This is a genomic window from Methanoculleus nereidis (genome assembly GCF_032944295.1).
Classification (GTDB): domain Archaea; phylum Halobacteriota; class Methanomicrobia; order Methanomicrobiales; family Methanoculleaceae; genus Methanoculleus; species Methanoculleus nereidis.
The window spans coordinates 1-88,187 of record NZ_JABFFQ010000010.1 but is presented as its reverse complement, the minus strand read 5'-3'; the positions used below and the strand labels follow the sequence as shown (position 1 = coordinate 88,187).

The window sequence follows — 88,187 nt, the reverse complement described above, 5'->3', positions numbered from 1 at the left end:
GGCCTTCGAGGAACGAACGCTGGTCGTCGGTAAGGGTAACGGTGTACTTGCTCTTCCCCATGAGAGTTGTATTCAACATGGAACAATATAATTGTTGTTATAAAAATGTGGGACAAAAGACACTAGAGCATATGCCCTCATATGATTGAATGTCGAACCCAGCTGCTGAATTGTATTCACTTACTAATTGAACGCGACGACTGAGGTCAGGGAACCCTTCTGCTAGTAACCGACGTTTTTCCTCATCATAAATTAGTTCCTCTGCGTGTTTCGATCGCGCTAAAATTGCTTCTGACGGTTCTTGTCCGTCCCATTCGCTCTGGCGGAAAATGCGGATCCGGCGGGCAATTTTGGTGTTATAACTCGGGTTGAGATAACAAACGCCATCCTCTGTAGTATCTATAAAATCGAGCGCGCTACACAGTAGTCTGATACCTAGAGACGTCAGTCGACCTGATGGAACTCTGCTCATGCCCTCATAACAATCAGATTTTAGGTTGTACGAGAATTCTCCTAATATGTTCTCGAATTCTTTGCTGAGTTGAGTTCGACCAAATAGAATTGATGTAATTAGAAGGTACTTTTGAGATTCGGTGAGAAGGTACTGGTGATTCGGATTCTCTACAAGAAAGGTATCGCCTGTTCTGGTGATGGATATGGAATCTTCGCGAACGTGGATCAGGTAAAAATGGAGGGCTAGGTCAAGAAGGTCGTCAAAGGGGACGGGCCCTATCTGACAATTTCGACTTTGCATTGCCAGCTGAAGTCTGTCTTTGGTGACAGGACCGTTCTCTCCACCTAATTCCCGAACTAGAAAAAGAAGTCGGTTTAATTCATTGGGACTTCTAATTGTTTCAAGGCATTGAAATCCAGGCATGACCGGGCCCTACTGTGAGATGTGCTGACGAAGGTGTTCTAATACAGCTGCAATATCATCACTATCCCAGTCTCCTTCGGAAAGATCGTCCGGCACATCAAGATCTAAAATGTCAATATCGTCATTTAGCACACGGTACATGACATCCATCTTGTGTTGGAGGCGCGTGTTGACTGTTTCATCGAGAGTATTAACACCTAAGAGCAAGTGGTATCTAACGTTTGCATCTGGGGGTAGCCCTACTCTATGGATCCGATCCAATGTCTGCATGTAGAGGCCACAATTGAATGTTCTGTCGACATAGATAGCGTCATGACACTCCTTGTGGAGCGAAACCGATTCGGCGATCGCTGGGATAGTCGCCACAAGAACCTTGGTCGATTTATCGGTTTTGAATTGGTGAAGGAGGGCATCTCTGTTCTGTTCTGAGCCTTCGTCTTTGGTAGTACTGCCAGTTACCAAAACAGCTTCGATTCCCGAGTCTTTTACTGTTTTATACAGTAGTTCGGCGTTATGCACAAAAGATGTCCAAATAATTGATTTTTGCCGCTCTTCGGCAAGTTGTGTCGCAATATTTACGGCAACTAGTAGTTTCTGTGGCGTTTCATAGTCTGAGTAGTTCTGGATCAACTGATCTAGGTCCACGCCTGCCGCTGAGAATGGAGGAACACGGAACTCATTGGAGTATTCTCCAAGCAATGTAGGATTTGAGGCAGCTTGAAGGAGCCGGATCACAAGCGCCTTTCGCAGGTCCCTAACAAGATTGCGCTCTTCAATTTTACGTAGAGTGTGAGGAAGAATTCTGTTGCATAAAATATTATAGATGCGTTGTTGCACATCACCCAAACGCACTGGGATCCTGATTACGTTTCTTTTGGGGAGTTCGAGTTCATCTTTCCGTACGCGAGCATAGTAGGGACGCAGAGATTCTCTGAAGTCCTCAATTCTATCATCTTTACCGTAAAGATCCATGGCTTTTCGTGCAGGATTTAGACCTGGCCAAAGAACTTCAAATTGAGGCAGGAGGTCCTCAAGCCGATTGGGTGCAGGGGTACCAGTTAGAATGATCCTGCGTCGTGCAAGCGGTGCGATCTCATTTACTGCGTCGAACCAAGCGCCTCCTTCTCCGCGCTTGATGTGGTGAGATTCATCGAGTACTAGAAGACATGGATATTTTCTCAGTATCTGGGCCACAGCGTCGCGTTCGTTTGCTAACATCTGGTATGTGCACAAGAAGAGTTCAAACCTCTCTGCGTTTGCCATTTGTTGCGCGCGGTCAAGTGGTTGCCCTGCTATTTGTAATGCATTGGGTGTAGCGCCGAAACATTCTTGGTATTCTTCTGTCCAAGGCACGAAGGCAGATCGCGGGCACACCACGAATATTTTTGAGATTTCACCTATGTCTTTGAGGATTGAATAGGCGGCGAGAACCATTGTAGTCTTGCCACTTCCAGGAACAGAAAAGTTTGCAGCATTTGCAACCTCTATTAGATGACGTACGGGAAGTATCTGGAATTTTCTGAGTTCACGGTGGAAAGAAGGTGGGAGAGAGACACTTACTGGAGGATTTTGGAATAACTCTCTACCCGCAACCGATGAAGAACGGAAGGATCGTAAGTAAGTAATATGTTCCTTGAGTACTCGCTTTGCTGTATCCGATAGCTCGGTATCTATTCCAGCTTCGGAAAGAGTTTTCACTGTGTCTGCAATCTTGCTTCCCGGCCGGTTTTCTGCTGGCCCTATAAGTAGGTCGTTCCCTTGCGGCCTGAAGCCCAGAATCACCGAAAGAGCAGTTCCAGATCTGCTTTTTAGAAGCTGGGTTGCAGATATCCCACGAATCGCGATCCGATCCGAGTTAGGGTCGTAATCTATTGTAAACACGGCATTACCCAAATCGTGTGGCCAATTTTCTTACGAGTGCTTCAATTCGATTAAATTCATTGGAGTAAGGCCTTAAGTGTTCGTTTGAAACATCATCAAGGGCTTGTAAGTTGCTTTCAACCCGTTTGAGAATTTGAGCGGGTTTTTTCTTCTGTCGATCTAAATCTGCCTTTTCAGCTGTCTCTTGAAATACTTCTTTAAGCAGCTCTTTCTTTGATGAGTCTTTTGGGTTTGACGATGCTGCCTTCGATATTTCTGGCGGCTTTGGTTGTTTTGGTAATGGCTTCGATGTAGCGACTTGATCGTGTTCGATTACTTTTCGTTGCTCGGGAAGTTTTTGCTGCTTATCAGCTGGCGTGGAAGCAATGGCTGCAGAATCAGATGTCTTTTCTAAAATCTTGGCCTCTAATTCTTGAATTTCTTCTTCTAATGGTTCAAGAGAAGGGTCCTTCTCTTTCAATGGAACTTGTACTTCTTCCTCAACTCCACCGATCTTAAGCGTCTTATTTGCCCACTCTAGGGCGGTACGGGGATCCTGTATAAATTTGCCGATCTTTCGGACGTCAAGGTGCGGTATTCTTGCGACGCTGATCATAAGATAAGCCGCATGCAAGACTTGAGTCTGTTGCGCTGTGTCGAGTTTCTTCCAGTCCGACTTTTGCATTATACTATCAAGATCGATGAAGTGCTCAACACGGCCCTCGACTGTTGAATATCGCTTATCTTGTCCAAAGTAGGCTAAGTAGTCCTCGATCAGATCCAGTCGTTTCAGTTTCTTACGCACAGAGTCTGCTGTGTTATCGCCGCCAAGGATAATAGCGATTTCTTGATCTTGAAGTCCATATTCACGCCCCTCCTTGATTTTCAGCAATTCGTTTATTGGGCCGTAATCTGCCTTCAGTTCCACTGCCAACTGGAAACCCGCCTCAAATCTCCAAAGATCTGAAGATGATACGTTCGTCGGGAGCCTCACGACCTCTAGGTACGCGAAGTGTTGGTCTCCAGTCTCTCTAAACAGTTGGTTAAGAATCGCTGCTCGTCGGTTACCGTTGATAATAAAACCGTCGTGAGTGATTGTTGCAGGCTGGAGTTGGCCTACTCGTTCTATGTCTCTTCTTAACCAATCGGTTTTTGTACGGTCACGGAGCAGGAGTTCTTCAATTTTAGCTGCATCCCTTTCTTTTGAAGGATCGAGACGACGCCCCTCACTTGCTTCTAACTCTAGCAACTCGGCAGCAAATCTTCCATTCCGAATATTATACGTGAGAAGGCGCAATGGCAAGCGAATTACGTTAAGCTCTTGACGTTTGCCAGCAATTTCAAATGGTTCCTTCCTATCAAGGATTTCGGCCTGTTGTTCTTCGAGGTAGTCATCGATCATATCTGCAAACTTATTAATCATACAATTCTCCTCAGAGGTTAGGTTTGTTCATATCCTCCTGAAATAGATGTTTTTTCAAGGGTCTCAAGGATTTCTCTAATTTTTTCATCGGAAACATTGCAGTTGGTGAGGTAAGAAACCGTCAAACCAAAAGCAAGGCTTTTCCTGTCTGCTCCCCCAAAGTTGCCATCTCCAGAGCCAGCCTCAAGACCCAATTTCGTTAGGCGTGATGCAAGCCACCTCTTGGCAGGGCCGGGTCGATAGTCCAGTGCGTTCTCTTTAGCACCAGGTCTACAAACAAAGACAATATCCCATTTCAGATTACCTTGGTCACTATGGAATCCGCTTTTACCCTCCGCTAATATTGGGAAACAACTCGTGACACGGAAGTCTGCATGGCGTAATGCCATTGTCAGTGATTCCCAAGCTTTTCTTTTGACATGGTGATACGTAAAGACCATGATACCCTCATTTTTTAGAGCCTTTCGACATCCGGAGAACACGTTGGTCAGTCCTTCTGTATAATGGCGGTGCTCTTCTTCTGCCGTTGTACGTACAAAGAGGGAATCACTGATAGGTGAGTGCTGACTGGTTTGCTTGATCGACCACTTCACATGGTCTTTCAACCAAACAAAGTAAAAATCAGCCATTTCTGAATACGCTAGGTTATCATAATAGGGCGGATCAGTCAATACAAGATCGACCGATCGCTCTGGTAACCATGAAAGGTCTCGTGAGTCAGCAATAGCTAGATGGGCGGTTTGGCCACTCGCTCTGACAAGATTATTAACGTCGCTAACAATTGTGGCCTGAGCGGGATTACGTGCTTCTATTCTTCTTGGACGTTCTTTTTCGTATATATATTCGAACGGTTTTGCGCTAAATCTCTTCCCTCTCAATACTTTTTCGACGGAAGAGGTAAAACTGCCTCGCCCAATTGTTGTCCCCCAAACATTTCCTTCCACGGGTCTAGCAATTCTCCGAAAAGCGTGAAGACCAAACAGCGGGGTAAGCTTCCGATATCCAAATGCATAACTGCAGAACCAATTGTTGCAGGCTAGTGAGTCAGAAAATGCGAGAAGCAATAACTCGCGATGTGTGGAATTAGTAACCCCGTTAATCCGACGAAGTATCAGAGCGAGACATAGTAACTGGCGTCTATTGAATAACTCATGATACTTTTTATATCCTAAACTCACGGGCCGAAGATCTGACCTGCCTTCGATAGGAATGCTTTGTTTTGGAATAGGCAATTTATCCCATAGGTGAGTTAAGTCTTTGTTCGCCTTTTCATAGAGCTGTTGATCTGCGGCATCTGCTTTCTTGTAAGCTCTTTCTCCTGTGTCAGGGTCAATATATTCGATTGCAAAAAGACGGTGTCTGAGAGGCAGTAGCTCAGGGGATAAATCACTGATACGTGCTTCGTGATGGCAGTTTGGGCAAATATACTTGCCACCACGGAGTAAGTTGCCTTTTTCTACCTCGGTTCGCTCACCACATATGCAGTCGATATACTTCTCATCAGAGCGAAGTTCATGCAGTTTATGACATGAATGACAAAAACCCAAGCGGCTTGGACCTGTTCCATTGTTGGTCTTTTTGGAATAGAGCAGAAAGTGTATGTGCCCTTCAAATTCATGCCCGCATGATTCACAAGGAATTACTTCGACCCAGAAGTAGTACACTACAGTGGCTAACTTTCCGTTGACTTGAGTATAGTAGTAACTACGGATGCGCTCACTTATATCCCGCTGGACAGCTTCCCAATCCTCCCTAAATGCTGCTTCGTCAACTTCACCGATTTGCTTATTTACGATGAACCAAGCCATAGGGTCTATGTCAACACCGATTGTGCGGGCACCAAGCTTGGTGGCTTCGACAATTGAGGTTCCACCGCCCATGAAAGGGTCTAAGACAGTTATGTCCAGCTTGGTGTCAGGCTGGTAGAACTGGCGCCAGATTGTCTTCTCGTGCACACCACTACGAGACATAGCGCCTAATAGTAAAAACCGGAAATTTACGCCGAGACGTCGAGCCCACCATTTATGCATCTGATAGACTGGCTTTTTGCTGTTCCCTTCCCGCCTTGCGAGTGGAATCAGAGGTGCAATGCTCATGCCAGTCTCGAGTCTAGTACATCGTGGAATCGGACAGGAAGATCCACATTGTTTCTTTGGAATTCTTGTTGCCACTCTATCAAAGCCCCTCATTACCAAGCCAGGTAACTACCAAGTTTGTTTTGCTTAAAGATATCTTACGCAGGATGAAAGTGAAAAAGTAGGGAATTACATTGTCTTTCATAATACATCGCTGGGAATTCTCTTTTCGGTTTGCCATCCTACTTTGCGATTGTGAAATCCTTGATACATCAGAAATCGAAATCTGGTTATTTTATAGCCAACATCTTAACAAAGTTTAATACTGACTACTTCCCCTTAGCTTTATGGCTCTTTGCACCCTAATGAATTTTAAACATTCCGTTTTACTTTTTTAATTCCTCGCCCCTTATACATTTTCTAAACTTTGATAATGGCAATAAAGGGGATTATCTCCCTCCCTCCTTCGCGTTTCAATCCCTCACCAGCCGGACGCAACATCCCTCGCATCCGGAATTTACGATTGCGAGTCTCAAGAGTGCTCAAAATCCGCATGCGAATCCGGTCGGCGGCAAAACGATCCCGCACGCGGTATTGGCGGGCCTCCGAGCAGTAATGCGGCAGAGAGGTAATTTATTATACTACTTTTATACATGGAGTGCCATGGCTCCAACATACCGTGATGCAACCATCAACTCCGTCGAAGCGACTGCCACGGTCAGCGGCAGCACGGGCGGCGGCCGCGACGAGAAGGGCAACGTGTACTTCTTCCCGAACGTCTCGGTGAGCATCGGCTACTGGTTCGACAACGAGGGTGTCCCGAACTCGGACTGGAATACGCACTTCAAGGCGCAGTTGTGGATCAACGGCGAACAGGTCGGCAAGAAGCAGGATCTCTCCGCCGGCGGCCCGCAGACCTACACGTTCTTCGCGCACAAGTTCCCGGCGCCGGGTACGTATAAGGTGGAGGTTCGCGGGAAGAACTCGAAGTCGGTCGACGTTACGATCAAGAACGCCCCGGTGCAGGAGAAGAAGGCGGCGCAGTGATGGGGGATAAACTCACATTTCTCACCTGACCGATATCTCGCACAGGTTGTGCGAGTTTTTCAGGGCCGGCGGATGCCCCAAAGATAACACTCCATACGCCGGAGACCGTCGATGCCAGAAACTCCTCCTGCAGATCTCCAACCACCGGTTGGAGAATTGGCGCATTCCCGGGTATCGCCGGCCCCAACACCAGTACGCCATCAGGTTAGTGCAATGGATCGTTGCACAATCTCTCGTTTGCCCCGGTGGATCTAACAGACCCGGCCGGAAACGCACCGGCTCCGGGACATGCCGTGCCGGCACCACCTTTGGCAGGGGATACCGTGATGACCGGGGCCGATGCTCCCACGGCGAACAATAGATTAAAGCAACCCGCGAGCGTAAGAGGACATACGGCAGGAGCGTGACGCACGTGAAAACCCGTACCGAAGTCCTCGAGATCCTTCGCTCCCTGAAGGCCGAACTCAGAGAGCGCTATCACGTCGAGAGCATCGCCCTCTTCGGGTCATACGCCCGTGATGAACAGGGGGAGGGCAGCGATATCGACGTACTCGTCGAGTTCGATTCCGGTGCGGATCTCTTCGACTTCGTCGGGCTGTCACAGTATCTCGAAGAAAAACTCGGGTCCGGCGTGGACGTCGTCCCGGCGGCGGCACTCCGCCCGGAGATCCGGAGATCGGTTACCCGGGACCTCCTTGTTGCATGAGATCGCATACGCTCTATCTCTCGGACCTTGCTGCTGCGCTTGAGAAGATTGAGGAGTTTACCGCAGGCATGACCTATGATCAGTTCCTGCACGACGACAGGACTCAGAGCCCGTCATCAGGAAGTTCGAGATCATCGGCGAAGCGGCCAAAAAGATCCCGCTGCCCATCCGGGAGAAGTATCCCGCCGTTCCCTGGCGCGAGATCGTCGGCCGGTTATGCGACTACCTCTCAGCAATGCGCAACCTTACGCCCGAAGAAGTGAACGAGAGGTCTGGAGGCCTTCTCGAAGAGACATTCCAGTCTATGGCCGATGCCGAGGGGGAAGAGAACCCCGAGGACCGGCTCGCCCTGGTGAGGAGCAACGTTGCATCGTACCTGAGAGCCGGGCAGATAAGGGGCATCATCGTCCTCGACGCTGCCCCGGACGACCTTATCCGGGAGTTCAGTTACCTCAATGAACACAGCGATCTCGATCTCCGGCTGCTGGTGGTCGAGCGCTACCGGCTCGGCAGGCATGAGTACTTCTACCATTCCCGCTTCCTGGTATCGGGAGAGGCGGAGCCGGAGATAAAGCGGCAGAGGTTACGGCTTCGATTGATCGTCGAGAAATTCTCGAAGATGAAGCCGCCCATATTCTCAACGCACGCGACCAAAGAGAGCGTCCGCGTGTACCGCGAGGGGTGGCCGGCAGCGGTGCACTACGAGTTCGGCGACTGGAAGGATTCCATCAGCATCGAGATACGGGTTAGACACAGAGAGTACCCGAAGGTCGCGGACTTTCTCCCCAGACTCCGCGAGCACCTCGCCACGGCCATCCCGGAGACGCAGAGGGTCGAGCTCGCTACCGACCCGTCCGGATGGACGAGGCTTCAGTTCTTCTTCGGGGAAGAGATCGACCCGTATCGGATTGCGCAGTCGATGGTGCGCCTCTGCAGGACCGAGAAAGACATCTCCACCCTGCTGCGGGAAGGGAATGGATAGAGGCTGATCGCCACCCCCCGCCTCCTCGACCAACACCATCGAACATTCCGTGGGCGTTCACGTTCTTACACCGCGGGGTTCAGGCGCCGTGCTCGCCGGGTCGTTCCGTCCCCCCCCCATCCAACCCCTACCTTAATCCCTCCCCAATCCGACTTTATCTCATGAATCTCCGCAGAATCCCGCTCCTCACCGCCCTGCTCCTCATCGCCGCGGTCCTGGCATCCGGCTGCATGAGCCAGGAGACGGTGGTCTCCGACGACGTGAAGGCAGAGGTGCTCGAATACGCGGACCCGATCGCCGACAACGTCATGCAGGGCTTCAACGAGGGCAACTATGCGTTGTACTCTCGCGACTTCAGCCCGGAGATGAGGCAGGCTCTCGACGAGGCCGCGTTTGAGCAGAACCGTGAAGATGTCACGTCCCGGATCGGGCTTTATGAATCCAGGAGCGATCCCGTTGTCACGGAGACCGGCGAGCACATCGCCGTGACCTACAAAGCAAAGTTCGAGCAGGAGGACGGCGTTGCTCTCCGGTTCGTCTTTAAAAAGGACGACGAGTCGCACCAACTCCACGGGCTCTGGTTCAACTCACCGAAACTGCGCAGTTGAGGCGGTCCATCAGAATTAAAAAGAACCTCCGGGGAGGTTCTCCCCGACTCTTCTTGCAGCGATCCCCCTCAGGCCGGTACCTGCTCCTTCTTCTCCCGGTCCCAGTGGCGGTGCCGGGCGATGGCCGTCTTGAACTGCTCGACAAATGAGTTCACGTCTCCCTGGCTCCCGCAGGTCACGACCCCCATCTCGGAGACGGCCTCTCCTCCGGAGCCGGCATCGGCAAAGGTCACGCCCTTGATATCCGATGCCTTCAGGAGTTCGACGCCTTCTCCCGTCGCCCCGATCGGTTTGCAGTGCTTGAAGGCCTCGTTGATGAAGTGGATCGCGAAGCCCTGGTTCTTCAGTCTCTCTGCATGCATCCCCCCCGGGACATACACGGCGTCGTAGACGACGGAGGTGGTGGTGACGTAACTCTTGTCCACCTCCATCTCTTTGCCGTCGGCGGACTTGATCGTGCCAAGGAACTGCGAGACGATCTGTGGGTGAGCGCCCGCATCCTTCAGCGCTTTCTTGACCTGTATCACCTCGTCGTGGTTGTAACCCTCCATCGCGAGGATCGCGACCTTCCTGCTCTTAATGGTGTCCATGACGGTCCTCTCCTGGCTGAGGTTCGGGGACTTCTTCGTGCCGGAGGACGCGCCCTTCTCTGCCGGGGGCGGCACCCCGATCCCTTCCGCGATCCGTATCGCGAGATCGCCGTCGACGTTGTTCATGAGGTCCACCACCCTTTTGCGGACCCCGAAGTCCGAGACCTTCCCGAGCTCGAAGTGGAAGGCCTTGACGATATGCTCCTTCTCCGCGTCCGACATGCTGTTCCAGAAGAGTTTCGCCTGGCTGAAGTGGTCATTGAACTTCTCGCTCCGTGCACGGATCTTCTTGCCCTCGATCTTTTCCTGGTAGTGGACGAACCCGCCCTCCTCCACCCGGGCCGGCCGGGGCTTGTTCCCGCCGAGCGCGTTCGGGAAGTAACTGCTCTCGCCCATGTTGATCGTCATCCGGTTGTAGCCCTCCCGCTGATTGTTCGCGGCGGGCGCGAGCGTCCGGTTGATCGGGATCTCCTGGAAGTTCGGGCCGCCGAGGCGTATCAGCTGGGTATCCAGGTACGAGAAGAGCCGGCCCTGGAGGAGCGGGTCGTTCGAGAAGTCGATCCCCGGCACGACGTTCGCTGGGCAGAAGGCGACCTGCTCGGTCTCCGCGAAGAAGTTGTCCGGGTTCCGGTTCAGGGTCATCTTCCCGATCCACCGGATCGGCACCTCCTCCTCGGGCCAGATCTTCGTCGCATCCAGGATATCGAAGTCGAAGTTGTGCTCGTCCGCCTCCTCGATCATCTGCACCCCGAACTCGAACTCCGGGTAGTCCCCCATCTCGATCGCCTCCCAGAGGTCGCGGCGGTTGAAGTCCGGGTCTTTTCCGGCGATCTTCTGCGTCTCGTCCCAGACGAGCGAATGGACGCCGAGCAGCGGCCGCCAGTGGAACTTGACGAACCGCGCCTTCCCCTCGGCGTTGATGAACCGGAAGGTGTTGACCCCGAACCCCTCCATCATCCGGTAACTCCTCGGGAGCGCCCGATCCGAGAGGACCCACATGATCATGTGCGTGATCTCAGGAAGGTTCCCGACAAAGTCCCAGAAGGTGTCGTGAGCGGCGGAGGCCTGCGGCATCTGGTGATGCTGCTCCGGTTTGATGGAGTGGACGAGGTCGGGGAACTTGATCGCATCCACGATGAAGAAGACCGGCATGTTGTTGCCGACGAGGTCGTAGTTCCCCTCCTCCGTGTAGAACTTCGTCGCGAACCCCCGGACGTCCCTGACCGTATCGGCGGACCCCCGAAATCCCACGACGGTCGAGAACCGGACGAAGACCGGCGTCTTCTTCCCGGGATCCTGGAGAAACGCCGCCCTCGTGTACTCGGTCATCGGCTCGTAGACCTGAAAGTAGCCATGAGCGCCCGAGCCCCGGGCGTGGACGACCCGCTCGGGGATCCGTTCGTGGTCGAAATGCGTCAGTTTCTCGCGGAAGTGGAAGTCCTCTAGAAGCGTCGGCCCCCGTTCCCCTGCTTTTAACGCGTCATCGGTATGGCTTACCCGGACCCCCTGATTCGTCGTCAGGAACTCCTGCTCAGGGTCCTGGTGGAACTCGTCAAGCTGCTCCTGCTTGCTCTTCTCGTCTATCTTTCTCTTATCCATACTCTCTCACCTGCAACCCTCTTACCCCGGCCGGCCATATACCGCTGCTCTCCCCGGCGGGCGTGCCCCCACATCCCGGTCGGGTCTCATAAATGTAACTGCGCGGCGCGGGCGGGCGCGTAGAACGGCCATATCCGTCAAATACGCCTTTAAAACAGATTTCTGGAGGATCGCCCCTCCCCGGTTACGCCCCTTCCCGTGGCTCCTCGCGGCGGAGGGGGCAGAGGGGATCTTCAGCCCAGAGATCACCGCTTTCGGCAAACGCACGGATCCTGCACCCCCCGCCGCAGCAGTCGCGGTAGGAGCATCGCCCGCAGGACCCCCCGACCAGGTCCTTCTTCCTCCGGAAGTCGGCGAGGATCCGGTTCTCCGGATCGTTCCAGATGGCGCTGAAGGGCTTCTCCCTGACGTTTCCTAGCTTAAGTTCGTCCATCTGGGCGAACTGGCAGGGATAGACGTCGCCGGACGGATCGATGTTTGCGATCCGGTCCCCCGCGCTGCACCCGACACCGGAGCGTGTGAGGAGGGTGCACATGCTCTCGTATCGGGGGAGATCCTCCTCCTGCAGTCTCTCGAGCAGGTATACGGTGTCCTGGGGCGCGTCGACCGTGAGGAACTCCATGGCCGCCGGGTCCCCATCGCGCGCCCTCTTGATGAGCAGGTCGAGCAGACCGACAACCTCGCGGGATCGGAGCTGCAGGCTTTCGTAACCCTCGCCTCCCCGCCCGCTCGGGACCAGCCAGTAGACGCAGAACCGTTCCGCCCCGACTTCCAGGGCGAGGTCGATGAGGGCGGGAATCTCGGTGCGGTTCTCTCGCGTTGCGGTCACCCGGACCCCGCACTTCAGCCCGGCGGCCTTGCAGTTTTCGAGCGCCGAGACGGCCAGGTCAAAGCTCCCCGGGACGTTTCGTATGCGATCATGCGTCCGTACGGTCGCCCCGTCGAGCGATACCCCCGCGTACTCCACCCCGACATCGTGGAGCCGCCGTGCAACGGCGGGCGTGATCAGCGTGCCGTTGGTGCTCAGGGCGGTGACGAGGCCCCGCTCTTTCGCATGCCCGGCGAGTTCCCAGAAATCCTCCCGGATCAGTGGCTCGCCCCCTGAAAAGAGCAGGAGGGGGACGTGCATCTCCGCAAGATCGTCGATCAGGCAAAGCCCCTCCTCTGTCGTCAGCTCGTCCTCGCGCTCTCGCCCCGGCCCTGCTCGGATGTAGCAGTGGGAGCAGAGCAGGTTGCACCGGTTCGTGATGTTCCAGAAGACGACAGGCCGGCGGATGTCGGAGAATGCAAGCACCCCGCTCGGCGTCCTCTCACCGGCACGGTGCCGGAGCACCTCGCTGACCGTGCCGCCTGCGTGCAGGTACCGGGTGATCCGGTTCATCGCTCACGCCCCGGCCCTGCCGCAGGGCCGATCCGGCCGCTCGGCCGCTGCTTGAACTCCTCGGTGCTGAAGAGAACCCGGTATTCGGCGGCACCGGTCGCCCGGGAGAGGGCCGCGACCCTGCGGTGCGCGTCCTCCCTATCGCGGCAGTGGAGCACGGTGTAGAGGTTGTACTTCCACTGGCCGGGGATGGTGCGGCGTTCGTAGCAGTGGGTTACGTCGGGGCTCTCTGCCATGGCGGCTCCGATCTCGGCGATGCGGTTCTCGGGGACGTTCCAGACCACCATGGCGTTCGCCACCATTTCGGCCTTCCGGGGGTTGATCCTCGTCCCGAACCGGCGGACGACGCCGATCTCCCCGAGCCTTCGCAGCCGGCCGACGACTTCCTCCTCGCTGATCCGAAGCCTCCTTGCCGCATGGAGAAACGGCCTCTCCTCGATCCCGATACCGTCCTGCGTCAATCTGAGCAGTTCCCTATCGACCTCGTCCATCATCGTCTTCCTCCTCGAGAAACCGGAACCGCACGTCGAGTTTGAACCTTCGCACCACCGGGAGGTTCAGGACGTCCCGGGAAGGGATCATCGACCGCCGCCCGATCTCACCGAGTGTCTTTGAGAGTTCCTCTTCGTCCGCAGCGGCGATGGTGAACCAGAGGTTGTAGTCGCCGTCGCGCCGGTAGTTGTGGGACACGCCGTCGTACTCGTTCACGATCGCCGCGACCTCGTGCATCCGCTCTTCCGGCACCCGCATCGCGACGAGCGTGGAGGCGCGGATGCCGAGACTTCCGGGTTCGAGGATCGGCGCGATATGCCTGATCACCCCCCGACGGGAGAGATCGGTCAGCCGCCCCATCACCTCCCGCTCCGGCATCCCGAGGATCTCTCCGAGAACCCGGTACGGCCGGGGATCGAGGGGGAAGTCGTCCTGCACCTGCTGGAGGAGCACCCGGTCACGCGGATCGAGGTGCATTCACCGCACCCCCGGCTCGTAGAGACACCAGGGGTCCTCTGCCAGGTAATCGCCGGCCTGCGACCCCTCTTCCGTGAGCCCGTATGCCCGGGCGCGGCACCCCCCGCAGGCAGAACGATACTCGCACACACCGCATTTGCCCGTCAGGGCATCGCCGGAGCGGAGGTTTCTAAAGACCTCCGAACCGTTCCAGATCTCTGCAAACGAGGTTTTCCGGATGTTCCCGAGACCCAGCGGAAGGTAGGGGCAGGGGGTGACCTCTCCGCCTGGGTCTATCCTGCAGTAGCGGATGCCCGCGATGCATCCCCGTTCCCCCTCTACTACGGGAAGACCCATCGTTGACGCAATCCGCACGTACTGCGGGGCGCACGTCGGGCGGATGGATAGATCCCTATCAGCCCTCAGCCGGAGAATCTCCCGGATCAGGGCCTCGTACATCTCCGGGGAGATGTCGACGACCTCCTTCCCCCTCCCCGTGGGGACGAGGAAGAAGAACTGGAAGTCGTGCACCCCGAGTTCTTCCCCGAATTCCGCGATAGCCTCCAGCTCGCGGTGGTTCTGGAGGGTTACAGTCGTGTGCACCTGGACGGGGATACCGGCATCCCTGCACGCCTCGATGCCCGCGACCGCACGCTCCCAGGCACCCGTCACCCCCCTGAACCGGTCGTGAACCCCCGGATCGGCAGAGTCGAGACTTATCGCCGCTTTCCGGATGCCCGCCCCGGCGAGCCGCACCGCGGTGCGGCCGTCGATCAGGGTCCCGTTCGTCCCGATGACCATCCGGAGCCCCCGGTGCGTCCCGTATCCGGCGATCTCAAAGATATCGTCCCTCATCAGAGGTTCTCCGCCGCTGAGGATCATCACCGGGGAGCCGGTCTGCGCAACCTGGTCGATGAGCATCTTTCCTTCACCGGTGGAGAGTTCCGGGGTCCCTCCACCATCCCCGGCATCCATGTAGCAGTGGGCGCACCGCAGGTTGCACCGGTGGGTGACGTTCCATGATACGAGGGTGGGTTTGTATTCGCTCTTCCCGTCGTCTCCGATACTATTCAACATCAAGCGATCACCAGAATCCCGGTATGCACTCCCCCGGGTCGAGAGAAGAGGGCTATACCCGGATAATTCTATATCAATGTGTCGGGAATCCGGCGGAATAGTGGGCTTTTGAGTTATCTCCCCTGCAGGGGTTCTTTTGTATGGTCAGAGAATTCCCTCCCACTTCCTCGCGTTTGCTCGTGTTGCCGGGGCTCCGGGGGACGCCTCTTTCGCGTCGCGGGAATGGTTAACTGTCGCGCCGGTCGTATAGTTCCCGGCGGTCGCGGGTTCCCGTCCCTGGTCGTCGTGAGCGTGGAGGGCGCATGGCAAAGATCCCGCACGGCGGAATCGAGGCAAGCAGGCTCTTGCGAAGACTGAATACGCAGGATGCCGTCTTCATCGGGCTCGGCTCCATGATCGGGGCCGGGATCTTCACGGCTCTTGCACCGGCGGCGGCCGCGGCCGGGGCAGGGCTGCTTTTCGGCCTCGCGATTGCGGCCTCTGTTGCGTACTGCAACGCCACATCGTCGGCCCAGCTCGCCCGTCTCTACCCTGCGTCGGGCGGCACCTATGTGTACGCCGGAGAGCGGTTGAACGAGTTCTGGGCCTGGGTTGCGGGCTGGGGGTTCGTGGTCGGCAAACTCGCCAGCTGCTCTGCGGTCGCGCTCACCTTCGGCTACTACCTGGCTCCGGAGTATGCACGGTTCCTTGCCGCGGGGGCGGTGATCGCATTCACGGCGTTGAACTTCTTCGGGATCGAGAAGACCGCCCGTGCGACGAAGATCATTGTCGTGGTGGTCCTGCTCTCTCTCTCCGCGATTGTTGCCCTCGTCTTCGCCGGCGAGCCGGATATCGGCAACTTAAGCCCGATCCTCGGACCGAACGGCCTGTACGGGATCCTGCAGTCGGCGGGGATCTGGTTCTTCGCGTTTGCGGGGTATTCGAGGATCGCGACCCTGGCAGAAGAGGTCGAAGACCCGGAGACGTCCATCCCACGGGCAATCGTGCTCGGTCTTTGCATCACGCTCTTTGTCTACGCCGTCGTCGTCGTCTCGGCGCTGCTCCTTGTCGGGCCTGCTGCTCTCGCCCGGTCCGACGCGCCCCTGGTGACGGCGCTTGCCGGGGCAGGTTTTCAATCGTGGCAGTGGATCATCCGGGTTGGTTCGACGTTTGCGACCCTCGGGGTGCTGCTCTCCCTGATGACGGGCATCAGCCGGATGCTCTTTGCCATGGCGGCGGACCAGAGAATGCCTTCGATCCTCGCCCGGGTTCACCCGGTGCACAGGGTTCCGCACCTTGCCGAACTGACGGTCGGCGTAATCCTGGTCGTGGTGGTGCTGCTCGCGGACCTCCGCGCGGCGATAGGGTTCAGTTCGTTTACCGTGCTGCTGTACTACGCGGTCACGAACCTCTCTGCATACACGTTATCGGGGCAGGAGAGGTTGTACAGCAGAAATTTTGCGCTACTGGGTCTTCTGGGATGCCTGCTGCTTGCTTTCATGCTGCCGGCAACAGCCGTCGGTATCGGGAGCGCGGTCATGCTGGCGGGCATACCGGTTTACCTCGTCCAGAGGCGGCGCAGTTCGTGACAGGACCGTCAGCCCCAGATCGGGTCGTCGCCGAACCGGTCCATCCAGTAGTCGGCGGGGTTCTGCGCCAGGTCCTTTTCGAGATCTTCGAGCCTGAACGAGACGGGACGGTTCATGCAGTAGTCAACCAGGAGATCGTAGGCCTCTTTCAGGCGTATCGTCATCTCATGGGACTCCGCCGGGTCTTTCTGCGACACGTCGGGATGCCACTCCTTGAGTTTCTCTGAGTAGCGCACGCGAATCTCACTCTGGCTGGCACGGTCCCGGATGCCAAGCAGTTCGGCCGCCTCCCTCACCCGCCCGGCGGTTATTGTGGCCATCAAAGATGCGTGTACAGTGCCTGCAGGATAAGTGTTGTGAAGTGCCCAAAGCGATCTCTTTTTGGTCGCACACGATAGATTCACTGAAAACGAGGTCTTATGGCAGATAACCCGCCGATCATCTACTTGAACAACGCCGCCACGACCTGGCCCAAACCCCCGGAAGTGCTCAAGGCCGTCGGGCAATCCCTCTCCCTCCCCGTCTTCGGGTCCGGGAGGACCACCGGGAGCCAGGGTGAGGACTACATCACGCTGGCGCGGGAGGCGCTCGCGGGCCTCCTTGCCGCAGATACGCCGGAGCACGTGGTCTTCACCCAGAACGCGACCGATTCACTAAACATCCTCATCCAGGGATTTCTCGCCAGAGAGGCCGGGTGTCACGTCATCACGACCGAGCTTGACCACAACTCGGTTCTGCGGCCGCTTCACGAACTCGAGCGGCAGGGCAGTATCCGGCTGACGGTCCTCCCCTTCGAGAACGGCTCCGTCAGCCCCGACGCCGTCGAAGCGGCCGTCACGCCCGATACCCGGCTCATGGTCACGGCCCACGGGAGCAACGTGCTCGGCTCCGTGCAGGACGTCGCCCGGATGGGGGAACTCCTGCACGAACACGGCGTCTACTTCATCGTCGACGGAGCGCAGACCGCCGGCCACATACCCGTCGATCTTGGGAAACTCCCGGTCGACGCCTACGTCTTCACCGGCCATAAGGGCCTCCTCGGCATCCCGGGCACCGGCGGGTTCTACCTGCAAGACCCGGAATCGATCGCTCCCCTCCGTTACGGCGGGACCGGGACGGACTCGTTCTCGCTCTTCCAGCCCCGGGAGATGCCGGAGCGGTTCGAGACCGGAACGCACAACTATCCCGGCCTTGCGGCGCTCGCCGCCGGGGTGAACTACATCGCATCCATCGGGGTAGAGGCCATCGCAGAGAAAGCGGAGCGCCAGACGGCGTTTCTCATCAGGGAGTTGAAGGAAGAGCCCAACATCACGGTCTATAACGAGTCGCCTGCCCTTCCCATCGTCTCCTTCAACATCCAGGGAATGGAGAACGACGACGTGGGGTTCATCCTCGCCCGTGCCTACGGGATCGTCGCCCGCACGGGGCTGCACTGTGCACCCCTCATGCACCGGGCGATCGACGGGGGGAGAGGTTCCGTGCGGCTCAGCCTCTCCTGGTTCACGACGGACGGTGAGTGCCGGACCGCCGCAAAAGCAGTAAAGGAGATTGCACAAAATGCGAATTCTTCGTTCGGTTCGCCATAAATCCTGCGCCGACGGCTCGTTCATGAAGGAGTTTCTCCTCAGTGAACCGGTGCCGGCGGGGTTCTTTGCCTACCTGGAGAACTTCGGGGAGGTTGAGGCGCTCCCCAACCTCGGCGAGGGGTTCTACAGGTTCGAGAAGCCCGACTGGTTCTCCATCAAAGGCCTTGCCGGGGATACCACCGTCGAGGTCAGGTTCAAAAAGGAGGTCATGCACCTGACGGTGGATTTCCTCTATCTCCTCTTCACCTCCTACCGGGAAGGATCGGTGGATCTCTCGGTGCTGAAGCAGAGGGAGCAGGCGGTCGGGAAACGGGTGAGAGAACACCTGTATGGGCGTGATTGATGGGAGCAGAATGCCCGGGGACGTATTCGAACAGTTTGCGGAAGATTACGATCGCTGGTTCGAGGAGCACCGCGCCGAGTACTGCGCGGAACTCGCCCGGATCCGGCGCCTCTTCCCTCGCCCGGACTCCCGTGCCCTCGAAGTAGGGGTCGGTTCCGGGAGGTTTGCCGCACCCCTCGGTGTCCCGCTCGGGATAGAGCCTTCGTGCGCCCTCGGCCGGATGGCGCGGCGTCGGGGGATCGAGGTGATCCGCGGGCGGGCGGAATCGATCCCGATCAGGGACGGGTCCTGCTCGTCCGCGCTCATGGTGACGGTCATCTGTTTCCTGGACGATCCTGTTCTGGCATTTCGTGAAATCCACCGGATCCTCGTCCCGGGGGGTTCGCTTGTCCTCGCGTTCCTTGAACGCGATGGAGAGGTTGCCCGGAGATACCTGCACGAGAGAGAAAAACACCGGTTCCTCTCCCGCGCCCGGTTTTATGCGTCGGGCGAAATCCGGGAGTTCCTCGAACGCACCGGGTTTCACGTGACGGAGGTCGACTCGAGGGCCGGGTTCTGCGTCATCGCCGCGCGGAAGGATTGATAGACGCCTGCCGGGCTCCACCCTTCTCACGCCTTTTTCAGTGTGAATCGGAACGCTGCGCCTTCCCCGGGGCGGCCCGGCACCCTGTCCTCGGCCCAGACCCGTCCTCCGTAGCGCTCCACCAGGATCTGCACGAGGTAGAGGCCGAGACCTTCGCCGACGCCCCGTTTGTGCTGCTCGTAGCGGTGGAAGATTGCCTCCTTCTCCTCATCCGGCACGCCCGGACCGGTATCCTCAACCGAAATTTGCACCTCACCGTTCAGCTCCTCAACCCGAACCGCGACCTCGACATCAGGACCGCCGTGCTTGATGGCATTGCTGATGAGGTTGTTGAAGACCACCGAAAGAAGGTCGTTTGCCCGGACCTGATGGCAGGTCCCGTTATAGTGGACAGCGCTGGTGGGGAAATTTTCGATCGCTCCCTGGATTGCTCTATCGAGATCCGTCCGTTTAAGCTCCAACGAGGCCTGATGAATCCGGCGGATAGTGGAGACGGTGCCCAGGATCTCAATGCTCTTGTTGATGCTCCGCTTCAGGTTCCCCAGGTATCCGGCAGCTTCGCCATCGAGTGTGTCGAGCAGCAGGTCGGTGTAAAGCCTGGAAACGTTCTCGGTGTTGCCGATATCGTGGGTGAGGATGTCAAGGTAGAGATTCGCCTCCCGATTCGCGACCTCCAGTTCGCAGTGAAGCCGGGTGAGCTCCTCAGTGTGGCGTATGAGCGCTTCTTCCGCACGTTTGCGCCCGGTGATATCCGTGAGGATGGCAATGGCTCCGACGATAGCACCGCTGCCGTCGCGGATAGGAGCTGCCGACGTGTCCACCCAGAGCGGTTCCCGGTCCAGGCGGGTAACCATCACCTCTTCTCCCTGCACGGTCTCTCCGTGCAGCGCCCGGTAGTAGGGGGTCGCCTCGAGAGAGAGCGGCGTCCCATCCTCCCGCAGGACTCCAAAACCCGCCTGACGCTCCTCAAAGCGGATTGGATCAAAAGATGTCGGTGTTCTATCGATCATCTCACGCACCACTTCGTTCACCCGGACAATAGCCCCGGTGGTATCGTAGATGATGACGCCCGATGCGATCGAGGCAAGAGTCGCATCCAGTTCGGTGGCTCTCAAATGCTCTCTTTCCATGACAGCATGGAGTTTCGCCTCAGCCTGTTTCTGCTCGGTGATGTCGGTGAAGCTCTCGAGCGCATGTGTTACCCGGCCGGATGCATCTTTCACCGGCTGGGCTACAATACCGAACCAGCGCCCACGATACGGAACGTACTTCTCTATTCTCGTGACCTCCCCCGTCGAGAAGACAGTCCGAACCGCACAGACCTCGCACTGTTCGCTCATACCTTCGAACAAACGGTAGCACTTCTCGCCGATGGGCTCGTATTCGGGGAAATATTCCCGGGCCTTCTGGTTTACCCAGACAATTGTCATATCCGGTTCGACAAGCGATTGCCCCGTATCGAGCGCGGAGAGGATGGCACCTACTCTCTCCGTCTCCTTGCGCAACGCCTCCTCGCCTCTCCTGCGTTTGGTCTCGGCCAGCCTGAGTTCTTCATTCTCCTGGCGGAGGGCATCAATCTCTGCCTGGAGCCCCCGCAGCCGCTTTTCGACGAGCCGTTCGGTCCTGGAAGGGTTCTCCTGTGGATCCTCATCCCGTTCGGCGGGATCAGGCCCTGTCCGTGAGGCTTCTGGGGGCGCTGGCATCTGACCTGAGGGCTCCTTTAAAGCACTAACAATGAGTTTCACATAGGCAGTAATAATTGTAGCGCTCCCGGGCTACGCAGGTTCTCCTGGGGTATGATGGGAAAATACCTTATATCAACATTGGATTGGTAGTTATGAAATAACTTTAACCGGGAAGTGTCATGCGAGATGATGGATCGGAGCGGTGAATGGCCGGCGGGTTCTCTTGCTCCCGGTTGATTCGGGAAAGGTGTCCCCCCCACTGCCAGAACAGGTCCTCACCCCGTCTCTTCTCCGAACAGCTCGTATCGCCATCTTGGAGCCGTAGGGAATCCGCTCTCTCTTTTCGGCCCGTCGACCCGGTTGTTCCGGCGCCTTCTTGTATACTACCCCCCCGAAACCTTTGCAATCACGCGATCCAGGTGCTGCCGGTAGAGTTCCTGCGGGTCGAGTTCCTGCAGTCCATCCGGAGTCCGGACCACCACCCTGCCGATGCCGGCGTTCACCAGCATCTTCGAGCACATCAGGCAGGGCGGGTCGTACGAGGGTACTCCCGTCAAACGCTCGAACCCGGCCAGGTACATCGTGCAGCCGGCCGCGGCCCGCCCCGCCTGCAGGAGCGCGTTCATCTCCGCGTGTACCGAGCGGCAGAACTCATAGCGCTCGCCGGAGGGGATGTTGTACTGCTTCCTTATGCAGGTGTTCAACTCATCGCAGTGCGCCTCCCCCCGCGGCGCACCGTTGTGCCCGGTAGAGACGATCTCTCCTGCCGAGTTCACCACGACCGCACCGTAGCACCGCCGAATGCAGGTCGACCGGCGGGCGGTCTCGACCGCGATACCCATGTACCACTCGGTTCGCGAGGCCCGCGGCGGTACGGGTGGTGCGTCGGTATGCCGATCCGTCATGGCCGTCCCTCCGGCAGTGGGTTACGGCCGCTCAGGCTTTTGCTCATGATAGATCTTCCACAGTACGGGATTAAAAAGGGGCGTTTTTGTGCTCCGTCAGTACACGCCCTCGCCCGTCACGAGAGTGCCCCTTACCGGGTAGGTTCCGTTGCAGGGGCCCGTAAACTCGTGGCGCATCCACTCATGGTACGAGTTAAACTGCCAGCCCATGACCCACCACTCGTTTCTCCCCTGAACGTCGGCCGAGATGGTGAGGACGTTATCATCGGCGGCGCCATAGGAGAGGATGAACGGCACCTCGACGACGTAGCCGGACGATCCCGGGCTCACGTAGTGTTCTTCCGGTCCGCCGGGATCGCTGAGGTTGCCGGCGATCCGGTAGGGCGCAAAAAGGGGTTCGGCTCCGATCGGCGTTCTGGTCTCGATCTTGCGATCGGGACTGGCATCGTGCACGTAGAGTTCCATATCGACGAGCACCGGCGTCTCTTCCGAGTACCTGTCGGAGTAGATATGGGTCGGTTTAGGAAGTTCCGACTCGTTCTGCCCCGGCGTGATTGGAATCAGCATGATTCGGTTTTTGTAGATGGGATCGATCCGGTCGGCCGAGATTCTTAACATGGGGACTCCGTCGACGTGCTCGATCGTTATCGATATCGCGCTCCCATCAAAGTTGCGGAAACTCGCCCGGGAAAGGTCGATAGGGGTGACGTTCGTTCCGGTCTTGGGGTCGTAACGGGAAGGAAGAGGGATCAGGAGAACCGCATCCTCAATCGGCTGCGACGTTGAGATCTTCAACTCGTAGTAATACGTCGACCTGAAACTCTCGGAAGCGGACTGGCCCAGGTTTGCCGCGATCAACACGACTACTACGAAGAGAACCGCCATGAGGATGCCTGCCGCGATGAGCAGGCTCCTGAGCGTCTTTGCGTGGTTCCCCATTGATCAAATCGTCAGGGAGCTGGCAGTATTATAGTTATCTATTTCCAGGCGCCCGTCTCTCCATCCCGGCCGCCTGATCCTTCCCGGTCCGGGGCCACAATCTTTTATAGTAGAGTGGCTCCGGGAGCCCGCATGAAAGGAGGATTTCATGTCGTATCTCACCGTCGGTAAAGAAAACTCGGGCACCGTCGACCTCTACTACGAGGACCACGGTGCAGGGCGACCTGTCGTCCTGATTCACGGCTGGCCGCTATCGAGCAAGTCCTGGGAGAAGCAGGTGCCGGCGCTGCTCGACGCGGGTTACCGCGTCGTCACCTACGATCGCAGGGGGTTTGGCAACTCCAGCAAACCGACCTTCGGCTACGACTACGACACCCTGGCCGAAGACCTGCACAGGCTCATGACCGAGCTCGACCTCGCCGACGCCACACTGGTGGGGTTCTCGATGGGCGGCGGCGAGGTGGCCCGCTACCTCGGCACCCACGGCAGCGATCGCGTGGAGCAGGCCGTCTTCATATCCGCGATCCCGCCGTTCCTGCTCAAAACGTCTGACAACCCCGAAGGCGTGGACGGCAGTGTCTTTGACGGGATCATGGAGAGCATCAGTGCCGACCGACCGGCGTTCCTCACCGGGTTTTTCTCGGACTTCTATAACGTCGACATCTTCGGGGGCGACCTCGTCAGCGACGAGGTGATCCGCTTCAGCTGGAACATTGCTGCCGCCGCCTCTCCGAGAGGCACGCTTGACTGTGTCCCTGCGTGGCTGACCGACTTCCGGGACGATCTTATAAGCATCGACGTGCCGGTTCTCGTGATCCACGGCGACGCCGACCGGATCGTCCCCTTCGCCGCCTCAGGGAAGCGCACCCACGAGCTGGTCAGGGGGAGCCGTCTCGTGGTAGTCGAGGGCGGGCCGCACGGGATAACCTGGACCCACGCCGGGAGAGTCAACCGGGAACTGCTGGACTTTCTTAAAGAGCAGGCTGAGCCCCTGGAGCCGGTTGTCGGACTCTCATGAACCGCCCATGGCGCTCCCATGCAAGGGGGGAACGGGCGAGGACCTGCTCCCCGCCCCTCAGTACACGGGGACGAGGCCGGCGTTCGTCCCGGTGATGCACCTGCCGCCCCCGCGGCTGACCACGAAGGTGTTCTCGATCCCGACCATCCCGACGCCCCGGACTCCCTTCTTGGGCTCGAGAGCGATCACCATCCCCTCTTCGAGCGGCTCGTCGAAACCGCGGGCGATCACCGGCATCTCGTCCACCTGCAGGCCGACGCCGTGGCCCAGGAACTGCACCCGCCGCTTCCCGTAGCCCATGAAGTTCTCAAGGAACCGGGGCTCCAGGCCGTCGAATATCGTTGCATAGACCTCGGACGGCGCAGTCCCCGGCCGCAGCATGGACGCCGTCTCGTCCTGGACCTCCACGCACCGATGGTGCGCCTCGATCGCTTCTTTTGGGAGCGGTCGCCCGAACATATACGTCACCGTCTTGTCGGTGTGGTAACCCCGCACCCCGCAGGCGCAGTCGACGAAGACCAGATCCCCGGCTTTGAGCTTCCGATCATGGCTGCCGAGCACCGGTGCGCCGGGAGCCGCTCCGAGGCACCCGCCCGGCCCGTCGAAACCGGTCGGGTAGATGGAACTCTCTCCAAAGCCGAGCTGTCCGAGTATCATCTCCGTCCCGAACATCCCGAACCGGGCAATCCCGTGATGCCCTTCCCTGACCAGGCGTGAGAAGACCTCGCCCCCGAGTTCTGCCTCGCTCATCCCCTCCCGGAGCATCGCAGGAACGCAGTCTTCGAGCACGTGGCGGTGAATCCCCCCGGCTCTCTCCAGGATCGCGAGCTCGTAAGCGCTCTTGACCGACCTGACCTTCGCGGCCTGTGCGTCGAGCGACGCCGTCGCCGTGAAGGGAAAGTACTTCCGGAACCTCTCAAGCAGCGCGAGGGGCACCGTCTCCGCTTCGACGTGAACCGTCTTTGGGCATGCGGCCATCCCGGCCGCCGCATCCCGGTAGCTCTTCATTGGCCGGATATCGGGGAAAAGTGACTCATCTTCTGCTCGTTCGAGGCTCCGGCGCACCCAGAGCACGGCCTCGTCGTTGCGGGGGATGAGGAGGACCCCGTCCTGCATCGTCCCGGTGAAGTAGAACTGGTTTGTCCGCCCGAAGATCGTGGCAAACTCCCACGAGGGGTTCTCCCGCTCCATACGGAGCCGGAACCGCTCCATGCGGTCCCGGAGCTCTGAGGCGGGGGTCTTATGCTCCATACGGATCATTGGGCGACGGTGGTATTTAGCTCTGGCGGGGCAACCTCGCGTATAACTCCGGGTTCGGCACGGGCGGTTTCCCGCGATGAACGGGGGCAATTCCGACCGCATGGGTTATAGAGCCGTATGGCGCACTACTCTCATGGAAACCCCTTTCGTTTTTACCCTGCACGAGAACCTGCCCCGCCAGGGGCCGGGGAGCAACGCCTGCACGAGAAAAGCCTTCTCGATGCTCGCCGACCTTCCCGCCCGGCCGGAGGTCCTGGATATCGGGTGCGGGGCCGGGATGCAGACAGTCGAACTTGCCCGGACCTGCCCCGGCTGCCGTATCACCGCTACCGACGTCCACCAGCCGTTCCTCGACGACCTCGCCCGGAGAGCGGCATCGGGGGGGGTGGGCGACCGGATCACCATCCTCCGGGCCTCGATGGATGACCTGCCGTTTCCCGACGCATCGTTCGACGTCCTCTGGGCGGAGGGCTCGATCTTCATCGTGGGGTTCCGGGAGGGGCTTGTCTCGTGGCGGCGGCTCCTCCGTCCCGGCGGCTACCTCTGCCTCACCGAATCTGTCTGGTTCACCGAAGATCCCTCGCCGGAGGCGGCGGCGTTCTGGAACGACTGCTACCCGGCGATCAAGACGGTGCCGGAGACCTGTGCGATCGCCGAAGATGCCGGCTACGAGGTCGTCGCGACCTTCCCGCTCCCGAAGTCCGCGTGGTGGGGGAATTACTATGTGCCGGTCCTCAAGCGGATAGAAGACCTGCGGCCGAAAGTCGCCGGCAATCCCGAGGCAGAGGCACAGATTGAGTTCGCCGAGCGGGAGACCGCCGTCTACCGGGAGCATGCCGACGAGTACGGCTACGAGTTCTTCATCCTCCAAAAGAAGGAGTGATCCGGCCGCGAAGTTACCCTCCAGCGGCCGTTATCGCCCTTTTAGCTTCCAGAGATCCCTGGCATATTTTCCGATCGGTTTCCAGCGCTTCTTCTCGAGCCTCACAAGCCCGATCTCCGCTTTCTCCCGTTCAAATTCGAGTTCCCGCATGAGTCTCTGAAAACTCTCCAGCCGTGCTGCAGGGAGGGTTCCGTCTGCGACGGCCGCCTGCACCGCACAGCCTGGCTCCCCTTCGTGCCGGCAGTCCGAGAACCTGCAGCCCTCCGCGAGTTCGAGGATGTCGGGGAACGTATCGGCGATACCGGCGGATGCCGTACCAATACCGACCTCCCGCAGACCGGGGTTGTCGATCATGAGCGCCCCGCCGTCGAGGATGAAGAGCTGGCGGACGGTCGTGGTGTGCCGCCCTTTATCGTCGTAGTCCCGGGTATGCGAGGTCTCCTGCACCGAACGGCCCATGAGCCGGTTGATCAGGGTGGACTTACCGACACCCGACGAGCCGATGAGGGCGATCGTCGTTCGCGGCGGGAGGTACGGATCGAGCCGGTCGACGCCCTCCCCGCTCACGGCGCTGATCGGAATCACCGGTATGCCGGGGGAGGCCGAAGCGAGTTCGTCGGCGAGCGTTGCGGGATCGTCCGCGAGATCGGACTTGTTGATTATGATGACCGGACGGGCGCCGGACGCATGAGCGATCGCGAGATAGCGTTCGATCCGGCGGGCATTGAGGTCGTGGCCGGCGGCGGTCACGATGAAGACCGTATCGATGTTCGCCGCGATGACCTGTTCGGCGCCTTCGCGTCCCGGCGTTCCCCGCGCAAACCGGGTCTTCTGCGGGAGTATGTCGACGATCGTCGAGGTTCCTGCCTCCGGTTGATGGAGTAATACGACGTAGTCCCCCACCGCCGGGAACCGGCCGAGTCTCCGCAGGGCTCCGGAGATTCCGGCCGTGACGGACCTGCCGTCGATGAGCACGTCCCACACGGTCTTCTGCCGGCAGGCCACGCGGCCCGGCACGTACGGGCCGGTGTACTTTGAGAATGCTCCCTCGTGTTCATCTGTCCATCCGAGGTCTTCGAGCTTGTAGGGATGCTCTTCTCCGCATCGGGGAGTGGACTGATTCATAACGTGGCCAAACCTCTGTAAATTTGATGGCATGCAAGGTGACAAGTGCTTTGTGGTCGCAGTTCACGGCACCGACGGCCCGGGCCTCTTCGTCCTGAGGATGATGCTTTAAACCGGGGCGGTTGACTCTATATTCTGCAGACACACAATAGAGGAACCAGATGAGCGGCAAAACGTATGTCCACGGGTATACGGAGCGGGAAGCGGAGCGGCTCCGCGACCAGGCAGAGACCCTGACCGGGCTCCTCCACGACGATACCCGGTACCCGGCAGGCTCAAGGGTGCTTGAGGCCGGTTGCGGCACCGGCGCCCAGACCGTGATCCTGGCGAGAAACTGCCCCGGGGCCCGGATCACGTCGGTCGATATCTCCGAGGCCTCGCTTGGCGAGGCAAGGAAGCGCGTACAGGCCGAAGGCATCACGAATGTCACGTTCGAGGCCGGCGATATCTTCGACCTCCAGTACGAGCCGGGGAGCTTCGACCACATCTTCCTCTGTTTCGTCCTCGAACACCTGGCGGAGCCCTGCCTTGCGCTCGAGTGCCTCCGCCCGCTGCTCCGGGAAGGCGGCACGATCACCGTGATCGAGGGGGATCACGGCTCGGCGTACTTCCACCCGGACAGCCCCTATGCTCGCCGGGCGATCGGGTGCCTTGTCGACCTCCAGCGGGAGATGGGCGGCAATGCCCTGATCGGGAGAGAACTCTACCCGCTCGTCGCCGGTGCCGGGTACCGCGACGTCCATGTCTCCCCGCGGATGGTCTACGTGGATGCGACCCGGCCGGACCTTGTTCTGGGGTTCACGAGACTGACCTTCACCGCCATGGTCGAGGGCGTCGGGGAAGACGCGGTGGCCCGGGGCATGATGAGCCGCCAGGACTGGGAACGGGGGATAGCCGACCTCTACCGCACTTCTGAGCCAGATGGGGTCTTTTGCTACACGTTCTTCAAGGCAACGGGAAGGAAGTAGCCCTCCCTACCGCTTCTTCGCAGACGGCGCCATGAGGTAGCCCCCGAACGCCATGAGCCAGAAAAGCGCGGGGTAGACGATCATCCGCTCCGACCCGCCATGGCCGATAGGGCCGTAGAGGTTCACGATGCCGAAGTCGCTCGCGGCATGCGTCACGAGGAAGACGAGGCCGATAGCGCCGGCGATGACCGAGATCGCCTTCAGGGGTCCCCGGACCAGGGTGGCACCTGAAATGGCCTGGATGTTGAAGAACACGAAGGCAAGAAGCGCAAAGAGCCCGTGGATGCCGGGGATCTCCAGTGTAAAGATTGCGGCGCCGATCGCACCGATACCCGCGAGGGTGAAGACGGCAGGAATCCAGCCTCTGCCGTAGGAGCGGTAGAGGAAGTAGCCGCCGACGATGTTGAGGAGGCCTGCTATGAAGAGGGAAGCGTTGAAGAGCCACGCCGTCGCGCCGATCACGCCGAGATCGCTGATCGCGTTCTGGCTGATGCTGTACCCGGGTGCTATGGCCGCGCCGGCCATGAGAGCGGTCATGAACTGGACCGGGAGCAGGAAGAGCAGTAACCCTGCAATCGTCCGACTGCTGTCTGTTCCACGCATGGTAAGGGAATTGAGTCCCCTCCTTAATATCTCCTGCACAGGTCCGACCGTGAAGGTCGCCGGCGCGTGCCGCGATTGTTGTTAACGGTGTTAATGTCGCAGGAGACAGGCCTGGACACTTATTTCGTCGCCATCGTCTGCAGGATCGACATGATCCCAGGCTTCTTCTTTCTCCCGAACGGCGAACCGAAACCGTCCATCTCCATATCCCCGGAGCCGAACATCTCCTCGTTCAGCCGGTCGGTGATCTCGTCGAATATCCGCTTATATGCGGTACAGTGGGGATCGACGCCCCGTACCTCGCCGTCCGTGGGCGCAATCGCGTTGTAGGGGCACCCGCCCCGGCAGTATTTAATATGGGAGCACCCGGCGCACTCGCGGTCGACGTACTCCTTGAACGCGTGCATGAGTTTCCAGGCGTCCGATTGAGCAAGGTCTTCGGCTGTGGGGCGGTCGTAGACGTTCCCCATCACGTATTCCGGCATCCCGACGAAGCGGTAGCACGGGTATATGCTCCCGTCCGGCCCGAAGGCAAGGGTGCTCCCCATGCAGTCCACGAACGTGCAGACGGTGCCGTGCCGGGTGAAGATGCCCCTGCAGAGGTCGTTGATATTCATGACCTCGATCCGCCCGAGGTTCTCCAGGTACTTGTCGAGGAGATACACCAGCAGTTCTCCGTAGGCCGGAGGCTCGAGCGCCCACTCTTTTGGGTCGTCGCTCCTAAGCGACGGCAGCGCCGGGTGGAGTTTGAGCGGGAACCCCCTCTCCCGGAAGAAGTTGAAGATCTCTTCCTTGTGCTCGACCGACTTGCAGGTGAACGTGCAGATGAACCGAACCTCAAGCCCGTTCGCCGTTGCGATCTCGTAGCCCCGCATGGTCTTTTTAAAGTAGCCCTTCCCCCTCTGCAGGTCGTTGATCTCCTCGGGGCCGTCGATGCTGGAGCCGATGGGAATATTGTATTCTGCAAAAATCTTCGCCATCTCAGGGGTGAGCAGCCAGAGGTTGCTCTGCAGGGCGAACGTCGGTTCGAGATGGGCGAGGCCTTCGGAGAGGATGGGAAGCGCCTGACGATAAAAGTCCGCGCCTGCAAGGAGCGGTTCTCCCCCGTGGAAGGTGATGGTGACCTGATTGGACTGGTAGTCCTTGAGCCATTCGGCTATCTCCCGGACGGTCTCGACACTCATCTTCGGAGACCCTTCATCAGAACTCCAGCAGTATTTGCATCTGGACGGGCAACCGAGCGTGGGGATGATCATGACGTGAAAAGGGCTCTTCATCACACTCAGCTTCACGTTATGAGATGTAAAATTTATTCATGCGGCATCCTGCGGCCCCGGCGAGTGTGCCGTTTCGGGTAAGCGGAGCCATCTGCAACGACAGCAGATCTGCATGGGTGCGCTGACGCTTCAGCGCAGGGTGATCGGGTTTTGGTGCCGGAACGTACGGAGGCTACCCATGAAGCATTCCCGCCCGATTCCGCCTGAGGCGGCCCGGAAACATTTTTTACTTCCTCTCCGTATTGATGGATGAGGAAGGAGAATGGACTTTTCCGACTGCGTGAAATTCGCAAACGAAAATCCGGTGACCTACATCGCGACAATGGACGGCGACCAGCCCCGGGTCCGGGCGTTTGCCATGTGGTTTGCCGATGAGACCGGGTTCTATTACCATACCGGGACCCCGAAGGCCGTCTGGCAACAGCTTACGAAGAACCCGAAGGTCGAGCTCTGCTTCTACAACCCCGAGGGTAGAGGAATGATGATGCGGATTGCGGGCGCGGTCGAGTTCGTCGATGATGCGGCTTTAAAAGAGCGGCTCGTCAAAGAGCGCCCGTGGCTCCTCCAGATCGGGGTCTCCGGCGCGGACGACCCGAAACTTGCCGTCTTCCGGGTGGCCCACGGCGAGGCGTACTTCTGGACGCTGGAACAGAACATGCGGGAAGCCGAGGCGCCCCGGATCGGGTTCTGAGTCCGCCGCCTCTCACCAATCTTTCTTCATCGCCTCGGCCTTCAGGTCTTTGGGCATCAGCTCAATGACGTACCGAAGCGCCGTCCGGGGCATATCCCTCTTGTTCGCCATGACGTAGGAGAAGACCTCGTCCGTGTGCTTCCTGCTCGCCTCTTTTAAGAGCCACCCGTAGCCCTTCTGCACCAGGTCGTCGGTGTCGGTCAGGAGGAGGTCGGCGATCGCGAGAGACTCGTCGAGGAACTCCCCGCGTTTTGCGGGCACGATCAGCGAGACCGCCGCCGCCCGACGCATCCAGCGGTTCTCCGACTGCGTCCAGCGCTTCAGCTCCTCGATATGTTCGGGGTAGCGGACGATGAAGTCCCCGACGGCATGGTTGCAGAGGCCGTCGCAGGTGGCCCAGTTCGTGATGTAGGTCTCAATCCAGTGCCGAAAGACGGAGATGTCGTCCGGCTCGTAGCGGTCGGCGAGCCGCGGGGCCCACTCGGAGACGACGAACGCCTCCTCCATCATCCCCGACCGGTAGAGCTCCTCGCAGAGGGGGAAGATCTCCTGCTTCTCGCGGGATTTGACCTCCTTCCAGTATTTCTTTGCGATCGCAACCGCGGTGGCCGTCTTCATACCGTAGCACCGGACCTCTTCCTTGAAGAACCGCTGGCTTCTCTCGCAGATCTCGGGGTCTGCGTGCGCCGCGAACTCCTGCCGTATCTCCTCGACGACCGGATCCATATGCAGGTGTACTGAGGGAGGAGGGATAAACAATGCGGCACTCATATCCACGTTTCGCTCGATCCGGGTTCGGGGAATGCTTGATGGCGGCGTGCAACCTTTTTTCTGGTCTCCGTACCCGTGAACCCGGCTCCAGCGGCCCTGCGGGAGAGTCGCAGGATGGCAGGGGGATCTATCGGAGGATCACGACTGCCGGCCGCTCGACCGATACATGCCCGCCGGCACCAGGAGTTCGAACCGTGCTCCCTCCCCCGGCACCCCGGTCTCCCTGATGGAAAGCCCGGTGATGGCAAGGACTTCTTTTGCGAGGAACAACCCAAAACCGGTGTGTTTGAAGTATTTCCGCTCGAAGATGTTCTGTTTCTCGCTCTCGGGAACACCGGCTCCATCGTCTTCGCAGACGATCCGCAGGCACCTGTCCGAATCCTCGGCAGAAAACTCGATCTTCGTGAGTTTTCCACCGTGCCTCAGGGCATTCTCCGCCATGTTGTAGAAGACCTTCTCAAGGAGCGGATCGGCAAAAACTTCGACACCTTGAATATCGATCGAGAGCGTCACCTCTCCGGGGTCGAGGTCTTCCGTCGCCTGCACGATCGTCGACCTGACATCCTGCCATCTGGGCAGCTGGACGCCGATCTCCTGGTACTCCTTGGTGAACTCAATCTGGCGGCGAGCTATCTCTCCGGCCTTGTCCATCTTTTCGAGGTAATCACAGAGGATCGGATCGGTTGCCTGTTCTTCGGCCATACGGAGGTAGCCGAGAACCACGGTGAGCTGGTTGAGGACGTCGTGCCGGGTGATGCTCGAGAGGAGATTCAACTTTTTGTTTGCCAGCCGGACCGCTTCCTCCGTCTTCTTGCGCTGGGTGATGTCGCGCGCGATACCCACCGTCCCGATAACCTTCCCGGATCTGTCCAGGATGGGTGACCGTATCGTTTCAAAGATCGGCTTGCTGCTCCCGACGTCGATGAAACTCTCCTCGGCGACTGCCTGTTCTCTGCTCGCCATCACCTTCCGGGTTTCTTCTTCAAATATTTCTGCCGCTTCCGTCCCGAAACAGAGACCGCAGGTATTACCTATCAGGTTCTTCGGGCCAACTCCTACTACATCGCTGAACTTCTTGTTTACCGCAATGAAACGTGAGTTGGCATCCGTCAGCCAGGCCAGGTCCGGGATGTTGTCTATGATGGTTTGCAGCTCGGCATTCTTCTTCTGCAGTTCCTCCTCCATCCGCTTGCGTTCGGTGATATCCTGGTTCGCCCCGTAGACTTTCACAGGCTTTCCATCGGCATCCTTCACGCACTTGATCCTGGCGATGATGTGGCGGACTGTGCCGTCCCTGCATAGTATCCGATGCTCTACCTGCTGGACTTCCGGAACGGCTCCTTGTGTCGTTCTGGCCATTACCTCAGCAACGAGGTGGAGATCGTCGGGATGCACGAACTCTCTGGCGTACCTCTCCATGGGCATCACGTTCCCACCCTCCCTGGTCGCGGTCGTGCCGTACAGGGAATAGAACTGGTCATTAAATGTGAACGTCTGGGCCTCGACGTCCTCTTCCCATTTCACCAGCTGGGCAATGTCCATCGCGTTTGTCAGCTGAGCCTCGGTCTGACGGATAATCTCTTCTGCCTTCTTTTGTTCTGTGATATCGAGCAGGATGGCAATGCTCTCTGTCGTGCCGGGGACCATGTCGATGTTCGCGAAGATATCGTGGATCTCGCCGGAACGTGAGAGAAGCCTGAACTCATACTGGGTCTCGGCCCTCTCTTCCCTCTCGCGCCGGAGGTGGTGCTGCCCTTTCATTCTCGTGAGGTCTTCGGGGACAATAAACTCTATCCAGCGCTTCTTTCCCTCGATCTCGGACTTCGGGTATCCGGCAAGACGCTCGAACTGCGTGTTTGCAAGGCTTATGGTGCAATCGGCTTCGAGGACGATGATTGCGGTGCTGGTGTTCTCGAAGACCCTCCGGTATCTCTGGATATGGTCGTAGTCTGCCGTAAGACTGGCTATGCCGCTCTCCATCCCGGCGAGTGCCGCGGCAACCTCCTTCTGCTCTTCTGCAGGGAGCTGTTCAAGCAGGGGTTGGAGTGTTCTTTGGAGGTGTTCCAGTTGCTTCATGTCAGATCCTGTGCGGTGTCGGTAGGATGGCACAGGGGATTTGCTGGAGAAACCGCAGGTGCCTGTCCCTGGTTCCGGTCTCCTGTACGTGAAAAGCGTCGGTCCGTGGCCGTGCTGGAACCCGTTATGAGCTTGACCTTCGATGCTGTTTATTACCCGATTTCTCGTGCCGTCGAGGTCAGGCCTGCTGTCCCGCCAGCAGCGTGCCAGACACACTGCTTTCTATGGCCAGCATTAGCATTTACAGGTATATTAATTATTGTTTTCATCAAATGCCATTATCCTGCCTTTTAGGGTAAACGCATACCTTAAAACTGTGGTTATGACTTTGGGTGGGCATATGTCCGGTTTCCTGACGGTGAAGGCGCAACCACGACCGGGGATGAAATGCACATAGAAACAAAGGTCCAATCCGGTGGTCGGCGGAGTCACAGCCCCACCGTGCCGCTCCTGCGCTCAAGAAGCAGCACGTCCCGCCATGTGCCGTCCTTCATCCGGCCTATGCGCTCGCGGCGGCCGACGACGCGGAAGCCGTGTTTCTTATGAAGGGCAAGGCTCGCTTCGTTCTCCGGGAAGATGCCTGCCTGAAGCGTCCAGAACCCTTCCCGTTCAGATGCGGCGATGAGCTTGGAGAGGAGGGCGCTCCCGACCCCCAGCCCCCGGGCGTCGTTCTCGACGTAGACGCTGACTTCGGCCACGCCGGCGTAGACCGGGCGCCCGGAAGAGGGACTGAGCGCCGCCCAGCTGAGAACCCTCCCGTCGCAGAAGGCAACAAGCCGGCAGGACCGGACGTGGCCCGCGTCCCAGCGCTCCCACGAAGGCGCTTCCGCTTCAAACGTGGCGTTGCCGGTGGCAATCCCCTCGAGGTAGATCCGGCGGATCTCTTCCCGGTCGGCTGCACTCATCTCCCGTATGACGAACTCCATTCCTATGAGCCTCGCCTGTCGTATCCATACCTTCGCGGGGGTGAGCGATAAGCAATCCGCTACCGTGCCCGCCGGCTCGGCAACCCCCGCCGCCCGAGATACCGCTCGATATGCGTCTTTTTGATCTCCATCGCAAGCAGGCGTTCGAAGACCTCTTCCCGCCTGCCGGTCGCGATCTCCCGCTTTGCCCTCCGCAGTGCATCGACTTCGTCGGGATACGGGAGCGGCCCTGCTCCTTCCGTCAGATCCCGGAGGAGGGCCGGATCGCAGCCGGTCGCGGCGATCCCCGCCCCCGGACGCAGATCGATCCGGCACGACCCGGCAACATACTCAATCCGCTGCCATCCCACCTCCCAGTCGATCACCGCGTAGGAGGCCGGGGAGCAGTCGAGGGCGAGGTATGCCTTCCCGGCGACTACGGACGCCATCATCCCGTAGTGGCCGGTGACGACGCACGCCGCCGGGAGATCAAAGAGCCAGACCCGGTTCGCGAGAGGTGCGTGGGCGACAACGATATCGACCGGCTCTTCGGCCGACCGGGCCATCCTCCTCTCCCTCCCGGTCGGGACGCCGAGGAAGCGTATGCCGCGGACGTCCCGCACCTCTCCCGAGATCTCGTGGATGTAAGAGTTTTCTTCTGCCGCCTCCCGGACGCGGGCGTAGGTGCCCATCGTGTCGTCGTTGTTCCCTTCGACGACGACGCAGTGCCTCCCAGCCGATGCAATCTCTCCAAGAAGGCCGAGGAAGAGCTCCGTCTCGTCGAGCCCGGACCGCGAGCACCGGTCGTAGGCACCGTCGCCGGCGAAGACGACGATCTCCGGGTCAACCCTCGCGATCAGGCGGAGGAACGAGTCCCGGTCGACCTTCCGGCCACCGGGCGCACCCCGCTCCTTTGTTCCCCACGAAAGATCGCTGAACGCGAGTACCCTTGCTCGCGGCATGACCCGGGATTACTCACCGGGGATGATAGGTCTCCCGGTCGGGCAGGGAGAGCGAACTCCTGATACTGATACGTTTGTCCGAGATCCGGTCCGCTTTCTACGAACCATCACAACGTTGAAGTCGAGAGCGACGAGAAAGAAGGAGGATGCAGCGTACGGAAAACGGTTATGGGCCTGCCTGCCTCCGAAACGCCGGAGCACCGGGAGGGCCGGTCCTGGTCTCGTGGAACGTCACCCTCCGCTGTCCGCTGAAGTGCGCCCACTGCTACGCGGACGCCGGCGAGCACGAAGCGGATGGGGTGCTCTCGACCGCCGAAGCGTTCTCGGTCATCGACCAGCTCGCGAGCACCGGAAAGCCGATCGTCGTCCTCTCCGGGGGAGAACCCCTGATGCGGGATGACATCTTCGAGATCGCCCGCTACGGGACCGAACGGGGGCTCGTGATGGCGATGGGCACGAGCGGGTATCTCCTCGATGAAGCGACGGCAGAGCGGCTCGCCGCGGCGGGCGTCCGGTCGGTGGCGGTCAGCCTCGACTCCGCCGACCCGGATACCCACGACGCGTTCCGCGGCGTCCCTGGCGTATGGGAACGGGCGGTCGCGGCGATCAAGCACTGCCGCGACGCGGGGCTCGGCGTCCGGATCAACATGACGGTCATGCGCCCCGTCCTCGCGGACGTCGAGGAGGTCATCGCTCTCGGCGAATCCCTCGGCGTCCGCGACTACCAGGTCTTCTTCCCCGTGGAGACCGGGAGGGGACGCGAACCCGGCCAGGGCAATCCTCGCGAGTACGAGGACCTGATCCGGGCGGTCCTCCTCCGGTACCGGGAGAGCGGTCTCCGGATCCGGCCGACATGCGCCCCCCAGTTTCGCCGGATCGCCGACGAGGCCGGGATAAAGAACCCCGGGTGGAGCCGGGGCTGCATGGCCGCCATCAGTTACTGCCGGATCTACGCGACCGGGGAGGTGACGCCCTGCCCCTACCTGCCGGTGAGCGCGGGCAACCTCCGCACCACGCCATTTTCTGAGATATGGAATAATTCTGAGCTCTTTCTCGCCCTCCGCGACCCGGACCGGCTCACCGGGAAGTGCGGCCGGTGCGGCTACAAGGGAGCCTGTGGCGGGTGCCGGGCGCGGGCCTGCCGCGGCGCCGATACCGTCCCTGCCCGGTGGTGCGACGGCCTCATGCGGCCTGACGACCCCTGCGGGGAGGTCACCCGCGAAGACCCGTGGTGCCCCTACGAGCCCGGGGGTATCGACCGGGCCGACCTCGCGATCCTCGACGCCCTCCAGGACGACCTTCCCCTGGTCTCCCGCCCGTGGGCCGCTATCGCGGCGAGAGTCGGGCTTGCGGATGACGAGGTCGTCGCGAGGATGCGGCGGCTGCAGACCTCGAGCGTCCTGCGCAACGTCTCGCCGGTCTTTGAATCGCGGAGGTTCGGGCTTGCCGCCGCGACCCTGATCGCCCTCCGCGTCCCGGAGGACCGGGTGCGCGAGGTGGCGGAGATCGTCAGCACCTACCCGGAGGTCTCGCACAACTTCCGGCGTGACCATGCCTACACCCTCTGGTTCACCCTCGCCGCCCCGACAGAGGAGCGGCTCTCCGCGGTGCTCGCGGAGATCCTCTCCCGGACCGGCATCCCGGAGGCGGACGCGCTCGACCTTTCCACCGTCCGCGCCTATAAGATCGACGTGCGGTTCCCGCTCTCGGAGGAGGATTCGTATGGATCCGACTGATCTCGCCCTTCTCGCAGAACTGGAGAAGGGGATCCCCATGGTCACTGAGCCGTTTGCCGAGATCGGGCGACGGCTCGGCATCCCTGAGGAGGAGGTGCTCCGCCGGGCGCAGCGCCTCCGCGAGGAGGGGACGATCCGGAAGATCCGGGCCCGGATCAACCAGCGGCTCCTCGGGATCACGGCAAACGCCCTCGTCGCCTGGCACCCGCCCGCGGGGTGGGGAGAGGAGGAGTTCACCCGGTTCTCGTCCGCTCCCGGGATCTCCCACTGCTACCTGCGCCGCCCGGTGCCGGGGAGGTGGGAGTATACCCTGTATACCGTGCACCACGGCAGGAGCCGGGAGGCGGTGCTCGCTGCGGTCGAGGAGATGGCCCGGGTGACGGGGTGCAGCGATAATATCGTGCTCTTCAGCACCGAGGAGTACAAGAGGGTGCCGAACGTGCGCATCAACGAGAACGGAAGCGATCTACCATGAACAGGATTACACAGTGCATGCATGGACGGGGAACGGTCAGCGGCGTTATGCGCCACCGAGAGAGGCCTCTTACCGAGGTGCCGGGGAAGTACCTCGCGTTCGTGCAGGACTACCGGCCGGTCGTCTTCTGGAACCTCACCGACCGGTGCAACCTCGGCTGTGCCCACTGCTACAGCCGGTCCGGGCCGGGCTCGCGGACGGACGAGGAACTCTCGACAAAAGAAGCCCTCGCGCTCATCGATGACCTCGCCGTAGCGGGCATCCCACTCATCCTCTTCTCCGGCGGCGAACCCCTCCTCCGCGAGGACCTGCCGGAGCTCGCGCGTGCAGCGGCGGAGAGCGGGATCAAGACCGCGCTCAGCACGAACGGCACCCTGATCACCCCTGATGCCGCCCGGACGATCAAGGACTCAGGGATAGGCTACGCCGGGATATCGCTCGACGGTGCATCCCCGGAGACCCACGACGCGTTCCGGGGGAGTGAGGGTGCGTTTGCGAGGGCTGTCGAGGGGTTTGCCCGGTGCCGGGAGGCTGGCATCCGGACCGGCCTCCGGGTCACCCTGACGAGGGAGAACATGGGGGAACTCGATGCCCTGGTCGACCTTGCGGGAACGCTCGGCGCCTCGCGGTTCTGCCTCTACTGGCTTGTGCCGAGCGGGCGGGGGAGCGAGACCTACGACCGGCTCCAGGTGGGGCCAGAGGAGGTCGACGAGGCGCTCACCCTCCTCTACCGGAGGGCGCTCGAGACCGATCCGGGCGCCATGGAGTTCCTCACCGTCGATGCCCCGCAGGACTGCATCCACCTCCTCCGTGCCATGGAACGGGACGGGTCGCCCGATCTGGCCGGGGCCGAGGCGCTCGTCCGGTCCCTGAACGGCGGATGCAGCGCGGGCAAGCGGGTGGCAAACATCGACCCGAAGGGGAACGTCTACCCCTGCCAGTTCGCCCGGTCGCCCGAGTTCCTCGTTGGGAACGTCCGGGACCGGCCGTTCTCGCGCCTCTGGCAGGATGCGGAGAATCCCGTTCTCTCCCGGTTCAGGGCGACACCGCGGGACCTCTCGGGGAAGTGCGGCCGGTGCGGCTACCGGGACCTCTGCGGCGGCGGCTGCCGGGTGCGGGCGTATGCGGCAGGCGGGGACTTCTCTGCAGAAGACCCGTTCTGTTTCGTCGAGGAGTAAAAAAGAGAGGTTTTGCCGCTACGTTACGTTCGTGAGGGGGATGCCGAGCGCGTCCGCGACACCCTTCCCGTAGGCCGGGTCGGCCTTTAAACAGTTTCCGATGTGGCGGATCTTGATGAAGCCGGGCGCATCCCCCATCGCCCGCGCGGTGTTCTCGAAGAGGACCTGCTGCTGTTCTGGGCTCATCAGGCGGAAGAGTTTGCCCGGCTGGGTGTAGTAGTCGTCGTCGTCCTCGCGGAAGTTCCAGGCCCCCGCCGCACCGGAGAGTTCCAGGAACGGATCCTTATACTCGGGCTGCTCCTGCCACTCGCCGAAACTGTTCGGCTCGTAGCCGACGGCGGAACCGGCGTTGCCGTCCACCCGCATCTGGCCGTCGCGGTGAGAGGGGTTCGCGTAGCATCTCGGCCGGTTGACCGGGATCTGGTGGTGGTTGACCCCCAGGCGGTAGCGCTGCGCGTCCCCGTATGCAAAGAGGCGCCCCTGCAGCATCCTGTCGGGTGAGAAACTGATCCCCGGCACCACGGCGGCGGGGTTGAACGCCGCCTGCTCCACATCCTGGAAGTAGTTCTCGGGGTTCCTGTTCAGTTCGAGCACGCCCACCTCGATCAGGGGGAACTCCCCCTTGTACCAGACCTTGGTGAGGTCGAAGGGGTTGTAGGGCATCTTCTTCGCCTGCTCCTCGGTCATCACCTGGATGTACATCGTCCAGCGGGGGTAGTCGCCCCGCTCGATGCTCTCGAAGAGGTCGCGCTGGTGGCTCTCGCGATCTTTGGCGACGATCGCCTCGGCCTCCTCGTCGGTCAGGTTCTTGATGCCCTGCTGGGTGTGGAGGTGGAACTTGACCCAGACGCGCTCGTCTCGCGCGTTGATCATGCTGTAGGCGTGGCTGCCAAAGCCGTGCATGTGGCGGTAGGAGAAGGGGATCCCGCGGTCGCTCATGGTGATCGTCACCTGGTGGAGCGATTCGGGAAGGGATGTCCAGAAGTCCCAGTTGTTCTTTGCGGACCGCATGTTCGTCTTCGGGTCGCGCTTGACGGCGCGGTTGAGGTCAGGAAACTTGTGGGGGTCGCGTATGAAGAAGACGGGCGTGTTGTTTCCGACCAGGTCCCAGTTCCCTTCTTCGGTGTAGAACTTCATGGCAAAGCCGCGGATGTCGCGTTCCGCGTCGGCCGCACCGCGTTCGCCCGCGACGGTCGAGAAGCGGACGAAGGCCTCGGTCTTCTTGCCCACTTCCGAGAAGATCTTCGCTTTCGTGTACCGGGTGATGTCGTGGGTGACGGTGAACGTGCCGAACGCCCCCGACCCCTTGGCATGCATCCGCCGTTCCGGGATAACCTCCCGGTTGAAGTGCGCGAGTTTCTCCTGGTACCAGACGTCCTGCATCAGCATGGGGCCGCGGGGACCCGCGGTCATGGCGTTCTGGTTGTCTGGCACGGGTGCGCCGGCAGCAGTGGTCAGTTTCTTCTTGTTCTCCATCGGTTACGCCTCATTTCTCTGTAGTTTACGGGTAGAACGGGGTGTGGATAATTGGTTTGTTGTAGACTTGCCCCGGTCAGATTTAACCCTGTCGGGCCGGTCTGCACAACCCGATGCCGGGAGGGCGGGCTGCGGGACGTTGCGCGCCTCACGGGAGGTATTCGTCCACGTACTCGAGGAACCGCTCCACGGTCGCCGTCGAGTAGGGCCCTTCCTCGTAGGCCGCCGCGAGGGTCAGGCGGTCGCGGAAGGTGGAGGCGATCACCAAGAATCCGTACGGCCAGCATACGCAGGGGAGGTACTGGATCTCCCGGAGTTCGAGCATCGAACCGTCCTTCCCCGGGACCGGGAGATAGCCGCCGGCATCGAAGATGCCGAGGTTCGAGAAGACCGGGTTTTTATGGGCGGACGCCTCATACCGCTCGATCATCTGATCAAAGAACGTCCGCACCGCCGGCATCCCGCCGGCCATGATCTCTTCGTAAAAGAGGATGGTCGCGAGGCCGAGGCTCCCTGATTTTTTGCGGGCCGTTATCGACGTCACCTGGCCGATGATATCCGGGAGCCGTGCCCCTTCCCCGGCGGAGAGGGTGGCCTCGTAGGCGACGGAGAGGTTTGTGAGCAGGGCGTCGTCGTAGAGGCCGGGATACTTCCTCCGCAGATCGGCCGAGGTCAGGATCGACCGGGGCGCTCCCCGGTCGGAGGGGTCGTCCCGGATCTTCGCAAGGGCGAGGAAGAACGCAGCGATCAGGACGTCGTTCACCGTAGCCCCGTGCTCTCTCCCGAACGCCTTTATCCGGCCGAGCCGTTCCGGGGCGAGCGTCCGGCGGGCGATATGGGGCGTCCCCCTCCCGGCCCGCTCGACCGGAAAGCGCCACCGGTCGACGAACGGCTCCTCCTCCGCGAGCGCCTGCCGCCGCTCCTCCTCGGAGTAGAGCGCAAGGATTCTCTTCGTGCTCCGCTCATAAGGAGCGCGGGCCGGCGGTCGGAACTCGGGGTCATCCACGATTCCCCGGTAGACGGCAAAGATCTCTCGGGCGAGGGTGAGGGCGCCGGCTACGTCGCAGAAGCCATGGTGGCAGGTGACGGCCACGACGTCCCCCGCCGCTCTCCGGTAGAGGTTGACCCGCACCTGCGGGCCGGAACGGACGTCGAGCGGCGGGGGTGGCGTCGTGAGAGGCTCGTCGGCGCCGCCCCGGGTGAGGACGAACGCTCTTTCCCATCCACTCTCCGGGATCTCCTCCCAGACCGGCCGGTCGTCAACTTCTGCGTAGCGGGACCTGATGTAGGGATCGGAGGCGACCACCCTCATCGTCGCCTCCCGCAGGGCCCCGGCGTCGACTTCGCCGTCGAGGCTGAAGACGACGTGCATAGAGGGGTCGTAGACCCGCTCGAAGTAGACGTTGAAGACATCGAACGCGGGTGCGGGATAGCGGGCCGGCGGGGGTGACATTACTATAACCATCGTTTTGTTCGGGGATAACTGCTTTCGTGCGATACTTTGTTAAGAAACGATGCCAAGGATACTGAACGGAAACCGTTACGGGGATGTCTGCCATGAAGCGAAAGATCATCGATATCGACGAGGAGAAATGCACCGGGTGCGGGCTCTGCATACCGGACTGCCCGGAAGGAGCGCTCCAGATCATCGACGGAAAGGCACGGCTCGTGAGCGACCTCTTCTGTGATGGGCTCGGCGCCTGCATAGGGACATGCCCGGAAGGGGCGATCTGCGTCGTCGAGCGGGAGGCCGGACCCTATAGCGAGGAGGCGGTGATGGAGAAGATTGTCCCGCAGGGGATGGGTGTCGTCAAGGCACACCTGGAGCATCTCCTCGGCCACGGGGAGGAGGCCCTCTACCACCGGGCGCTCGAGTACCTGAACGCCCACGAGATCCCGGTTCCCCCGCATGAGACTCCCGCCGCCCCCGCAGCATGCCCGGGCACCGTGGCAAGGAGCCTTCAGCGGGAAGAGGCCGGAAGTGCGAAACAGGCCGCACGGATCGAGTCGGAACTCCGGCAGTGGCCGGTCCAGCTGACGCTCGTCAACCCCTCTGCCTCCTACTTCGACGATGCGGATCTCCTCGTCTCCGGCGACTGTGTCCCCTTCGCCTACCCCGAGTTTCACCGGGACTTCCTGCAGGGGAAGATCCTGCTCATCTTCTGCCCGAAACTGGATGCGGATACCGAGGGATACATCACGAAACTCGCCGAGATCTTCTCACGGCACACGGTCCGGTCGATCACCGTCCTGCACATGGAGGTGCCCTGCTGCAGCGGGGTGCGCTACATCGTGGACAAGGCCCTGAAACGCGCCGGAAAAGAGATCCCGGTGGCCGAGAAGACGATAACGCTGCAAGGCGAGGCAGTGGAAGGGAGCATCGTCCGGCGCCGGGGCCCCGGCACGGGTCACCGCCGCGAGATGTAACGGCTCCCTTTGAGGTAGAACCGGAGCGGGAGGTCTGCCGCCTTCGTGATCCCGATCCGGGTCGTCTGCACGATCTCCCCGCCCGCTCCCTCTACCCGGCGGCCGGGGAGGCTCTCGGGCGACCAGATCTCGAGGGGCCCCCCGGAGAGGGTTCTCCCGTCGAGATCCATCGTGATCCCGAGCGCCTGTGTCAGTTTGCCCGGTCCGCTCGCGAGCGCGAACGGGTCGTCCGTTCCCCGCCGCGCCTGCATGAGATCGATCCCCCCGGCCGGCTCGAGCGCCCGGACGAGAACCGCCTCCCCTGTCCCCTCAGGGCCGGTCACGACGTTGAAGCAGGTGTGGAGGCCGTAGATCCGGTAGACGTAGGCATGGCCCGCTGCCCCGAACATCGTCCGGTTCCGCGGCGTCTCTCCCCGGTACGAGTGGGCTGCCGGGTCGTCCTGGAGGTAAGCTTCGACCTCGACGATCCACCCCATCGTCGCTGCCTCTTCCCGGTGCACGAGCAGACACCCCAGCAGGTCTTTTGCAACGGTCACCGTGTCGCGTTCGTAAAATGATGGGGGAGGGATCATGCGTGTTCTCCGGTCGTATCCTGAAAGATCTCCGCTGCCTGCCCATCAAGGTTCCGGGCGAAGGCGAGCCGGCACTGGAGTCTCTTTGAACTGCACGACAGAAGATATGGGCCGGTAGATCCACGCCGCCCGCTCTCCCCGGCCATGGGAACTCTGGGACCTGACCGCTGAATATCGTCCCGGCTGCATAGATAGCTCTAATTGCCCGGCGTAGCTGTAACAGGTTTTATTCGGAGTTCAAGAGACCTGGAACGGGCTAATTTTTTATAGCAGTGGCGGCATAATGGGATATTGTTACCACCCACAGCAAAAACAAATCCGCTTACGTGGAGGTTCTGAATATGAAGAAAGGATTTATGACAGATATTGAGACCGAGACCGTAAAGAACACCGAATTCCGCAGAGTTCTCTACACGAGCAAATTCAGCCAGCTCGTGTTGATGAGCCTCAAGCCCGGCGAGGAGATCGGCGAGGAGGTTCACGACGACGTCGACCAGTTCTTCCGGTTCGAAGAAGGGGAGGGAAAGGTCGTCATCGACGACACCGAGTACAAGGTGAAGGACGGCAGCGCCGTGGTCGTGCCGAACAGCGCGAAGCACAACGTGATAAACACCTCAAAGACCGCCGCCCTCAAGCTCTACACAATCTACTCCCCGCCGGAGCACCGTGATGCGGTCGTGCACAAGACCCGCGAGGCGGCCATGGCGGACGACGAGCACTTCGACGGGAAGACGACAGAGTGATCCTTCGGGACTTGCTCTAAAACCGGATCTCTTTTTTGTAGTTGCAGTAAGTGCGTGGTCGTCCTCAGTCCCGCTCGATATCCCCGCCTGCCTCCCTGATCGTCGTCTCGATCTGTTCCAGCAGATCGGGATCGTGGATGGCGAAGTCGAGCATCGGAAATCCTGCCACGAGGGGGATGGGCTTGAAGATCGCAAGCGGCGCTATCCCGTCTTTCTTTGGGCTTTCGCCCGGGGCGATGATGGAGGTCGTCCCATCCGCCCAGACGGCGAGGTTCCCGTAGCCCTGTGCGTCCCAGATCGCTTTGATGATTGCATGTGTGTGCAGCATGCTCACTCCTCAGGAGAGGAGGGCGCGAAGAGGGTATCAACCTTCCCCATGCCGGTTTACCTCGCCGGTGGTGCGTCGGGTTCCCGCGTCTCCGCCGGGAGAGCCGGCTCTCCTGTAAAGAGGTGGTCGACGCCGAGGATCGTGTTCACCCAGGCCCAGTCGTCGCTCGATTGAGCGACCATAAGGACGATGAGGGTGAGCGGGACGGCGAAGATCATCCCGGCAACACCGAGCGCCCATCCCCAGAAGATGACCGAGAGGACGACCACGAGGGCGGGGATCTCGAAGCGCCTCGATGCAAAGTGCGCGAAGATTGGGTTCTCCACGAGCGCGTTCAGGATCGCGACGACCACAATCACCGCGATCGCGCCCCATATCCCGAACTGGAGCCAGGCAAAGAAGATCGCCGGGAGCGCCGCGATGACGAGCCCGATGTAGGGGATATACGAGAGCAGGAACGTCATCACCCCCCAGAGGACGGCCGCGTGCACCCCCATGACCCATAGGAACGTACCGAAGAGGAAGCCGTGGATGAGGTTTACCTCGGTCCTGACGATGACGAAGTTGGCCAGGAATTTGCTCATGCGGGAGAACGACTCGGCGGCCTCGTCGTTCTTCATCACTTTCCTCACCCGTTCGGGCATCCGCGGCGCTTCAAAGAGCATGAAGATCGTCGTCACCGCTATGAAGAAGAGGTAGAGGAGAAGATCAGCGATACTGATGGCTGAAGAAGAGATAAATCCCATGAATCCCTGCAGGTTTATCGAAGAAGGTGAGAGCGAACCCGTTTCAATCCCATATCTGTCCAGGAGGGTGAGGATCTCCGACAGTCTGGCGGTCAGTTCCTGCTGGTAGAGAGGAAGATCTGCGACCAGCGTCTCGAACGAGAAGAAGACGAGATAGCAGATCAGCAGGACGGCAAAGCAGGCGACGGCGGCGACCACGCCGACGGCGACGCTTTCAGGGAGTCCCCTCGCTCGAAGGGCTTTCGTTGGGGGATATATGATCATGGCGAGGATCGCCGATACGGCGATGATGGTGACGAGGTATCCGAGCGCCTCGATCCCGATGATGAGGAACACCAGTGCCGTCAACAGGAGTATGGTACTCACGCGCCTTGGGAAAATCGGGGTTTCTGTCATCCTGACTGAGAGTTCTAACGGAAACTATATTAATCCCGCGATACGTGGCGGAACCGACGAGACCGAGAGATCTGTTCGGCGCGCCCGCCCCCCTCGCTCCGGTCTCGACGGGCTTTGGGGTTCTGCCGGGTGCCGATGATCGCGAAACGATCGGCGCCGGGTTGGTATCCGTCCGAGGGACTACCCGATCGAAAGAGTGGGCGGGCAATTTTTAAGCACAGCGCGCGCGAATAATACCTGTAAATGCTCCTCACCCTCGAACTCGTATTTATCGGGATAGCGGTGCTCTTCCTGATAAGCATCATCGCAAATAAGTTCTCGGAGAGGCTCGGCGTTCCTGCGCTCCTCATCTTCCTCATCGTCGGGATGCTCGCAGGCTCGGAGGGGCCGGGTGGTATCCCGTTCGACGACCCCACGCTTGCGCAGCTCATCGGGATTATAGCACTTGCATATATCCTCTTCTCGGGCGGTCTTGATACCCGGTGGGAAGAGATCCAGCCCATTCTCTGGCAGGGGATCGCCCTCTCGACGATCGGCGTCGTCCTGACCGCAGTCCTGCTCGGCGCGTTCGCCGTCCTGGTCCTCGGGTTCTCTCCGTTAACAGGCCTACTCCTTGGTGCGGTCGTCTCGTCCACCGATGCGGCGGCAGTCTTCTCGATCCTGCGAACGGCACGGGCCCGCCTGAAGGGAAACCTGCGGCCGCTCCTCGAGTTCGAGTCGGGGAGCAACGACCCCATGGCGGTCCTGCTCACCACCGGGATCATCGGCCTGATCCTTACCCCGGGTTCGTCGATCTTCAGCCTCGTCCCGACGTTCGCGCAACAGATGGCGGTCGGCGGCCTCATGGGCTACGGGCTCGGCATGTTCACGGTCTGGTTCATCAACCGTATCAAACTGGAGACCGAGGGTCTGTACCCGGTGCTCACCCTCGCGATGGTGCTGCTGGTCTACGGGCTGACCACTACCATTGGCGGAAACGGGTTCATCGCTGTCTACCTCGCCGGTCTTATCATTGGTAACAGCGTCATCGTCCACAAAAAGAGTCTGATCAGGTTCTACGACGGAATTGCGTGGTTGATGCAGATCGTGATGTTCCTTGCGCTCGGGCTGCTCGTCTTCCCCTCGCAGCTTGCATCGGCGTTCGTCCCCGGCCTTCTCGCCGCCCTCTTCCTGATATTCATCGCGCGGCCGATTGCCGTCCTGCTCACGTTGCTCCCCTGGAAGATGCCGATGAACGAGAAGGCCCTGGTCTCGTGGGTGGGGCTCCGGGGGGCCGTCCCGATCATCCTCGCGACCTACCCCCTCGTCGCAGGGGTGCCGGACGCAGCCGTTATCTTTAATATCGTCTTCTTCATCGTCATCTTCTCGGCGCTCGTGCACGGGACATCGATCCCCTCAGTCGCCCGCTGGCTCGGTCTCGCCGGCCCGCTCGAGGAGACGGGCCAACTCTCCCGTGAGTTCGATGTGAACCCCGACACCCCGAGTGAACTGCTCGAACTGGTCATCCCCCCGGACGCCTCGGCGGTGGGCAAGCAGGTCGTCGACCTCGGGTTGCCGACGGGCACACTCATCATCCTGATGCAGAAGGGAGACGAACGCTTCGTCCCGGTCGGCAGCACGGTCATCGGGGCCAAAGATACGCTCCTCCTCCTGACGACGGACGAGATGACGGAGTCCGTCCGTGCCAGGCTGCTCACACCAAAAGAGGAGAAAGAGACACCGCAATCAACAGCCCTCACGGTGCAGGACTGCCCGGAGGGTACGGCTGGACCCCTCACCGTAGAGGAGCCCCCGGAAGAGATGACCGAATCACTCTACGAACAGGAATCACCCGAAGATAATACCGAGAGCGACCCGTCATCGCCACGGTGAGGCCGGGCGAACCACCCGGGCCGCACTCCCGTCACCGGGTCGGAGGATTACCCTGATCCGGGATCAGCCCCCGCTCACGCAGCACTTTCTGCTCGTCTCCGGTGACGTACCCAAATATCCGGGGTTTCTCCTCGATTATCTGAACAAAGTAGATGTTGTCGAAATCGATCCGCTCATCACTCCCATCCAGTTTCGTGTACACCGAGACCCAGTGCACCTTCACCATCAGGTGACAGTCGTCGAGATCGGTGACCTCAAGCGACGAGACGTTCATGGATTTTGTCCCGATGCTCCTGTAGAACGCGAAACCTACCGGGATTTGAGCGCGGAACTGCTCGTCGTTCTTTCCACAGAAAACACCGTGCGGGTTCGCCCCGACGAAGCAGTCGGCAAACGCTCCTGCCGTAGCCTCAACGTCGATCTCCGGCGGATCGGCGAGAGCGTTGTTGAATTCCCTGGAGTATACGGCAAAGAAGTCTTCCATCATCCTCAACGGGGTATGGGCGTCCATAGTTCCGTTGAGTAGATCCAGAGACAATACCTTTCCGGTTCACCGCCGGACCGCTACACCATCTCGTTGCGCCGGAGGAACTCCCGGATCTTCCGGCTCTCTGGGCAGCACGGTCATCGGGGCCAAAGATACGCTCCTCCTCCTGACGACGGACGAGATGACGGGGTCCGTCCGTGCCAGACTGCTCGGGAGGGTGAGCTGCGGGACGTCGCCGTATCGCCGCATCTCGCGGACAACTGCTCCTGCACGGGAATCATCGGGAAAGACCGCGACCAGGCCGGTCCAGAACAACCTGTTGCGTTTACGGGTTCGGTCATCCTCTCCGGGGACGACTGCACCGCGACCGTATCGGGCATGGCCTGGAACTTCGGTGACGGGACAACCGGCAGCGGCCAGGACGTCACCCACGATTACGCGGCGGAAGGGACCTATACGGTCACGCTGGTCGTGACGCTCGATGACGGGAACTCCTGCCGGGCGACGACCCAGGCCTTTGTGATCTTCTGATACGTCTGCAAAAAAGCGGCGGGGGAAATAACCCCGCCCATCTCTTCTTCTCGGAATGTGCAGGGCGCGGTTCACGCCCCGGCGGCCGCGGCCTCGGAATCCCTCGGCCCCTGTGTCTCACTCCTTCGGCCGCAACGGGCAGCACCTGTTGCCGCAGACCGGGCAGACGCGGCGGTTGATCAGAAAGACGCCCGTGCCGGCAAGCAACCAGAAGAGTGCAAGGAGCGGAACCTGCGAGAGCAGCCAGTACTGGGGAACTGCGGCGATAAGGAGGAGTGCAACCAGGACCGCGGCGATCTCGACGGCCGTATACTTCCCCTGCCGGGCCGGAAGGAGGGCGGCGAGCCTGCCGGGAAGGATGTGGAGACATCCTTTCCCCTTAAGCGGGCATTTCGTGCAGAAGGCTGCGATGACCGTCCCGACGAGGAGGGCGGCGACGGCGAGGTATGCCAGGGCGTAGAGCGGATCGGCAAGGCCTATTGCGGCTGCTCCCGCCATGACTGCCCCTGTAAGCAGCGTGAGAGAAAAGACGCCGACCGCGACGCTGTTCATGCACAGAGTCTCGTCGGGGCAGAAGATTAGTCTTCCTGGAAGGCGGAGCACCGGTACTGCGAACGGCGCAAGGCCTGGCCTGACCAACGCTGATGCCGGTCCACCGAATCTTCTCGTTAGATCCGGCCCGTTCCATCCTGCAAGCCTCGCTGATGATTGCTGCAACGCATATCAGGCGCCAGTCTATCCGGAAGAGTGATATTTTAATGCACTTGCGTTTCTCTTACATGATATAGGGCGCAACGCGCTTCCATGAACAGAATGTCGGGTTAAGAGGATGATATTTCCTAAATCCCCGCAAGAAATCGATGATAGATCTGCTGATTTCTTAAGTTATGGCTGCCCTTTTTCCTTTATGCGAAAGCGTATCGGCATGACTCATTTTCTACGAAGCGGCCTCTGTCTATTCGCCGCACTCCTGCTGGTCTCGAATGCAGCGGCTTGCACCGTCTTTGCGATAACACCCGGCGCATCCGAAGACGGATCGATGTATGTCGGGCATACGAACGACGGTGTCGGGAAAGACTGGAGAAACATCGACGATATAAGCCTTCTTTACGTCCCCGCGGCCGATCATGCGGCAGGAGAAAAGAGGCCGGTCTTCTTCGATCCCGACAGCGGTTCGGATGCGGCAGGAGGCGAAGATAGCAGCGACTCAGGCCGGGTTCTTGGGTATATCGACCAGGTGCCGCACACCTACGCCTACTACACCGGGTCGTACGGTATGATGAACGAACACCAGCTCCTCTCCGCCGAATGCACCGAATACGCGAAGGTCGAGCTCAGTGCAGCCGAAGGAAAGCGGATCTTCTACTCCTCCGAGCTCTCGAACGTGGCGCTTGAGCGGTGCACGAAAGCACGGGAAGCGGTCGAGCTGGTCGGCGGGCTGATCGAGACCTACGGCTATTACGGAACCGGCGAGACACTCATCTTCGCCGACCCCGAGGAGGCGTGGGTCATCGAGATCTGCTCGAGCCTCGATGAGGCAGACGGCGGTGGCCTCTGGGTCGCACAGAAGATCCCCGACGGAGAGGTCTTCGTCGCGGCAAACGAGTTCAGGATCCGTGAGGTCGTTCCCGGAAACCCCGACCAGATCTACTCACAGGATCTCTTCGGCAAACTCGAAGAGGCCGGCATGTGGTCCCCTGCGGACGGCACCCTCGACTGGCTCGAGACCGTCAGCTACGGCGAGTACTCGCATCCCTACTACTCGCTGATGCGGGTCTGGCGCATCCAGGACCGGCTCGCCCCGTCGCTCAACCTGAGCCCGTACGTCGAGAATTCGTACACGAAGGCGTACCCGTTCACCATCACGCCCGACGAGAAAGTCAACCTCACCGGGGCGTTCTCGCTCTTCCGTGACCACTACGAGGGAACCGGGTTCGACCTCTCGACCGGCGAGGCCGCAGGGCCGTTCGGGAACCCGTACCGCTACTTAGGGCCTGCCGACGCCCACACGAACTTCCAGAACGCATCGTACATGGAGGTTCGCCCCGGGGCAAACCCGCGTCCGGTCTCGGCGGTCTTCTGCAGTTACAGTTACGTCGCCCAGGCGCGGTCGTCCCTCCCCGATCCGGTGGGAGGCGTGCTCTGGTTCGGTCCGGCGGTCGCGTACGAGACGGTCTATGCACCGTTCTACGCGGGCGCAACGAACGTATCCGCTGCGTACGCGGCCGGCGACCGGTCAACATACGACAGCAGTACGGCTTACTGGACGTTCGACCTTGTGACGAACTGGGCAATGCTCCGCTACGACGCGATGATCGATGAGATCACCGCAAAGCAGAGCGAGCTCGAGGCCGGGTCGATAGCACTCGTCGAGGAGACCGACAGAAAGGCGACCGAGCTCATCGCCGCCGGCGACGACGAAGGGGCGGGACGTCTCCTCACGGAGTTCACCGTCACGCGGGGGGACGAGATCATCGAGGAGTGGCACGACCTCGCGGGCACGCTGATCGTCACGTACTCGAACGGCCTCATCACCGACCCGGCGACGGGGGCGGTCGAGGAGCCCGGGTATCCGGCATGGTGGCTGAACGAGACCGGGTACCAGTACGGGCCGCGGGTCTACGAACTGGATGAACTCCGCGCGACCGACGGGCTGAACTACACCGGGAGCACTGTCCGGGCTCCGTTGAACGCGACGTTTGCAGATATCCGGGAACTCATCTGATCACCTTTTTTTCTTGATCGGGCGTCATCGTTATATGACGTGAGCAGGATGGGGGTGCACCCTGAAACAGGGGGAAACCTATGAGATATGTGATCCTGCTTGCAGCGGTCGTATCCCTGCTCTTCCTCGTCGGCAGTGTGGGTGCCGCCGACGTCGGGACTGCCGGGGTGCGGAACGGAACGACGGTGAACATCCAGAGCGGCGGCCAGAGTTATCCGGCCTACATCACGATGCCCGATGACGGCGGGCCGTCACCGGCCGTGGTGCTGATCCACTCCTTCAACGGGCTCGAGCCCGGCTACCGGGTCATGGCCGACCGCCTGGCGACAGAGGGGTTCGTCGTCATCGCCCCTGAGTGGCAGACCTTCGCGGAGGCGCCGGCGGACAACGTGACGGAGGCGCTGGTTCGAGATACGGTCGCGTATCTTGGAACCCGGCCGGAGGTCAACGAGAGCAGCATCGGCCTGACGGGGTTCTGCGCGGGCGGACGCTACACGATGCTCTTCCTGCCCCGGATCGAGGAGTTCAGTGCAGGTGTCGCCTGGTACGGCTTCCCCTACTCCGGCGGGCAGGCGAACGGGACTCCGCCGGCAGAGTTCATCGACAACATCACCGGCCCGATGCTGATCATCCACGGCACGGCCGATCAGGCGAGCCCGGTGGCCGATATCTACCGCTACGCGACCGATCTCGATGAGGCCGGGAAGTACTTCGAGCTCAAGGTCTACCAGGGCGAGCCGCACGGGTTCATGATCGGCGAGGACGGGGAGCTGGTGGAGACGTCCGTCGCGGAGAGCGCGTATCAGGAGATGGTGGGGTTCTTTAATAAGCGACTGGTGGGCGCGTAAGCGCCCAGCAGGAGCTGGAGAAAATGCGCAGCATTTTCGACCGGCGACTGGTGTTTCCGACAAGCGCCCAGCAGGAGCTGGAGAAAATGCGCAGCATTTTCGACCGGACGCTCGGGTGATCTCCACTACCCGGTCATTTTTTAGGTGAATGCAGTCTGTCGCTCCGCTCGATCTTCTTCATCACCTTCTCCCAGGAGCCCGTGATGAGGAAACTCTCCTCCATGTAGCCGACCACCCGGGTAAACTTCTTCATGGGAAAGGCCATCGTCAGGACGTCCGGCGGGACGCAGGGGCGTGCCGAGGGGTCGAACATTCCGAGGACCGCTCGTGGATTCTCGTTCTGCTGCTCGAGCCAGGGGAAGTAAAAGACCGAGCTGCACCCGGCGCCGAACGGGCAGATGACGCCGTTCGGGTCGCTCTGGTCGAAGTTTGCGAGCGTGAAGAGGCCGGAGAGCACTTCCGGCCGCGCAAAGAAGACGACGGCGTCCGGGTTGTCGGCCTCCGTGAGGTTGTCCCAGCGCTTGAAGACGATCTCCTTGCCCTTCGTCGGAATCCGGGTGGTCCCCCGGTCGAGTTCGTCCACGATCTCCGGCGTCTGCTTGTAGCGCTCCCCCTCCATCTCACCGGGTTTTCCGTAGGAGAGGAAGTAGCGGAAGTCGGGGAACCGTTCGGCGTCGTAGCCGAGGTAGAACCTCCCCCCGCGGCACCCGATCGAGTCTTCTGAGAAGGCGAGGCTTTTGCCGTTCCGGACCTTTACAAGGTCGCAGACGAAGCACCTCCAGCCCTTCGGGGCGGGGCCCTTCTCCATCCCGTCGGTCGGACCCCCGACCTCGAAGGCGATCGGGAGTTCCGTCCCCGGGAAGTAGTTCTCGTGGAGCCGGATGTAGGCGTCGCGCAGTGCTGTGTCCATACGGCTCTGTTCTGGGTCGGCGGGGATTAATATTCTGATCCGTCTCCCGATCGAGGCACATACAGCCGGCGGTCTGTCACCATCCGGTCAGGGAAGTGCGGTGTGGCCAGGGCACTATCCGGCTGCGGGGAACCGCACACGAGCCGGATCGGCAGGAAAGATCGAAATGTATATATTGTCAACCTTCGACTGTTGACACATGCCTCTCCCCCTGAACGACAGGCAGTTTGCGTTCTGGAAACTCCGCCGCGGCGGTCTTGTAAACATCCAGATCGCGGACCACTTCCGCATATCCCGCCAGGCGGTCTCGAAGGCGCTGCTTGCCATGGACCGCAAGGTCGAAGAGACGCTTCTCGAGATGGCGCAGGCGAACCAGATCGAGGTCGAGCGCCTGAATGCAGAGATTGGCGTCCTCTTCGGGCGTTCCGTCCCCTTCAATGCGGCTGCGATCGTCTTCGTCTCGGCAGACCACGGGGTGCAGGTCTGGTACGAGCACGAGGGCGACTGCGGCGCATGTCCCCGGTACGCCCGGTGCATCGAGCTCCTCTGGGGCTACGCGGACGAACTGGGGATCACGCTTGAAAAGACCGACGATCCGACACGGTTGGCCGACGAACTCTTTGCGAAACTCCGGGAGATGGTATGATGCCGCTCATGGAGACGATCCGGGCGTACCTGGGCTGGTGCCCCATGCAGGCGTCGATGCGGCCGGATCTCACGGTGCGGCCGGCGACGGCCGCGGCGGCGGGGGGGCAGGATGGCCCCCTCCGGGTCGAGCCCGGGTGGTGGAAGCGCTACCATAACCAGTTGCTGATAACGGCGGTAGCCTTCTCGGCGGCGACAGCGGCGCTCTTTATTCTGTTCGAGGATGCTTCCGGGCACCTTGCCATGTGGACCGGTCTGGCCATTGGGGTGGGAGCGGCCCTCGGTTTCCTGCTCAGTTACCGGAAGCAGTATGCACGGGTTGCCGCCGGCGAGTTCGTCAGGGACAACATGACCCGGAGACAGCGCATCGTCCGGTCTCTGAGTCTGCCGGTGGCCTCCGTTCTCCTCGCCGCCGTTATGGCGTATTTTGTTCTGGGCGGGATGTTCGACCGGATTCTCGGGCTCATGCTGGGCATATGTCTCATCTGCTGGACCTGGTACGGCCTCACGATCCTCTGGGAGCGCCGGCACAAGGCGATCATGATCGCGGAGTGGGGATCGGTGTATACCGTGGATACGGCAACAGAGGGTGAACGCGTATGATGAAGTTCTCCGAGACGATACGGAGATGGATGGGCTGGTGCCCGAACGCGGCAGCGGCCGGCACCGTCCGGCGGCGGTACGCCGCGCCGGTCGGCGAGGTCGGGTTCGGGACGGCGGCGGCCGGCAACCGGGAGGTGGTGGAGGACGTGTTCGTGGAGTACACCAGTCCTCGCTTCTTTGTGCTGATGCCGTTTGCCGTCCTCACCTTCCTCCTCCTCTTCGTGATATCCGTCCTGATCCCCTCCCTGTGGCCGGGGCTCACCTTTACCTTCCTGGCCGTTTCCCTTCTGGCGTGGGCCGCATGGCGCATCTACTTCGATCCCTACCGAACCATGATAGAATTCTCCGGGACCTCCGTCATCGTCCGGAGATCGCGTGCCCGGCCGCTCGTCTTTGAAAAGGATACGATCAGGTCGGTCGAGGTGAAACAGCCCTACCTGCCCATACCCCGGTGGGCATCCGCGCTGCTCCTGGTACTCATGACTGCAGCGATATTCTTTGCCGGCGTAGGAAACTGGTTGATGCGCTACCCGGGCGGCCCGATCGTCGACCCCGATCTGGGCTTTCTGGTTCTCCTGGCGGTCAGCTGGATGGTGTTCATGCTGGAGTTGCTCTATCGTGGCCTGGTCAGTCTGCGGTATCCCGGCCGCGTCTGGGTGAGGCTGGAGCCCGCCGGGTTCCTCCAGATCTATGCGGACGACCCGGAGAGGGTTGCAGCGCTGCTCGGTTCCCCGCAATGATGGTGCATACCTTTTGACGAGAACCGTCCAACATACAGAACGGTAAGATTCAATGAGCCCCCCGTATCGCAGACCCCAGCCGACGGAGCAGCCGGCATGACCGACAGCGCCGGCGGCGCTCGACCATCTCCTGCGCCGCTCATCGAGTTCCGGAACGTCAGCGTCGTCCGGGACGGCCACAGACTCCTCGACTCTGTATCGCTCACGATCCGCGAGGGAGAGCATATCGCCATCCTCGGCCCGAACGGTGCCGGGAAGTCGTCGCTCATCCGGGCGATCACCCGCGAGTACTACCCCTCCTCGCCGGGCCCGGACGTCACGTTCCGGTTCCGGGGGCAGAACCGGTGGGACGCCTTCGATCTCCGGTCGCACATCGGGCTTGTCTCCGGCGACCTCCAGCAGACCTTCACCCGCGGCATATCGGGCCGCGAGGTCGTGCTTTCGGGGTTCTTCTCGAGCATCGGGCTCTTCCTCTCCCACAAGGTGACGGACGCGATGGAGCACAAGACCGATGAGATCCTCGAGTTCCTCGAGGTCGCGCACCTCGCCGACCGCCCGATGACGGAGATCTCCTCGGGCGAGGCACGCAGGCTCCTGATCGGGCGGGCGCTTGTCCACGACCCCGGCACCCTCGTCCTCGACGAGCCCACGAACAGCCTTGATCTGCACGCGCTCCATACCTTCCGTAAGACCCTCCGGAAGATCGCCCGGTCGGGCACCGGGATCATCCTGGTGACCCACAACCTCCACGACATCATCCCCGAGATCTCCCGGGTCGTCCTGATGCGGGACGGCGCCGTCCGGATGGACGGCAAGAAGGCGGAAGTCCTGACCGATGAGGCCGTCGGCGAACTCTTCCGCGTCCCGGTCCGCGTCCGGGAGGAGGACGACTACTACTACGCAACGGGCTACTGAAAGACCCCTTGAAACCTCATTTTTCCAATCGACACAACGCTTAAGGCCGGTGACGATCTCTCCCGCCGCCTATACCCCGGCACCAACGTGTGGGGGAATCCGAGAGGAGAGAGAAAAATGGTCGAGATTGGCTACAAACTCTTCACCGAGTCGCACAGTGCGCCCGAACTGGTGAAGAACGCAAGACTGGCCGAGGATGCCGGGTTCTCGTTTTTGAGCATCAGCGATCACTACCTCCCGTGGATCTCGAACCACGGGCGCGCCGGGTTTGCCTGGTGCACCATCGGCGGGGTATCGCAGGCCACCTCGCGGGTCAGGGTCTCCACCGGCGTGACCTGCCCGCTGATACGCTATCACCCGGCGATCGTCGCGCAGGCCGCCGCAACCGCCGCCACGCTGATGCCGGGGAGGTTCGAACTCGGGCTCGGGACGGGCGAGAGCCTGAACGAACACGTCGTCAGCGGCGTCTTTCCGACATCCGAGCCGGTACGGCTCGATATGCTCCGGGAAGCGGTGAACATCATCCGGACGCTCTGGAAAGGGGGCATGCAGGATTACTCCGGCGCCTACTACACCCTCGACAACGCACAGATCTATGAACTGCCGCGGGAGCTCCCGCAGATCCGCATCTCTGCGGAAGGGCCGATGTCGGCGGAGGTTGCCGGCGAGATCGGCGACGCGCTCATCCACTTCGAGCAGAAGCCGGAGGAGGTCATCGAGACGTTCCGCGCTTCAGGCGGCGAAGGAAAATCGTGCATGATCGAGACCGTGGTCTGCTATGGCCGAAGCGTTGACGAGGCGAAGCGCACGGCCTACGAGTGGTTCCCCATGGCCGCGAACAAAGGGGAGCTGAACTGGATCGTTCCCACCCCGACGCACTTCGAGCAGTTGCAGCAGATGGTGACGCCGGACGATGTTGCAAAGAACGTCCTCTGCGGCCCCGACCCGCAGAAGATCATCGAGAAAGTGGGCAAATTTGTCGATATGGGCTATGACAGCGTCCTGCTGCACCAGGTCGGCCCGGAACAGCAGGAGTTCATCAATCTCGCGCACGACGTCATCCTGCCGGAGTTCGGGATCAAGCCCCCGCGGCCCGAGTCAGGAGGGAGGATGGTTCCCGGCCCCGCACGGTGAGCCGGAGGCCGGTGAACCTTTTTTTTTACGGTCGCTGCCACGCCCTGGGCCTGCCAGTGCTACCCGCGTGCCCTTTTCCCGATATACCACCCGATGATCGCACCGACTGCGGTTCCCGCAATCACGCCGGGCAGCCCGGCAAGCATCAGTCCCGCGATCATCCCGAGCGCCGCTCCGACTCCGGCATACCCGCCTGCAAAGTCTGCCATACCTATCCGGTGTGCCCTTCCGCCGTAAGTAGCCGCCTGGACAACAGTTAAGAACCCGGTGCAGCATCCTGTTTCCCGGGATGACCGGGGACACAAATGCCACAATCGTCCGGGACCTCATGGCTGAGTTCGCCGGCCTGACCGGGCTTGACCCGCCTCACGACCACCCGCGGCGCTACCTCTGGACGGATGCTTATGCGGTCTGCAACCATCTCGAACTCTTCCGCCGGACCGGCGATGCGACCTACCGCGACCTCGCTCTCCGCCTCGTCGACCAGGTCCACCACACCCTCGGCCGGCACCGCGACGACGACCCGCGGACCGGCTGGATCAGCGGTCTTTCCGAGGAGGAGGGCGAGGCGCACCCGACCCGGGGCGGCCTCCGGATCGGAAAACCTCTTCCCGAACGAAGGCCTGATGAGCCGTTCGACGAGCGGCTGGAGTGGGACCGGGACGGGCAGTATTATCACTATTTGACGAAGTGGATGCACGCGCTCAACCGGGTGAGCCGGGTCACTGGAGATCCGATCTATACCTGGTGGGCGGTGGAGCTTGCAGGGATCGCTCATGCCGCGTTCACCTACACCCCCTCCTCCGGCGGCAAGAGGATGTACTGGAAGATGAGCATCGACCTCTCCCGGCCGCTCGTCCCCGCCATGGGCCAGCACGATTCGCTCGACGGGTTCGTCACCTACAGCGAGCTCCAGGCGGCGGCAGGGGGGACCATTCTCTCGGTCGAGATCGCCGATATGGCCCGCATCTGCCGGGGTGGGAACCTTGCCACGGACGACCCGCTCGGCATCGGCGGTCTTCTCTTTGATGCCGGAAGGATCGTGCAGATCCTGGAGGGTTCCGGAAGAATAAGGCAGCTCCCCGGCCGTGCCGGATCCGCATACGAAGACCTGCTGGCTTCCGTCCTCGAGGCGGCCCAATCAGGCCTCGCACGCTTTGCCGGGGGCGGGACGCTCCGCTACCCCGCGGACTCCCGTCTCGCCTTCCGGGAGCTCGGGCTCTCGATCGGGATCCGGGGGGTCGGCCCCCTCGCGGAACGGGTCCGGGAGAACCCGGCCCTCTCCCGGCGGGCGGACGCTCTCATGCGGTATGTCCCGCTCGCCGATGAGATCGAGCACTTCTGGATGGACCCGGAGCACCGGGAAGCCGGCACCTGGATGCAAAATCGGGAGATCAATACGGTGATGCTCGCCACCAGCCTTGCACCGGAGGAGTTCCTGGCGATCTGAGGCGACTCCTGCAGCTTCTCCTCTCCGGGACCCCACCACCCATACCCTTTTTAAGCAGGGGTGATAATTCCGGGATCAACAGGAGGAAAGAAGCATGGCATCAAAACTGATGGACTACTTCAACAAACAGCCGAGGATCGGCCTTCTCAGCACCGCAAACAAAGAGGGAAAGGTCGATGCGGCAATCTTCGGTTCGCCGATGATGGTCGACGAGAAGACCGTCGTCATGGGGCTCGGACAGAACCGCACGTTTGAATACCTGCAGGAGAACCCGAACGCCGTCTACACGATCGTGGAGAGTGGAGAGACGATCATGGACTGGAAAGGACTCCGGGTCTACCTGAAGATGAAGGAGTATGCGGCCTCCGGAGAGACGCTGGAGACCTATCGAAGACAGGTTGCCCAGGTCGCCGGCGAGGATGCGGCGGCGATGATCCACGCCTCGGTGACGTTCGAAGTCACAGAAGTGCGCCCCCTCATCGACATGGGCCAGGGCTGGGAACAGTCAATCTGACTTTTTCTGGAAAGTCCCCTCGTGAGAGGGCGCTGCCGGCCGATCATCAACCGCTGGAGCAGGGGTACCGGGTCCGGGAGGCCGGGATGGAACCGCTGTTTCCCGTGCATAGGTCCGGGAAGTCGGCGTCAGGTCATGGCGGGGTGCCCGCCTGCCATGTCTCCAGGAGCCGCGCATCTGTCACTGCTCTGATAATCACAGTTTATTCTCCGTTCAGGAGACCGCGAACACACGCAATTGACACTCCAGGCTATACCTCAGCGGCGGAAGTGAGTGTTCGCCTGATGCCGTGAAACATCCGGAATCTACGTTCCCGTTCACTGCATAGGGTGCGTAGTATATACCTGCCGCCAGCGGGCCGGGTCTTCATCACCCGTAAAGACGACAACTCTTACCATCGGGTATCCTGTGCAGCAGGCGCTACTAATCCGCCCGGTATGCCGGACCCGATGCAAGCCGACACAGGACGGACGGCTCCATCAAAAACGTTAATTCAATCATTTTCTGCAGGATTGACGACGATTCTCGCTCTATCCGTGGAAGGAAAAACACTTATAATTGGTAAGTGAGAGTAACTCATTGAGAGGTCGTCCTGAAACCCTCTGCCGGGAGGGGTATCCCCCTCCGTTCTTGCCACTCAAAGCAATCCGGGTCTCTCGAAATCCTGCCTCCTGGTAGCCATTAACCCGCACCTCTGGTTGCTCATGCACCGCCAAAATAGCAGGTGTATCCCAGATGCAGCATACGACTGCCGCTCAGGCAGGAGCAGGGACATCGTCCGGTGCGGCCACCGGGTGAATGCCGTGTTCTGGCCCCGAATAAAGCCCTGCATGCGAGCGCTTTGCTCTAGGCCTGCCCATGCTGCGCAGATCGTTTTGGGGTCCTCCGAGACAGATGGTGAAAGCATCAACAAGCATCAAACCCATGGTCCCGCCGGGACGGTATGGGAGGAACGTGTGTTGAACACGCCGCCGTGTACCTCGCAAGCGATGATGCGGGTTACACCGGGACAACCATGGTTGTCGATGGCGGATGCACCGTATCTCGTTGAAGGAGCGGTGAGAGTGAGTATAACAACGTAAACCGATTGAGGTGAATGATATGACAACGATTGGAGTAATTGGTGGAACCGGGGGCCAGGGTCTCGGGATCGCGACCCGGTTTGTAGAGGCAGGAGAAGACGTCATCATCGGCTCGAGGACGATTGAGAAGGCCCAGGCGGCGGTGGACAAGGTGAAGGAGTTGCTCCCGGGCGCCAGGAACATCCGGGCGGCTGCGAACCCCGACGCGGCGAAGGCAGCCGACGTCCTGGTCCTCACGGTGCCGCTCGCGGCCCAGAAGGACACCCTGCTCTCCATCAAGGAGGGTGCAGCCGGAAAGCCCCTGCTCGACGCGACCGGGCCGCTGGAGTCCTGCATCGGCGGGTCCGCGACGAAGTACATCGACCTCCCCGAGGGGTCCGCCGCGGAGCGGTCCCAGTCGATCCTGCCGGACGCGAAGGTGATCTGTGCGTTCAACAACATCTCCCAGACCTGGTTCATGCAGCTCGGCGAGCCGATCGACTGTGACTGCCTCATCTGCGGCAACGACCAGGCGGCCAAGGACCTGGTGGCCCCGCTGATCGAGAAGATCCCCGGCGTCAAGGTGATCGACTGCGGCAAACTCGAACGGGCCTGCATCATCGAGAAGATCACGCCGCTTCTCATCGGCCTCAACATCAAGAACAAGTGCCAGTTCGGCGGCATCCGGATCACCGGCCTTGACCGGATCAAGGCCTGCGACACCAAGTAGGCGCGGAAACAAGGGCCGGGCCTGCTGATATGGCGCACCTGCCTGAAACCACAGAGGGGCTCTCACGAGGGACCCCTCGGCCTATCTGGTCATCATTGGGATAGCGGATGCCGCATAATGCCCGGGAAGACAGTCTATCTCTCAGAGTAACAGCATTATGTAATGTGCTTTCCCCTCTTTTCCGGCGAACCTATTTCTATCATCTCCATCTCCGGACGCGATCTCTTTCTGTGCCTTCGGGAGGAGCGGAATCACAATCTTGCCAGAGGCCGGGTCTCTGCATTACGATGGGGAGGTCATATGCATCAAGACCCCAACGGCGGCCATCGTGACGAACCGGGATCAGAAAATAGGGTGCCCATCCGCTTGAGCAGGTTACCAGTCTCACCCTCTACCTGGCCTCGGACGATTCGAGCCCGACCAGTGGCGCGGTTGTGATGGCCGGCGCGGGCCGGTGTGCATGGCAGATCCGCCGGCCCCCAATCCTGCACCACCAGCGGCGCGCCGGTAAACCGATTAACCATCGAGTTCATTCCGATAAACGCCGTCTTGTCGCCCGTGTACGAGCGAGAAGAGGCTCCCCGGGTCTCAACGATTTACCCGAATGCTCAGTCCGATGCAACGGGTGACTATACTGCAGTGTACCCGCCGTCGACGAGCAGGCTGGTTCCGGTTATGTTCGAAGCGTCATCGCTCGCCAGGAACGTGACAGCCTTCGCCACCTCCATCGCCTTGCCCAGGCGTCCGAGCGGATGTAGTTTTTTCAGTTCCTCGTAGGCTTCCGGCGGAAGTGCCGCGAGGAGAGGCGTGTCTATATACCCGGGTGCAATGAAATTCGCGCGGATTCCCTGCGCCGCGTAGCTGGTGCCGACCGTCCGGGTCAGCATGGCGACGCCCCCTTTGGCAGCGGCGTATGCCGTGACACCCTGTTTGGCGACAAAACTATGAATGGACCCGGTATTCACGATGGCTCCTCCGTGACCCTGTTTCAGCATCTGCTGGACAGCATACTTGTCGCAGAGGAAGACTCCCTTCAGGTTTATGTCGAGAACCCTGTCCCATTCGTCAGTTTCCACTTCGTGAGGGTCACCCAGGCTGCCGACGCCGGAGTTGGCGACAAAGACATCCAGTCTCCCGAAGGCCTCTACGGTCTTCGCGACGAGATTCTTGACATCGTCTTCGTTGACAACGTCTGCCCGGATGAAGATTGCCTCTCCACCCGCTTCTTTTATCTCGTTCACGATTCTCGCGCCCTCTTTCTCGTTCCGGCCAGAGACGACGACCTTGCCGCCCTCGGCTGCCATGTCCTTCGCGCAGGCTTCACCGATACCGCTGGTGGATCCGGTGATAACACAGACTTTGTTTTCCATTCTTCCCATAATGGTTCCTCCGTGGCATTCTGTTCGAATGACGGTACTGGCAGACGCGCTCCTGGCCTTTATTGAGGTCGGTGATCCAGGCGCCACCGAATTTGAATTGGCTCCTGACGTTGAGCCCGATCAGGAGTGGGGTGTTCTTCTCGATGGTGCTCACGTGTTCGAGCGCGCCACAATCACCCTATTTCCTGCTGTGTTGCATAATATCTGCCGTGCCCCCCTGCCGGTCTCTGCTGGGCACTCGCTCAGGCCACCATGGCAATTAGCATATTGTAGCAGTTTATTTTCATCCTGACCTCACGGAACATCCCTTCCCGGGACGTCGCTTGCACTCCTTCGCCGAAGATCCGTTTGATGCTGGAGAAGGCTCCTTCAGCCTTCCATCGCATCCCGTAGGTGGTTATCCACGACCACATCCGATATCCTCCCCATCGGATCCGTTCTCTGACACACTCAGCCCGATAGGCTGATCCGGTCGAATGGGTTGCTGCATCCGCCCGGGTCTTGATCCCGGCGAGGAACCCTCGGTGTTCGAGGGCAGTGAAGAGCTCATTCCGATCATAGGCACCGTCGGCGAGCACCCGGTGTACCGGGTGCTCCTCGCCGCAGTGCTGCTGCACCTGGTCGAGGAGCGGGACGAACATTCGGTCGTCCTGCACGGATTCATCGGTGACCTCCAGGCCGAGGACCTGGTTGGTTTCGACGTCGATCATCGCATGGACCTTGATCCAGCCGCGCCGGACCTTCCACTTCTCCCGCATCCATTCGCCCCGGTTGGTGACCTTGATCCCGGTACTGTCAACGGCGATGACGACATCCTCAGCGAGGATCTTGGGCGTTACGTTGAGCGAGAGATCCAGGCGTTGGATCCGGCGGAAGAGGGTGGTATAGTCGGCTGCCCGGAGCGCGGGAATAAATGTCGCAAGCTTCCGGACAAATCCCTCCATCTGGCGATAGGGCATCTGCAGGAAGACGTGAACACAAGCCATCCACCCAATGAATGGTTCGGGATACTGGAACGGCCGACCACGCTTACCAGCGTTCATCCGGGCAAGGAGTTCATCCCACTGATCGATGAAGTCAAGCGAGAGATAGAATTCTCCACGCCGCACCAGCCGTTCATTATATATACTCCAGTCCCGAGTGTCGGGGTACGGGCGGCCCCAGCGTTCGTTCTTTGGCATGGATGACCGGCAGGGGCACCCGTCATCTTCACAGTTTTGGTCGGGAGACCGGAATTATTCAACACAGCACTATTTCCAGCAGTCTTATATGTGATGATCGATCTGCCTCCGGCATCACAGCGTGGTGGTGTATCCATAGTCATATCCGTGACCCCGCGAGCTATGCCCACAAGAATCCGACGCATCGAACTCAGACGCTCAGCGAGACCTGATGAGAATGCGTTATCGATGATAAGGCAAGGTAAGAGCGCCTTCGTCGCTAAGGTGCCGGGCCAGGGAGCGTTCGTTTTGCCTCCCGCTCCCCCTTCCCCGGCGGGAAAACGCGCCGTTCGGCGCACCCCAACCAGCCTCATGGCGCCGGGCCACGCCCCTGCCGGCAGACTGAACGTGTGGGTTTTACTCGAAGCACCCCCTTTCTTAGCCGAGGATCAAAAGGCGCAGACCTGGAGTACCGGCAGCTAGCGATCTCCCTCCGCAACACAGCACGCCCGGCAAAAAGTATTTGAGCGTGGAGAAGGAGACGATCTCCCACGAATGACGGACGTTGCGACCGGATACCAGGAGCAGTTCGGCCGGATCCTCGACCTGCTCGAAGAGCACGCGACGACAGGGCTGTCCGTGACGGCAGTCGCTCAGGAGCTCGGCATCACTCGCATCTCCGCCGCCAAATACCTCGAACTCCTTGCCGCGAACGGCGACGTCTGCATGGAACGGTTCGGCCAGAAGAAACTCTACCGGCGGTCGCAGCGCCTGCCCCTGCGTGAGATCTTCGAGCACTCCCCGAACGCGCTCGTGATCCTGGGCACCGACCTCCGGATCTGCATGGTGAACGCGAGTTTCATCGCCACCCTCGGTATCCGGCCGGGTCACAACCTGGCCGGTGTTCCGATCTTCGACCTCGATCTGCCGGTATTCTCTGATAGCTCGGTTCGGCGGAACATCGAGCGGATTCACCGGTCGGAGACCTATCTCGACGAGATACAACTGATCGATGAGCGAACGGATCGGATCTATCTTGTCAACTTCGCGCCGATCGTCTCGCAGACCGAGAGCCCGGAGATCCTGGTCACCCTCCGGGAGATCACCGCGTTGAGGAAGACTGAGATCGCCCTGAAGAACTCGGAACGGAAGATTACGACCCTCTTTCAGACAGTCCCGAGCGGGATCGTCATCTTCGCTGCTGATGGGTCTATCCTGAACGCCAACCCCGCCTCGCTCCGGATCCTCGGGCTGCGCGTCATCGAGCAGCTGAGTTCCGCGAGCATCTTCACCCTGGCCTGCTCTCCGGGAACGCTGGAATCGCTGATCCGGGCAGGGCAGGTGGCCGAGATCGAGCTCGCCTGTGACTTCGACCGCATGAAACTGGAGCAGATCCCGAGCACCAAGTCTGGCGTGGCGTACCTCAACGTGGTCTTCACCCCGATTCCGCGGGAGAACGGCGGCCCGCCAGACGAGTTCGCCATCCTCTTCAAGGATATCACGAGCGATCGGCGGGAACGCAAAGATCTGACCTTTCGGGAGACGCGGTACCGCTCGCTCTTCGAGAACGCTTGCAACGGCGTGATCGTTTATGGGGTGATCCGTGGCGGTGAGGGGTTCGTCTTTAACGACATCAACCGGGCGGCCGAGAAGATCCTCGGGCTCAAGAAGGAAGAACTGATCGGCCGGAATGTCTGGGATGTCTTCCCTGCGCTCGCCGACCCCGGGTTGTTGAAGGCCGTCCAACACGGCTTCGCCAGGGAGCGCCCGGTCTTCCTCCCGCCGCTCCAGTATCGGGAGGGAGACGACGTCTGGATCTGGCATTACCTCTTCAAGCTCCCCTCGGGCGAGCTCGCCTCTCTTATGATCGACGTCTCCACCGAGGTCCGCGACGGGAACGGCCCGCCGTCGAGTCCTGAGATTACTGATAATCAATGTTATGGGGCCCGCTGACCGAGCGAACCGCGCGGCACCGGCATAGTGTGGTGGTCGGGGTCCCGGGCGGAACTTGTTGGTGAGACGATCCCCTGGATTGTCTCCTATAATATAAATCCTGCACCTTAGTGGTTATCAGTAAAACGAACCTATAAGGGGCGTCGTACTCTTCTTTCCATTATATTCAGGTGACTGAATGAAAGGGTTAGCAAGAATAGGTAAAGACAAAATTGGATGGGTTGAGAAAGACAGACCCGTTGCCGGCCCGCGCGACGCTATTCTCAGGCCGCTGGCACTTGCTCCATGCACATCTGAGGTGCACATGATCTGGGGCGATATCGGCGATTACATGCCCACCGATCGTGTTGTAGGTCATGAAGCAGTCGGCATCGTCGACGAGGTGGGAAGCGAAGTCGGCGATTTCAAGCCCGGTGACCGGGTCATCGTTCCTGCGATCACGCCAAACTACCTGCGCACCCCATCGCAACGGGGGTTCGCCCAGCACTGTGACGGGATGTGCTCCGGCATGCCCTTCTGCATGGCAAAGGACGGTGTGTTTGCAGAGTATTTCCACGTCAATGACGCTGATGCTCAACTCACGCCGATTCCCGATGGAGTGAGCCTGGAACAGGCCCTCATGATCGGCGACATGATGACCACGGGTTTCTATGGTGCCGAACTGGCCAACGTTCAGCTGGGTTCCACGGTCGCCGTCTTCGGCATAGGGCCGGTCGGGCTGATGGCCGTAGCCGGCGCGCACCTGCTCGGGGCTGCACGGATCCTCGCTGTGGGAAGCCGGCCGAATGCGGTGAAGGTTGCCAGGGAATACGGGGCAACCGAGATCATCGACTACCATAACGGCGACACCGTTGCGCAGATCATGGGCCTGACCGACGGCAAAGGCGTGGACGCCGCGATCACGGCCGGCGGCGACGTCAGCACCATCGGCCAGGCGGTTGAGGTCCTGCAGCCCGGCGGCACGGTCGGGAATGTGAACGTCATGGAGCATGCTGAATCGATCCCGATCCCGCTCGGTGCGTGGGGAGGGGGGCTCGGCGACAAGACTATCAGAGGAGGACTATGCCCCGGCGGCAGGGCACGGATGGAGCGGCTGGCCGCCCTCGTCAGGTACGGCCGGATCGATCCGGGCAAACTGGTCACACACCGGTTCACGAACTTCGAGGACATCGAGGAAGCCCTGCTCCTGATGCACGAGAAGCCAAAGAACCTGATCAAGCCTGCAGTGATTCTGGAGTAATGAGAAACCAACGGAGAGAGTTAGTTATGGCGATGTTTGATTTACATGGGCGGGTTGCGGCCGTAACAGGAGCATCATCGGGTATCGGCGTGCAGATGGCAAAAGCTCTGGCGGGCCAGGGTGCGGATCTCGCCATCATGGCCCGGAGAAAGGAGAAACTGGACGAGGTCGCGGAGGAGATCCGCGCCCTCGGCGTCCGGTGCCTGGCGGTGCAGTGCGATGTCACGAGCACCGAGTCGATCAAGAACGCGGTCCGGGAGATCGTCGCCGAATACGGAAAAGTGGACATCCTGCTCAACAACGCGGGAAATGCCCACATGGCACCGTTCCTGGAGTACCCCGACGATGGCTGGGAATCGACGATCGCCGTAGACCTCACGGCCGTCTTCAAGGTGGCCCGCGAGTTCGCCAGAGTGATGGTCAAGAACAACTATGGCCGGATCATCAACACGGCCTCGATGTACGGCCTCGTCGGCGCCACGGCGTCGACGGTCGGCTACCAGGCGGCGAAGGGCGGCGTGGTCAACGTGACTCGCCAGATGGCGGTCGAACTGGCACAGTACAACATCACGGTGAACGCGATCTGCCCCGGGTTCTTCCCGACGCCGCTGACAAAGAGCGCGCTCGAGTCACCGGAGTGGAAGGCCTACGTGAAGGCCATGGTTCCGATGAACCGGAACGGGCGGGACGGTGAACTGAACGCAGCAGCCGTCTACCTCGCAAGCGACGAGGCAAGTTATACCACGGGCACGACCACGGTTGTGGACGGCGGATATACCTGTATGTAACGTATAGCGCAGTGAACACGAATCTGACAAATTGGTAAACAAATTGAGGTGAATGATATGACAACGATTGGAGTAATTGGTGGAACCGGTGGACAGGGTCTCGGGATCGCGACCCGGTTTGTCGAGGCGGGCGAAGATGTCATCATCGGCTCGAGGACGGTTGAGAAGGCCCAGGCGGCGGTGGACAAGGTGAAGGAGTTGCTCCCGGACGCCAGGAACGTCCGGGCCATGGCGAACCCCGACGCGGCGAAGGCAGCCGACGTCCTGGTCCTCACGGTGCCGCTTGCTGCCCAGAAGGACACCCTGCTCTCCATCAAGGAGGGTGCAGCCGGAAAGCCCCTGCTCGACGCGACCGGCCCGCTGGAGTCCTGCATCGGCGGGTCGGCGACGAAGTACATCGATCTTCCGGAGGGGTCCGCTGCAGAGCGGTCTCAGTCGATCCTGGCGGACGCGAAGGTGATCTGTGCGTTCAACAACATCTCCCAGACCTGGTTCATGCAGCTCGGCGAACCGATCGACTGCGACTGTCTTATCTGCGGCAACGACCAGGCGGCCAAGGACCTGGTGGCCCCGCTGATCGAGAAGATCCCCGGTGTCAAAGTCATCGACTGCGGCAAGCTCGAACGGGCCTGCATCATCGAGAAGATCACGCCGCTCCTGATCGGCCTCAACATCAAGAACAGGTGCCAGTTCGGCGGCATCCGGATCACCGGTCTCGACCGGATCAAGGCCTGCGAGACCAGGTAGGCCAACAAGGGCCGGGCCAGCTAAACGACGGAGAAATCATCATGGGAAGACTTGAAGGAAAAGTAGCGATTGTGACCGGAGCGAGCTCCGGGATGGGTGCGGCGATCACGAAGCGCTTTGCCGCGGAAGGCGCGAACGTCATCGCCATTGCACGGAGGAAGGAGAAACTCCAGGGCGTGATCGATGAGGTCACCGGGAAAGGCGGGACGGCCATCGCCGTCTCCGGCGACGTCTCAAAGGAAGAGGACGTCAAGAATGCCGTGAAGACCGCCGTTGATACGTTCGGCAAGCTTGATATCGTCGTCAACAACGCGGGCAGCCTGGACAGGGTGGCTCCGGTCGGAGACCTCGACGATAAGACGTGGGAGCAGGTCTTTGCCGTCAACGTCGACGGTCCGATGTACATGTTCCGCGCCGCGATCCCCGAGATGCTCAAGAACCCTGGCGACGCTGAGGGGCTCAACAAGGGCGCCTTCGTCACGGTCTCATCCATCGGAGGCACTCACGGCGGGCACAGCGGGGCTGCCTACACGGCGTCCAAGCACGCGAGCCTCGGGCTCGCAAAGAACACTGGCTACATGTACGCTAAGAAGGGCATCCGGTCCAACATCATCGCGCCCGGATACGTCGCAACCGAGATGGTGGAACTCTCCCAGACGACCCAGAGCCACCCTGAGGGGATGGAACTCGTCTCCGCCGGCGTCGGGGCCAACCCGCGTATGGGTAAGGCTGAAGAGATCGCGAACCTGGCCCTCTTCCTCGCGTCGGACGAGGCGAGCCTGGTCAACGGCGCAGTTGTCCCGGCGGATGCCGGCTGGTCTGCGTGGTAAAGTAGAGGAGACGAACACGCCCTGCCGGGCGGGCGCACGGGCTGGACCCCGCGCCCCGGCAACGGCAGGGACGGCCAGCATCTTCGCTCGAACCCGGGCGCCGGGGAACCGTCACGGGATGGGCTGACAACCGGGTGGGAATCATGACTGTTCAGGGTGCTGGCTCATGCGAGACTGCACATCCGGACAGGATGGAGTATCTGAAACGAGGAGAGTAGTATCATGAGAGGATGGGAATTTACCTACACACATAAACCGTTGAGACTGATTGAAAAACCCGACCCTGTTGCAAAACCGGGTTACGTCGCACTCGATGTAAAGGCCTGCGGGCTCTGCCATTCGGACGTCGGCGCACTGGAAGATGAGAAGTGGCTGGCGCTGATGAAGTACCCGCTCATCATCGGCCACGAGTATGCCGGCGTCATCACCGAGGTCGGCGAGGGCGTCACCGGATACAACGTGGGAGATAGAGTCGGCGTCTGCCCCATGCCCACCAAAGATGGATACGGCGGGGGATACGGCCGGGACGGCGGCTACGCCACGAAATCGACTGCTCCGGCCGAGATGCTGGTCCCGGTTCCCGATAACGTTTCTTTTGCCTACGCTGCCGCCGCTACCGACGCAGGAATGACGTCCCACCATGCAGTGGCCGTCGCGGGCGGTGCCGGGCCGGGTATAAACATGGGTATCATCGGCATCGGTGGCCTGGGCCAGATCGGCACCCGGGTCGCGGTCCTCAAGGGCGCCAACGTTTACGCGGCTTCCAGGAACCCCGCAGCACGGGAAGAGGCCATGAAACTCGGGTGCAAGGCTGCATACCCGACGATCGGCGAGGTCGCCGAGCACCACGATCTGGATGTCATCGTCGACTTTGCCGGCGCTGGCCAGACAACCGCAGACGCCCTGGAAGCGGTTGGCGTCAACGGCCGCATCGTCCTGGTCGGCATGGCGAAACTGGAGACCACCCTCAACACGATGCCCCTGATCACGAAAGAGGTTACAATCGTCGGCAGCCAGGGCGGCAACGTCGACGATATCGCCAGCATCTATAAGATGATGGCGTCAGGTGACCTCAAGCCGGACGTCACCGAGATCGGATTCGAGGAGATTGGTGAGGGTCTGGAGAAGTTAAAACAAGGCGGCGTTAAAGGCAGAATGGTCGCCATCATGGATAAATAAGGTCGGAATCTGTAAGGGATCTCTTTCCGCCAAACATAGCGTGTGTTACCACGAAACTGAAAAACAGGGTTGCCATCGTCACCAGAGTGAGCTCCGGGCCGGGTACGGCGATCACCCGGTGCCTTGCAAAGGAGGGCGCCAAGGTCATTGCCATTGCACGACAGAAAGAGAAACTGCAGAACGTGATCGACGAGATCACTGCCGCAGGCGGGACGGCGATCGCTGTCACGTTCATCCAGGGATGGAGCTTGCACTGGCGGGCGTGGGAGCCAACCCGCGCATGGGAAGACCCGACGAGATCGCGAGCCCGGCCCTCTTCCTCACCTCGGATGGAGCCAGGTTCGTGAACGGTGTGGTCGTCGCAGCCGACGCCGGGTGGGCCGCGTAGCGACTCACCCGTGTCTGGCTGAACTGAAGCACCGCGTCATTCTCACCCGATTAACTTCAACGTCCTACCCCTCCCCGTGGGGTTCAAGTGGCGGCTCCTCACGGGGAGGGAACTTCCCGCCTACTCCGAGAGGAACGGAAATGTCCGCCGCAAGTCCTCATCGAGCGGCTTCTTCTTCTGCCAGGTCTCTTCGAGCGGGGTGCACGTGAGGTCTCCACCGACCTCTCCCACCATGCATTCGCTCCGGCCCTCAATCAGCGCTTCGACGGCGGCGAAACCGAGGAGGCTCCCGAGCACCCGGTCGCGCAGCGTCGGCGGCCCGCCGCGCTGGAGATGCCCGAGGACGACGACGCGGGACTCGAAGTTGAGGCGCTCGCTGACCTCCCGGGCGATCTCAAAGGAGATGCCCGGCGTCTTTCCCTCCGCCACCACCACGATCGCACTCTTCTTCCCGATGGTGAACCCTTCCCGTATGCGCTCGCTGATCCGGGCGATCGAGATCTCTTCTTCCGGGATGACCAGCTCCTCGGCGCCGCCGGCGATGCCGCTCTCGAGCGCCAGGAACCCGGCTGTGCGCCCCATCACCTCGATGAAGAAGAGGCGCTCGTGTGACCGGGCCGTGTCGCGGATGCGGTCGATCGCCTCGACCGCACAGTTCGCTGCCGTATCGAACCCGATGCAGTAGTCGGTCCCGTAGACGTCGTTGTCGATGCTCCCCGGCACCCCCACGAGTGCCGCCGTATCTGTATCGGCCGCAAGCAGGCTTGCACCGTGGAACGTCCCCTCGCCCCCGATCAGGACGATGCCGTCGAGTCCCATCCGCTCGATGGCCGCCGCCGCCCGAAGCCTCCCCTCCCTGGTATAGAAGTCCGGGCTCCGGGAGGTCTCGAGGATGGTTCCCCCCAGGTGGATGGTGTTTCGGATCGCTTTCCGGTCGAGCGGCACCGTATCGCCGGCGATGAGCCCGGTATACCCCCGGCGTATCCCGACGACGGCAAGGTCGTGCGTGAGCGCGGTCCGCACCGCCGCCCGGATGCAGGCGTTCATCCCCGGGGCGTCGCCGCCGCTCGTCAGGATACCGATACGCCTCATGGCGTCCCCGCATCATCGAGCGCTATGACGCCCGGGAGCGGCTTTCCGGCAAGTATCGTCAGCGCGGCACCGCCACCCGTCGAGACGTGGGTCATCTGGTCGGCAAGCCCGAACCGCACCACCGCATCCGTGGTCGAACCGCCGCCGACGATCGTGGTGCCACGGAGGTTGGCGAGGGCTGCGGCGACCCGGCGCGTCCCTTCTGCAAACTCCGGGATCTCGAAGACGCCCATCGGGCCGTTCCAGACGACGGTCCGCGAGCCTGCAATTTCGTGAGAGAAATCGTCGGCAGCCCCCGGCCCGATATCCGCGATGACCAGGCCGTCCGGGACCTCTGTCGCAGGCACGGTCCGTATCGGGATGCCTGCCTCCAGTCTCTCCGCGACGACGACGTCCCGGGGCAGGAGGAGGCGGACACCGCGCGCCATCGCCTTCGCGGAGATCTCCCTGACGGCGTCCAGGCTGTCGGTCTCGACGTGTGACGCGCCGGTCCCGTACCCCTGGCTCGCAAGGAACGTCGCCGCCATGCCTCCCCCGATTATGAGGGCGTCCACCCGGGGGATGATGTTCTCGAGGACCTCAAGTTTGTCGCTCACCTTGGCCCCACCGATCACGGCGGCGAACGGCCGTTCGGGAGCTTCCAGGATACGCGTAAACGCGCCGATCTCCCTCTCCAGCAGGAGCCCGGCCACCGCCGGCAGGTGCTCCGGGACGCCCACAACCGACGCATGGGCCCTGTGGGAGGCTCCGAAGGCGTCGTTGACATAGATCTCCGCAAGGCTGGCGAGTTCCTCCGCAAAGGTCGGGTCGTCTTTCTTCTCCTCCGGGTGGAATCGGAGGTTCTCGAGGAGAACGACATCCCCGTCGTCCATCGCCGCGACCGCGCTCTCCACCTCCGGCCCGACGCAGTCCCGGAGCGCGACGACCGGCTGGTCGAGCAGTGCGGTGAGCCGGTTTGCCACGAGGGTGAGGCGCAACCGCTCCACGACCCCGCCCTGCGGCCGGCCCAGGTGGGAGCAGAGGATGACCCGCGCATCCCGATCGCAGAGGTAGCGTATTGTCGGCAGGCTTGCCCGGATGCGGGTATCATCGGCAATGGCGCCGTCCTCGTCGAGCGGTACGTTGAAATCGGCACGGACGAGCACCCGCTTACCCCTCACGTCAATCTCCCGGACGGTCTTCTTCCGTCTTGCTAGCACGTTCTGCATACCTGCATACCCCCGGAGCAGCGGAGAACAGCGGACGCATCCGCGCCGGGTGCGTCGAAGATAGCCGCCATCCGGCTTCCTGCGGTCTTTTGCCGTTCCCCGCTAAATTACGGTGTCGCAGTGCATGCGTGCATTGGCATATATAGTGTTCGCCGCGGTGTCCCGGTAGAGCATCACCGCCGCTGCCGGACCCTGCAGATGCTCTCCGGTCAAGATCCCTAAAAAATTGTCGCCGGCCCCCCGGACCCCTGTATGGCCGGCGGCCAGTCTGATCCCTGCTCTCCCGGACGTCTCACCGCTCCATGCGGCGCTCCCAGTACGGTGTGTAGCCGTAGTGGCTGTACAGCCCGGTGAGCCACTCGCGTTCGGCGGTCGTCGGCCAGTTGTCTTTGTCGAAGCCCGGCGCATTCTCCAGCCGCTCTTTGGGCACGTCCAGGACAAAAGAGTCGTCGGCCGCGTTGTACCGCAGAGCCTCCCAGGGGATGGCGAAGAGCTTGTCGCCGAGCCCCATGAACCCCCCGAACGAGAGTGCGGCGTAGGCGATACAACCTTCGCTGGTATCGAGCACCACGTCCTTGATGGTCCCGAGGTCTTCACCCTGCGGGTTCCTGACCTGATAATCCGCAATATCTTTTCCCCGTATAATGTTCTGTGCCCTTACCTCTGTAGCAGCTCCTCTCATATGCATCACATCTCCAGGATTGTGGAACGTCCTGTCCCACGGCAAGAGAGTCAATACTGGCCGGGCAGTATTTAATTCTTGTGACAATATAATAATCCGATTATGCGGGGGATCGCCCTCCGGGATATGCAGCCGGAAGCGGCATTGCCCGGAGCAGGGCCTACTGCTTCGCTTCTTCCTTCCTTCTCCACTCACCGCCCGGCCCCTTCTCGTAGACCCGCTCCACCGCTGCCCAGGCGACCTTGTGGGCAACCTCCTCGCGCGACTCCCGGGGCTCTCGCCGCTCCGAGGGGTCGGCATACTGCTCCCAGGCGCTGTTGAACGCTTCACGGTAGATCTCCTGGCCGTGATCGGGAAGGAGATCCCTCACCATTTGGGGCAGGTCTTCATTGCTTGCATAATACGGCATACACGCACCCGTTCCAGTGTGCCCGGGGTATGGGCGAATATAAAAGTGTTTCAGGATCGTGGGTCGAGGAGACCCCTGACTTCAGTCGGGGGTAGTTGACGTATCCGTAGGCGAATCGGGCCGGCACGACGTACCGTCGGCCGAACCGGACCGGGTATGCGTGCTCTCCTATTGAGCGCCGTCTCCGAGGTGATAGTGCTTGCGCAGGTACTGCCTGACGCTCAGCGATGCGACGTACTCCCGGTCCAGTTCAGTAACGATTTCATCGATGATCAGCGCCTGTTCGGAGATCTTCCGGGCGACCTCGCCGCCCTGCAGGTCGGCAAGACCGACGATGACGGCGAGCGGGTTCCTGATGCGATCGCCAAGGCATGCGAGCTGCTCAGTGTTCCGGTCGAGCTGTGAACAGGCTTCCCGCCAAAGGTGTTCATCGGTTTTTTTATGCGCAACCGCGATGATCCCGGTGAGGTTGCCCTCACCGTCATCGACGGGTGAGAAACCAAAGATTACGGTAACCGGTTGATTCTGCGCATCCATGAGAACCGCTTCCATCCCGCGTACCCCTCCGGCCGGACGGGAGCCCCCTGCCGATCCTCTGGAGACGCAATTCAGGAAGCAAGCTTTCTGGAATTCTGCAACAGAATCCCGGTCCATTATGGAAGAGAGGTGTTTTCCTGCAAGATCATCCTGATTATGCCCAAGGAGCCCCTTCACCGAGGAGCTTATCGATGTTATCGTAAGGCCGCGATCGAGGGATATGATCAGGTCGGAAGAGAAACCCATCAGGAAATCATATCGCTGCCGGTGCTCCTGAAGGCTCGCCTCCGACCTGTTTGAGACCTGGTTGAGGCGGTAGGTATCCAGGCGCGCACCCCGGCCCGGCCCGGCAGGGATTACGGTGCTCGAGTACTCCACCCGGGCCTTGTTCGCTGGAGCGCGGGACATGCAGTATTGTCTTGCCGGAATATTTTCGCAAAAGAAGCAGGATACGATGAAATCTTCTTTTAGACGTTCGCCGTCCAGCAGATTCGGGGTGATGCAAAAGGAGATGAACTCAACGGCGTTCATGCCGATCGTCTCATATCCACTTATTCCGAAGAGATCCTCCATGGCTTTGTTCATCCCGGCAACGGTCTGATCCGGGCCGATCAGCACGATCCCATCCTCCTGACAGTCAACCAGCAGCGCCAGAAGGTTCCGGGTAGATACCGTAGTGTGGGAATCATCCTGCGCGTGGCAGTTTCCGCGATAAAGCAGTGCCGCGACCACCTGCTCTTGTTCTGACTTCTGCTTACCGGTTCTGTGACAACTCATACTCGTCGCCCTGGAATAAGGCACCTGAGCCCCGATGTATACATTAAAAATAACCTGTATAAATGGCTTTCTTACGGTTTCTCAGAATATATGCAGGTATTTTGCAAAAAAACAGTGTTATTGGATCTCTACAGTGGTACTGTACAGTTTCCGTCAGAATGTAATATTTCCCTCTCCTCGATCGTGTACAGTATGCAAGCGCAAGATCTTATTGTCTCGATACTTGTGGTTACGCTCTCAGGAGCCCTCAAACTACAATTCGCGTATGGTTTCCTCGGGGATCACGTGCCGATCACCGAATTTGCCGCCGCGGCACTCATTGCATACGCAGCCTACGCATTCGATCGCGGCGTGGAGAATAAAGAGGATGAGAAACGGGGAAGCCGGTTCAGGAAGACACTCCTGGTGACGGCACTCATCGCCACAGTCGGCGCATTCGTCTTCTACCCGAACCCTGCCCTTATCATCCCGTTCCTCGTTGCGTATCTCTATGCCAAGGGCATCGGGGGATACAGGCTGAAGGGGAGCAGGGGGATGAAAAATTGCATCGTCGCTCTCACCTGGTCGCTTGGCATCCTGATATTCCTCGGCACCTTCAGTCTGCCGGTCATGCTGGTCTGTCTCTTCTTCTTCTGTAAAAGCTTTGTCAATACGGTCATCTATGATGTCCGTGATGTTGATAAGGACCGATCGGCGGGTATCCTGACGATCCCGACAGCCCTCTCCCGGACGCAGGTCACCGCCCTGCTGCTCGGTCTCAGCCTCGCCGCGCATGCGGCGGTCTTTGGAGCGTACTTTACAGGCATTATCACCGGCATCGATGTTCTGCTTATCAGTTCGATACACAGCGCCTTCTATATCGTCGCCTACTGCAACCGGTTTGAGATGTTTCGGAACGCCCTCGTCGACGGAGAATGGATACTCTATACCGGCTATACAATTCTGCGCGATTGCGTCCTGTAGTGCTGGATAAGGTCCTTTCCAAACTTTATTGCTGCTGGAGATGTTGCGATGAGGTCACGGGTGAAATCATAACTTCCCGACTTGTAGAAGAATCCGATCGAGAGGAAGGTGTCCGTGACGGTGGCAGCGATCCCGGGAGATTCTGAGGTGAGGTAGATCTCAAGATTATCATAGTTCCCGAGCGGATAAGTCGAGATGATATCGAAGACTTCCTGCGTGACCACGAGAGAGATCGTATCGACGCTCTCCGCCAGGCCCTTGAAGAACTCGGGGTAATCAGGGAAGAGAATCGGAGAGACGCCGTAAATCTCCCGGGTATCCTTCAGATAGTCGGTGAATATGCGGTGCGGTTTTAGGATGTCGGATGGCTCCGAGGCGATGATCCTGCCGTCGCCGATCTCGCAGAGACGGAGAGCAAACTCATTTGGAAATACGATGGCATGGTCCGGAAAAGCCTCATAGAGCATATGAAGGGCACTGATACTCTCCTTGAACCGCTCAAAGATGATGAGGTTGGTATGCCCCCTATCGGTCAGCGAGACTTCGCCGTCAGCCTCCCTGACGAACCCTACCTTCTTGAGGTAATTGACGGTAAACGCGTAGGTTGAGGAGGGGATATGCCGCTTTATCTCATCTTTTGACTCCTGCCGCAAAAGTGCATCCAGAACCTCGATCCGGCGCTCACTCGAAAAGATCCGCATGAAATCGGTGATTTTCATGTACTTACTCATAGTTCGTCGGTAGCGTCAGATTAATCTTGTTCTTTGTAAAGACGATATATCGAATATTCTACGCAGCCGGGCATTTTTCGGCTGCGTCGAAGAGTTTGCATCGAGACTGTTCCTGCCGGCCCGGCTCGGGAAACCGGGCTGCAAGCAAAGAACTTTGTTACACCCATGAACGTTAACTGGCGTGCCATTCCCCAGGCGAACAACACTCTCGCCGCCCTCTCTGCGGCGTGCGAGGGCTACGGCTACCATCTTGAGGTCACCGGCGAACCGCACCCCGACGTCACCATCTACAGCATAAACTCAATCAACGAGCGCATGTACCGTGACGAGATTACGGGGGCCGACTGCATAACGATTGTCGGAGGGCCCCATGCCTCCGCCTGCTACCGCGAGGTGGCGGAGTATGCCGACTACGTCATCGTCGGGGAGGGGGAGTACACCCTCCCGGCGCTTCTCTCCGCCATCGAGGAGGGGAGAGACCCCCCTCCCGGCGTCGCCACCGCCGCCGGCTACACGCCCGCCCGCCACACGGTCCTCCTCGACGGTCACCCGCCCTTCACGCAGATCAAGGGGTTCGTCGAGATCACCCGTGGATGCCCGTTCTCCTGCGGCTACTGCCAGACGCCGCGCCTCTTCGGGCGGTGCATGCGCCACCGTTCCATAGATGAGATCGTCCGTTACGCCTCGCGCTACCGGGATATCCGGTTCGTCACCCCGAACGCGTTCGCCTACGGCTCCGACGGCGTCCACCTCCGGCTTGACAAAGTTGAACGGCTCCTCCGGAGCCTCGACGGCCGGGTCTACTTCGGCACCTTCCCCGGCGAGGTGCGCCCGGAGTGCATCTCGCGGCAGTCCGTCGAACTCGTCCTCGACCACTGCGCCAACACCCGCCTGCATTTCGGGGCCCAGTCGGGGAGCGACGCGGTGCTCCACCGCCTGCACCGGGGGCACACCGTCGAGGACGTCATCCGTGCGTTTGACCTCTGCCGGGAGCAGGGGCTTGTGCCGATCGTCGATTTCATCCTCGGGCTGCCGTTCGAGAGCGACGATGACCAGCGCGCGACGCTCGATCTCGTGAAACTGGTTACCCGGGGTGGGAAGGCGCACATCCACTACTTTATGCCGCTGCCCGGGACCCCGCTCGCAAACAGCCGGCCCCGCCCGCTCCTTGTGGAGGCAGAAAAGGTTCTTGGGAAACTGGCGCTCGACGGCAGAATAACCGGCTCGTGGATGGATCATGAGATAAGGTTTTTTAGACGCACTTCTCATCTATAGTGCATGACGGATGTGCTACTCCTAGCAGATCTGCACGGTAACTACGGAAAGCTTGACGCTTTTCTCAGCTACGACTACGATGCAGTCATTATTGCAGGCGACATCACCAATTTCGGTCCACTTGAGCCTGTAGATTCGGTACTCTCCAACTTTGAAGTACCGTGTTTCGCAATCCCCGGCAACTGCGATCCCCGCGAGATCATCGACGTGCTTGAACGCTCGGATGCGGTCTGTCTGCACAACTCGTGGATCGCGCTCGGCAAGATTACGCTCGCGGGTCTTGGAGGTTCGAACGAGACCCCGTTCGACACGCCGTTTGAGTTAACAGAAGAAGATATCGATAAAGAACTCACCCGGATAACCAATCACATGGACAAGAATGTCCACAACGTCCTGCTCTGCCACGCCCCGCCCTACGAGGCGCTGGATACCGTCGAGGATAACCACGTCGGCAGCCGGAGCATCAGAAAGCACATGACCCGGTTCGATCTGGTCTGCTGTGCCCACATCCACGAGGCACGGGGCATTACCGAGGTCGACGGCGTCACCGTTGTCAACCCCGGACCCGCCTCAGAAGGCTACGGGGCTATCATCCGTTTCGGGAAGGAGCCAAAAGATATTCATATAGAACTTATCGCTGTTTAGACAGCAGCATTTCGAGATACGAGGTGTAGATCGGTGGACCGTCTACACCTAATTCTTTTGCAATCGCTGTGATCCGGTCGGCAGCGTCCTCTTTATCGTCCTCTGTCAGGATCTCGATCTCGACGAACGTTCCGAGCCCTTCGACGTCGTCGAGCGTAACCGTCACGTCCCCTATCTCGTAAAATTCCCGAACTTTTGAGACCGTGGCGGCACGGCGGAAACCGAGACGGGAGAGGATCACTTCAAGGGTCTCTCCGGAAGCCACCGTGAGGTTGAACTCCTCGCGGGCCTTTGCGTTCCCGACCCGGACCTTCGGGCCTTTGTAGGTCACGGTAAATCCGGCATCGTCGTACCTGACCCTTAATGCCTCGTCGGTCTCTCCGAAGTCGCGGTGAGGGGCGTTGTAGTACACGTCGCGCTCCTGCTGCCTTCTCCCCATCCGTACTCCCTTCCGGTTGAGCCCGGCCCTGACGGCCTCCTGGTCTTTGACCGCAAACTTTGCTTCTACTTCGAGCATATCAGTCGCGTCAGATCATCTCTCGCGAGCGACGATAAACCCTCACTGTGCGGGCCGGACCGGGCCGGAGACCTTCTGGCGGATAAGGTCTCTCTGCCGCTCTGCAACGGCGAGGAGCGCGTCGTCCCCGAGCCGCCCCGCGGAGACGACCGCCCGTTCCGTGAGCATCAGGGCGGTATCGTGGTCATCGCGATGGTGGAACCGGAGCCCGATCTCCAGGTTCAGGTCGGTGGCTTTCCCGTACTCGCGTGCGTGGAAGAGGTGGTCGGCAAGCGAGAGGAGGACGTACAGCCTGCCGGGAAGGCGATGTATGGAATGTTCGAAGCAGTCTGCAGCACGGGCGTTGAGCGCAACTCGTGCGTCTTCAGAAAGGTCGTGCCTGCAGTGCTCCTGCAGGAGGGGGTGCGCGAACGCATACTCCCCGCCCGGGAGCCTCCGGAACATCCCGTTTTCCTGCATTCTATCCGTCATCAGCGTCACGTCTGCTCCCTGGAGGTCGAGCATGCAGGCCATGACCGGCACGGGGAACGGGGGGTTTAAGACGCAGAGGTCCTCCGTCCACGCCTTCACGGGTTCGGGGAGCGCGGCAAAGACAAGTCCCGCCGGGTCGTTTGCCCCGGCGATGACGTCCGCGATGTTTTCCCGGGACGGTGCAAGGCCCCGGTTGCGCAGGGCGTTGAAGCAGGCCATGAGGCCGAACGGGTCGCCCGAGCTCTCTGCGAGGAGGCCGGCGGCTGCGTCGTCGATGGAGACGTGAAACCGCCTCTCCCCGAGCTCCTGGATCTCGTGCCGCTGCATCCCATGGAGCTGCACTTCCCGGATACCGAGATCCCGGATCTCCTCCTGCATTGTCACGTATCCGGAACCGGCGCCATCCTCCGTCCGGCAGGTGAAGGCGAGAAGGATACCGGGGGGGAGGTCGCGCACGACATCCCGGAGGAGGCGCCGGTCGTGGCTCGAGGCGAGGTGGACGTCGTCCAGGAGAACCGCCGCAACATGGCCGGTCATGCTCATCTCTCTCCCGAGCTCCCTGAGCAGTTCCTCGAACGCCTGGTATACGCGGTCGTATCCGACCTCAGGCGATCGGGCGAATACGCCGACGATCTCTTCACCGGCCTTCGGGAGCAGGCCGACCGGCTCCACTGGAGCGGCGTATTTCTCGAAGACGTCGTCGGCGTACCGGATAGCCTCTTTCATGCTTTCGGCGTCAAGGATGCTCCCGAACCTTGCGGATGCTGAAGATCGCCGGAGATCGTTCAACAACTCCCGGAACGCAGAGAAGATCATCCCGGGGAGGTCGAAGACCTCCGCCCTGAGGACGGGGGACTGCCGCCCGCCGGGGCGTTCCTGGACCTCGTATGCGAGCCTGTTCAGGAGCGAACTCTTCCCGATGCCCGGCGGCCCGGAGATCACCACCGTCTGCCCGTGCTCTCCTGCCTGCGAGAGGATGGCCGAGAGCTGCTCGAGTTCCTCCTGTCTGCCGCAGAACTCCTCTGGAGGCGAGGGGGCATATGAGACCCCGCCGGCCTGCTGCTGCATTTCATCCATGATCCTCCCTGCACTCGGGTCTTAAGCATACTTCAACGTTTGGGGTGCCTCCCGGGAGAACATATGGCTAAAGGCCGGTATCTCACAGCCCCCGGGCCTTCTGCAGGAGCGTCCGCCCCGCCGGGACAGACCGGTAGACAGTATAAATACCATTCCATCCAAATAAAGTGGGACAACGAAGGTGCAGGCATGGGGCAGGCCGGTGCGGAAGGCGTGCCGGAACCGCAATGCATCTGCTATCCAAGGTGAATGGGAATGGCACTTCAGGAAGGAGATTTTATCAGGCTCAGATACACCGGCCGCGCCGGTGAGAATATCTTCGATACCACGGATGAGGAGAACGCAAAGGAAGAGGGGATCTTCAACCCGCGGGCGGAGTACGGTCCGGTCACCGTCCGCCTGGGGAGCCACCACATCATCATCGGCCTTGAGGACGAGCTGATGGGCAAGGAGGTCGGCGCCGAGGGAGAGGTAGACGTCCCGCCGGAGAAGGCGTTCGGGGAACACGACGAAGAGGCCATGAAGTCCGTCCCGGTCACGCAGTTCCGCGAGAAACCCAAGCGTGGAACCCGGATCGAGGCTGAAGGGCGCGAGGGCGTCGTCGTCGACGTCATCGGAAGGCGTGCGGTCGTCGACTTCAACCACCCGCTTGCCGGCAAAACCCTGAACTACTCCTATACGATCCTCGAGAAGGTCGAGGACCCGGTGGAGCAGATCAAGGGTCTTATCAAGCTCTTCTCGGGCAGGACCGACATCGGGATCAGCATCGCCGACGGCACGGCCGAACTGGAGCTTCCGCCCGCGATCGCATACGACCGGCGCTGGATGGTCTGGCGCGGCACCCTGGTCCGCGAGATCTTCGAATACTATCCCGATGTCAACGACGTCGTCATGAAGGAGACGATCTCGCGCCCGGCCAAACCGGAGGCGGCGCCTGAGGTCGTTGAGACGGAAGAGCCCGTCGAGACCGAAGAGACGAAAGAGGCAGAGGAGTAATCCTCTGCTCTTACGGTTTTGCTTTTTTTTTGACTTTGTTAAATCCCTCCTGTAGAGGCTGAATCGCCTCCAGAGTTATCCGTACGTCATCGACTCACGGGAGTGCGATTGCCGTCCCGGCAGGAGTTTGAGCACCTGGAAGCGAGGGCAAAACCCCGTACACTGGACCGTGGGGATGCTCCCCCCTCCCCACCTCCTCCAGATTCCCATCCCCTGGCTCCTGATTGCCGCCCCATCCGTCATACCTCTGGTGCTCGAACTCCTGTTTGAAACCCTTTTGGTTTCTCAAGCTCCGGCCCTCCGGGCCATTGCATCCTACGGACAGCCGTTTCTAACACACCGTCGCTTCCTGGAGGAATGTCATCCTCCGATGCTCTGGTTTGTGCCCTTCGGTCATTCACAACCTATACACGGCTTTCAATGGGGTATCGCCACGTACTGCCCCCGCCCCCTGGGGGGCGGGGGAGGAGCGCGAAGCGCGGGAGGGGTGGGGGTTACAGGTGTCCGGGTGTAAGGTAGCGACAGGCGATGGGGATGCTCCCCTTCGAAGAACTTCGTTCTTCTCGTGCTCCGTTCCTCGCACCTGACGGTGCTCACGCTCCGGTTCTCCGAACCGTCGCACTCGCCGCTATCCCCACCCTCGTTCCTCCGCCCGATTCCCGCCGGATCAGGAACCCGTGCCATCCGCCCGTACCCTTCTTTAGGTACCGGGCCGAATGTATTCTGAATCAATGGCGACACTACAGGGAATGAGCGGGGTCGATTTTCGAGCGCTGGTAGCGGAGGCCGTCGATCGCCTCCCGCTCTGGGTCGGTAAGATCTACCAGTTCGACGCGAAAACCCTTGGTATCAGGCTGAACGGTGAAGACCGGGCGAAGTATCTGTTCCTCGTTGAGACGGGACGGCGCGCCCACTTCACCGCCGAGTTTCCTGTCCCTCCAAAGTTCCCGCCGAGTTTTGCGATGCTGCTCAGGAAGCACCTCGAGGGCGGGAAGGTGCTCGGCATCCGCCAGCTCGGGCTCGAGCGCACGATCAGCATCGATATCGGGAAGCGGGATACGACCTACCACCTCATCTTCGAACTCTTCGACGAGGGGAACGCGGTCCTCTGCGACGAAGGCTACACGATCGTCAAGCCCCTCTGGCACCACCGGTTCAAGACCCGGGAAGTTGTCCCGGGCGCGGTCTATGCCTTCGAGGGGTCCGACTGCTCGGCTCTCTCGCCGGAGGCGTTCAGGTCGATGCTTGCCGGGTCCGACCGCGACATCGTCCGGACGCTCGCCGTTGGGTGCATGCTCGGCGGCGCATATGCCGAAGAGGTCTGCCGGGTGGCGGGCGTCGAGAAGAGCGCCGCCGCTACGGAGGTGGACGCGGAGGCGGTCCGGGAAGCGTTCGAGCAGTTGATGGCCGATGTTGCAGGGCACCGGGAGCCGGTGATAACGGCGTCCGGGTGCTGGCCGGTGGTGCTTGCCGGCGAGGAGGTCCGCGAGCGGTTTGCGGCCTTCAGCGAGGCGCTGGACGCGTTCTACCCGAAGACCGTGGGCGCGAAGGAGAAGGCCGCGGCCGAGAAACCCCGCCTCTCCCAGGCGGAGATTATCCGTCGGCGGCAGGCAGAGGCTATCAAGGGGTTTGAGAAGAAGACCGAGCGCAATCAGCGGATCGTGGAGGTGATCTACGAGAACTACACGGCCGTTGCCGGGACTATTGCGACACTCGATGATGCGAGCAAAAACCGGTCATGGCAGGAGATCGAGCAGATCTTAAAAGAGAACGGCGATAACCCTGCGGCAAAGATGGTCCGTGCGGTCCACCCCGCTGAGGCGGCGGTGGACCTCGATCTCTCGGGGGAGCGGGTGAAGGTCTACGTCCACGAGACGATCGAGCAGAACCTCGGCCGCTACTACGACCAGATCAAGAAGTTCAAGAAGAAGAAGACGGGCGCACTTGCGGCAATGGAGCGTATGGTCCCCGAGAAGCCCCGGCAAAAACAGAACCTTGTCCTCTTAAAGAAGCGCTGGTACCACCGGTTCCGCTGGTTCACCACCAGCGACGGCGTTCTCGTCATCGGCGGCAGAGACGCCTCCCAGAACGAGGAGCTCGTCAAGAAATACATGGAAGGCGGGGACCTCTTCGTCCACGCCGACGTCCACGGCGGGAGCGTCGTCATCGTGAAGGGCAAGACCGAGCACCTTGACGAGGCCGTGCGGTTCGCCGCGTCCTACTCCAACGCCTGGAAGGCCGGGCACTTCACGGCCGACGTCTACGCCGCCCGCCCTGACCAGGTGAGCAAGACGGCCGAGTCCGGCGAGTACGTGGCGAGAGGCGCTTTCATCGTCAGGGGCGAGCGGCAGTACTTCCGAAACGTCCCGCTCGGAGTGGCGATCGGTCTTGCGATGGCGCCCGAGGTCGCCGTCATCGGCGGCCCACCAGAATCCATCAGCGGGCGGACGAAGGTGAGTGTGGAACTCCGTCCCGGGCAGTTCGAGCCAAACGACACCGCAAAGAAGGTTGTCCGGGCACTCAGGGAGAAACTCTCGGAGGACGAGTGGAAAGGGCTCAAGAACGCCCTGAACACTGAAGCGGTCGCCGCATTCGTCCCGCCGGGAGGCTCCGACATCATGGAACCATGAAGGCCGATGTCCGGGAGATGAAGAGGCAGTTCGGCGAGATACGTCTCTTCCCGGAGACGCTCGACGACCTCTGGCATCTCTCCCACCTGGTCGCGCCGGGGGATCTCGTCTTTGCGACGACGTTCCGCAGCGTGGAGGCGGCGACCGATAAACTCCGGCCGGAGAAGGTCGAGAAGCGGCCGGTCCGGCTCGGGATCCGGGTTGAGAAGGTGGAGTTCCACCAGCACACGAACCGTCTCCGGATCGCCGGTGTCATCGAGAGCGGGGTGGACGTCTCCGCGCACCACACCTTCAATGTCGAGGCGGGGTTCGAACTATCGGTCATCAAACGCTGGCGGGCTGTTGACTGCGAACGGATCCGGCGCGCCGTCGATGCCTCCGCATACGGCGTGGTTCACGTCGTGAGCGTCGAGGAGGGGGAGGCGCAGGTCTACCGCCTGCGCCAGTTCGGCCCGGAGTGGGTGACGACCGTCACGATCGGGAGCAGCAAGGGTGCCGAAGCCGGCGCCCGGTCGGCGCTTTTTGAGAAGACGCTTGACATCGTCGCCGCAGTCACCGGCCCCCTGGTCGTTGCGGGCCCGGGGTTCGTGAAGGAAGAGTTCGCGGAGTACGTGAAAGCCCGTGCGCCCGACCTCGCGGAACGGATGGCCGTCATCGAGACCCGGCGTATCGGGCGGGGCGCCGTACAGGAGGTCATCGGGCAGGGGATCCTTGACCGGCTGCTTGGCGACCTCCACCTTGCCCGGGAGGTCAGGTTGATGGACGAGGTCCTGCACCGGATCGCGACCGAGGGGGCCGTCGCCTACGGCATCGACGAAGTCCAGAGAGCGGTTGCCTACGGGGCGGCGGAGACGGTGCTGGTCGCCGACACCCTGCTCCGGGACGAGGAGGCTACGGGCGTCGTCGAACAGGCCGAGCGCGTCAACGCGATGGTCGTGGTGCTGAGCACCGAGTTCGAGCCGGGAGAACGGCTTGACGCCATCGGCGGCGCCGCGGCGCTCCTGCGGTATAAGATCGAGTGAGGCCTGGGGGATCTTCGTTCCGGGGATTTGAGCGCCGTTAGTGCGATTTACGTGACAGAACGGTCTCAATCAAGGACAAAGCCCCGTACAGTGGACCATGGGGATATCGCCACGCGGGGGAGGGGGCTCGCGGGGAGGGGGGAGCATCCCCCCTCCCTGTCTCTACCCTGTAAGGCTATACCTGCAACCCCCACCCCGCCCGGCCTCCGGCCTCCTCCCCCGCCCCGCAGGGGCGGGGGCAGTGCGTGGCGATATCCACTGGAATCCGTGTCCGGGGATGCGCGACAGCATGAGCATAGAAGCCCCTCGATATTCGAGAATCGAGCAGATACTGCGCGATATTTGAGTGTGATCAAGTCTGAGACCTCAAAAAGCCGGGACGCCCCCTGCACACCCTCACCTCTCCTGATATATCTCCCGCGAGAAGAACAATCACAGATGACCCTGCTCTGCAGGACCTCCTGTTCCACTGGGTAGGAGATTACCTATCATTTATAACCGGAGAACGTCCAATAATGTAGTAATTCCGCCAATTCCGGGAAGTGGCCAGAAGTCGGTTTGCTCCCACCGGGCCGCCGCCCCGAGGGGCTTCCCTTTCAGGAATGGCATAACACTGGGTGTCACGATGAGCGATAATGCTGTAGCAGCAGAGGTTGAAAAGACACGGCCGCGGACTCGTGCCGAGAAACAGGTCGAGCACAGAAATCGGATAAAGCGGACGCTTGTGGCCTGTTTTATGGGCATCCTCGCCGGAGGACTCTCGTTCTACCTCTCCGGCACCCCCGACCCGGTAAGCGGGCTCCAGCAGAACGCCATCATCGGAATCCTTCTCCTGATGGCGGGCGTCGTCTTCCAGAAACATATCTTCATGCTCCTCCGGCTCGACTATATGGAATTGACCAGCAAGGACTGGTTCTACCAGAGTTTCATGACGTTCGCGCTCTGGTTCATGACCTGGACGATCCTCTTAACCACCACCGTCCTGTGATCCCCCATGCGTATTGCTGTTGTACACCGTGATCGGTGCCACCCTGCCAAATGCGGCACCGAGTGCATCCTCTACTGCCCGCGCGTCAGAACCGGCGACGAGACCATCGTCATCGGCGAGGACCAGAAAGCCGTCATATCCGAGGAACTCTGCGTAGGCTGTGGCATCTGCGTGAAGAAATGCCCGTTTCAGGCCCTCGATATCGTCAACCTCCCCGAACAGCTCGACCAGCCGACCCACCGCTATGGCCAGAACGGCTTCGTCCTCTACGGCCTTCCGATCCCTGTCGAGGGGAAGGTCACGGGCATCCTCGGCCCGAACGGTATCGGGAAGAGCACGTCGGTGAAGATCCTCTCGGGCACGCTCGTCCCGAACCTGGGGAGGACCGATGCCGAGATCGCGTGGAAGGACGTCCTCGACCTCTACCAGGGGACCGAGCTCTTCGACTACCTCCAGCTGCTCTCGCAGAAGAACGTGAAGGTCGCGGTAAAGCCGCAGTACATCGACCAGATCCCGAAGGTCTTCTCCGGTTCGGTGCGCGACCTTCTCGCGACCACCGACGAGCGCGGCAAACTCGACTACTACATCGATCGGCTCTCGCTTACGGCGGTCGTCGACCAGCCGATCGCGACCCTCTCCGGCGGTGAACTCCAGCGGGTGGCGATCGCCGCCTGCCTCGCCCGCGACGCCGACTTCTTCTTCCTCGATGAGATCACGCCCTACCTCGATGTCTACCAGCGGATGGCCGCCGCGAACCTCATCCGCGAACTCGCCCTGGAGCGGCCGGTCGTGATCGTTGAGCACGACCTCGCTATTCTCGATATGCTCGCCGATACCGTGCACATCGCCTACGGAGAACCGGCGGTCTTCGGTGTCATCACCTACCCGAAGGGCGTCCGGGTGGGGATCAACCAGTACCTGGAGGGCTTCCTCCCGGAGGAGAACGTCAGGTTCAGGACGTACGCGGTGACGTTCGATACCCGGGCGCATGCGTCCGACGCGGAGCGGGAGGTGCTGCTCGAGTTCCCGACGATGGCGAAGCGCTTTGCGCAGTTCTCGCTCACTGTCGACGGGGGGGAGATCCGGAGCGGCGAGGTTCTCGGGGTGCTCGGGGCGAACGGTATCGGGAAGAGTACGTTCGCCCAGCTCCTTGCCGGGGTGCTCGAGCCCGATACCGGGGCGATGGATACCCGGGTGCGGATCTCCTACAAGCCCCAGTATCTCAAAGGTGAAACGGAAGCGACCGTTGAGGAGGTCCTCCGGCAGACGACGACGAAGTTCGACACGTCGTACTACCAGCACGAGATCTTAGAGCCTCTCTCCCTCTCGCAGTTCCTCCAGGCCCCGGTGAACACGCTCTCCGGCGGCGAACTCCAGCGCGTGGCGATAGCGGTCTGCCTCTCGCGCGACGCCGACCTCTACATCCTGGACGAGCCGAGCGCGCACCTCGACGTGGAGCAGCGGGTGAAGATCTCAAGGATGATCAGGAAGCACGCAGAAGGGCGGGAGGCGAGCACGCTCGTGATCGACCACGACATCTATGTCATCGACATGATCAGCGACCGGATCCTGGTCTTCGAAGGAAAGCCGGGCGTGCACGGCAAGGCCGCCGGACCGTTCGACATGGCGCCGGGCATGAACCGGTTCCTCGAGGCGCTCGGGATCACCTTCCGGCGGGACAAGAGCGGGAGGCCGCGGATCAACAAGCCGGGCTCGTTCCTGGACCGGGAGCAGATCTCCGCCGGGGAGTATTACTATACTGAGATCTCGAAGTAGTGAGCGGGGCGGGAAGTTCTTTTCTTTTCCGGTGGACTGCTGGTGGTAGTCCTGAAGGTTTAATTGGAAACAGAGTCACGTTCGTCAGCGTTCCCGAACACGGTTTTCCAGTGGATATCGCGTCTGGGGGAGGGGTTGCAGGGGAGGGGGGTCTCCCCCCTCCC

Annotated in this window: 83 protein-coding genes and 2 pseudogenes; 45 read left to right on the top strand and 40 right to left on the bottom strand. The window is 60.7% G+C overall.

Going from position 1 to position 88,187, the window contains the following annotated elements; all coding sequences use genetic code 11:
- Positions 1-886: 886 nt before the first annotated feature.
- From HL657_RS11505 to HL657_RS11495, 3 genes are read right to left on the bottom strand one after another with little or no spacing between them, the layout of a single operon-like run.
- Positions 887-2,758, bottom strand: a complete 1,872-nt coding sequence (locus tag HL657_RS11505; protein ID WP_317296960.1) for a DEAD/DEAH box helicase — start codon at positions 2,756-2,758, stop codon at positions 887-889.
- A 4-nt stretch (positions 2,759-2,762) separates the two neighbouring features.
- Positions 2,763-4,160 (bottom strand): hypothetical protein, encoded by a 1,398-nt coding sequence (locus HL657_RS11500; RefSeq protein ID WP_317296959.1) that lies wholly within the window; start codon positions 4,158-4,160, stop codon positions 2,763-2,765.
- A 17-nt stretch (positions 4,161-4,177) separates the two neighbouring features.
- Positions 4,178-6,115, bottom strand: a complete 1,938-nt coding sequence (locus HL657_RS11495; protein ID WP_317296958.1) for a hypothetical protein — start codon at positions 6,113-6,115, stop codon at positions 4,178-4,180.
- Between the two features lie 783 nt (positions 6,116-6,898).
- Between HL657_RS11495 and HL657_RS11490 the strand changes: the two genes are divergently transcribed.
- The 4 genes from HL657_RS11490 (at position 6,899) to HL657_RS11475 (ending at position 9,578) form a co-directional block, all read left to right on the top strand.
- Positions 6,899-7,282, top strand: coding sequence for a hypothetical protein (locus HL657_RS11490; protein ID WP_317296957.1), 384 nt, complete (start codon positions 6,899-6,901; stop codon positions 7,280-7,282).
- Between the two features lie 403 nt (positions 7,283-7,685).
- On the top strand, positions 7,686-7,988 hold the full coding sequence (locus HL657_RS11485) for a nucleotidyltransferase family protein (RefSeq protein WP_317296956.1): 303 nt from the start codon (positions 7,686-7,688) through the stop codon (positions 7,986-7,988).
- Between the two features lie 235 nt (positions 7,989-8,223).
- On the top strand, positions 8,224-8,970 hold the full coding sequence (locus HL657_RS11480) for a hypothetical protein (RefSeq protein ID WP_317296955.1): 747 nt from the start codon (positions 8,224-8,226) through the stop codon (positions 8,968-8,970).
- A gap of 161 nt (positions 8,971-9,131) precedes the next feature.
- Positions 9,132-9,578, top strand: coding sequence for a DUF3887 domain-containing protein (locus HL657_RS11475; RefSeq protein ID WP_317296954.1), 447 nt, complete (start codon positions 9,132-9,134; stop codon positions 9,576-9,578).
- A gap of 68 nt (positions 9,579-9,646) precedes the next feature.
- On the opposite strand, the gene HL657_RS11470 is transcribed toward HL657_RS11475, so the two are convergent.
- The 6 genes from HL657_RS11470 to HL657_RS11445 all read right to left on the bottom strand — a co-directional run bounded on the left by HL657_RS11470 (position 9,647) and on the right by HL657_RS11445 (position 15,482).
- Positions 9,647-11,767: a catalase gene (locus HL657_RS11470; RefSeq protein ID WP_317296953.1), complete on the bottom strand. Its 2,121-nt coding sequence runs from the start codon at positions 11,765-11,767 to the stop codon at positions 9,647-9,649.
- 184 nt (positions 11,768-11,951) lie between these two features.
- Entirely contained in the window at positions 11,952-13,148 is a 1,197-nt protein-coding gene (locus HL657_RS11465) for a radical SAM/SPASM domain-containing protein (protein ID WP_317296952.1), read from the bottom strand.
- Positions 13,145-13,642, bottom strand: coding sequence for a siroheme decarboxylase subunit beta (ahbB, locus tag HL657_RS11460; RefSeq protein WP_317296951.1), 498 nt, complete (start codon positions 13,640-13,642; stop codon positions 13,145-13,147). The genes HL657_RS11465 and ahbB (HL657_RS11460) overlap by 4 nt, the downstream gene beginning before the upstream one ends.
- Positions 13,623-14,117 (bottom strand): siroheme decarboxylase subunit alpha, encoded by a 495-nt coding sequence (gene ahbA, locus HL657_RS11455; protein WP_317296950.1) that lies wholly within the window; start codon positions 14,115-14,117, stop codon positions 13,623-13,625. The genes ahbB (HL657_RS11460) and ahbA overlap by 20 nt, the downstream gene beginning before the upstream one ends.
- A complete protein-coding gene (locus HL657_RS11450) occupies positions 14,118-15,173 on the bottom strand; it encodes a radical SAM/SPASM domain-containing protein (RefSeq protein WP_317296949.1) in 1,056 nt (351 codons plus the stop codon).
- Between the two features lie 144 nt (positions 15,174-15,317).
- A complete protein-coding gene (locus HL657_RS11445; RefSeq protein ID WP_317296948.1) occupies positions 15,318-15,482 on the bottom strand; it encodes a hypothetical protein in 165 nt (54 codons plus the stop codon).
- Between HL657_RS11445 and HL657_RS11440 the strand changes: the two genes are divergently transcribed.
- A complete protein-coding gene (locus HL657_RS11440; protein ID WP_317296947.1) occupies positions 15,476-16,741 on the top strand; it encodes an APC family permease in 1,266 nt (421 codons plus the stop codon). The two genes, HL657_RS11445 and HL657_RS11440, sit on opposite strands and share 7 nt — an antisense overlap.
- 8 nt (positions 16,742-16,749) lie before the next feature.
- On the opposite strand, the gene HL657_RS11435 is transcribed toward HL657_RS11440, so the two are convergent.
- A complete protein-coding gene (locus HL657_RS11435) occupies positions 16,750-17,061 on the bottom strand; it encodes a J domain-containing protein (RefSeq protein WP_317296946.1) in 312 nt (103 codons plus the stop codon).
- 99 nt (positions 17,062-17,160) lie between these two features.
- On the opposite strand from HL657_RS11435, the gene HL657_RS11430 reads away from it, so the two are divergent.
- Genes HL657_RS11430 through HL657_RS11420 form a run of 3 tightly spaced genes read left to right on the top strand, consistent with a single transcriptional unit; the run spans position 17,161 to position 19,253 of the window.
- Positions 17,161-18,327 carry an aminotransferase class V-fold PLP-dependent enzyme gene (locus tag HL657_RS11430; protein WP_317296945.1) on the top strand — a complete coding sequence of 389 codons (1,167 nt, stop codon included), beginning with the start codon at positions 17,161-17,163 and terminating at the stop codon, positions 18,325-18,327.
- Positions 18,299-18,670 (top strand): hypothetical protein, encoded by a 372-nt coding sequence (locus HL657_RS11425; protein ID WP_317296944.1) that lies wholly within the window; start codon positions 18,299-18,301, stop codon positions 18,668-18,670. Before HL657_RS11430 ends, HL657_RS11425 begins: the two co-directional genes overlap by 29 nt.
- 10 nt (positions 18,671-18,680) lie before the next feature.
- Entirely contained in the window at positions 18,681-19,253 is a 573-nt protein-coding gene (locus HL657_RS11420) for a class I SAM-dependent methyltransferase (RefSeq protein ID WP_317296943.1), read from the top strand.
- Between the two features lie 26 nt (positions 19,254-19,279).
- Here HL657_RS11420 and HL657_RS11415 read toward each other — a convergent pair whose 3' ends face one another.
- From HL657_RS11415 to HL657_RS11405, 3 genes are all read right to left on the bottom strand, one after another.
- Entirely contained in the window at positions 19,280-20,956 is a 1,677-nt protein-coding gene (locus tag HL657_RS11415) for a PAS domain-containing sensor histidine kinase (protein ID WP_317296942.1), read from the bottom strand.
- Positions 20,957-21,321: 365 nt separating this feature from the next.
- Positions 21,322-21,843 carry a deoxycytidylate deaminase gene (locus HL657_RS11410; RefSeq protein ID WP_317296941.1) on the bottom strand — a complete coding sequence of 174 codons (522 nt, stop codon included), beginning with the start codon at positions 21,841-21,843 and terminating at the stop codon, positions 21,322-21,324.
- A 96-nt stretch (positions 21,844-21,939) separates the two neighbouring features.
- Positions 21,940-22,782 carry a hypothetical protein gene (locus HL657_RS11405; RefSeq protein WP_317296940.1) on the bottom strand — a complete coding sequence of 281 codons (843 nt, stop codon included), beginning with the start codon at positions 22,780-22,782 and terminating at the stop codon, positions 21,940-21,942.
- Between the two features lie 148 nt (positions 22,783-22,930).
- Between HL657_RS11405 and HL657_RS11400 the strand changes: the two genes are divergently transcribed.
- Positions 22,931-23,800, top strand: a complete 870-nt coding sequence (locus tag HL657_RS11400) for an alpha/beta fold hydrolase (RefSeq protein WP_317296939.1) — start codon at positions 22,931-22,933, stop codon at positions 23,798-23,800.
- Positions 23,801-23,857: 57 nt separating this feature from the next.
- On the opposite strand, the gene HL657_RS11395 is transcribed toward HL657_RS11400, so the two are convergent.
- Positions 23,858-25,051 carry a M24 family metallopeptidase gene (locus HL657_RS11395; RefSeq protein WP_317296938.1) on the bottom strand — a complete coding sequence of 398 codons (1,194 nt, stop codon included), beginning with the start codon at positions 25,049-25,051 and terminating at the stop codon, positions 23,858-23,860.
- Between the two features lie 142 nt (positions 25,052-25,193).
- Here HL657_RS11395 and HL657_RS11390 point away from each other — a divergent pair, with 142 nt between their 5' ends.
- On the top strand, positions 25,194-25,943 hold the full coding sequence (locus tag HL657_RS11390; RefSeq protein ID WP_317296937.1) for a class I SAM-dependent methyltransferase: 750 nt from the start codon (positions 25,194-25,196) through the stop codon (positions 25,941-25,943).
- Positions 25,944-25,973: 30 nt separating this feature from the next.
- Here HL657_RS11390 and rsgA read toward each other — a convergent pair whose 3' ends face one another.
- Entirely contained in the window at positions 25,974-27,068 is a 1,095-nt protein-coding gene (gene rsgA, locus HL657_RS11385; protein WP_317296936.1) for a ribosome small subunit-dependent GTPase A, read from the bottom strand.
- A 161-nt stretch (positions 27,069-27,229) separates the two neighbouring features.
- Between rsgA and HL657_RS11380 the strand changes: the two genes are divergently transcribed.
- Entirely contained in the window at positions 27,230-28,036 is an 807-nt protein-coding gene (locus tag HL657_RS11380; RefSeq protein ID WP_317296935.1) for a methyltransferase domain-containing protein, read from the top strand.
- 6 nt (positions 28,037-28,042) lie between these two features.
- On the opposite strand, the gene HL657_RS11375 is transcribed toward HL657_RS11380, so the two are convergent.
- Together HL657_RS11375 and HL657_RS11370 are read right to left on the bottom strand one after the other, a co-directional pair.
- Positions 28,043-28,639, bottom strand: coding sequence for a DUF998 domain-containing protein (locus tag HL657_RS11375; RefSeq protein ID WP_317296934.1), 597 nt, complete (start codon positions 28,637-28,639; stop codon positions 28,043-28,045).
- A gap of 119 nt (positions 28,640-28,758) precedes the next feature.
- The gene (locus HL657_RS11370) at positions 28,759-29,916 is read right to left on the bottom strand and encodes a TIGR04083 family peptide-modifying radical SAM enzyme (protein ID WP_317296933.1); all 1,158 of its coding nucleotides are present in this window, start codon (positions 29,914-29,916) and stop codon (positions 28,759-28,761) included.
- Between the two features lie 262 nt (positions 29,917-30,178).
- On the opposite strand from HL657_RS11370, the gene HL657_RS11365 reads away from it, so the two are divergent.
- Positions 30,179-30,607 (top strand): pyridoxamine 5'-phosphate oxidase family protein, encoded by a 429-nt coding sequence (locus HL657_RS11365; RefSeq protein WP_317296932.1) that lies wholly within the window; start codon positions 30,179-30,181, stop codon positions 30,605-30,607.
- 12 nt (positions 30,608-30,619) lie between these two features.
- On the opposite strand, the gene HL657_RS11360 is transcribed toward HL657_RS11365, so the two are convergent.
- The 4 genes from HL657_RS11360 to HL657_RS11345 form a co-directional block, all read right to left on the bottom strand.
- Positions 30,620-31,333 carry a DNA alkylation repair protein gene (locus HL657_RS11360; RefSeq protein WP_317296931.1) on the bottom strand — a complete coding sequence of 238 codons (714 nt, stop codon included), beginning with the start codon at positions 31,331-31,333 and terminating at the stop codon, positions 30,620-30,622.
- A 183-nt stretch (positions 31,334-31,516) separates the two neighbouring features.
- A complete protein-coding gene (locus HL657_RS11355; protein WP_317296930.1) occupies positions 31,517-33,454 on the bottom strand; it encodes a PAS domain-containing sensor histidine kinase in 1,938 nt (645 codons plus the stop codon).
- A gap of 428 nt (positions 33,455-33,882) precedes the next feature.
- Entirely contained in the window at positions 33,883-34,380 is a 498-nt protein-coding gene (locus HL657_RS11350; RefSeq protein WP_317296929.1) for a GNAT family N-acetyltransferase, read from the bottom strand.
- 59 nt (positions 34,381-34,439) lie between these two features.
- Complete coding sequence (locus HL657_RS11345; protein ID WP_317296928.1) at positions 34,440-35,321, bottom strand: metallophosphoesterase family protein; 882 nt, start codon at positions 35,319-35,321, stop codon at positions 34,440-34,442.
- 146 nt (positions 35,322-35,467) lie between these two features.
- Between HL657_RS11345 and HL657_RS11340 the strand changes: the two genes are divergently transcribed.
- The 3 genes from HL657_RS11340 to HL657_RS11330 are packed head-to-tail and all read left to right on the top strand — an operon-like array spanning position 35,468 to position 38,710.
- A complete protein-coding gene (locus tag HL657_RS11340; protein WP_317296927.1) occupies positions 35,468-37,057 on the top strand; it encodes a radical SAM/SPASM domain-containing protein in 1,590 nt (529 codons plus the stop codon).
- Entirely contained in the window at positions 37,044-37,532 is a 489-nt protein-coding gene (gene ahbB / locus HL657_RS11335; protein ID WP_317296926.1) for a siroheme decarboxylase subunit beta, read from the top strand. Before HL657_RS11340 ends, ahbB (HL657_RS11335) begins: the two co-directional genes overlap by 14 nt.
- Entirely contained in the window at positions 37,529-38,710 is a 1,182-nt protein-coding gene (locus tag HL657_RS11330; protein ID WP_317296925.1) for a radical SAM/SPASM domain-containing protein, read from the top strand. The genes ahbB (HL657_RS11335) and HL657_RS11330 overlap by 4 nt, the downstream gene beginning before the upstream one ends.
- An 18-nt stretch (positions 38,711-38,728) precedes the next feature.
- Here the strand turns inward: HL657_RS11330 and HL657_RS11325 are convergent, their stop codons facing one another.
- A complete protein-coding gene (locus HL657_RS11325) occupies positions 38,729-40,186 on the bottom strand; it encodes a catalase (RefSeq protein WP_317296924.1) in 1,458 nt (485 codons plus the stop codon).
- A 148-nt stretch (positions 40,187-40,334) separates the two neighbouring features.
- Positions 40,335-41,639 (bottom strand): condensation domain-containing protein, encoded by a 1,305-nt coding sequence (locus HL657_RS11320; protein ID WP_317296923.1) that lies wholly within the window; start codon positions 41,637-41,639, stop codon positions 40,335-40,337.
- 104 nt (positions 41,640-41,743) lie between these two features.
- Between HL657_RS11320 and HL657_RS11315 the strand changes: the two genes are divergently transcribed.
- A complete protein-coding gene (locus HL657_RS11315) occupies positions 41,744-42,613 on the top strand; it encodes an ATP-binding protein (RefSeq protein ID WP_317296922.1) in 870 nt (289 codons plus the stop codon).
- On the opposite strand, the gene HL657_RS11310 is transcribed toward HL657_RS11315, so the two are convergent.
- Positions 42,595-43,185 carry a DNA-3-methyladenine glycosylase gene (locus HL657_RS11310; RefSeq protein WP_317296921.1) on the bottom strand — a complete coding sequence of 197 codons (591 nt, stop codon included), beginning with the start codon at positions 43,183-43,185 and terminating at the stop codon, positions 42,595-42,597. The genes HL657_RS11315 and HL657_RS11310 overlap by 19 nt on opposite strands.
- A 341-nt stretch (positions 43,186-43,526) precedes the next feature.
- Here HL657_RS11310 and HL657_RS11305 point away from each other — a divergent pair, with 341 nt between their 5' ends.
- Positions 43,527-43,928: a cupin domain-containing protein gene (locus tag HL657_RS11305; RefSeq protein ID WP_317296920.1), complete on the top strand. Its 402-nt coding sequence runs from the start codon at positions 43,527-43,529 to the stop codon at positions 43,926-43,928.
- A 64-nt stretch (positions 43,929-43,992) separates the two neighbouring features.
- Here the strand turns inward: HL657_RS11305 and HL657_RS11300 are convergent, their stop codons facing one another.
- Together HL657_RS11300 and HL657_RS11295 are read right to left on the bottom strand one after the other, a co-directional pair.
- On the bottom strand, positions 43,993-44,256 hold the full coding sequence (locus HL657_RS11300) for a hypothetical protein (protein WP_317296919.1): 264 nt from the start codon (positions 44,254-44,256) through the stop codon (positions 43,993-43,995).
- A gap of 56 nt (positions 44,257-44,312) precedes the next feature.
- Complete coding sequence (locus HL657_RS11295) at positions 44,313-45,350, bottom strand: AI-2E family transporter (RefSeq protein WP_317296918.1); 1,038 nt, start codon at positions 45,348-45,350, stop codon at positions 44,313-44,315.
- Between the two features lie 291 nt (positions 45,351-45,641).
- On the opposite strand from HL657_RS11295, the gene HL657_RS11290 reads away from it, so the two are divergent.
- On the top strand, positions 45,642-47,270 hold the full coding sequence (locus HL657_RS11290) for a potassium/proton antiporter (protein WP_317296917.1): 1,629 nt from the start codon (positions 45,642-45,644) through the stop codon (positions 47,268-47,270).
- A gap of 31 nt (positions 47,271-47,301) precedes the next feature.
- On the opposite strand, the gene HL657_RS11285 is transcribed toward HL657_RS11290, so the two are convergent.
- Complete coding sequence (locus tag HL657_RS11285; RefSeq protein WP_317296916.1) at positions 47,302-47,781, bottom strand: hypothetical protein; 480 nt, start codon at positions 47,779-47,781, stop codon at positions 47,302-47,304.
- A 66-nt stretch (positions 47,782-47,847) separates the two neighbouring features.
- Between HL657_RS11285 and HL657_RS11280 the strand changes: the two genes are divergently transcribed.
- Positions 47,848-48,288 (top strand): PKD domain-containing protein, encoded by a 441-nt coding sequence (locus tag HL657_RS11280; protein WP_317296915.1) that lies wholly within the window; start codon positions 47,848-47,850, stop codon positions 48,286-48,288.
- Between the two features lie 117 nt (positions 48,289-48,405).
- On the opposite strand, the gene HL657_RS11275 is transcribed toward HL657_RS11280, so the two are convergent.
- Positions 48,406-48,840 carry a hypothetical protein gene (locus HL657_RS11275; RefSeq protein WP_317296914.1) on the bottom strand — a complete coding sequence of 145 codons (435 nt, stop codon included), beginning with the start codon at positions 48,838-48,840 and terminating at the stop codon, positions 48,406-48,408.
- A gap of 373 nt (positions 48,841-49,213) precedes the next feature.
- On the opposite strand from HL657_RS11275, the gene HL657_RS11270 reads away from it, so the two are divergent.
- Positions 49,214-51,013 carry a dipeptidase gene (locus HL657_RS11270; RefSeq protein WP_317296913.1) on the top strand — a complete coding sequence of 600 codons (1,800 nt, stop codon included), beginning with the start codon at positions 49,214-49,216 and terminating at the stop codon, positions 51,011-51,013.
- Between the two features lie 80 nt (positions 51,014-51,093).
- A complete protein-coding gene (locus HL657_RS11265; RefSeq protein ID WP_317296912.1) occupies positions 51,094-51,861 on the top strand; it encodes a dienelactone hydrolase family protein in 768 nt (255 codons plus the stop codon).
- 133 nt (positions 51,862-51,994) lie between these two features.
- Here HL657_RS11265 and HL657_RS11260 read toward each other — a convergent pair whose 3' ends face one another.
- Positions 51,995-52,771 (bottom strand): DUF169 domain-containing protein, encoded by a 777-nt coding sequence (locus HL657_RS11260; protein WP_317296911.1) that lies wholly within the window; start codon positions 52,769-52,771, stop codon positions 51,995-51,997.
- Positions 52,772-52,970: 199 nt separating this feature from the next.
- Between HL657_RS11260 and HL657_RS11255 the strand changes: the two genes are divergently transcribed.
- The 5 genes from HL657_RS11255 to HL657_RS11235 all read left to right on the top strand — a co-directional run bounded on the left by HL657_RS11255 (position 52,971) and on the right by HL657_RS11235 (position 56,808).
- Positions 52,971-53,417, top strand: a complete 447-nt coding sequence (locus HL657_RS11255; protein ID WP_317296910.1) for a hypothetical protein — start codon at positions 52,971-52,973, stop codon at positions 53,415-53,417.
- Positions 53,414-54,019 carry a DUF1673 family protein gene (locus tag HL657_RS11250; RefSeq protein WP_317296909.1) on the top strand — a complete coding sequence of 202 codons (606 nt, stop codon included), beginning with the start codon at positions 53,414-53,416 and terminating at the stop codon, positions 54,017-54,019. The genes HL657_RS11255 and HL657_RS11250 overlap by 4 nt, the downstream gene beginning before the upstream one ends.
- The gene (locus HL657_RS11245) at positions 54,016-54,759 is read left to right on the top strand and encodes a DUF1673 family protein (RefSeq protein ID WP_317296908.1); all 744 of its coding nucleotides are present in this window, start codon (positions 54,016-54,018) and stop codon (positions 54,757-54,759) included. Before HL657_RS11250 ends, HL657_RS11245 begins: the two co-directional genes overlap by 4 nt.
- Before the next feature lie 96 nt (positions 54,760-54,855).
- Entirely contained in the window at positions 54,856-55,674 is an 819-nt protein-coding gene (locus HL657_RS11240; RefSeq protein ID WP_317296907.1) for an ABC transporter ATP-binding protein, read from the top strand.
- A gap of 117 nt (positions 55,675-55,791) precedes the next feature.
- A complete protein-coding gene (locus tag HL657_RS11235) occupies positions 55,792-56,808 on the top strand; it encodes a TIGR03557 family F420-dependent LLM class oxidoreductase (protein WP_317296906.1) in 1,017 nt (338 codons plus the stop codon).
- Positions 56,809-56,867: 59 nt separating this feature from the next.
- Here the strand turns inward: HL657_RS11235 and HL657_RS11230 are convergent, their stop codons facing one another.
- Positions 56,868-57,017 carry a hypothetical protein gene (locus tag HL657_RS11230; protein ID WP_317296905.1) on the bottom strand — a complete coding sequence of 50 codons (150 nt, stop codon included), beginning with the start codon at positions 57,015-57,017 and terminating at the stop codon, positions 56,868-56,870.
- Positions 57,018-57,097: 80 nt separating this feature from the next.
- On the opposite strand from HL657_RS11230, the gene HL657_RS11225 reads away from it, so the two are divergent.
- From HL657_RS11225 to npdG (HL657_RS11215), 3 genes are all read left to right on the top strand, one after another.
- Entirely contained in the window at positions 57,098-58,258 is a 1,161-nt protein-coding gene (locus HL657_RS11225) for a hypothetical protein (RefSeq protein ID WP_317296904.1), read from the top strand.
- A 94-nt stretch (positions 58,259-58,352) separates the two neighbouring features.
- Positions 58,353-58,772 carry a pyridoxamine 5'-phosphate oxidase family protein gene (locus tag HL657_RS11220; RefSeq protein WP_317296903.1) on the top strand — a complete coding sequence of 140 codons (420 nt, stop codon included), beginning with the start codon at positions 58,353-58,355 and terminating at the stop codon, positions 58,770-58,772.
- A gap of 1,101 nt (positions 58,773-59,873) precedes the next feature.
- Positions 59,874-60,563 (top strand): NADPH-dependent F420 reductase, encoded by a 690-nt coding sequence (gene npdG, locus HL657_RS11215; protein WP_317296902.1) that lies wholly within the window; start codon positions 59,874-59,876, stop codon positions 60,561-60,563.
- A 629-nt stretch (positions 60,564-61,192) separates the two neighbouring features.
- Here npdG (HL657_RS11215) and HL657_RS11210 read toward each other — a convergent pair.
- Positions 61,193-61,933 (bottom strand): SDR family NAD(P)-dependent oxidoreductase, encoded by a 741-nt coding sequence (locus HL657_RS11210; RefSeq protein ID WP_317296901.1) that lies wholly within the window; start codon positions 61,931-61,933, stop codon positions 61,193-61,195.
- A gap of 251 nt (positions 61,934-62,184) precedes the next feature.
- Positions 62,185-63,062, bottom strand: a pseudogene (locus HL657_RS11205) (IS5 family transposase).
- A 595-nt stretch (positions 63,063-63,657) separates the two neighbouring features.
- Here HL657_RS11205 and HL657_RS11200 point away from each other — a divergent pair.
- From HL657_RS11200 to HL657_RS11170, 8 genes and pseudogenes are all read left to right on the top strand, one after another.
- Positions 63,658-65,055: a PAS domain S-box protein gene (locus HL657_RS11200; RefSeq protein ID WP_317296900.1), complete on the top strand. Its 1,398-nt coding sequence runs from the start codon at positions 63,658-63,660 to the stop codon at positions 65,053-65,055.
- A gap of 178 nt (positions 65,056-65,233) precedes the next feature.
- Positions 65,234-66,295, top strand: a complete 1,062-nt coding sequence (locus HL657_RS11195; RefSeq protein WP_317296899.1) for an NAD(P)-dependent alcohol dehydrogenase — start codon at positions 65,234-65,236, stop codon at positions 66,293-66,295.
- Positions 66,295-67,083, top strand: coding sequence for an SDR family NAD(P)-dependent oxidoreductase (locus tag HL657_RS11190; RefSeq protein WP_317296898.1), 789 nt, complete (start codon positions 66,295-66,297; stop codon positions 67,081-67,083). The genes HL657_RS11195 and HL657_RS11190 overlap by 1 nt, the downstream gene beginning before the upstream one ends.
- A gap of 57 nt (positions 67,084-67,140) precedes the next feature.
- Positions 67,141-67,830 carry an NADPH-dependent F420 reductase gene (gene npdG, locus HL657_RS11185; protein ID WP_317296897.1) on the top strand — a complete coding sequence of 230 codons (690 nt, stop codon included), beginning with the start codon at positions 67,141-67,143 and terminating at the stop codon, positions 67,828-67,830.
- A gap of 41 nt (positions 67,831-67,871) precedes the next feature.
- Positions 67,872-68,660 (top strand): SDR family oxidoreductase, encoded by a 789-nt coding sequence (locus HL657_RS11180; protein WP_317296896.1) that lies wholly within the window; start codon positions 67,872-67,874, stop codon positions 68,658-68,660.
- Between the two features lie 258 nt (positions 68,661-68,918).
- The gene (locus tag HL657_RS11175) at positions 68,919-69,839 is read left to right on the top strand and encodes a zinc-binding dehydrogenase (RefSeq protein WP_317296895.1); all 921 of its coding nucleotides are present in this window, start codon (positions 68,919-68,921) and stop codon (positions 69,837-69,839) included.
- Positions 69,836-70,057: pseudogene (locus HL657_RS13460) on the top strand (SDR family NAD(P)-dependent oxidoreductase); the annotation flags it as partial. The gene HL657_RS11175 and the pseudogene HL657_RS13460, both read left to right, overlap by 4 nt.
- Positions 70,058-70,080: 23 nt before the next feature.
- On the top strand, positions 70,081-70,227 hold the full coding sequence (locus tag HL657_RS11170) for an SDR family oxidoreductase (RefSeq protein WP_317296894.1): 147 nt from the start codon (positions 70,081-70,083) through the stop codon (positions 70,225-70,227).
- A 120-nt stretch (positions 70,228-70,347) separates the two neighbouring features.
- Here HL657_RS11170 and pfkA read toward each other — a convergent pair whose 3' ends face one another.
- The 5 genes from pfkA to HL657_RS11145 all read right to left on the bottom strand — a co-directional run bounded on the left by pfkA (position 70,348) and on the right by HL657_RS11145 (position 74,932).
- A complete protein-coding gene (pfkA, locus tag HL657_RS11165; protein WP_317296893.1) occupies positions 70,348-71,319 on the bottom strand; it encodes a 6-phosphofructokinase in 972 nt (323 codons plus the stop codon).
- A complete protein-coding gene (locus HL657_RS11160; RefSeq protein WP_317296892.1) occupies positions 71,316-72,527 on the bottom strand; it encodes a phosphoglycerate kinase in 1,212 nt (403 codons plus the stop codon). The genes pfkA and HL657_RS11160 overlap by 4 nt, the downstream gene beginning before the upstream one ends.
- Positions 72,528-72,819: 292 nt before the next feature.
- On the bottom strand, positions 72,820-73,209 hold the full coding sequence (locus HL657_RS11155; RefSeq protein ID WP_317296891.1) for a PRC-barrel domain-containing protein: 390 nt from the start codon (positions 73,207-73,209) through the stop codon (positions 72,820-72,822).
- A 160-nt stretch (positions 73,210-73,369) separates the two neighbouring features.
- Positions 73,370-73,618, bottom strand: coding sequence for a ChaB family protein (locus HL657_RS11150; RefSeq protein ID WP_317296890.1), 249 nt, complete (start codon positions 73,616-73,618; stop codon positions 73,370-73,372).
- Between the two features lie 168 nt (positions 73,619-73,786).
- Positions 73,787-74,932, bottom strand: a complete 1,146-nt coding sequence (locus HL657_RS11145; RefSeq protein ID WP_317296889.1) for a PAS domain-containing protein — start codon at positions 74,930-74,932, stop codon at positions 73,787-73,789.
- Positions 74,933-75,124: 192 nt separating this feature from the next.
- On the opposite strand from HL657_RS11145, the gene HL657_RS11140 reads away from it, so the two are divergent.
- Positions 75,125-75,895: a UbiA prenyltransferase family protein gene (locus HL657_RS11140; protein ID WP_317296888.1), complete on the top strand. Its 771-nt coding sequence runs from the start codon at positions 75,125-75,127 to the stop codon at positions 75,893-75,895.
- Here the strand turns inward: HL657_RS11140 and HL657_RS11135 are convergent.
- Positions 75,865-76,614, bottom strand: coding sequence for a helix-turn-helix transcriptional regulator (locus HL657_RS11135; protein WP_317296887.1), 750 nt, complete (start codon positions 76,612-76,614; stop codon positions 75,865-75,867). The genes HL657_RS11140 and HL657_RS11135 overlap by 31 nt on opposite strands.
- A gap of 177 nt (positions 76,615-76,791) precedes the next feature.
- Here HL657_RS11135 and HL657_RS11130 point away from each other — a divergent pair, with 177 nt between their 5' ends.
- Together HL657_RS11130 and HL657_RS11125 are read left to right on the top strand one after the other, a co-directional pair.
- On the top strand, positions 76,792-77,901 hold the full coding sequence (locus HL657_RS11130) for a TIGR04013 family B12-binding domain/radical SAM domain-containing protein (protein ID WP_317296886.1): 1,110 nt from the start codon (positions 76,792-76,794) through the stop codon (positions 77,899-77,901).
- 3 nt (positions 77,902-77,904) lie between these two features.
- The gene (locus HL657_RS11125) at positions 77,905-78,546 is read left to right on the top strand and encodes a metallophosphoesterase family protein (protein ID WP_317296885.1); all 642 of its coding nucleotides are present in this window, start codon (positions 77,905-77,907) and stop codon (positions 78,544-78,546) included.
- On the opposite strand, the gene cyaB is transcribed toward HL657_RS11125, so the two are convergent.
- Together cyaB and HL657_RS11115 are read right to left on the bottom strand one after the other, a co-directional pair.
- Entirely contained in the window at positions 78,533-79,063 is a 531-nt protein-coding gene (cyaB, locus tag HL657_RS11120) for a class IV adenylate cyclase (protein ID WP_317296884.1), read from the bottom strand. The two genes, HL657_RS11125 and cyaB, sit on opposite strands and share 14 nt — an antisense overlap.
- A gap of 42 nt (positions 79,064-79,105) precedes the next feature.
- On the bottom strand, positions 79,106-80,611 hold the full coding sequence (locus HL657_RS11115) for an ATP-binding protein (RefSeq protein ID WP_317296883.1): 1,506 nt from the start codon (positions 80,609-80,611) through the stop codon (positions 79,106-79,108).
- 255 nt (positions 80,612-80,866) lie between these two features.
- Here HL657_RS11115 and HL657_RS11110 point away from each other — a divergent pair, with 255 nt between their 5' ends.
- The 5 genes from HL657_RS11110 (at position 80,867) to HL657_RS11090 (ending at position 88,023) form a co-directional block, all read left to right on the top strand.
- A complete protein-coding gene (locus HL657_RS11110; protein ID WP_317296882.1) occupies positions 80,867-81,607 on the top strand; it encodes a peptidylprolyl isomerase in 741 nt (246 codons plus the stop codon).
- Between the two features lie 731 nt (positions 81,608-82,338).
- Positions 82,339-84,237 (top strand): ribosome rescue protein RqcH, encoded by a 1,899-nt coding sequence (gene rqcH, locus HL657_RS11105; RefSeq protein ID WP_317296881.1) that lies wholly within the window; start codon positions 82,339-82,341, stop codon positions 84,235-84,237.
- Positions 84,234-85,259: an mRNA surveillance protein pelota gene (locus tag HL657_RS11100; RefSeq protein WP_317296880.1), complete on the top strand. Its 1,026-nt coding sequence runs from the start codon at positions 84,234-84,236 to the stop codon at positions 85,257-85,259. Before rqcH ends, HL657_RS11100 begins: the two co-directional genes overlap by 4 nt.
- A gap of 625 nt (positions 85,260-85,884) precedes the next feature.
- A complete protein-coding gene (locus HL657_RS11095) occupies positions 85,885-86,247 on the top strand; it encodes an EMC6-like membrane protein (RefSeq protein WP_317296879.1) in 363 nt (120 codons plus the stop codon).
- A gap of 6 nt (positions 86,248-86,253) precedes the next feature.
- On the top strand, positions 86,254-88,023 hold the full coding sequence (locus tag HL657_RS11090) for a ribosome biogenesis/translation initiation ATPase RLI (RefSeq protein WP_317296878.1): 1,770 nt from the start codon (positions 86,254-86,256) through the stop codon (positions 88,021-88,023).
- The last annotated feature ends 164 nt before the right edge of the window (positions 88,024-88,187 follow it).

What these genes read in the sequence shown, in the direction of transcription:
- HL657_RS11500 (WP_317296959.1), bottom strand. Translation starts at nt 4,160, where the DNA reads ATGATTAATAAGTTTGCAGATATGATCGATGACTACCTCGAAGAACAA.
- HL657_RS11490 (WP_317296957.1), top strand. Translation starts at nt 6,899, where the DNA reads ATGGCTCCAACATACCGTGATGCAACCATCAACTCCGTCGAAGCGACT.
- HL657_RS11480 (WP_317296955.1), top strand. Translation starts at nt 8,224, where the DNA reads ATGCGCAACCTTACGCCCGAAGAAGTGAACGAGAGGTCTGGAGGCCTT.
- HL657_RS11475 (WP_317296954.1), top strand. Translation starts at nt 9,132, where the DNA reads ATGAATCTCCGCAGAATCCCGCTCCTCACCGCCCTGCTCCTCATCGCC.
- HL657_RS11470 (WP_317296953.1), bottom strand. Translation starts at nt 11,767, where the DNA reads ATGGATAAGAGAAAGATAGACGAGAAGAGCAAGCAGGAGCAGCTTGAC.
- HL657_RS11465 (WP_317296952.1), bottom strand. Translation starts at nt 13,148, where the DNA reads ATGAACCGGATCACCCGGTACCTGCACGCAGGCGGCACGGTCAGCGAG.
- ahbB (WP_317296951.1), bottom strand. Translation starts at nt 13,642, where the DNA reads ATGATGGACGAGGTCGATAGGGAACTGCTCAGATTGACGCAGGACGGT.
- ahbA (WP_317296950.1), bottom strand. Translation starts at nt 14,117, where the DNA reads ATGCACCTCGATCCGCGTGACCGGGTGCTCCTCCAGCAGGTGCAGGAC.
- HL657_RS11450 (WP_317296949.1), bottom strand. Translation starts at nt 15,173, where the DNA reads ATGTTGAATAGTATCGGAGACGACGGGAAGAGCGAATACAAACCCACC.
- HL657_RS11440 (WP_317296947.1), top strand. Translation starts at nt 15,476, where the DNA reads ATGGCAAAGATCCCGCACGGCGGAATCGAGGCAAGCAGGCTCTTGCGA.
- HL657_RS11435 (WP_317296946.1), bottom strand. Translation starts at nt 17,061, where the DNA reads ATGGCCACAATAACCGCCGGGCGGGTGAGGGAGGCGGCCGAACTGCTT.
- HL657_RS11430 (WP_317296945.1), top strand. Translation starts at nt 17,161, where the DNA reads ATGGCAGATAACCCGCCGATCATCTACTTGAACAACGCCGCCACGACC.
- HL657_RS11425 (WP_317296944.1), top strand. Translation starts at nt 18,299, where the DNA reads ATGCGAATTCTTCGTTCGGTTCGCCATAAATCCTGCGCCGACGGCTCG.
- HL657_RS11420 (WP_317296943.1), top strand. Translation starts at nt 18,681, where the DNA reads ATGCCCGGGGACGTATTCGAACAGTTTGCGGAAGATTACGATCGCTGG.
- HL657_RS11415 (WP_317296942.1), bottom strand. Translation starts at nt 20,956, where the DNA reads ATGCCAGCGCCCCCAGAAGCCTCACGGACAGGGCCTGATCCCGCCGAA.
- HL657_RS11410 (WP_317296941.1), bottom strand. Translation starts at nt 21,843, where the DNA reads ATGACGGATCGGCATACCGACGCACCACCCGTACCGCCGCGGGCCTCG.
- HL657_RS11405 (WP_317296940.1), bottom strand. Translation starts at nt 22,782, where the DNA reads ATGGGGAACCACGCAAAGACGCTCAGGAGCCTGCTCATCGCGGCAGGC.
- HL657_RS11400 (WP_317296939.1), top strand. Translation starts at nt 22,931, where the DNA reads ATGTCGTATCTCACCGTCGGTAAAGAAAACTCGGGCACCGTCGACCTC.
- HL657_RS11395 (WP_317296938.1), bottom strand. Translation starts at nt 25,051, where the DNA reads ATGGAGCATAAGACCCCCGCCTCAGAGCTCCGGGACCGCATGGAGCGG.
- HL657_RS11390 (WP_317296937.1), top strand. Translation starts at nt 25,194, where the DNA reads ATGGAAACCCCTTTCGTTTTTACCCTGCACGAGAACCTGCCCCGCCAG.
- rsgA (WP_317296936.1), bottom strand. Translation starts at nt 27,068, where the DNA reads ATGAATCAGTCCACTCCCCGATGCGGAGAAGAGCATCCCTACAAGCTC.
- HL657_RS11380 (WP_317296935.1), top strand. Translation starts at nt 27,230, where the DNA reads ATGAGCGGCAAAACGTATGTCCACGGGTATACGGAGCGGGAAGCGGAG.
- HL657_RS11375 (WP_317296934.1), bottom strand. Translation starts at nt 28,639, where the DNA reads ATGCGTGGAACAGACAGCAGTCGGACGATTGCAGGGTTACTGCTCTTC.
- HL657_RS11370 (WP_317296933.1), bottom strand. Translation starts at nt 29,916, where the DNA reads ATGAAGAGCCCTTTTCACGTCATGATCATCCCCACGCTCGGTTGCCCG.
- HL657_RS11365 (WP_317296932.1), top strand. Translation starts at nt 30,179, where the DNA reads ATGGACTTTTCCGACTGCGTGAAATTCGCAAACGAAAATCCGGTGACC.
- HL657_RS11360 (WP_317296931.1), bottom strand. Translation starts at nt 31,333, where the DNA reads ATGGATCCGGTCGTCGAGGAGATACGGCAGGAGTTCGCGGCGCACGCA.
- HL657_RS11355 (WP_317296930.1), bottom strand. Translation starts at nt 33,454, where the DNA reads ATGAAGCAACTGGAACACCTCCAAAGAACACTCCAACCCCTGCTTGAA.
- HL657_RS11350 (WP_317296929.1), bottom strand. Translation starts at nt 34,380, where the DNA reads ATGGAGTTCGTCATACGGGAGATGAGTGCAGCCGACCGGGAAGAGATC.
- HL657_RS11345 (WP_317296928.1), bottom strand. Translation starts at nt 35,321, where the DNA reads ATGCCGCGAGCAAGGGTACTCGCGTTCAGCGATCTTTCGTGGGGAACA.
- HL657_RS11340 (WP_317296927.1), top strand. Translation starts at nt 35,468, where the DNA reads ATGCAGCGTACGGAAAACGGTTATGGGCCTGCCTGCCTCCGAAACGCC.
- ahbB (WP_317296926.1), top strand. Translation starts at nt 37,044, where the DNA reads ATGGATCCGACTGATCTCGCCCTTCTCGCAGAACTGGAGAAGGGGATC.
- HL657_RS11330 (WP_317296925.1), top strand. Translation starts at nt 37,529, where the DNA reads ATGAACAGGATTACACAGTGCATGCATGGACGGGGAACGGTCAGCGGC.
- HL657_RS11325 (WP_317296924.1), bottom strand. Translation starts at nt 40,186, where the DNA reads ATGGAGAACAAGAAGAAACTGACCACTGCTGCCGGCGCACCCGTGCCA.
- HL657_RS11320 (WP_317296923.1), bottom strand. Translation starts at nt 41,639, where the DNA reads ATGTCACCCCCGCCGGCCCGCTATCCCGCACCCGCGTTCGATGTCTTC.
- HL657_RS11315 (WP_317296922.1), top strand. Translation starts at nt 41,744, where the DNA reads ATGAAGCGAAAGATCATCGATATCGACGAGGAGAAATGCACCGGGTGC.
- HL657_RS11310 (WP_317296921.1), bottom strand. Translation starts at nt 43,185, where the DNA reads ATGATCCCTCCCCCATCATTTTACGAACGCGACACGGTGACCGTTGCA.
- HL657_RS11305 (WP_317296920.1), top strand. Translation starts at nt 43,527, where the DNA reads ATGAAGAAAGGATTTATGACAGATATTGAGACCGAGACCGTAAAGAAC.
- HL657_RS11300 (WP_317296919.1), bottom strand. Translation starts at nt 44,256, where the DNA reads ATGCTGCACACACATGCAATCATCAAAGCGATCTGGGACGCACAGGGC.
- HL657_RS11290 (WP_317296917.1), top strand. Translation starts at nt 45,642, where the DNA reads ATGCTCCTCACCCTCGAACTCGTATTTATCGGGATAGCGGTGCTCTTC.
- HL657_RS11285 (WP_317296916.1), bottom strand. Translation starts at nt 47,781, where the DNA reads ATGGACGCCCATACCCCGTTGAGGATGATGGAAGACTTCTTTGCCGTA.
- HL657_RS11275 (WP_317296914.1), bottom strand. Translation starts at nt 48,840, where the DNA reads ATGAACAGCGTCGCGGTCGGCGTCTTTTCTCTCACGCTGCTTACAGGG.
- HL657_RS11270 (WP_317296913.1), top strand. Translation starts at nt 49,214, where the DNA reads ATGACTCATTTTCTACGAAGCGGCCTCTGTCTATTCGCCGCACTCCTG.
- HL657_RS11265 (WP_317296912.1), top strand. Translation starts at nt 51,094, where the DNA reads ATGAGATATGTGATCCTGCTTGCAGCGGTCGTATCCCTGCTCTTCCTC.
- HL657_RS11260 (WP_317296911.1), bottom strand. Translation starts at nt 52,771, where the DNA reads ATGGACACAGCACTGCGCGACGCCTACATCCGGCTCCACGAGAACTAC.
- HL657_RS11255 (WP_317296910.1), top strand. Translation starts at nt 52,971, where the DNA reads ATGCCTCTCCCCCTGAACGACAGGCAGTTTGCGTTCTGGAAACTCCGC.
- HL657_RS11250 (WP_317296909.1), top strand. Translation starts at nt 53,414, where the DNA reads ATGATGCCGCTCATGGAGACGATCCGGGCGTACCTGGGCTGGTGCCCC.
- HL657_RS11245 (WP_317296908.1), top strand. Translation starts at nt 54,016, where the DNA reads ATGATGAAGTTCTCCGAGACGATACGGAGATGGATGGGCTGGTGCCCG.
- HL657_RS11240 (WP_317296907.1), top strand. Translation starts at nt 54,856, where the DNA reads ATGACCGACAGCGCCGGCGGCGCTCGACCATCTCCTGCGCCGCTCATC.
- HL657_RS11235 (WP_317296906.1), top strand. Translation starts at nt 55,792, where the DNA reads ATGGTCGAGATTGGCTACAAACTCTTCACCGAGTCGCACAGTGCGCCC.
- HL657_RS11230 (WP_317296905.1), bottom strand. Translation starts at nt 57,017, where the DNA reads ATGGCAGACTTTGCAGGCGGGTATGCCGGAGTCGGAGCGGCGCTCGGG.
- HL657_RS11225 (WP_317296904.1), top strand. Translation starts at nt 57,098, where the DNA reads ATGACCGGGGACACAAATGCCACAATCGTCCGGGACCTCATGGCTGAG.
- HL657_RS11220 (WP_317296903.1), top strand. Translation starts at nt 58,353, where the DNA reads ATGGCATCAAAACTGATGGACTACTTCAACAAACAGCCGAGGATCGGC.
- npdG (WP_317296902.1), top strand. Translation starts at nt 59,874, where the DNA reads ATGACAACGATTGGAGTAATTGGTGGAACCGGGGGCCAGGGTCTCGGG.
- HL657_RS11210 (WP_317296901.1), bottom strand. Translation starts at nt 61,933, where the DNA reads ATGGAAAACAAAGTCTGTGTTATCACCGGATCCACCAGCGGTATCGGT.
- HL657_RS11200 (WP_317296900.1), top strand. Translation starts at nt 63,658, where the DNA reads ATGACGGACGTTGCGACCGGATACCAGGAGCAGTTCGGCCGGATCCTC.
- HL657_RS11195 (WP_317296899.1), top strand. Translation starts at nt 65,234, where the DNA reads ATGAAAGGGTTAGCAAGAATAGGTAAAGACAAAATTGGATGGGTTGAG.
- HL657_RS11190 (WP_317296898.1), top strand. Translation starts at nt 66,295, where the DNA reads ATGAGAAACCAACGGAGAGAGTTAGTTATGGCGATGTTTGATTTACAT.
- npdG (WP_317296897.1), top strand. Translation starts at nt 67,141, where the DNA reads ATGACAACGATTGGAGTAATTGGTGGAACCGGTGGACAGGGTCTCGGG.
- HL657_RS11180 (WP_317296896.1), top strand. Translation starts at nt 67,872, where the DNA reads ATGGGAAGACTTGAAGGAAAAGTAGCGATTGTGACCGGAGCGAGCTCC.
- HL657_RS11170 (WP_317296894.1), top strand. Translation starts at nt 70,081, where the DNA reads ATGGAGCTTGCACTGGCGGGCGTGGGAGCCAACCCGCGCATGGGAAGA.
- pfkA (WP_317296893.1), bottom strand. Translation starts at nt 71,319, where the DNA reads ATGAGGCGTATCGGTATCCTGACGAGCGGCGGCGACGCCCCGGGGATG.
- HL657_RS11160 (WP_317296892.1), bottom strand. Translation starts at nt 72,527, where the DNA reads ATGCAGAACGTGCTAGCAAGACGGAAGAAGACCGTCCGGGAGATTGAC.
- HL657_RS11155 (WP_317296891.1), bottom strand. Translation starts at nt 73,209, where the DNA reads ATGAGAGGAGCTGCTACAGAGGTAAGGGCACAGAACATTATACGGGGA.
- HL657_RS11150 (WP_317296890.1), bottom strand. Translation starts at nt 73,618, where the DNA reads ATGCCGTATTATGCAAGCAATGAAGACCTGCCCCAAATGGTGAGGGAT.
- HL657_RS11145 (WP_317296889.1), bottom strand. Translation starts at nt 74,932, where the DNA reads ATGAGTTGTCACAGAACCGGTAAGCAGAAGTCAGAACAAGAGCAGGTG.
- HL657_RS11140 (WP_317296888.1), top strand. Translation starts at nt 75,125, where the DNA reads ATGCAAGCGCAAGATCTTATTGTCTCGATACTTGTGGTTACGCTCTCA.
- HL657_RS11135 (WP_317296887.1), bottom strand. Translation starts at nt 76,614, where the DNA reads ATGAAAATCACCGATTTCATGCGGATCTTTTCGAGTGAGCGCCGGATC.
- HL657_RS11130 (WP_317296886.1), top strand. Translation starts at nt 76,792, where the DNA reads ATGAACGTTAACTGGCGTGCCATTCCCCAGGCGAACAACACTCTCGCC.
- HL657_RS11125 (WP_317296885.1), top strand. Translation starts at nt 77,905, where the DNA reads ATGACGGATGTGCTACTCCTAGCAGATCTGCACGGTAACTACGGAAAG.
- cyaB (WP_317296884.1), bottom strand. Translation starts at nt 79,063, where the DNA reads ATGCTCGAAGTAGAAGCAAAGTTTGCGGTCAAAGACCAGGAGGCCGTC.
- HL657_RS11115 (WP_317296883.1), bottom strand. Translation starts at nt 80,611, where the DNA reads ATGGATGAAATGCAGCAGCAGGCCGGCGGGGTCTCATATGCCCCCTCG.
- HL657_RS11110 (WP_317296882.1), top strand. Translation starts at nt 80,867, where the DNA reads ATGGCACTTCAGGAAGGAGATTTTATCAGGCTCAGATACACCGGCCGC.
- rqcH (WP_317296881.1), top strand. Translation starts at nt 82,339, where the DNA reads ATGGCGACACTACAGGGAATGAGCGGGGTCGATTTTCGAGCGCTGGTA.
- HL657_RS11100 (WP_317296880.1), top strand. Translation starts at nt 84,234, where the DNA reads ATGAAGGCCGATGTCCGGGAGATGAAGAGGCAGTTCGGCGAGATACGT.
- HL657_RS11095 (WP_317296879.1), top strand. Translation starts at nt 85,885, where the DNA reads ATGAGCGATAATGCTGTAGCAGCAGAGGTTGAAAAGACACGGCCGCGG.
- HL657_RS11090 (WP_317296878.1), top strand. Translation starts at nt 86,254, where the DNA reads ATGCGTATTGCTGTTGTACACCGTGATCGGTGCCACCCTGCCAAATGC.